Origin of the sequence: Mesorhizobium sp. WSM4308 (assembly GCF_002294905.1) — a bacterium.
Lineage (GTDB): Bacteria > Pseudomonadota > Alphaproteobacteria > Rhizobiales > Rhizobiaceae > Mesorhizobium.
In genome coordinates this window covers 222051-331266 of record NZ_NSFW01000003.1, presented here as the reverse complement: position 1 = coordinate 331266, position 109216 = coordinate 222051, and the positions used below count along the sequence as shown (strand labels likewise).

The 109216-nt window shown below is 63.9% G+C and carries 118 protein-coding genes, 1 tRNA gene and 1 pseudogene (1 of these 120 running past the window's edge); 59 read left to right on the top strand and 61 right to left on the bottom strand.

Going from position 1 to position 109216, the window contains the following annotated elements; genetic code table 11:
• Positions 1-520 carry the 5' portion of an RNA polymerase factor sigma-32 gene (locus CK227_RS07445; RefSeq protein WP_095772074.1) on the bottom strand. It extends 344 nt beyond the left edge of the window, so only the first 520 of its 864 coding nucleotides appear in the window; the start codon lies at positions 518-520; the stop codon falls past the left edge of the window.
• 324 nt (positions 521-844) lie between these two features.
• Here CK227_RS07445 and CK227_RS07440 point away from each other — a divergent pair, with 324 nt between their 5' ends.
• From CK227_RS07440 to CK227_RS07430, 3 genes are all read left to right on the top strand, one after another.
• On the top strand, positions 845-1618 hold the full coding sequence (locus CK227_RS07440; RefSeq protein WP_095772075.1) for an amino acid ABC transporter substrate-binding protein: 774 nt from the start codon (positions 845-847) through the stop codon (positions 1616-1618).
• 137 nt (positions 1619-1755) lie between these two features.
• Entirely contained in the window at positions 1756-2436 is a 681-nt protein-coding gene (locus tag CK227_RS07435; protein WP_095772076.1) for an amino acid ABC transporter permease, read from the top strand.
• The gene (locus tag CK227_RS07430; RefSeq protein ID WP_095772077.1) at positions 2433-3206 is read left to right on the top strand and encodes an amino acid ABC transporter ATP-binding protein; all 774 of its coding nucleotides are present in this window, start codon (positions 2433-2435) and stop codon (positions 3204-3206) included. Before CK227_RS07435 ends, CK227_RS07430 begins: the two co-directional genes overlap by 4 nt.
• A gap of 78 nt (positions 3207-3284) precedes the next feature.
• Here the strand turns inward: CK227_RS07430 and CK227_RS07425 are convergent, their stop codons facing one another.
• The 6 genes from CK227_RS07425 to CK227_RS07400 form a co-directional block, all read right to left on the bottom strand.
• Complete coding sequence (locus CK227_RS07425; protein WP_010911999.1) at positions 3285-3866, bottom strand: CarD family transcriptional regulator; 582 nt, start codon at positions 3864-3866, stop codon at positions 3285-3287.
• A gap of 370 nt (positions 3867-4236) precedes the next feature.
• Complete coding sequence (gene fdxA / locus CK227_RS07420; protein WP_008873823.1) at positions 4237-4575, bottom strand: ferredoxin FdxA; 339 nt, start codon at positions 4573-4575, stop codon at positions 4237-4239.
• A 247-nt stretch (positions 4576-4822) separates the two neighbouring features.
• The gene (locus CK227_RS07415) at positions 4823-5209 is read right to left on the bottom strand and encodes an RNA-binding S4 domain-containing protein (RefSeq protein ID WP_095772078.1); all 387 of its coding nucleotides are present in this window, start codon (positions 5207-5209) and stop codon (positions 4823-4825) included.
• A 15-nt stretch (positions 5210-5224) separates the two neighbouring features.
• Positions 5225-8665 (bottom strand): helicase-related protein, encoded by a 3441-nt coding sequence (locus tag CK227_RS07410; protein ID WP_095772079.1) that lies wholly within the window; start codon positions 8663-8665, stop codon positions 5225-5227.
• A gap of 711 nt (positions 8666-9376) precedes the next feature.
• The gene (gene phbB, locus CK227_RS07405) at positions 9377-10102 is read right to left on the bottom strand and encodes an acetoacetyl-CoA reductase (RefSeq protein WP_095772080.1); all 726 of its coding nucleotides are present in this window, start codon (positions 10100-10102) and stop codon (positions 9377-9379) included.
• Between the two features lie 90 nt (positions 10103-10192).
• Positions 10193-11377, bottom strand: coding sequence for an acetyl-CoA C-acetyltransferase (locus tag CK227_RS07400; protein WP_095772081.1), 1185 nt, complete (start codon positions 11375-11377; stop codon positions 10193-10195).
• A 302-nt stretch (positions 11378-11679) separates the two neighbouring features.
• On the opposite strand from CK227_RS07400, the gene phaR reads away from it, so the two are divergent.
• Positions 11680-12291 (top strand): polyhydroxyalkanoate synthesis repressor PhaR, encoded by a 612-nt coding sequence (gene phaR / locus CK227_RS07390; protein ID WP_095772082.1) that lies wholly within the window; start codon positions 11680-11682, stop codon positions 12289-12291.
• Positions 12292-12438: 147 nt separating this feature from the next.
• On the opposite strand, the gene CK227_RS07385 is transcribed toward phaR, so the two are convergent.
• Positions 12439-12858 carry a rhodanese-like domain-containing protein gene (locus CK227_RS07385; RefSeq protein ID WP_095772083.1) on the bottom strand — a complete coding sequence of 140 codons (420 nt, stop codon included), beginning with the start codon at positions 12856-12858 and terminating at the stop codon, positions 12439-12441.
• 134 nt (positions 12859-12992) lie between these two features.
• Here CK227_RS07385 and ftrA point away from each other — a divergent pair, with 134 nt between their 5' ends.
• On the top strand, positions 12993-13970 hold the full coding sequence (gene ftrA / locus CK227_RS07380; protein ID WP_095772336.1) for a transcriptional regulator FtrA: 978 nt from the start codon (positions 12993-12995) through the stop codon (positions 13968-13970).
• Positions 13971-14019: 49 nt separating this feature from the next.
• Here the strand turns inward: ftrA and CK227_RS07375 are convergent, their stop codons facing one another.
• Complete coding sequence (locus tag CK227_RS07375; protein ID WP_095772084.1) at positions 14020-15162, bottom strand: citrate synthase; 1143 nt, start codon at positions 15160-15162, stop codon at positions 14020-14022.
• A 93-nt stretch (positions 15163-15255) separates the two neighbouring features.
• Here CK227_RS07375 and CK227_RS07370 point away from each other — a divergent pair, with 93 nt between their 5' ends.
• On the top strand, positions 15256-16344 hold the full coding sequence (locus CK227_RS07370) for a citrate synthase/methylcitrate synthase (protein ID WP_095772337.1): 1089 nt from the start codon (positions 15256-15258) through the stop codon (positions 16342-16344).
• Between the two features lie 203 nt (positions 16345-16547).
• Positions 16548-17678: a patatin-like phospholipase family protein gene (locus tag CK227_RS07365; protein ID WP_095772085.1), complete on the top strand. Its 1131-nt coding sequence runs from the start codon at positions 16548-16550 to the stop codon at positions 17676-17678.
• A 24-nt stretch (positions 17679-17702) separates the two neighbouring features.
• Here the strand turns inward: CK227_RS07365 and CK227_RS07360 are convergent, their stop codons facing one another.
• The gene (locus CK227_RS07360) at positions 17703-18302 is read right to left on the bottom strand and encodes a TetR/AcrR family transcriptional regulator (protein WP_095772086.1); all 600 of its coding nucleotides are present in this window, start codon (positions 18300-18302) and stop codon (positions 17703-17705) included.
• 122 nt (positions 18303-18424) lie between these two features.
• On the opposite strand from CK227_RS07360, the gene CK227_RS07355 reads away from it, so the two are divergent.
• The 6 genes from CK227_RS07355 (at position 18425) to CK227_RS07330 (ending at position 26632) form a co-directional block, all read left to right on the top strand.
• The gene (locus tag CK227_RS07355) at positions 18425-18886 is read left to right on the top strand and encodes a (2Fe-2S)-binding protein (RefSeq protein WP_095772087.1); all 462 of its coding nucleotides are present in this window, start codon (positions 18425-18427) and stop codon (positions 18884-18886) included.
• A 2-nt stretch (positions 18887-18888) separates the two neighbouring features.
• On the top strand, positions 18889-21162 hold the full coding sequence (locus CK227_RS07350; protein ID WP_095772088.1) for a xanthine dehydrogenase family protein molybdopterin-binding subunit: 2274 nt from the start codon (positions 18889-18891) through the stop codon (positions 21160-21162).
• Positions 21159-21764: a hypothetical protein gene (locus CK227_RS07345; RefSeq protein ID WP_095772089.1), complete on the top strand. Its 606-nt coding sequence runs from the start codon at positions 21159-21161 to the stop codon at positions 21762-21764. Before CK227_RS07350 ends, CK227_RS07345 begins: the two co-directional genes overlap by 4 nt.
• 160 nt (positions 21765-21924) lie before the next feature.
• Positions 21925-23100: an efflux RND transporter periplasmic adaptor subunit gene (locus CK227_RS07340; protein WP_095772338.1), complete on the top strand. Its 1176-nt coding sequence runs from the start codon at positions 21925-21927 to the stop codon at positions 23098-23100.
• Positions 23101-23175: 75 nt separating this feature from the next.
• On the top strand, positions 23176-26352 hold the full coding sequence (locus tag CK227_RS07335; RefSeq protein WP_095772090.1) for an efflux RND transporter permease subunit: 3177 nt from the start codon (positions 23176-23178) through the stop codon (positions 26350-26352).
• 121 nt (positions 26353-26473) lie between these two features.
• The gene (locus CK227_RS07330) at positions 26474-26632 is read left to right on the top strand and encodes a DUF3309 family protein (RefSeq protein WP_095772091.1); all 159 of its coding nucleotides are present in this window, start codon (positions 26474-26476) and stop codon (positions 26630-26632) included.
• Positions 26633-26688: 56 nt separating this feature from the next.
• On the opposite strand, the gene CK227_RS07325 is transcribed toward CK227_RS07330, so the two are convergent.
• Both CK227_RS07325 and CK227_RS07320 read right to left on the bottom strand, forming a co-directional pair.
• Positions 26689-27645: an SDR family oxidoreductase gene (locus CK227_RS07325; protein WP_095772092.1), complete on the bottom strand. Its 957-nt coding sequence runs from the start codon at positions 27643-27645 to the stop codon at positions 26689-26691.
• Positions 27646-27753: 108 nt separating this feature from the next.
• Complete coding sequence (locus tag CK227_RS07320; protein ID WP_095772093.1) at positions 27754-28713, bottom strand: NmrA family NAD(P)-binding protein; 960 nt, start codon at positions 28711-28713, stop codon at positions 27754-27756.
• 108 nt (positions 28714-28821) lie between these two features.
• On the opposite strand from CK227_RS07320, the gene CK227_RS07315 reads away from it, so the two are divergent.
• On the top strand, positions 28822-29730 hold the full coding sequence (locus CK227_RS07315) for a LysR family transcriptional regulator (RefSeq protein ID WP_095772339.1): 909 nt from the start codon (positions 28822-28824) through the stop codon (positions 29728-29730).
• On the opposite strand, the gene CK227_RS07310 is transcribed toward CK227_RS07315, so the two are convergent.
• The 3 genes from CK227_RS07310 to CK227_RS07300 all read right to left on the bottom strand — a co-directional run bounded on the left by CK227_RS07310 (position 29694) and on the right by CK227_RS07300 (position 32187).
• Positions 29694-30869 (bottom strand): MFS transporter, encoded by a 1176-nt coding sequence (locus CK227_RS07310; protein WP_095772094.1) that lies wholly within the window; start codon positions 30867-30869, stop codon positions 29694-29696. The genes CK227_RS07315 and CK227_RS07310 overlap by 37 nt on opposite strands.
• Before the next feature lie 200 nt (positions 30870-31069).
• On the bottom strand, positions 31070-31378 hold the full coding sequence (locus tag CK227_RS07305; protein WP_095772340.1) for a DUF1244 domain-containing protein: 309 nt from the start codon (positions 31376-31378) through the stop codon (positions 31070-31072).
• Between the two features lie 11 nt (positions 31379-31389).
• On the bottom strand, positions 31390-32187 hold the full coding sequence (locus CK227_RS07300) for an N-formylglutamate amidohydrolase (RefSeq protein ID WP_095772095.1): 798 nt from the start codon (positions 32185-32187) through the stop codon (positions 31390-31392).
• 270 nt (positions 32188-32457) lie between these two features.
• On the opposite strand from CK227_RS07300, the gene CK227_RS07295 reads away from it, so the two are divergent.
• Both CK227_RS07295 and pyk read left to right on the top strand, forming a co-directional pair.
• On the top strand, positions 32458-32922 hold the full coding sequence (locus tag CK227_RS07295) for a DUF1036 domain-containing protein (protein ID WP_179296400.1): 465 nt from the start codon (positions 32458-32460) through the stop codon (positions 32920-32922).
• A complete protein-coding gene (pyk, locus tag CK227_RS07290; RefSeq protein WP_095772096.1) occupies positions 32919-34361 on the top strand; it encodes a pyruvate kinase in 1443 nt (480 codons plus the stop codon). Before CK227_RS07295 ends, pyk begins: the two co-directional genes overlap by 4 nt.
• Before the next feature lie 89 nt (positions 34362-34450).
• Here pyk and CK227_RS07285 read toward each other — a convergent pair whose 3' ends face one another.
• The 5 genes from CK227_RS07285 to CK227_RS07265 form a co-directional block, all read right to left on the bottom strand.
• The gene (locus CK227_RS07285) at positions 34451-34921 is read right to left on the bottom strand and encodes a hypothetical protein (RefSeq protein ID WP_095772097.1); all 471 of its coding nucleotides are present in this window, start codon (positions 34919-34921) and stop codon (positions 34451-34453) included.
• A 1-nt stretch (position 34922) separates the two neighbouring features.
• Complete coding sequence (locus CK227_RS07280; RefSeq protein ID WP_095772098.1) at positions 34923-35990, bottom strand: alpha/beta hydrolase; 1068 nt, start codon at positions 35988-35990, stop codon at positions 34923-34925.
• A 122-nt stretch (positions 35991-36112) separates the two neighbouring features.
• Positions 36113-36721, bottom strand: coding sequence for a hypothetical protein (locus CK227_RS07275; protein ID WP_095772099.1), 609 nt, complete (start codon positions 36719-36721; stop codon positions 36113-36115).
• A 109-nt stretch (positions 36722-36830) separates the two neighbouring features.
• Positions 36831-36956, bottom strand: a complete 126-nt coding sequence (ykgO, locus tag CK227_RS07270) for a type B 50S ribosomal protein L36 (protein ID WP_006327841.1) — start codon at positions 36954-36956, stop codon at positions 36831-36833.
• A gap of 136 nt (positions 36957-37092) precedes the next feature.
• Entirely contained in the window at positions 37093-37422 is a 330-nt protein-coding gene (locus CK227_RS07265; RefSeq protein ID WP_095772100.1) for a hypothetical protein, read from the bottom strand.
• 505 nt (positions 37423-37927) lie between these two features.
• Between CK227_RS07265 and CK227_RS07255 the strand changes: the two genes are divergently transcribed.
• Complete coding sequence (locus tag CK227_RS07255; RefSeq protein WP_095772101.1) at positions 37928-38347, top strand: lysozyme inhibitor LprI family protein; 420 nt, start codon at positions 37928-37930, stop codon at positions 38345-38347.
• 12 nt (positions 38348-38359) lie between these two features.
• Here CK227_RS07255 and CK227_RS07250 read toward each other — a convergent pair whose 3' ends face one another.
• The 11 genes from CK227_RS07250 to CK227_RS07200 all read right to left on the bottom strand — a co-directional run bounded on the left by CK227_RS07250 (position 38360) and on the right by CK227_RS07200 (position 46594).
• The gene (locus tag CK227_RS07250; protein WP_095772102.1) at positions 38360-39439 is read right to left on the bottom strand and encodes a 5-(carboxyamino)imidazole ribonucleotide synthase; all 1080 of its coding nucleotides are present in this window, start codon (positions 39437-39439) and stop codon (positions 38360-38362) included.
• Positions 39436-39933: a 5-(carboxyamino)imidazole ribonucleotide mutase gene (gene purE / locus CK227_RS07245; protein WP_010911966.1), complete on the bottom strand. Its 498-nt coding sequence runs from the start codon at positions 39931-39933 to the stop codon at positions 39436-39438. The genes CK227_RS07250 and purE overlap by 4 nt, the downstream gene beginning before the upstream one ends.
• A gap of 98 nt (positions 39934-40031) precedes the next feature.
• Positions 40032-40937 (bottom strand): anti-sigma factor, encoded by a 906-nt coding sequence (locus CK227_RS07240; protein WP_095772103.1) that lies wholly within the window; start codon positions 40935-40937, stop codon positions 40032-40034.
• Positions 40934-41473: a sigma-70 family RNA polymerase sigma factor gene (locus tag CK227_RS07235; RefSeq protein ID WP_095772104.1), complete on the bottom strand. Its 540-nt coding sequence runs from the start codon at positions 41471-41473 to the stop codon at positions 40934-40936. Before CK227_RS07235 ends, CK227_RS07240 begins: the two co-directional genes overlap by 4 nt.
• Before the next feature lie 37 nt (positions 41474-41510).
• Positions 41511-41708 (bottom strand): hypothetical protein, encoded by a 198-nt coding sequence (locus CK227_RS07230; protein ID WP_095772105.1) that lies wholly within the window; start codon positions 41706-41708, stop codon positions 41511-41513.
• A 134-nt stretch (positions 41709-41842) separates the two neighbouring features.
• A complete protein-coding gene (locus CK227_RS07225; RefSeq protein WP_095772106.1) occupies positions 41843-43048 on the bottom strand; it encodes an aminotransferase class V-fold PLP-dependent enzyme in 1206 nt (401 codons plus the stop codon).
• A gap of 25 nt (positions 43049-43073) precedes the next feature.
• Positions 43074-43535 (bottom strand): RidA family protein, encoded by a 462-nt coding sequence (locus CK227_RS07220; protein ID WP_010911960.1) that lies wholly within the window; start codon positions 43533-43535, stop codon positions 43074-43076.
• A gap of 38 nt (positions 43536-43573) precedes the next feature.
• Positions 43574-44368: an amino acid ABC transporter ATP-binding protein gene (locus CK227_RS07215; RefSeq protein WP_095772107.1), complete on the bottom strand. Its 795-nt coding sequence runs from the start codon at positions 44366-44368 to the stop codon at positions 43574-43576.
• A 4-nt stretch (positions 44369-44372) separates the two neighbouring features.
• Positions 44373-45023, bottom strand: a complete 651-nt coding sequence (locus CK227_RS07210) for an amino acid ABC transporter permease (RefSeq protein WP_095772108.1) — start codon at positions 45021-45023, stop codon at positions 44373-44375.
• Position 45024: 1 nt separating this feature from the next.
• A complete protein-coding gene (locus CK227_RS07205) occupies positions 45025-45690 on the bottom strand; it encodes an amino acid ABC transporter permease (RefSeq protein ID WP_095772109.1) in 666 nt (221 codons plus the stop codon).
• Positions 45691-45763: 73 nt separating this feature from the next.
• The gene (locus CK227_RS07200; RefSeq protein ID WP_179296401.1) at positions 45764-46594 is read right to left on the bottom strand and encodes a transporter substrate-binding domain-containing protein; all 831 of its coding nucleotides are present in this window, start codon (positions 46592-46594) and stop codon (positions 45764-45766) included.
• A gap of 171 nt (positions 46595-46765) precedes the next feature.
• Here CK227_RS07200 and CK227_RS07195 point away from each other — a divergent pair, with 171 nt between their 5' ends.
• The gene (locus tag CK227_RS07195) at positions 46766-47554 is read left to right on the top strand and encodes an IclR family transcriptional regulator (RefSeq protein WP_095772110.1); all 789 of its coding nucleotides are present in this window, start codon (positions 46766-46768) and stop codon (positions 47552-47554) included.
• A gap of 10 nt (positions 47555-47564) precedes the next feature.
• Here the strand turns inward: CK227_RS07195 and CK227_RS07190 are convergent, their stop codons facing one another.
• Positions 47565-47768, bottom strand: a complete 204-nt coding sequence (locus CK227_RS07190; protein WP_010911954.1) for a YdcH family protein — start codon at positions 47766-47768, stop codon at positions 47565-47567.
• A gap of 241 nt (positions 47769-48009) precedes the next feature.
• On the opposite strand from CK227_RS07190, the gene CK227_RS07185 reads away from it, so the two are divergent.
• The 6 genes and pseudogenes from CK227_RS07185 (at position 48010) to CK227_RS07165 (ending at position 52256) form a co-directional block, all read left to right on the top strand.
• Positions 48010-48189, top strand: a complete 180-nt coding sequence (locus tag CK227_RS07185) for a YdcH family protein (protein WP_010911953.1) — start codon at positions 48010-48012, stop codon at positions 48187-48189.
• Between the two features lie 314 nt (positions 48190-48503).
• On the top strand, positions 48504-49757 hold the full coding sequence (gene ispG / locus CK227_RS07180) for a flavodoxin-dependent (E)-4-hydroxy-3-methylbut-2-enyl-diphosphate synthase (RefSeq protein WP_095772111.1): 1254 nt from the start codon (positions 48504-48506) through the stop codon (positions 49755-49757).
• 5 nt (positions 49758-49762) lie between these two features.
• Positions 49763-50617 (top strand): lytic transglycosylase domain-containing protein, encoded by an 855-nt coding sequence (locus CK227_RS07175; RefSeq protein WP_095772112.1) that lies wholly within the window; start codon positions 49763-49765, stop codon positions 50615-50617.
• Positions 50556-50759, top strand: a pseudogene (locus CK227_RS37975) (Stf0 family sulfotransferase); the annotation flags it as partial. The gene CK227_RS07175 and the pseudogene CK227_RS37975, both read left to right, overlap by 62 nt.
• Before the next feature lie 41 nt (positions 50760-50800).
• A complete protein-coding gene (locus CK227_RS07170; RefSeq protein WP_245433473.1) occupies positions 50801-51427 on the top strand; it encodes a Stf0 family sulfotransferase in 627 nt (208 codons plus the stop codon).
• An 88-nt stretch (positions 51428-51515) separates the two neighbouring features.
• A complete protein-coding gene (locus CK227_RS07165) occupies positions 51516-52256 on the top strand; it encodes a class I SAM-dependent methyltransferase (protein ID WP_095772343.1) in 741 nt (246 codons plus the stop codon).
• Between the two features lie 24 nt (positions 52257-52280).
• Here CK227_RS07165 and CK227_RS07160 read toward each other — a convergent pair whose 3' ends face one another.
• The 3 genes from CK227_RS07160 to CK227_RS07150 form a co-directional block, all read right to left on the bottom strand.
• Positions 52281-54626 (bottom strand): response regulator, encoded by a 2346-nt coding sequence (locus tag CK227_RS07160; protein ID WP_095772113.1) that lies wholly within the window; start codon positions 54624-54626, stop codon positions 52281-52283.
• A 109-nt stretch (positions 54627-54735) separates the two neighbouring features.
• Positions 54736-55491 (bottom strand): SDR family oxidoreductase, encoded by a 756-nt coding sequence (locus CK227_RS07155; protein WP_095772114.1) that lies wholly within the window; start codon positions 55489-55491, stop codon positions 54736-54738.
• Between the two features lie 51 nt (positions 55492-55542).
• Positions 55543-56442 (bottom strand): polyprenyl synthetase family protein, encoded by a 900-nt coding sequence (locus CK227_RS07150; RefSeq protein WP_245318097.1) that lies wholly within the window; start codon positions 56440-56442, stop codon positions 55543-55545.
• A gap of 96 nt (positions 56443-56538) precedes the next feature.
• Here CK227_RS07150 and CK227_RS07145 point away from each other — a divergent pair, with 96 nt between their 5' ends.
• The 3 genes from CK227_RS07145 to CK227_RS07135 all read left to right on the top strand — a co-directional run bounded on the left by CK227_RS07145 (position 56539) and on the right by CK227_RS07135 (position 58303).
• Complete coding sequence (locus tag CK227_RS07145) at positions 56539-57300, top strand: transglycosylase domain-containing protein (RefSeq protein WP_095772116.1); 762 nt, start codon at positions 56539-56541, stop codon at positions 57298-57300.
• A 140-nt stretch (positions 57301-57440) separates the two neighbouring features.
• Positions 57441-57623 carry a 50S ribosomal protein L32 gene (rpmF, locus tag CK227_RS07140; protein ID WP_008834724.1) on the top strand — a complete coding sequence of 61 codons (183 nt, stop codon included), beginning with the start codon at positions 57441-57443 and terminating at the stop codon, positions 57621-57623.
• Between the two features lie 278 nt (positions 57624-57901).
• Entirely contained in the window at positions 57902-58303 is a 402-nt protein-coding gene (locus CK227_RS07135; protein ID WP_095772117.1) for a hypothetical protein, read from the top strand.
• A 4-nt stretch (positions 58304-58307) separates the two neighbouring features.
• On the opposite strand, the gene CK227_RS07130 is transcribed toward CK227_RS07135, so the two are convergent.
• The 3 genes from CK227_RS07130 to CK227_RS07120 form a co-directional block, all read right to left on the bottom strand.
• A complete protein-coding gene (locus CK227_RS07130) occupies positions 58308-58739 on the bottom strand; it encodes a heme-binding protein (protein ID WP_095772118.1) in 432 nt (143 codons plus the stop codon).
• A 191-nt stretch (positions 58740-58930) separates the two neighbouring features.
• On the bottom strand, positions 58931-59164 hold the full coding sequence (locus CK227_RS07125; protein WP_056576497.1) for a hypothetical protein: 234 nt from the start codon (positions 59162-59164) through the stop codon (positions 58931-58933).
• Between the two features lie 76 nt (positions 59165-59240).
• Positions 59241-59762, bottom strand: a complete 522-nt coding sequence (locus CK227_RS07120) for a helix-turn-helix domain-containing protein (RefSeq protein ID WP_095772119.1) — start codon at positions 59760-59762, stop codon at positions 59241-59243.
• 91 nt (positions 59763-59853) lie between these two features.
• On the opposite strand from CK227_RS07120, the gene CK227_RS07115 reads away from it, so the two are divergent.
• From CK227_RS07115 to CK227_RS07100, 4 genes are all read left to right on the top strand, one after another.
• Positions 59854-60690: an alpha/beta hydrolase gene (locus CK227_RS07115; RefSeq protein ID WP_095772120.1), complete on the top strand. Its 837-nt coding sequence runs from the start codon at positions 59854-59856 to the stop codon at positions 60688-60690.
• Positions 60691-60796: 106 nt separating this feature from the next.
• Positions 60797-61453, top strand: a complete 657-nt coding sequence (locus CK227_RS07110) for a glutathione S-transferase family protein (RefSeq protein ID WP_095772121.1) — start codon at positions 60797-60799, stop codon at positions 61451-61453.
• 5 nt (positions 61454-61458) lie between these two features.
• Positions 61459-61794, top strand: coding sequence for a metalloregulator ArsR/SmtB family transcription factor (locus CK227_RS07105; protein WP_095772122.1), 336 nt, complete (start codon positions 61459-61461; stop codon positions 61792-61794).
• A gap of 11 nt (positions 61795-61805) precedes the next feature.
• Positions 61806-62270 (top strand): SRPBCC family protein, encoded by a 465-nt coding sequence (locus CK227_RS07100; RefSeq protein WP_095772123.1) that lies wholly within the window; start codon positions 61806-61808, stop codon positions 62268-62270.
• A gap of 30 nt (positions 62271-62300) precedes the next feature.
• Here CK227_RS07100 and CK227_RS07095 read toward each other — a convergent pair whose 3' ends face one another.
• The 3 genes from CK227_RS07095 to CK227_RS07085 form a co-directional block, all read right to left on the bottom strand.
• The gene (locus CK227_RS07095) at positions 62301-62564 is read right to left on the bottom strand and encodes a metalloregulator ArsR/SmtB family transcription factor (RefSeq protein ID WP_027053942.1); all 264 of its coding nucleotides are present in this window, start codon (positions 62562-62564) and stop codon (positions 62301-62303) included.
• 31 nt (positions 62565-62595) lie between these two features.
• Positions 62596-63843, bottom strand: a complete 1248-nt coding sequence (locus CK227_RS07090; RefSeq protein ID WP_095772124.1) for an MFS transporter — start codon at positions 63841-63843, stop codon at positions 62596-62598.
• A gap of 87 nt (positions 63844-63930) precedes the next feature.
• Positions 63931-64125 (bottom strand): DUF1192 domain-containing protein, encoded by a 195-nt coding sequence (locus CK227_RS07085; RefSeq protein WP_027047479.1) that lies wholly within the window; start codon positions 64123-64125, stop codon positions 63931-63933.
• Between the two features lie 121 nt (positions 64126-64246).
• On the opposite strand from CK227_RS07085, the gene CK227_RS07080 reads away from it, so the two are divergent.
• The 3 genes from CK227_RS07080 (at position 64247) to CK227_RS07070 (ending at position 66827) form a co-directional block, all read left to right on the top strand.
• On the top strand, positions 64247-65257 hold the full coding sequence (locus CK227_RS07080; RefSeq protein ID WP_095772125.1) for an NAD(P)H-quinone oxidoreductase: 1011 nt from the start codon (positions 64247-64249) through the stop codon (positions 65255-65257).
• A 391-nt stretch (positions 65258-65648) separates the two neighbouring features.
• Positions 65649-65789 carry a DUF1127 domain-containing protein gene (locus CK227_RS07075; RefSeq protein ID WP_064987068.1) on the top strand — a complete coding sequence of 47 codons (141 nt, stop codon included), beginning with the start codon at positions 65649-65651 and terminating at the stop codon, positions 65787-65789.
• A gap of 345 nt (positions 65790-66134) precedes the next feature.
• On the top strand, positions 66135-66827 hold the full coding sequence (locus CK227_RS07070; protein ID WP_095772126.1) for a DUF1013 domain-containing protein: 693 nt from the start codon (positions 66135-66137) through the stop codon (positions 66825-66827).
• A 62-nt stretch (positions 66828-66889) separates the two neighbouring features.
• On the opposite strand, the gene CK227_RS07065 is transcribed toward CK227_RS07070, so the two are convergent.
• The 4 genes from CK227_RS07065 to CK227_RS07050 form a co-directional block, all read right to left on the bottom strand.
• Complete coding sequence (locus CK227_RS07065) at positions 66890-67609, bottom strand: YafY family protein (RefSeq protein ID WP_095201249.1); 720 nt, start codon at positions 67607-67609, stop codon at positions 66890-66892.
• 65 nt (positions 67610-67674) lie between these two features.
• Positions 67675-68082, bottom strand: a complete 408-nt coding sequence (locus tag CK227_RS07060) for a hypothetical protein (RefSeq protein WP_095772127.1) — start codon at positions 68080-68082, stop codon at positions 67675-67677.
• A 66-nt stretch (positions 68083-68148) separates the two neighbouring features.
• Positions 68149-68739 (bottom strand): type 1 glutamine amidotransferase family protein, encoded by a 591-nt coding sequence (locus CK227_RS07055; RefSeq protein ID WP_095772128.1) that lies wholly within the window; start codon positions 68737-68739, stop codon positions 68149-68151.
• A gap of 84 nt (positions 68740-68823) precedes the next feature.
• Complete coding sequence (locus tag CK227_RS07050) at positions 68824-68991, bottom strand: hypothetical protein (protein WP_095772129.1); 168 nt, start codon at positions 68989-68991, stop codon at positions 68824-68826.
• 289 nt (positions 68992-69280) lie between these two features.
• On the opposite strand from CK227_RS07050, the gene CK227_RS07045 reads away from it, so the two are divergent.
• Positions 69281-70234 (top strand): ring-cleaving dioxygenase, encoded by a 954-nt coding sequence (locus CK227_RS07045; RefSeq protein ID WP_095772130.1) that lies wholly within the window; start codon positions 69281-69283, stop codon positions 70232-70234.
• A gap of 101 nt (positions 70235-70335) precedes the next feature.
• Positions 70336-70497 (top strand): hypothetical protein, encoded by a 162-nt coding sequence (locus CK227_RS07040; RefSeq protein WP_080512074.1) that lies wholly within the window; start codon positions 70336-70338, stop codon positions 70495-70497.
• A gap of 28 nt (positions 70498-70525) precedes the next feature.
• On the opposite strand, the gene CK227_RS07035 is transcribed toward CK227_RS07040, so the two are convergent.
• The 7 genes from CK227_RS07035 to tkt form a co-directional block, all read right to left on the bottom strand.
• On the bottom strand, positions 70526-71239 hold the full coding sequence (locus CK227_RS07035) for an SGNH/GDSL hydrolase family protein (RefSeq protein WP_095772131.1): 714 nt from the start codon (positions 71237-71239) through the stop codon (positions 70526-70528).
• Positions 71240-71322: 83 nt separating this feature from the next.
• Entirely contained in the window at positions 71323-72060 is a 738-nt protein-coding gene (locus CK227_RS07030; protein ID WP_095772132.1) for a thioredoxin family protein, read from the bottom strand.
• 165 nt (positions 72061-72225) lie between these two features.
• A complete protein-coding gene (locus CK227_RS07025; RefSeq protein ID WP_095772344.1) occupies positions 72226-73251 on the bottom strand; it encodes a class I fructose-bisphosphate aldolase in 1026 nt (341 codons plus the stop codon).
• A gap of 254 nt (positions 73252-73505) precedes the next feature.
• Complete coding sequence (locus CK227_RS07020) at positions 73506-74702, bottom strand: phosphoglycerate kinase (RefSeq protein ID WP_095772345.1); 1197 nt, start codon at positions 74700-74702, stop codon at positions 73506-73508.
• Between the two features lie 157 nt (positions 74703-74859).
• Positions 74860-76743, bottom strand: a complete 1884-nt coding sequence (locus CK227_RS07015) for a potassium/proton antiporter (protein WP_095772133.1) — start codon at positions 76741-76743, stop codon at positions 74860-74862.
• Between the two features lie 196 nt (positions 76744-76939).
• Positions 76940-77950: a type I glyceraldehyde-3-phosphate dehydrogenase gene (gap, locus tag CK227_RS07010; RefSeq protein ID WP_095772134.1), complete on the bottom strand. Its 1011-nt coding sequence runs from the start codon at positions 77948-77950 to the stop codon at positions 76940-76942.
• A gap of 211 nt (positions 77951-78161) precedes the next feature.
• Positions 78162-80153, bottom strand: coding sequence for a transketolase (gene tkt, locus CK227_RS07005; protein WP_095772135.1), 1992 nt, complete (start codon positions 80151-80153; stop codon positions 78162-78164).
• Between the two features lie 262 nt (positions 80154-80415).
• Between tkt and CK227_RS07000 the strand changes: the two genes are divergently transcribed.
• From CK227_RS07000 to CK227_RS06985, 4 genes are all read left to right on the top strand, one after another.
• Positions 80416-80688: a DUF4164 domain-containing protein gene (locus CK227_RS07000; protein WP_006200774.1), complete on the top strand. Its 273-nt coding sequence runs from the start codon at positions 80416-80418 to the stop codon at positions 80686-80688.
• Positions 80689-80698: 10 nt separating this feature from the next.
• Positions 80699-81061: a cell division protein ZapA gene (locus CK227_RS06995; protein WP_010911917.1), complete on the top strand. Its 363-nt coding sequence runs from the start codon at positions 80699-80701 to the stop codon at positions 81059-81061.
• Positions 81062-81224: 163 nt separating this feature from the next.
• Complete coding sequence (locus tag CK227_RS06990; RefSeq protein WP_010911916.1) at positions 81225-81884, top strand: peroxiredoxin; 660 nt, start codon at positions 81225-81227, stop codon at positions 81882-81884.
• A gap of 154 nt (positions 81885-82038) precedes the next feature.
• Positions 82039-82899 (top strand): MBL fold metallo-hydrolase, encoded by an 861-nt coding sequence (locus CK227_RS06985; RefSeq protein WP_245318088.1) that lies wholly within the window; start codon positions 82039-82041, stop codon positions 82897-82899.
• An 85-nt stretch (positions 82900-82984) separates the two neighbouring features.
• Here the strand turns inward: CK227_RS06985 and rpoH are convergent, their stop codons facing one another.
• Positions 82985-83896 (bottom strand): RNA polymerase sigma factor RpoH, encoded by a 912-nt coding sequence (gene rpoH, locus CK227_RS06980; RefSeq protein WP_095772137.1) that lies wholly within the window; start codon positions 83894-83896, stop codon positions 82985-82987.
• A gap of 212 nt (positions 83897-84108) precedes the next feature.
• Complete coding sequence (locus CK227_RS06975; protein WP_095772346.1) at positions 84109-85164, bottom strand: RluA family pseudouridine synthase; 1056 nt, start codon at positions 85162-85164, stop codon at positions 84109-84111.
• Between the two features lie 25 nt (positions 85165-85189).
• Here CK227_RS06975 and CK227_RS06970 point away from each other — a divergent pair, with 25 nt between their 5' ends.
• From CK227_RS06970 to CK227_RS06960, 3 genes are all read left to right on the top strand, one after another.
• A complete protein-coding gene (locus tag CK227_RS06970; RefSeq protein ID WP_095772138.1) occupies positions 85190-85573 on the top strand; it encodes a fimbrial protein in 384 nt (127 codons plus the stop codon).
• A 31-nt stretch (positions 85574-85604) separates the two neighbouring features.
• On the top strand, positions 85605-86012 hold the full coding sequence (locus CK227_RS06965) for a VOC family protein (protein ID WP_095772139.1): 408 nt from the start codon (positions 85605-85607) through the stop codon (positions 86010-86012).
• Positions 86013-86103: 91 nt separating this feature from the next.
• A tRNA-Glu gene (locus CK227_RS06960) sits at positions 86104-86178 on the top strand.
• 38 nt (positions 86179-86216) lie between these two features.
• On the opposite strand, the gene CK227_RS06955 is transcribed toward CK227_RS06960, so the two are convergent.
• Positions 86217-86588 (bottom strand): hypothetical protein, encoded by a 372-nt coding sequence (locus CK227_RS06955; protein ID WP_095772140.1) that lies wholly within the window; start codon positions 86586-86588, stop codon positions 86217-86219.
• Positions 86589-87236: 648 nt separating this feature from the next.
• Here CK227_RS06955 and CK227_RS06945 point away from each other — a divergent pair.
• The 4 genes from CK227_RS06945 to CK227_RS06930 all read left to right on the top strand — a co-directional run bounded on the left by CK227_RS06945 (position 87237) and on the right by CK227_RS06930 (position 90143).
• Positions 87237-87626, top strand: a complete 390-nt coding sequence (locus CK227_RS06945) for a hypothetical protein (protein ID WP_210421431.1) — start codon at positions 87237-87239, stop codon at positions 87624-87626.
• Between the two features lie 400 nt (positions 87627-88026).
• Positions 88027-88608, top strand: coding sequence for a VOC family protein (locus tag CK227_RS06940; RefSeq protein ID WP_095772141.1), 582 nt, complete (start codon positions 88027-88029; stop codon positions 88606-88608).
• Between the two features lie 29 nt (positions 88609-88637).
• Positions 88638-89513 carry a glutathione S-transferase family protein gene (locus CK227_RS06935; RefSeq protein WP_095772142.1) on the top strand — a complete coding sequence of 292 codons (876 nt, stop codon included), beginning with the start codon at positions 88638-88640 and terminating at the stop codon, positions 89511-89513.
• 258 nt (positions 89514-89771) lie between these two features.
• Positions 89772-90143 (top strand): hypothetical protein, encoded by a 372-nt coding sequence (locus CK227_RS06930; protein ID WP_095772143.1) that lies wholly within the window; start codon positions 89772-89774, stop codon positions 90141-90143.
• 26 nt (positions 90144-90169) lie between these two features.
• Here the strand turns inward: CK227_RS06930 and CK227_RS06925 are convergent, their stop codons facing one another.
• Positions 90170-90385 (bottom strand): hypothetical protein, encoded by a 216-nt coding sequence (locus tag CK227_RS06925; RefSeq protein ID WP_095772349.1) that lies wholly within the window; start codon positions 90383-90385, stop codon positions 90170-90172.
• A 230-nt stretch (positions 90386-90615) separates the two neighbouring features.
• Here CK227_RS06925 and CK227_RS06915 point away from each other — a divergent pair, with 230 nt between their 5' ends.
• Positions 90616-90852: a hypothetical protein gene (locus CK227_RS06915; protein WP_095772144.1), complete on the top strand. Its 237-nt coding sequence runs from the start codon at positions 90616-90618 to the stop codon at positions 90850-90852.
• A 29-nt stretch (positions 90853-90881) separates the two neighbouring features.
• On the opposite strand, the gene CK227_RS06910 is transcribed toward CK227_RS06915, so the two are convergent.
• Complete coding sequence (locus tag CK227_RS06910; RefSeq protein WP_245318089.1) at positions 90882-91235, bottom strand: hypothetical protein; 354 nt, start codon at positions 91233-91235, stop codon at positions 90882-90884.
• Between the two features lie 182 nt (positions 91236-91417).
• On the opposite strand from CK227_RS06910, the gene CK227_RS06905 reads away from it, so the two are divergent.
• The 7 genes from CK227_RS06905 to phoB all read left to right on the top strand — a co-directional run bounded on the left by CK227_RS06905 (position 91418) and on the right by phoB (position 101307).
• Positions 91418-95587, top strand: coding sequence for a PAS domain-containing protein (locus tag CK227_RS06905; protein WP_095772146.1), 4170 nt, complete (start codon positions 91418-91420; stop codon positions 95585-95587).
• Positions 95588-96104: 517 nt separating this feature from the next.
• A complete protein-coding gene (pstS, locus tag CK227_RS06900; protein ID WP_095772147.1) occupies positions 96105-97160 on the top strand; it encodes a phosphate ABC transporter substrate-binding protein PstS in 1056 nt (351 codons plus the stop codon).
• Between the two features lie 66 nt (positions 97161-97226).
• A complete protein-coding gene (pstC, locus tag CK227_RS06895; protein ID WP_095772148.1) occupies positions 97227-98210 on the top strand; it encodes a phosphate ABC transporter permease subunit PstC in 984 nt (327 codons plus the stop codon).
• A gap of 3 nt (positions 98211-98213) precedes the next feature.
• Positions 98214-99065 (top strand): phosphate ABC transporter permease PstA, encoded by an 852-nt coding sequence (gene pstA / locus CK227_RS06890; protein WP_095772149.1) that lies wholly within the window; start codon positions 98214-98216, stop codon positions 99063-99065.
• Positions 99062-99865: a phosphate ABC transporter ATP-binding protein PstB gene (pstB, locus tag CK227_RS06885; protein ID WP_095772150.1), complete on the top strand. Its 804-nt coding sequence runs from the start codon at positions 99062-99064 to the stop codon at positions 99863-99865. Before pstA ends, pstB begins: the two co-directional genes overlap by 4 nt.
• 25 nt (positions 99866-99890) lie before the next feature.
• Positions 99891-100598, top strand: a complete 708-nt coding sequence (gene phoU, locus CK227_RS06880) for a phosphate signaling complex protein PhoU (protein WP_010911897.1) — start codon at positions 99891-99893, stop codon at positions 100596-100598.
• A gap of 19 nt (positions 100599-100617) precedes the next feature.
• Entirely contained in the window at positions 100618-101307 is a 690-nt protein-coding gene (phoB, locus tag CK227_RS06875; RefSeq protein ID WP_006328038.1) for a phosphate regulon transcriptional regulator PhoB, read from the top strand.
• Between the two features lie 88 nt (positions 101308-101395).
• Here phoB and CK227_RS06870 read toward each other — a convergent pair whose 3' ends face one another.
• Positions 101396-101659, bottom strand: a complete 264-nt coding sequence (locus tag CK227_RS06870; protein WP_095772151.1) for a hypothetical protein — start codon at positions 101657-101659, stop codon at positions 101396-101398.
• A gap of 89 nt (positions 101660-101748) precedes the next feature.
• Positions 101749-102993: an ROK family protein gene (locus CK227_RS06865; RefSeq protein ID WP_095772152.1), complete on the bottom strand. Its 1245-nt coding sequence runs from the start codon at positions 102991-102993 to the stop codon at positions 101749-101751.
• Positions 102994-103266: 273 nt separating this feature from the next.
• Between CK227_RS06865 and xylF the strand changes: the two genes are divergently transcribed.
• From xylF to CK227_RS06845, 4 genes are all read left to right on the top strand, one after another.
• Positions 103267-104307 carry a D-xylose ABC transporter substrate-binding protein gene (gene xylF, locus CK227_RS06860; RefSeq protein WP_019861602.1) on the top strand — a complete coding sequence of 347 codons (1041 nt, stop codon included), beginning with the start codon at positions 103267-103269 and terminating at the stop codon, positions 104305-104307.
• Between the two features lie 144 nt (positions 104308-104451).
• A complete protein-coding gene (locus CK227_RS06855) occupies positions 104452-105783 on the top strand; it encodes a sugar ABC transporter permease (protein WP_095772153.1) in 1332 nt (443 codons plus the stop codon).
• 13 nt (positions 105784-105796) lie between these two features.
• Complete coding sequence (locus CK227_RS06850; RefSeq protein WP_095772154.1) at positions 105797-106609, top strand: ATP-binding cassette domain-containing protein; 813 nt, start codon at positions 105797-105799, stop codon at positions 106607-106609.
• 150 nt (positions 106610-106759) lie between these two features.
• The gene (locus tag CK227_RS06845) at positions 106760-108400 is read left to right on the top strand and encodes a CHASE domain-containing protein (protein ID WP_095772155.1); all 1641 of its coding nucleotides are present in this window, start codon (positions 106760-106762) and stop codon (positions 108398-108400) included.
• Positions 108401-108498: 98 nt separating this feature from the next.
• Here the strand turns inward: CK227_RS06845 and CK227_RS06840 are convergent, their stop codons facing one another.
• Both CK227_RS06840 and CK227_RS06835 read right to left on the bottom strand, forming a co-directional pair.
• Positions 108499-108744: a YMGG-like glycine zipper-containing protein gene (locus tag CK227_RS06840; protein ID WP_095772156.1), complete on the bottom strand. Its 246-nt coding sequence runs from the start codon at positions 108742-108744 to the stop codon at positions 108499-108501.
• Positions 108745-108826: 82 nt separating this feature from the next.
• Positions 108827-109153: a hypothetical protein gene (locus CK227_RS06835; RefSeq protein ID WP_069090308.1), complete on the bottom strand. Its 327-nt coding sequence runs from the start codon at positions 109151-109153 to the stop codon at positions 108827-108829.
• Between the last annotated feature and the right edge of the window lie 63 nt (positions 109154-109216).

Here is a 109216-nt window from a genome sequence, read left to right as displayed (position 1 = left end):
GCGCCGACAGCCGTGAATCCATCATCGCCACGTCAGCCTCGGAGACGCCAAGCGCAACCGACACTTCGCGGTAGAGCGTCGTGTTGGAAAGCGGCTCGGCGCCGTTCGCCAGCCGGGCGCGCAGGCGGCGCAGGTTGAAGAACAGGGCTTTCTGCGCGGAACTGGTGCCGCCGCGCACGATCGACCAGTTGCGCAGGATGTAGTCCTGCATCGAGGCCCGGATCCACCACGTCGCATAGGTGGAAAACCGCACCTCGCGCTCGGGCTCGAAGCGGGCGGCGGCCTCGAGCAGGCCAACATGGCCTTCCTGGATCAGGTCGCCGAGCGGCAGGCCGTAATGGCGGAATTTCGAGGCCATGGAAATGACCAGCCGCATATGGGCCACGGTGATGCTGTGCAGGGCGTTCTGGTCGTTGTCTTGCTTCCAGAGCAAGGCCAACCGATGTTCCTCGTCGCGTTCGAGATAGGGAGCCTTCATCGCCGCGCGGACCATGATCCGTCCTGCCGTATCTTCCATCATGAGGCGCTCCCTGCTCAGGCGATATACCCGATGTTACGAACTTGGCAGGGCACCGGTTGAAATCGCGGCGTCGCGCCCTAGAACAGCCAAAACTGCCATGCGCGAGAAAGGTTCCGCTGGCGCGGGCGGGCGAGTGATGCTGTCCGGGCGATTTCGACGCGGTCTCCGGGGACGTTCAGTCGCTGCACGGACTCGTATTTGGAGAATTTGGTTTCAGGATTTCTTTGTTTTTGAAATCAGGTTCCTTATTCTTTCGGCTCGCATCTGTCATTTTCCAACCCTCACAGCAGGCCAGACATCAGGCCAGGACGGGATCACAAAAATATGAAATGGCTCAAATCGCTTATCGTCGCCGGAACACTGCAGGCCCTGGCGGCCACATCAGGCCATGCCGGCGCCAATCTCGATCAGATCAAGCAGGTCGGCGTCATCAAGGTCGGCACGGAAGGCACCTACGCGCCCTTCACCTACCATGACGCGTCCGGCGCGCTGGTCGGCTTCGACGTCGAGATCGCCAAGGCGCTCGCCGACAAGCTCGGCGTCAAGGTCGAGTTCCTCGAGGGCAAATGGGACGGGCTGATCGCCGGTCTCGACGTCAAGCGCTACGACGCCGTCATCAACGAGGTCGGCATCACCGACGCCCGCAAGGCCAAGTATGATTTCTCCGATCCCTACATCGCCTCCAAGGCGGTGCTGATCGTGCGCGGCGACAACCCCGACATCAAGACTTTCGCCGATCTCAAGGGCAAGAAGTCGGCGCAGTCGCTGACTTCGAACTTCGGCAAGCTGGCCGAGGCGAACGGCGCCGAACTGGTCGGCACCGACGGCTTCGACCAGTCTATCCAGCTGCTTTTGACCGGCCGCGCCGACGCCACCATCAATGACAGCCTGTCGTTCCTCGACTTCAAGAAGCACAAGCCCGACGCCAATGTGAAGATCGCCGCGCAAGAGGAAAACGCCGACTATTCCGGCGTCATCGTGCGCAAGGGCGATCCGGAACTGGTTGCCGCCATCAACAAGGCGCTGGCCGATATCAAGGCCGACGGCACCTACAAGAAGATCGCCGACACCTATTTCGGCCAGGACGTCTCGAAGTAATTTCGAGTGAGGGCGAGTTGTCGCCCCTGTAATGCACCAGCGGCGGGCCGTCTTTGACGACTCGCCGCTTTTGTCTAGATATGGCTGACGCATTCGCGCTTCAATGAAGCCATCTCGACCATTCTGGAGGGTCTTTCGTGCCGCACTGGCTGCAACTGATGCTGGAGTCGCTGCCTTCGCTGCTCTGGGCCGCCCTGATTTTCACCGTGCCGCTGACGCTCTTGTCCTTCGTGCTGGGCCTGACCGTTGGCCTCGGGGCAGCCCTCGGCCGACTGTTCGGGCCGAAGCCGCTGGTCATGCTCGTGCGCTTCTATGTCTGGATCTTCCGCGGCACGCCGCTGCTGGTGCAGCTGTTCCTGATCTTCTACGGCCTGCCGTCGGTCGGCATCCTGCTCGATGCTTTTACCGCAGCGCTGATCGGCTTCACGCTGAATATCGGCGCCTACACGTCGGAAATCATCCGCGCGGCCATCGGCTCCGTGCCGAAGGGCCAGTGGGAAGCCGCCTATTCGATCGGCATGACCTGGAGCCAGGCGATGCGGCGCACCATACTGCCGCAAGCCGGCCGCGTCGCGGTGCCGCCGCTCTCCAACACCTTCATCTCGCTGGTCAAGGACACCTCGCTGGCCGCCGCCATCACCGTGCCCGAGATGTTCCAGGCGGCGCAGCGCATCGTCGCCACCACCTATGAGCCGCTGATCCTCTATGTCGAGGCGGCGATCCTCTATCTGGCGATGAGTTCCGTGCTGTCGGCCCTGCAGACGCGGCTGGAGGAACGGCTCAACCGCTATGGCGGCTTCCTGGAGGCGCGCGCATGATCGGCCTCACCAATATCGAAAAGCGCTTCGGCGACAATCTGGTGCTCAAGGGCGTGACGGTCGCGATCGCCGAAGGCAGTGTCACGGCACTGGTCGGCCCTTCGGGCGGGGGGAAGAGCACGCTGTTGCGCTGCATCAACCTCCTGGAGATCCCGACTTCGGGCACGGTGCGCATCGGCGACGAGACGCTCGAGTTTCGCCCGGGCATCAAGGTGCCGGCCGCCGATATCAGGCGGCTGCGCCTGCAGACCGGCATGGTGTTCCAGAATTTCCAGCTGTTCCCGCACCGCACCGCCATCGAGAACGTCATGGAGGGACTGGTGACCGTGCTGAAATGGTCGCCCGGGGAGGCGCGTGAGCGGGCGCTGGCCTTGCTGGAAAAGGTCGGGATGGCGCACAAGGCCGATGCGTGGCCAGCGACGCTGTCAGGCGGCCAGCAGCAGCGCGTGGCGATCGCCCGCGCCTTGGCGCCGTCGCCGAAGGTGCTGCTGTGCGACGAGCCGACTTCGGCGCTCGATCCGGAACTGGCGCAAGAGGTGGTCGACGTGCTCGGCAAGCTCGCCAGCGAAGGCACGACCATGGTGATGGCGACGCACGACCTGCGGCTTGCCTCCAAGATCGCCCAGGAAGCGGTGTTCCTCGATGCGGGCGTTATCGTCGAGCAGGGGCCGTCGGCCACATTGTTCGGCAATCCGGAGCGCGAACGGACCAAGCGCTTCATCGCGACGCTGAAGCAGGAGGCCGAGAAGGAAGGCGGCGGTCAGGTGTAGCCCCGACCCCTGCCTTGTCCGAGAAACAAAAAACCCGGCGCGAGGCCGGGTTTTTCGTGAACTTAAAGGCACAAGATCTCAGGCAGCTTCTTCCTGCTCGGCTTCCTCATTGTCGGCCTTGGCGCCGCGCTTAGGGCCCTTATTGAGGTTGACCTCGATCAGGCGCACGGCTTCGGTTTCCGACATGCGGTTGACGGCCGCGATCTCGCGGGCCATGCGGTCGAGTGCCGCCTCGTAAAGCTGACGCTCGGAATAGGACTGCTCCGGCTGGTTGTCGGCGCGGTAGAGGTCGCGCACGACTTCCGAGATGGAGATCAGGTCGCCAGAATTGATCTTGGCATCATATTCCTGGGCGCGGCGCGACCACATGGTGCGCTTGACGCGGGCGCGGCCCTGCACGACCTTCAACGCGCGCTCGACATAATCCTCTTCCGACAGCTTGCGCATGCCAATGGAGGTCGCCTTGGCGACCGGCACCTTCAGGCGCATCTTGTCCTTTTGGAAGTCGATGACGAACAGTTCCAGCTTATGGCCGGCCACTTCCTGCTCGTCGATCGACACGATCTGGCCAACGCCATGCGCCGGATAGACGATGTACTCGCCGGTCTTGAAACCGTGACGCGCACCAGTGGACTTCTTCTGCGGGGTGATCGTTGCCATTACGCCCTGAACTCCTTGTTATGGGCCGGCGGCGGTGCCGGCTGAACTCGTGCGACCGGAGAACCCGATCGTTAGCCGCACAACAGATGAACCCACCGGAAAGGTCGGGACCGGCAAACCGCACGAACTGCGACCGCCTGACCCCAGATCGCTCTGGTCCGGACTGGGATTTTCACCTTTCAGTGATTTGGGGCGTCTGCGCCATAAATCGACGTTGTGTCACCGGCATGTTTCGCTGATGTAGCACAAAAAGTCGGAAGAATCAAGGTTTTGCTGCGTAAGCGAAGGCCACAACCAATCGCCGCCTGTCAAGGCGGTTAATCCGATCTGCCTGTTACCCTGCGTCATACAAGCCTTTACGGCCGCATTGTCAATCGCCTTCGCCGGGCTCGGCGGAGAAGTATTTCTCGAACTTGCCGGCCTCGCCGTCGAAGGTCTTGGCGTCTGCCGGCGGCTCCTTCTTGGCGGTGATGTTGGGCCATTTCTCGGCATATTCGGTGTTGATCTGCAGCCATTTGTCGAGACCTGGCTCGGTGTCGGGCTTGATCGCGTCGGCCGGGCATTCGGGCTCGCAGACGCCGCAGTCGATGCACTCGTCGGGATGGATGACGAGCATGTTCTCGCCTTCATAGAAACAGTCGACCGGACAGACCTCGATGCAGTCCATATATTTGCACTTGATGCAATTGTCGGTCACGACATAGGTCATCGGTCGGCTCCGGGACGTCCCAGCTTAATGGGCCAGTTTCTTGGGCTTTTTCCGTGAGGTAACGCCTTTGCCTCTCGCTTGCAAGGGTTGCCATGCGCGGCCGCCCCGGCGTTTGCGGAATGGAATTCCAGGCGGCAGGCGCGGCAAGGGCGGCTGATGTCCCGGGAGCATCTTGTTTGCCGGGTTCCGTTCTGCCCTGCGTCCGCCATTGCCCCGGGATCGCGGCCCGCGATCTGGCCGGCCAGCTTCAATCTTCGCCAAGCAGGCGGTCGGTCTGGCGGCGCTCTCTCTTGGTCGGGCGGCCGCTGCCGGCCTCGCGCAGCGCCGGCATGGCGTCGGGAAGCGCCTCGCCCTTCGGTGTCGGCGGCGGCGACATATCCTCATAGAGGGTGCGGGCTTCCTCCGCGGGGCCGCGCCGGACACCAGCGCCAAGCACCTTCCAGACGAAAATGCGCCGGTCGAGCGTGATGGTCAGCACATCGCCCGGCTTGACCAGATCGGAGGCCTGCGCTGCTTTGTCGCGATTGATGCGCACGCGCCCGGCGACGACGAGCTTCGCCGCGAGCGAGCGCGATTTCACCGCGCGCGAGAAGAACAGCCATTTGTCGATGCGCTGGCGGCCTTCGGCAACCATCGGACCCTACCGAGCCTACTTCTTCAACTGGTCGCGCAAGGCGGCGAGCTTGGCGAACGGCGAATCCGGATCGAAGCGCATCGGACGTTCCTCGCGCGGCTTCGGCTGGAAAGCAGGCTTTGCGCCCCCCTTGCCGCGATCGGGACCGCCCTTGCCCTCGGGCCGGCCACCCTTCCAGTCGGGTCGGCCTTCGCGACGCTCGCCCTGCGGGCGGCCGTCACGGCGCTGTTCGCCTTCACCCTGTGGTTTGGGCTTGAACTTCGAACGGTCGAAGCGCGGCTTGCCGGCGCCATCGCGACGCCCCTCATGAGCGGGACGTTCGCCGGGCGCGCCGGTGGTTTGAGCAGCGACGGCCTCGGCCGGCGCATTGCCACGGCCGCGCGCTTGTCCGTTGCGCTGGCGGTTGTTGCGGCCTTCGTGATGGCGGGGGCGCTGTTCGAAACGGCCCTGGCGCCACAGCAGGATCGGCTTGGGCACTTCGGCTTCGGCGATGGGCTCGCTGGTCTCACCCTCCCCTTCGTGGGGAGGGTCGGCGCGCGGCGCCGGGGTGGGGGGAGCGGCGGTGCCGTCGGCACTGCCTGAATCGTTGGCTTCATCGCCACCACGTGCATCGTCGGCGCTGTCACCCCCACCCGCGTCGCTTCGCGCCGCGACCCCCCCCATCGAGGGGGAGGTAAGGGCGCTATCGCTTTCGGCGACAGCAACGTCAGCAACGGCTTCCGCCACGAGCGGAACTTCTTGCGCGGCTTCTGCCGGAGCTTCTTCCGCGGCAGGCTCTGCCCTCGTTTCCGCGACGACCTCGGCCGGCGCTTCGACGGCGGCCTCGGCGGCTGCCGGCTCCGAACCCTCGACCGCCGCCTCCGCGGCCGCGGCCGTAGCGGCGGCTTCGGCTGCCTTGGCCTGCTCGGCGCGCGCGGCTTCTTCCGCCGCAAGTTTCGCGGCGGCAGCTTCCCGCGCGGCGGTGTCCTGCGCCTCGAGCCGTGCTTTGACCTCCGCCGCCGGCTTCGGCTCGGCGCGGTAGCCGAGGCCCTTGAGGATCTCTTCCATGTCGTCGGCGGTGGCACCGAGGATCGACATCATCGGCGGCGTCACCATGAAGGAATGGCCGTCATAGGCGCCGTCCGGGCGCTGGCCGAGGCCGGGCTTCCAGTTGGTTGCCGGACGGATGAGGTCCGCCAGCCGCTCCAATATGTCGACGCGCACGGCGCGGCGGCCGAGATTGCGATAGCCGGCCAGCTTGTAGAAAGCCTTGTCGAAGGCAGGATCGATGACCACGGAGGTGCGGCCGGACGCCAGCGCGTGGACGACGTCGCCGAAACCAGGCTTGTCCTTGCCGTCGTTCTTCAGCGCCCACAGCAAGGTCACCAGCCCGGCGGGGGCCGGCTTGATCAGTGCCGGCACGAAGACATGGTAGGCGCCGAAGCGCACACCGAGCCGGCGAAGGGCCGCGCGACCCTCCTGGTCGAGCGACTTCATCTCCTCGGCGATATCGCGGCGGTTGATGAGGCCGAAATTCTCGACCAGCTGGAAAGCGATGCCTCGGCCGATGCCGGAAATCTGCTCGGCGTTCTTCAGGTCGACCAGTGGCTTCAGCAGCGTTTCGATCTGGAAGTTGACGAAGCGTTCGGCGCGCGCGGCGACCTTGTCGCGTGCCGGACCGGTCAGCTGTTCGTCGGCCAGCAGCACGAGGCGCGGCTTCAGCGCGTCTTCGCCGGAAACCAGCGTGCCGATCGGCGCGCCGATCCAGCGCAGCGTGCCGTCCGAGCCAAGCGCCAGGTCGCCATTGGCGCAGGCGCCGAAGCGTTCGGCGCGCGCCTCGAACTCGGCGGCCAGCGCCTTTTGCGCGGCCGTGCGCACGGCCTTGGCGTCTTCGCCGCCGGCGGTCTGGTCGGCGGTGAAGCGGAACCCTTGCAACTCGCCGACATGGTGGCCTTCGACAAGGACGGTTCCGGTAGGACTGATTTCGGCTTCAGGCATGGTATTTTCTCTAAGGCGCCGCATGAGGACGGAAGTCCTGCGGTCTACGAAGCGTTTCGTCAACCGCTCATGCAGCGCATCCGACAATCTGTCTTCGATTTCGCGCGTCTTTTCCTGCCAGTGTGCCTGATCGGCCAGCCAGCCGGGCCGGTTCGACACGAATGTCCAGGTGCGGATCTGGGCAATACGGTGCGACAGCGTGTCGATGTCGCCCTCGGTGGTGTCGGCGCGGCGCACCTGCTCGGCCATGTAGTTCTCGTCGACATGGCCATGACGGGCAAGGTCCATGTAGATGGAGGCGATCAGGTCGGCGTGCTGGGCAGGCGCGATCTTCCTGTAGTCGGGCAGTGCGCAGGCTTCCCACAGCAGCGCGACGCGCTTTGCATCGGTGGCGAGCGCGCGGATGTCATCGTCGCGGGAGAGATATTCGAGCGCCTGTGCGTCGACCGCCGGCAGGGCGCGCGTCAAGCCCTCGACCGGGGCGTTGGTCTCGATCGAGCGCTTGAGCGTATCGAGGCTGCCGAAGTCGAAATGCGCGGTGCGCCACTGCAGCACCTTCACCGGATCGAAGTCGTGGCCCTCGATCTTCTTGACCAGCTCTTCGTCGAGCGGGTCGACCTGGCCAGTGACGCCGAACGTGCCGTCGCGCAGATGCCGGCCGGCGCGGCCGGCGATCTGGCCAAGCTCGGCCGCCGTCAAGTTGCGGTACTGGTAGCCGTCGAATTTACGGTTCTGGGCGAAGGCGACATGGTCGAGATCGAGATTGAGACCCATGCCGATGGCGTCGGTGGCGACGAGATAGTCGACATCGCCGGACTGGAACAGCGCCACCTGGGCGTTGCGAGTGCGCGGCGATAGCGCGCCGAGCACGACGGCGGCACCGCCCTGCTGGCGGCGGATCAGCTCGGCGATGGCGTAGACCTCGTCGGCGGAAAAGGCGACGATCGCAGTACGGCGCGGCAAGCGGGTCAGTTTCTTCGAACCGGCATAGGCCAGATGCGACAGCCGCGGCCGCGTCACCACCGAGACGCCCTTCAGCAGGCGCTGCAGGATGCCGTGCATGGTGGCGGCACCCAGCAGCAGCGTCTCCTGGCGGCCGCGCAAATGCAGGATGCGGTCGGTGAAGATGTGGCCGCGCTCGAGGTCGCCGGCGAGCTGCACCTCGTCGATGGCGACGAAGGCGGCGTCCGTCTCGCGCGGCATGGCCTCGACGGTGCAGACCGAATATTTCGCGCCGGGCGGCTGGATCTTCTCCTCGCCGGTGATCAGCGCGACCTTGTGTGCGCCGACCTTTTCGCAGACGCGTGTGTAGACTTCGCGGGCCAGCAGCCTGAGCGGCAGGCCGATGACGCCGGTTTCGTGCGCCACCATGCGCTCGATGGCGAGATGGGTCTTGCCGGTGTTGGTCGGCCCAAGCACGGCGGTCACGTCGCGGCCCGACAGGATCAGCGGCTCAGTGTGTTTCGGCTGGATGTTCATCGACCTGGAAATAAGGCTTTCTGGCCTCTGGTTGTCGGGAGCGTGCCTCAACTGGCGCGTATGACAGGCGACACATAGGGATTTCGGGCGCGAAGCGAAAGCGGAATGTTCCACCGGCGGCTCGAATGCAACTCTGTCTGGCGCTAAATTGGCTGCAGCTTAACTGATGGAACGAGTCTGGAACGAATCGGCGACGAATCGGCGACTCGCTCAGATTCAGCTTTTGTTCACGGCTACATATGGATTTTGTGAGCCCGAGTCTCACCACATGCTGAATCATCGAACTGGCCCGTTTTATGCTGGCGGGCCTTGTCCTTAACTTTTGCCGGCAAATGAACGAAGCATCTCGATGGCTGTCGCTCAACATTATGAAATTGTTAATCTTTCTGAATTTGTCGTTAATGAAACACGGCTGAAACCCGGGCATTAACGTTAACTTCCGCCCAAAGCCGGAACGAATCGGCGACAAATCAGCGCCGGCGACATTTTCCCGTTTTGTTCCGTCAATATCTTGTGTTGTGAACAGCTTATCCACCGAGGATTCACAGGCTTGCCCACAGGGTTCGCACAGGCGGCGCTGCCGCCATTAACCTTTGCGTGCCGGATTGGGGCATTGCGCCGCAGCGGGGCGTCCAGGGCTCCAGGCCTCCATTGAAAACGGACCGGTTTCCCGGTCCGTTCGTCGCGGGATGTGAGCCGCCGTCAGACGTCTCAGGCGAAGTACTGGCCGCCATTGGCGGTGATGGTCGAGCCGGTGATGAAGCCGGCATCCTGCGAGGCGAGGAAGACGACGCAGCGCGCGATCTCTTCCGGCTCGCCGAGGCGGCCGACAGGGATCTGCGGCAGGATGCGCTCGTTGAGCACCTTCTCGTCGATGGCCTTGACCATTTCGGTGGCGATGTAGCCGGGGCAGATGACGTTGACGGTGATGCCCGCGCGAGCACCCTCTTGAGCGAGCGCCTTCGAGAAGCCGATGTCGCCGGCCTTGGCGGCGGAATAATTGACCTGGCCGGCCTGGCCCTTCTGGCCGTTGATCGAGGAGATGGTGATGACGCGGCCGAACTTGCGCTCGCGCATCCCGTTCCACAGCGGATGCGTCATGTTGAAAACACCCGACAGGTTGGTGTCGATGACTTCTTTCCACTGGTCGCGGGTGATCTTGTGGAACATGGCATCGCGGGTGATGCCGGCGTTGTTGACCAGCACCGAGACCGGGCCGAGGTCGGCCTCGACCTGTTTGATGCCGGCGGCGCAAGCGTCATACTCGGCGACCGACCATTTGTAGACCGGAATGCCGGTCTCGGCCTTGAATTTCGCCGCCGCTTCGTCGTTGCCGGCGTAGTTCGCGGCAACCGAATAGCCTGCGGTCTTCAAAGCGATCGAGATCGCCGCGCCGATGCCGCGCGATCCGCCCGTGACGATTGCAACCTTGGTCATGCATTTCCCCTTTTTGATATCGCCCTGTTTTCGGGCTTGGCAGGCACTCGATATTGAACGGGCGGCTCGCGCCGCCCGGTCATCGTTTTCTCAGAGCGCTTCAACGCACATGGCGACGCCCATGCCGCCGCCGATGCACAGCGTCGCGAGGCCCTTCCTGGCGCCGCGGCGGCGCATCTCGTGGACCAGCGTGTTGAAGACGCGGGCGCCCGAGGCGCCGATCGGATGGCCGATGGCGATGGCGCCGCCATTGACGTTGACGATCGAGGGATCCCAGCCCATGCCCTTGTTGACGGCGCAGGCCTGCGCGGCAAATGCCTCGTTGGCCTCAACAAGGTCGAGATCGCCGACCGACCAGCCGGCCTTCTCCAAAGCCTTGCGCGAGGCGGGGATCGGGCCGGTGCCCATGATCGCCGGATCGACGCCGGCGGTTGCCCAGGACGCGATGCGCGCCAGCGGGGTGATGCCGCGCCTTGCGGCCTCCGCTTCGCTCATCAGCAGCGCGCCGGCCGCTCCGTCATTGATGCCGGAGGCGTTGGCGGCGGTCACCGTGCCGTCCTTGTCGAAGGCCGGCTTCAGCTTGGTCATAGCGTCAAGCGTGGCGCCGTGGCGGATGTATTCGTCCTGGTCGACAATGGTGTCGCCCTTCTTGCCCTTGATGGTGAAGGCGACGATTTCGTCCTTGAATTTGCCGGCCTTCTGGGCGGCCTCGGCCTTATTCTGCGAGGCCAGCGCGAACTGGTCCTGATCGTCCCGGGTGATCTGGAACTGGCGGGCGACGTTTTCGGCGGTGTTGCCCATGTGGTAGCCGTTGAAGGCGTCCCACAGGCCGTCCTTGATCATGGTGTCGATCATCTTGTAGTCGCCCATCTTGACGCCGGCGCGCAGGTGCTCGGCGTGCGGCGACAGCGACATCGATTCCTGTCCGCCGGCAACGATCACCTTGGCGTCGCCGGTGGCGATCTGCTGCATGCCGAGCGCGATGGCGCGCAGGCCCGAGCCGCAAACCTGGTTGAGGCCCCAGGCAGTGGTCTCCTTGGGCAGGCCGGCAATGATCGAGGCCTGGCGGGCCGGGTTCTGGCCCTGGGCCGCGGTCAGCACCTGGCCGAGGATGACCTCGTCGACCTCGGCTGCCTCGACACCCGCGCGCGACAAAAGCTCCTTGATGACGACAGCACCGAGTTCATGCGCCGGCGTCGCCGCGAAAGCACCGTTGAAGGAGCCGACGGCCGTGCGCGTGGCACTGGCGACAACGATGGAATTGGCAGAGGACATTTTCTTCTCCAGACTTCGAGCTGTCGTGTTTTCAGGCATTGTTGGCAACTTTTCTTGCCCTTTCCATGACCCAAGTCAAACCGGAAATCGGCATGGCGCCCATGCACGCCAAGCAGGTCGCGCGCCGCCGCGCCGGCGGACTGGCCGCTGCTGCGCAGCATATTTCGCCTGCTATGCAGCATTATATGATCCCGCACTGCACAAACTGCTTGGAATTATGAGGCTTTTGCGCATATCCTCAAAAAGGGCGCAATCGTTACCGGCTGCTTACTCAGGCGTGCCGGTGTCCGGGGAGGATGCAGATGGCCGCAAAAGACGACCCGATCATTATCAAGAAATACGCCAATCGCCGCCTCTATAATACGGGGACGAGCACCTATGTGACGCTCGAGGATCTGGCCGACATGGTCAAGAAGGGCGAGGAGTTCACCGTCCAGGACGCCAAGACCGGCGACGACATCACGCATCCGGTGCTGACCCAGATCATTTTCGAGCTGGAGAACAAGGATGGGCAGAACATGCTGCCGATCCCGTTCCTGCGCCAGCTGATCGCCTTCTACGGCGACCAGATGCAGATGATAGTGCCGAGCTTCCTTGAACAGTCGATGATCGCCTTCTCCAAGGAGCAGGAGCGCTTTCGCGAGCAGATGAAGGGCGCCATCGGCAAGTCGCCGCTCGATGTGATGAAGATGGCCACGCCGATCAAGGCGCTGGAAGAGCAGACCCGCCGCAATATGGAAATGTTCCAGAACGCGATGCGGCTATTCACGCCTTTCCCGCCCGCGGGCTCGGCCCCGGCCGCGGCCCCCGCCGAACCGGTCAGGAAGGACGCACCGCCGGAGAAATCAGACGATCTGCAGCAGCTGAAGGACCAGATCGCGGCCATGCAGCGCAAGCTCGACACGATGTCGTGAGCCGGCAAGCCGGCAAGGCTTAGGCCAGATCCGGCTGTGCGTTGCCCATCGATCGTCGGGGCGCCGCAATTCCCACGTTTCGCAGGCGCCGACATTCGCCGCTCGAATGGACGGACGATATCAGTCGCGCCAGGCTTCGAGTTAGGATCATGACCGCAGAACACCAGGTTCCCTGCCCGAGGCGAAAGGAAGCTCTTCGTCCTGCCAGCCTGAAATGCCGCCGATCATGATCTTGACCGGCAGCCCGAGGCTGGCCAGTTTGAAGGCCGCCCGGTCCGCGCCATTGCAATGCGGCCCGGCGCAATAGACCACGAACAGCGTGCCTGCCGGCCACTCTGCCATCCGCTCGGCCGATATTTCGCGGTGCGGCAGGTGCAGTGCGCCCGGCACATGGCGGCGCTCATAGGCATCAGGCGAACCGACCACGTGCAAAAGCACGAAGTCCGGCTCTCCGCCGCGCATTGCCGCGGCAACGTCCGAACAGTCGGTCTCGACCGAAAGCCGGCGCAGGAAATGGTCGCGCGCAATCTCCGGCGAGGCCGCTGGAACGTCTGTCACATAGCTCATCAAGGATCTCCATCGCCGATGGAGCTGGCCTCCATCGTTTTCGGATGGAGCTTGTCTCCATCGCTGATGGAGTTGAGGTAGCGCACCGGGCCTGGCGATTGCAGCTGGCAGCTTTGCCATATATCGTCAAGATCATGCCAAACATGCCTCCTGCCAACCCACTGGTCGTTGCCGTCGCCTATGACGGGCTGTGCACGTTCGAGTTTGGCGTGGCGGCCGAGATGTTCGCCTTGCCCAGACCCGAGATGGGCGCGGATTGGTACCGTTTTGCCGTCGCCGGCATCGATGCGGGCGAAATGCGTGCGATGGGCGGCGTGCGCATCGTCGCCGATGGCGGACCCGATCTGATCGGTGAGGCCGGCACGGTGATCGTGCCGGGATGGCGCGGTGTGGACTGTCCGGTGCCGCCATTGCTGATCGAGGCGCTTCGCAAGGCCAGCGAGCGGGGCGCACGCATCCTGTCCATCTGCTCGGGAGTCTTCGTGCTGGCCGCGGCCGGCCTGCTGTCAGGCAAGAAGGCAACCACGCATTGGCGCTACAGCGACAGGCTGAGGGAGATGTATCCCGACATCACCGTGGTCCCTGACGTTTTGTACATCGATGAGGGAAACGTGCTGACATCGGCCGGCAGTGCTGCGGGCATCGACCTTTGCCTGCATCTGGTGCGGCGCGACTTCGGCACCAAGGCGGCCAATATGGTGGCACGCCGCCTGGTCGTGCCGCCGCATCGCGACGGCGGCCAGGCGCAATATGTCGAAAGTTCGGTTCCCGAGCCGCACGAACGCGGCCGGCTTGGACCGTTGATTGACAGAATGCGCGCGGATATTTCCGCCGACTACCCCGTTGCCACCCTGGCCAGTCTTGCCGGGATGAGCGAGCGGACATTTTTGCGCCGGTTCGCGGCCGCGACCGGTGTCACACCGGCGCGCTGGCTGCTTTCGGAGCGGCTTTCGCGGGCGCGCACTTTGCTGGAAGACACGAGCATGCCGATCGAGCGGATTGCCGAGACCGCCGGCTTTGGCGCGGCGGCGACGCTGCGGCATCATTTCCGCCGGCAATTCGCCACGACGCCCGCTGCGTACCGGGCGCGGTTCGGGACCAACTCCGCTTGACGGCTGACAAAGTTGAGCCCGGGTCGAAACCGCATCAGGCAAAACGCTGTCAGGGCAACAGCCCTTCATAGCGGCCGCGTGGCCTGATGATGCTGCCGCCCATGATCTGTTCGACCATATGGGCTGCCCAGCCGACGCTGCGCCCGAGCGCGAACAGATGGAACGGCGCATCGGGCGGCAGCCCGAGGCCGCGCGTCAGCACGGCCAGGGCAAAATCGATATTCGGCTGGGCGCCGGTCGCTGCGATGGCGGCGATCTCCAGCAACCGCAAGGTCTCATCGGTGTTGCCGATGGCTGCCAGGAGCGCCGTGGCCCGGGGATCCCCCTCGGGATAGAGTTGGTGGCCGAAGCCAGGCAGCGGCCGGTCGTGGCCGAGCCAGCGCCGGACCGCGGCGTCGGCGCCGTGCCGCGCCGCATCTTCAGCAAGCTGCATCACCGCTTCGCCGGCACCGCCATGGCGCGGACCGGAGAGTGTTGCCAGGCCCGCCAGCAGGCAAGCGGCCGGCGAGGCGCCGGTGGAGGCCGCGACGCGGGCCGTGAAGGTCGATGCATTCAGCTCGTGATCGGCGAGCAGCACAAGGGCGCGCCGGATCGCATCGGCGCCACCCTCATCGACCGACCAGCCCCGTGCCAATCGCCGGTGCACCGGATCCGGCCCCGCTTCGGCACCGAGGGCGCCGGCCAGCACGCCGATTGCGCGCGCGGCGTCGGCACATAGCGAGGCGGCGCTGCGTCCAAGCGAAGGCCGAGCCTGGCCGGCCAGCAAGGCAAGTTGCGCGAAGGCCGGGGCGCGGCCGGAGTGGCGTGGCGCATCCGGCAGCGGCGCTTCGAAGCGGACCGGTTCAGGCAGAGCCCAAAGCACAGCGGCGGTTTCTTCCAGCGTGGCATGGTCGGACAGCAGGGCGGCGTCCTGGCCCCGATAGATGAGGCGACCGTGCCAGACGGTCGAAATCGCCGTTGCGATCGACGGCTCGCCCCAGGCAATCGCGCTTTCGGCGATGGCCGAGGGGCTGCGTCCGCGCGCCCGGCGTGTTGCCAGCGCCGCGATGTCGTCGGCGCGATACTGGCTGCGGCGTGGATCGGCGCGGTCGGGACGCATGCCGATGCGCCCGCGGCTGACATAGGCATAGAGCGTCTGCGGCCTTACCCGCAGCCTGTCCAACGCCTCTTCCCGCGATAACCATTCCGACATTTTCGGCTCTGGTATTGATTCTATTGATCAAGATTGATGCTTGGGTTGACCAGCCTTATCTGCGATCGGGAAAAGCTTCAAGGAGACAAGGTCATGGCGAATGGGCTCGATGATGTGGTGGCGGCCGAAACCGTGATGTCCGACGTGGATGGTCTGGGAGGCCGACTGACGATCCGTGGTCATTCGCTGGCGGAACTGGCCGGACGATGGAACTTTCCGCAGGTCGTCCGGCTGTTGCTCGACGGCTTCTTCGAGGATCTGCCTGGCGATACCGAACTGGCGGCGCAACTGGGCGAGGCGCGTGTCGAGGTGTTCGAGCGGACCCTGCCTTCGCTGTCGTTGCTGGCACCACTCGAAATCTACAGTGCCATGCGCGCCGGCATGGCTCTGCTGCCAGACGGCGAAACATTGGCGGACGCGCTGCGGCTGATCGCGGCGCCCGCCGTGCTGACGCCTGCCTTGCTGCGCCTGCAGCGCGGCGAGCAGCCAGTGGCGCCGGATGGCAAGGCCGGCCATGCCGCCGACATGTTGCGCATGCTCAGGGGTTCCGCTCCGTCGCCGGCATTGGCAAAAGCGCTCGACACCTATCTGGTGACCGTCTGCGACCACGGCCTCAACGCCTCGACCTTCGCCACGCGCGTCGTTGCTTCGACATTGGCCGGCCTGACCTCGTCGGTGCTGGCCGGGCTCGGCGCGCTCAAGGGGCCGCTGCATGGCGGCGCGCCCGGCCCGGTGATCGAGATGCTCGACGCGATCGAGGCACATGGCGACGCGGCCGGCTGGCTGCGCAACGAGATCGCGCATGGCAGGCGGATCATGGGGTTCGGCCATCGCATCTACCGTGTGCGCGATCCGCGCGCCGATGTGCTGAAAGCGGTCGTGCGACAGCTTGGCGGCGAGGGCGAGACCGGCCGCCGGCTGGCTTTCGCCGAGGAGGTCGAAAAGACGGCGCTCGAGGTGTTGCGGATCGCCAAGCCGCAGCGCTCGCTGCAGACCAATGTCGAATTCTACACCGCGCTGGTGCTCGAAGCGGCGGGTTTCCCGCCACAGGCCTTCAGCAATGTCTTCGCCGCCGGTCGCGTTGCCGGCTGGATCGCGCATGCGCGCGAGCAGCAGACGACCGGACGGCTGATCCGTCCGCAATCGCGTTATGTCGGCCCGGTGCCCGATTTGGTCGCCTAGGCATCCCTGACCTGAGGACACAGCCTCTCCGCTTCAAGCGGAGGGGCCTTTCTCTCATGGCGGAAATTTCATGTGATCACGCGACCGTGTTCGTGTTCTTGCCTTGGTCCGTCCTTATATGCTGCACTGCAACATGGGCCGCCGATAGCTGCTTCCTTCCGTGACGTAGGGGCAGGTTGGCGCATAAGGACGACAGGAACGCCATGACGAAGAACGGCAAGGCGGAGGAAAGCAAGAAGATCAACATCGCGCTTCAGGGTGGCGGCTCGCATGGCGCCTTTTCCTGGGGCGTCCTCGACCGGCTGCTGGAGGACGGCAGGCTGGAGATATCGGCGGTTTCCGGCACCAGCGCCGGCGCCATGAACGCGGTGGCGCTGGCCGACGGATTTGTGCGTGGCGGGGTCGAGGGCGCGCGCAAGAAGCTCGACGATTTCTGGCGTGCGGTGGCGGCAAAGGGCCGGTTCAGCCCGGTGCAGCGCATGCCGTGGGACGTCGCCTGGGGCAATTGGTCGATCGAGAACACGCCTGGCTATGTCTTCTTCGACACCATGTCACGGGTATTCTCGCCCTATGTCGCTAATCCGCTCGGCCTCAATCCGCTGCGCGACGTGGTGGCGCAGGAGATCGATTTCAGCAATGTCCGTGCCTGCAAGTCGATGGAACTGTTCATCTCGGCCACCAATGTCGAGACCGGGCAGTTGCGGGTCTTTTCCGATGGCGAGATCGACCTTGACACGGTGATGGCCTCGGCCTGCCTGCCGCAGCTGTTCCGCGCCGTCGAGATCAAGGGCGTGCCCTATTGGGATGGCGGCTATGGCGGCAACCCGGCGCTCTATCCGTTCTTCAAGACGGCGGCGACCGAGGATGTGCTGCTGGTGCAGATCAATCCGGTGGTGCGCGAAGGAACGCCCAGGAGCGCCAACGAGATCCAGAACCGCATCGACGAAATCACCTTCAATGCCGGGCTGCTGCGCGAATTCCGCTCGATCGCCTTCGTCAAGGAACTGATCGCCGCCGGCCGGCTGCCGCATGGCGAGTATCGCGACATCCGGATGCACCGCATCGATGCCGACGAGGCGTTCAAGGACCTGTCGGCGTCATCGAAGGTCAATGCCGAATGGGCTTTCCTGACCTATCTGCGCGATCTCGGCCGCACCGCCGCCAGCGACTGGCTGGAAGAAAACTACGATGCCGTCGGCAAGCGGCCGACGCTCGATCTCTCCGGTGAACTCGATGACGGCTTCAAGCCGGTGCGCGGCCCCGCACCCGGCCGGCGGGTCAAGGAATTTCTTGCAGCGCGCAAGAACCCCGAGGCGGAGCGCCGCCGGGCCTGAGCGGAACCCCGACACATCTCGGCTTCATCCGGCTTTCAGCGCCAGGTCGATCACCTTGACCAGGGCGGCGGCCGCCTGCCGCTGCCCCTCAGGATCGCTGATCCGCGCTTTCATGCCTTCCAGCCCATCGAGCAGCATGTCGGCAAGCAGTTGCGTCGACAGGCCCCTGGCCGCCAGATCGACGCCGTTCCTGGCCGCCTCGCCATGAATAGCGGCGGCGATATGTTCGACAAGAGCGCCGCGCCAGCAGCCGACCAGATCGCCGAGGCTCGATTTCATGTCCAGCAATTCGGCGCCATGCGGCGAAGCAACGACGGCGCTCATCATCGAGATGAAAGCTTCGTCGATGGCTCGCATGATGCGCTCGGTGAAAACACCATCGCCGGCCAGAGCCATTTTTGCCGCCGCGACCGAGCGCGACAGCACCATCATGGCGATGGCACGGAAAATGTCGGTCTTGTTCTTGAACTGAAGATAAAGCGCCGGACGGGACATGTCGGCGGCGCGGGCGATGTCGTCCATGGTGGTGCGGGTGAAGCCATAGGCCAAAAACACCTTCATTGCGCCATCCAGGATACGGACGCGTTTGGGGTCGGCGGCGGCGATGTCTTCGTTCTGATTCATGGAGCAACACTATCCTGCAAAATCTCAATTGACAAAATGACGTAATTTGTCAATCTGTTTGAAGGGAACGCGACCCAAGGCTCTTCGCCCTCGGGCCGTGGACGACAACAAAGGGTATCCCCATGCGCCTCACCGTCGACGGGCAGTCATTCGACATCGACGTCGATCCGGACATGCCGCTGCTGTGGGCGCTGCGCGATCTCATCGGCAAGACAGGACCGAAGTTCGGCTGCGGCATTGCCGCATGCGGCGCCTGCACCGTGCATGTCGATGGTCAGCCGGTGCGCTCCTGCTCGCTTCCGGTCGGCCAGGTCGACGGCGCTGTCACCACCATCGAAGGCATCGGCACGGCGGACAGGCTGCATCCTGTGCAGCAGGCATGGCTGGAGGAACAGGTCGCGCAATGCGGCTACTGCCAGGCCGGCCAGATCATGAGCGCGGTGGCGCTGCTTGACGAGGTCGCCGACCCGAGCGACGCCGATATCGACAACGCCATGGGTGGCAATCTCTGCCGCTGCGGCACCTATCCCAAGATCCGCTCAGCCATCCGGAAGGCTGCGGCGCTCAAGACGGCGGGGCTCTGACCATGGCCAGTGTCGGGAAGATCGCCCGCCGCACGTTTCTGATCGGCGCGGCCGCTGTCGCGGGCGGCGTTGCCGTCGGCTACTATTATTATCGCAAACCGTTTGCGAATCCGCTCGAGACCGACCTCGGCAAGGGCGAGGCGACCTTCAACCCCTATGTGAAGATCGCCGCCGACAACACCATCACCATCGTCGCGCCGCGCGCCGAGATGGGGCAAGGCATTTCGACGACGCTCGCCATCATGGTCGCCGAAGAACTCGATGTAGGTCTCGACCAGATCAAGGTCGAGCACGGCCCGGCCTCCTACGCCTATTACAACGCGGCGATCCTCGAAGAGGGTGGTCCGTTCGCCTTCTTCGACGAGAGCATGACCGCGCAGGCGGTGCGCTCAGGTCTCGGTGTGGTCGGCAAACTCCTTGCTCTCCAGGTCACCGGCGGCTCGGCTTCGACGCGCGACGGTTTCGACAAGATGCGCCAGGCGGGCGCCGCAGCCCGGCATCTGCTGATCGCGGCGGCTGCGCAGAAACTCGGCGTTGCCGCCGCCGATCTGGAAACGGCCAATGGTTCGATCCTGCACAAGGCATCGGGCAAGTCGCTGACTTATGGCGCGGTTGCGGCGGCTGCCGCAGCAATCGCGCCGCCGACGGAAGTCAAGCTCAAGGACAGAGCCGACTGGAAACTGCTGGGAAAGCCGCAGAAGCGCATCGACATGCTGGCCAAGGTCACCGGGGCGCCGATCTTCGGCATCGATGTCAGGATGCCGGACATGCTCTACGGCACGGTCAAGATGAGCCCGCGCTTCTGGGCCAAGCCAGTCAAGGTGGATCTCGCCAAAGCCGAGAAAATGCCGGGCGTGATCAAGATCGTGCCGCTCGAGACGAATTACGGCCACGGCTTCGGCATCGTCGCGCAAAATACCTGGGCGGCCTTCAAGGCGGCCGACGCCATCGACGCCCAGTGGGCGGATCCCGAATATCCGCTTAGCAGCGCCGCCATTTTGGACGTGCTGAAGCAGGCGCTCGGCACCAAGGGCTCGGCGATGCGCGACAATGGCGATGTCGATACCGCCTTCGCCGACGCGCCGCGCGAAAAGATAGTCGAGGCGGACTATGCGGTGCCCTATTTGGCGCATGCGACCATGGAGCCGATGAATGCCACGGCGCGCTTCAAGGATGGCGCCCTCGACATCTGGTGCGGCAACCAGGCGCCGACGCTGGTGCGCCAGCTCTGCGCCAATGCGGTCGGTATCGAGCAGGACAAGGTCACTGTCCACACCACCTTCATGGGCGGCGGCTTTGGCCGCCGTACCGAGATGGACTTCTCGCTTTGCGCAGCGTTGATGGCGAAGGAGACGGGCGGGCGCCCAATCAAGGTGACCTGGACGCGCGAAGAGGACATGCGTCACGACGCCTACCGGCCTGCTGCGGTCGGCAAGTTCCAGGCACGGCTTGGCGACGACGGCATGCCGGTCGCCGTCGACATGAGAATCGCCTCGCCATCGGTGATCGCCAGCACCTTGCGCAGGCTGTTTCCCTCGATATCGCCGGTCGGTCCCGACAAGTCCATTGTCGATGGTGCCTATGACCAGCCCTACACCATTGCGAACTACCGGGTGAGCGGCATCGCGGCGCCCGTCTCGATTCCGGTCGGCTTCTGGCGCTCGGTCGGCAGTTCCATCAATGGCTTCTTCCATGAAGGCTTCATGGACGAGATCGCCACCGCCGCCAAAATCGACCCGGTCGAGATGCGCAAGAAGCTGATGGCCGCCTATCCCGCGGCGGTGAAGGTGGTGGAGAAGGTCGCGGCGATGGCGAAATGGGGCGAGCCGCTGCCCGCCGGCAAGGCCAAGGGCGTGGCCTTCACGCTGTCTTTCGGAAGCTGGGTCGGCGAGATCGTCCAGGTGGCGGACACGCCGGCCGGCATCCGCATCGAGAAGGTATGGATCGCCGCCGATGTCGGCACCGCCCTCGATCCGGGCATCGTCGAGGCACAGCTGATTTCCGCCGCCATCTACGGCCTGTCGGCGGCAATGGGACAGCAGATCACCTTCGCCGACGGCATGGTCGAACAGTCGAACTTCCACGATTTCGACGCCATGCGGATCTTCCAGTGCCCGGTCTTCGAAGTCGCCATCCTGGAAAACTTCCACAAGATGGGCGGCGTCGGCGAGGTTGGCACACCGCCGGCGGCACCGGCGCTGGCCAATGCCATCTTCGCGCTTACCGGCAAGCGCATCCGCACCCTGCCGCTGTCGACAAGGGTGGCCTTCGCATGAAGAAGCTTCTCATCATGCTGACGCCTGCTGCCATCTTGTTTTCGGCGGCGCCTTCCGCAACCGCGCAGGAGAGCCAGACATCACCGAGCCCGACGGTCGGCATGGCCAAGGGTCTGTCCGAATGGGACAAGATCTATGCGGTGTTCTCACATCCGCGCTGCGCCGATTGTCATGTCGCGGACGACCGGCCGCGCTGGTCGGGTGCGCATTATGGCACCACATTTGTGCACGCCTTCAACGTCCAGCGCGGAACCGACGGATCGGGCTTCGGCAATCCGGGCCTGCGCTGCACAACCTGCCATTTCTCCAGTAATTCCAAGGCATTGCACGGACCACCCGGCGCCGAGGGCTGGCATTTGGCGCCGACCGAGATGGCCTGGTTCGGAAAATCCTCGGCCGAAATCTGCGCCCAGATCAAGGATCCGGCGCGCAATGGCGACCGCAAATTGGCCGATATCGCGCTGCATGTCCGCGACGATAAACTTGTCGCCTGGGGCTGGGCGCCGGGCTCGGATCGAGAGCCGGCTCCGGGCTCGGCCGAAGCGACCTATCAAGCAATCGAAAACTGGATGGCGGCGGGTTCACCTTGCCCGATGCCGTAATGGTCTTGCAACTTTAAGGCTATATTGCAGTGCAACTTTGATGTAGAAGCGCGCTCGCCTATCACGGCAATTTGAACACGGTCAGGCGCGCACCCATATCGGCGACGCGCCCGCGTCATCAAGGCGCGGTGCTGGCTGAACCCGCAGTGGAAAAATGACGATGCCTAGAATCAGGTTTCACAAGCTTGCAGCCATTGTTGTGCTCATCGGTTTCGCGGCGTGGATGGCGACAGGCGAATTCTCATCGGTCGGCAGCGTAGCGGCCAACAAGGCCAAGGCGGCCGAAGTCGAACAGGGCAAGGCGCCGGACGCTGGCAAGCCGAAGACCGCGGAAGCCGAACCGAAGGCGCCGCTGCGCACCGTTGCCGTCGTGACGCCACCACGAAAGACCTACGCGCGCGCCATCCGCATTTCCGGCCTGACCGAGGCCGACAAGCGCGCGGTTCTGGCAACCCGCGTCGCCGGCGTCATCGACAAGCTGCCGGTCAAGCAAGGCGATCATGTCAAGACAGGCGACCTGGTGCTGATGCTGGCGGCGGAAGAAAAAATCTCGAGCGTCGACAATGCCAGGCAGTTGCTGGTGCAGCGCAAGGCCGAGCTCGATGCCGCCGAACGGCTCGCCAGGACCGGCAACCTGCCCAAGCTGCAGCTCGACACCGCGCGCTCCAACCTGACCCAGGCGCAATCCCAGCTGGATACAGCGCAGGCCGAGCTCGACCGCAACGAGGTCAAGGCACCGTTCGATGGCGTCATCGACCGGGTGCCTGTCGAGCTTGGCAGCTCGGTCATGCAGGGCGGCGAGGTGGCGACCATCCTCAAGCTCGATCCGGTGATCGCCCGCGGCGAGATCAGCGAGCGCGACCTCGGCTATCTCAAGATCGGCGACAAGGCCAGCGTCCGGCTGGTCAGCGGCCAGACCGTCGAAGGCACCGTGCGCTACATCAGCCGCGACGCGTCGTCGGCGACCCGCACCTTCCGCGTCGAGGTCGCCATCCCCAATGCCGATGGCTCGGTGCCGGCCGGCATGACGGCGGAAATCCAGCTCAGCGCGCTGCCGACCGACGCGGTCCTGCTGCCGCGCTCGGTGGTGACGCTCGGCGACAAGGGCGATCTGGGCATCCGCGCCGTCGACAAGGACAACAAGGTTGCGTTCTTCCCGATCGACCTGGTCGACGACACCCCGACCGGCCTCGTGCTTGGCGGCATCCCGGCCGATGCGCGCATCATCGTCGCCGGCCAGGAACTGGTGAAGGAAGGCGATGAGGTCAAGCCGGTCGAGGCCGACCAGGCGACCATCAACAAGCTGATCGGCGAAGCCACCGCCGGGACGCAGTAGCGCAGCGACGCCGGCGCTGGGCCGTGCCCGGCGACGTCGGTCGTTCGCCACTCCCGAAAGCAACAGGCATAAGTCATGGATATCGTCAGACTCGCAATCAACAATGCCCGCCTGACCATCTCGGTCCTGGTCTTCCTGCTGATTGCAGGCTGGGTCGCCTATCAGTCGACGCCGAAGGAAGCGGAACCCGACGTTCCGATTCCGATGATGTATGTCAGCCTGATCTATCAAGGCATCTCGCCGGAGGATTCCGAGCGCCTTCTGCTGCGGCCGATGGAAAGCAAGCTGAAAAGCCTGAAGGGCCTCAAGGAAATGCGCTCTGCCGCCTTCCAGGGCGGCGGCTATGTGCTGGTCGAGTTCCAGCCGCAGACCAATCTCGCGACGGCGCTGCAGGATACACGCTCCAAGGTGCAGGACGGCAAGGCCGATCTGCCGCAAGCGGCCGAGGAACCTGTCGTCACCGAGGTCAACATTTCCGAATTCCCGGTGCTTGTCGTCACACTGTCGGGCGAATTGCCCGAACGCGTGCTGGCCGCCGCGGCGCGCGAACTGCGTGACCGCATCGAGGAAGTGCCCGGCGTTCTGGAAGGCTCGCTGCAGGGCTCCCGCGACGATCTCGTCGAGGTCGTCATCGATCCGATGAAACTGTCATCCTACGGGCTGCAGCTCGACCAGCTGATCGGCGCCGTCGGCGCTTCCAACAGCCTGGTCGCCGCCGGCAATATCGAAGGCTCGCAAGGCAAATACGCCGTCAAGGTGCCGTCGCTGATCGAGACGCCGGAGGATGTGGCGGCGCTGCCGGTGGTCGCCGGCCCCAATGCCGTGGTGCAGGCCAAGGATATCGCGACAATCCGCTCGACCTTCGCCGATGCCACGACGATCACGCGCCTCAACGGCAAGCCGGCCATCGCCATCGAGGTCAAGAAGCGCATCGGCGCCAATCTGATCGACACGCTCACCAAGGTGAGGGCGGTGTCCGATGCCTTCGTCAAGACCATGCCCGAGGGGATGCACGTCACCTACACGCAGGACAAGTCGGTCTTCGTCAACCAGCTGCTGGGTGACCTGCAGAACCACGTGATGATCGCCGTCATCCTGGTGTTCATCGTCATCCTCTACGCGCTGTCCGGCCGTGCGTCGCTGCTGATTGGCCTCGCCATTCCGTCGTCCTTCCTGATCGGCATCCTGCTCCTGGCGATGATGGGCTACACGATCAACATGATCGTGCTGTTCAGCCTTATCCTGGCGGTCGGCATGCTGGTCGACGACGCCATCATCGTCACCGAATTCGCCGAACGGCGGATGAGCGAAGGCATGCCGAAGCAGGAAGCCTTCGCGCTTGCCGCCAAGCGCATGGCCGGTCCGGTCATCGCGGCGACGATGACGCGCATCGCCGCCTTCTCGCCGCTGCTGTTCTGGCCGGGCATCATCGGCGACTTCATGAAGTACATGCCGATCACGCTGATCGTCACGCTGTCGGCCTCGATGCTGTATGCGCTGGTCTTCGCGCCGACGCTTGGCGCGATCTTCGCCAAGGCGCCGGAGCATCACGCCGACGACAATCGCGACGGCTGGTACATGGCGGTCGTCAAGCAGGCGGTGCGCTTCCCCATCACAGTGCTGGTGCTTACAGTGGTCTTGCTGGCCGGCATCTTCGTTGGCTATTCGAAGTACGGCGCCGGCGTCGAGTTCTTCCCGAGCGTCGAGCCCGACTACGGCCTGCTTTATGTGCATGCCCGCGGCAACCTTTCTCTGGCCGAAATGGACACGGCGACCAAGATCGCCGAAAACCGGCTGCTCGGCTGGCCGGGCCTGAAGTCGGTCTATACCCGCGTCGGCAAGTCCGAAGGCGGCGGCCAGGACGTGCCCGAGGATGTCGTCGGCGTCATTCAGTACGAATTCATCGACTGGCGCGAACGCAAATCGGCGAACCAGATCCTGAACGATTTGCGCGGCGTCATGGCCGGTATTCCCGGCGTCGACGTCGAGGTCCGCGTGCCGGAAGCCGGCCCGCCGACCGGCAAGCCGATCCAGATCAGGCTTTCTGCCATCGACCCAAAGGGGTTGGACGAGAAGGCGCGTTCGGTCGCAGCGCGCATCGCCAAGGTGCCCGGCGTCATCGACGTTTCCGACGGCCTGCCGCCGCCCGGCGTCGACTGGGCACTCGAGGTCGACCGCGCCAAGGCTGCGCAGTATGGCATCAGCCCGACCTCGGTCGGCACGGTGGTGCAACTCGTCACCAACGGCCTGAAGCTCTCGGAATACCGGCCTGCCGGCGCCGACAAGGCTGTCGACATCCGGCTGCGCTTGCCGGAGGACCGGCGCACGCTGTCGACGCTCGACGAGCTCAGGGTGCAGACCTCGCAGGGGTCGGTGCCGATTTCGAACTTCGTCGTCCGCAAGGCCAAGCCAAGCGTCGGCATCCTCAACCGCATCGACGGCGCCCGCACCGTTGTGGTGCAGGCCAACGTCGCCGCCGGCAAGCAGGTCGCCGCCGTGCAGCAGGAGGTTACCCAGGCCGTCGCCGACATGAATCTCGGCAGCGGCATCCGCTGGAAGCTGGCCGGCTCGAACGAGGACAGCGCCGAAGCCAGCGCCTTCCTCAGCAAGGCCTTCGGTGCGGCGATCTTCCTGATCTTCCTGGTGCTTTTGGCGCAGTTCAACAAGTTCACCAGCGTCTGGCTGGTGCTGTCCTGCGTGGTCATGGCGACGATCGGCGTGTTCCTCGGGCTGCTGATCACCGGCGAGACGTTCGGCATCGTCATGTCGGGCATCGGCGTCATCGCGCTGGCCGGCGTGGTGGTGAACAACAACATCGTGCTGATCGACACCTATGACCGGCTGCGTGAAGAAGGCTGGGACAAGATGGATGCCGTGTTGCAGACCTGCCGCGAGCGCGCGCGCCCGGTGGTGCTGACGGCGGTGTCGGCCATCCTCGGCGTGCTGCCGATCGCCTTCGGCCTTGGGCTGGAGATCTTCCATCACGAGACGACGATCAACGCGCCGTCGACGCAATGGTGGATTTCGCTGTCCTCGGCGATCGTCTTCGGCCTGTCCTTCGCGACGGTGCTGACACTGGTGGTGACGCCGTCGATGCTGATGGTGTTCACCCGCGCCAAGGTCAAGCCTGGTGCACGGCGCGGCTTGATCAGCCGGCTGTTCCGGCGGGGCAAGGGCGAGGTATCGTCAGACGCGCCGACGGTGGACGACGGCGCGGAACCCCCGACCGCCTTTCCAAAAGCCGCAGAGTAGGCAGGCTTCCCAATCTGAACGGCAAAGGCCGCCCGGAACAACCGGGCGGCCTTTTGCATTGTTCCCCTGTGGGGGATGCGAAGACATCGTCCTCGAGTGAACTCAATGCGGGGAATTTCCCATGCCGATCAGCACCCTTGTCATCGTCGTCCTGATCCTTGTCCTGATCGGCGCAGTGCCGGCATGGCCGCATTCACGCTCCTGGGGTTACGGACCCTCTGGCATCGTCGGTGTGGTGCTGGTGGTGGTTCTGCTGCTGCTGCTGATGGGGCGGCTCTGAGCCGCCTTTGCTATCCGTGAGCAGGCTTTCGGTGTGAAGAGGCCCGCCGGCTCAATTCACGCAGCTTTCGTGGCCTTCACGGGGGCGATGCCGATGTCCTCGAGGGATTGGGCGACGGCCTGGTCAAGCGGCGTGTGCGGGATTTCGCCGATGATCCCCTCCAGCCGCGTCGAGGCCAGACGGTGCGGCTCGAAGCGCAGATAGGACATCGAGACGATCTCGCGCCACATCGCCACGAACGGGCCGCCGGCGCGCAGCACCCACCAGGGCATCGAGGTCATCTTGAGCGGTCGGCCAAGCGCCTTCTCCGCAGCGGCCTTGATCTCAACATCGGTGACCGCATGGCCTGGAAAGTTCAGCGCCTCATAGGAGCCGAGCTTGTCGAGATTCTTGGCCAGTGCGACGAAGCCCGCGGCGAAGTCCGGCAGATACGCCCATTCATGCACGAGGTCGGCCGGACCGGGCGCGGTGTAGACGCCCTTGCTGATCTTGGCGGCGACGACCAGGTCGAACCAGGAGCCGCTGCCGGTGCCGCCGAAGAAGTCGCCGGCCCGCAAGACAATGGTGCGGACATGGCCGGCGTCGGCTTCGCGGCGGAACAGCTCCTCCATGGCGCAGCGGATGCGGCCCTTCTCGGTCGTCGGATGGAACGGCGTGTCTTCCGTGATCACCGCCGGCATGGGCGAGCCGTAATTGTAGACGGTGCCGGGGAACAGATGCAGCGCGTTGTTGGCATGGCAGGCGGCCATGACGTTCTCGGCCATCGGCAGGCATTTGCCCCAATCGGTGTAGATCGGGTTGAGGCCGTTGAAGATGATATCGACGCCTTCGGTGGCGCGGATCAGCGATTGACGGTCCAGCGCATCGCCGGCAACCGCCGTGGCGCCTTCGAGTTCTGCCGGCACCTTGCCGCTGCGGGTAATGGCGCGGACGTCGAAGCCGGCGTCGATGAAGGCCTTGGCAACCACGCGGCCGAGCCGGCCATTGGCGCCGAGGATTGCGATCTTGGTCATTTTGTCGTCTCCATGCGTTTAGGTCCGCTGACGTGATGCCTGCTCCAGCGATGCGCGGCGGGGCCCATCCCTTGTCTGGCGCAGTGAGTTTCCGGTGCAGGGGTTGGTTCAAGCCACCGCGGTCGGATGGCTGTCATCCAGGTTCAAATCGGCGATCGCCTGGCGGATGGCGTCGACGGGATCGGTGGCAGGCAGCTTGCCGACGGTCCGCTCCAGCCTGTCGCCGTTGAGTGAGTGCGGCGTGCGCCAGAGATAGGACATCTTGACGACTTCCCGCATCAACGGGCTGAACAGGGCGGCAGCACGCAGCGCGATCCATGGCACGCGTTTCGACGCCAGTTTGCGGCCGCTGGCAGCTTCCGCTGCCGCTTTCATCTGGTGGCCGGTCAGCGTATGGCCGGCGAAATGGAAACGCTCGAAAGGGCCGAGGCTCTCGCGCTTTTCGGCCAGTGCGACGAAGGCCTTCCCGAGATCCGGCAGATAGGCAAAGGCGTGCGGGATATCCATCGGCCCACCCCACGTAAAGACGTTCTTGCGCATTTTCGACAGGATGATCAGGTCGAGCCAGCTTTCCGGCCGCGCGCCGCCATAGAAGTCGCCGGCTCTGAGCACGATGGTCTGGACGCCGCGCTCCTGCGCCTTCCTGCGGAACAGATCCTCCATCCCGATACGGATCTCGGCCTTCTCCGTTGATGGGACTTCAGGCGCGGTTTCCGCCGTGCCAACACCGAGGCCGTAGCCGAAATTGTAGACGTTTCCGGGCAGCATGTGGGTGGCCCCGCTTGCCTCGGCCGCCGCGATGACGTTCTCAGCCATCGGCAAGACCTTCTCGGCCCATTCCGTGTAAAGCGGGTTCAACGCGTTGAGAATCACGTCGGCGCCCTTGCAGGCTTCAATCAGGGCCGCGCGGTCGGTGGCGTCACCCTGGACGACCTCCACGCCCGGCGCCAGCGATGCCGCCTTGGCGTTGCGTGCCAGCCCCTTCACACGCCATCCGGCGGCGACGAATTCTCGCGCCGCGGCCTCGCCGACCCTGCCTGCCGCACCCAGAACAACAATTGTCCGCATCTGTCTTCTCCTGTTTTCCTGTCTCCGATGAGAGAAAGATGGTCTATTTGAGGTTGAATTTAAATTCGCTAGAATTGGAGAATCAATATTCAATTTTGAATGGATTGCATGTCCGATCTCGACTGGAATCTGATCAAGAGCTTCGTCACCGTGGCGGAAACCGGCAGCCTGTCGGCCGCCGCGCGAAAGCTGGCCGCAAGCCAACCGACGCTTGGCCGCCACATCGGTGAACTGGAACAGGTGCTGGGCGTGACGCTGTTCCGGCGCGGGCGGCGCGGCTACGCGCTGACGGAAGCCGGCGCTACGCTGTTCGAGCGCGGCAAGGCGGTCAGCGAGCAGGCGAGCGCGTTTTCACGCCTGGCGCTGGGTTCGGTCGAGGCAATCGAAGGCACGGTGCGCATCGCCGCCAGCGAAGTGGTGGCGGCCTATGTGCTGCCCGAGATGACCGCACGGCTCGGCATCGAGGAACCCGGAATCGAGGTCGAGATCGTTGCCTCGAACCAGGTCGAGAACCTGCTGCGCCGGGACGCCGACATCGCCATCCGCATGGTCAAGCCGGCGCAGAACGAACTGGTGGCGCGCAAGGTCTGTGACATCCCGCTCTGCGCCTGTGCGGCCATTTCCTATCTCGACCGGCGCGGCCGCCCGCTCGGGCCGGCCGACCTTACCGATCATCCCTTGATCGGCTTCGACCGCAGCGAGGAGATGATCCGGGGCTTTACGCAATTCGGCCTCCCGGTCACCCGAAGCAGTTTCCGCTTCAGGGCCGACAACCAGATGGTCCTGTGGGAGGCGGTGCGGACGGGAAACGGCATTGGCCTCGGTCAGGAGCCGCTGGCCGATCGCGACCCGCTGGTGGAGAAGGTGCTGCCCGGCCTGCCGCTGCCAAGCCTGCCGGTATGGCTGGCCATGCATCGCGATGTGCGCAGCAGCGTGCGCATCCGCCGCGTGGCGGATTTTCTCCACGAGGAGTTGAAGCGCTATTCGGCGGGCGCTGGGGCGAATTCGGCGCGGTGAGCGAGGCCCGCCATCAGCAGGACGACGATCAGCAGCACCGACATGGCGATGAAGATCGGTCCGAAGCTGGAATGCTCGGCGACGAAGCCGATCGCCGACGGCGCCACCAGAATGCCGGAATAGCCCATGGTGGTGACGACGCTCATGCCGGTGCCCGATGACATGCCTTCCTGGTTGCCGCCGGCCGAAAAGATGATCGGCACCATGTTGGCGATGCCGAAGCCGCACAGCGCAAAGGCCGCGATGGCGAGCCAGGGCGAGGGCGACAGGCCGGCGACCAGCATGCCCGCGGCGGCGACGACCGCCGAGCCGCGCAGCGTCGTCACCGCGCCGAAGCGGTTGCGCACGCCATCACCGAAGAAGCGCATGATCGCCATGACGCCGGAAAAGGCGGCATAGGCAAGACCGGCGACGGCAAGGTCGGCGCCGAGTTCTTGTCGCAGATACAGCGCCGCCCAATCGAGCACCGCGCCCTCCGAGATCATCGTCAGCAGAGCCATCAGGCCGATCAGGTAGACCAGCGGGTTTGCCGGCAGCGTGAACTTGTGATGCCCGGCCGCCTGTGGCCTGTCCTCGGCGACGAGATAACCGACCGCCATCGCGATCGCCGCGAAGGCAAGCACGGTCACGGCCGCGGCATGGGCGAGGTGGCCATAGTGCTGGATGGCAAAGCCGCCGAGGCCGCCGCCGGCGAAACCACCGAGGCTCCAGAAGCCGTGCGAGGAGGACATGATGGCGCGGGACATCTTTCGCTCCACCACCACCGCATTGGCGTTCATGGCGACGTCCATGCCGCCGATCGAGCCGCCGAAGATGAACATGGCGATGGCCGCCAGCGGCACGTTGGGCGCCAGCGCCACGACCAGCAGGCCGAGGCTGCCGCAAAGACCGAACCAGCGCAGAACGGTGCGCGAGCCATGTTTCGAGATCAGGTGGCCGCACCAGGTCATGGCGGCGACCGCGCCGGCGCCGAACAAAAGGATCAGCAGGCCAAGCGTGAATTTCGAAATGTCGAGCCGGGTCAGGAACACCGGAATCTGCGGCGCCCAGCTGCCGGTCAGGAAGCCATTGGCAAGGAAAATGGCCGCTACGGCCCATCGCCCGCGAATGGCAGTCTGCATGGCGTTCGACGCGTTCATAGGCGAATCCGGTCAGAAAATGGCTTTGCGCGGCAAATTAGATCGATTCAATTTTCAGTCAAGCGCCGGGTTGGAGGAAGCGTTTGGACCAAAGGCCGAAATGGAACCGACATCGTTCTTGGCGAACTTCCGTACGTCGGAGATTAGCGAAAAACGCCTCTCCCTTCGCAGATACCTTAGCCGGAGGCCGCTCGCCGTCTTCAGTGATCTTTCGGCCGCCTGGCCTCGAATTCAGCCTTCTTGGCGTCCGATGCTTCGGTCTGGTTGAGAGCCTGCCATTCGGCATAGGGCATGCCGTAGACGATCTCGCGCGACTGATCCTTGGAGAGGTCGACGCCCCCGGCATCGGCCGCCTCGCGATACCAGTTCGACAGGCAGTTGCGACAGAAGCCGGCGAGGTTCATCAGGTCGATGTTCTGGACGTCGCTGCGTTCCCTGAGGTGCTCGACCAGCCGGCGAAAGGCGGCGGCTTCGAAATCACGCTTCTGCTCGTCGCTGAGTTCGGTCATCGGAACCTCCGTCATAACGGCCCGGTGCGCGAGCCGAATATCTTTACCGCATGTATATCGGGACGGCGGTCTATCGCGTCAACGATCGGCGCCAGGCGCTCGGCCCAGGCAAGCGCGCCTTTCTGGTCCGCTATCAGGTCCTGGCGGATTTCGATCAGCGCGTGCGCATAGCCGTTGACGATGGCATGCCTGAACATGGTGTCGCCACGCAGCGCGCCGTCATAGGGCTCATTGTCGCCGACGATCAGGTTCTTGTCCTGCGCCAGCATATCGATCAGCGGCCGCGCCACCCGGTCGTCCCGATCCCATAGGATGCCGACATGCCAGGGCCGTTGCCTGCCCTGCATCACCGGCGTGAAGGAATGCACCGAGAAGATGAAGGGCGCCCGGCCGGAAGCCAGCGCGACCGAGGCGATCACCGCGCCGACGGCGTCGTGGTAGGGCCGGTAGAAGCGGTCGAGCCGCCTCTCGCGCTCTTGCGGCGCGATGGGATAGTTTCCCGGCACCACCGTGCCGTCATAGAGCTGGCGGATGAGCGTCGGATCGTCCTCGCCGCGATTGGGATCGATCAAGAGCCGCGAAAAATTGGCGATGACCGCCGGCACGTCGAGCAGGCCGGCGAGCTCGCGCGTCACCGCTTCGACGCCAATGTCATAGGCGATGTGCCGATCGAATTCCGCCGCGGGCAGACCGAGGCTGCCATACTCGTCGGGCAGGTCGCGGCGGGCATGATCGGCCAGAAGCACGATGCCCCGCTTGCGGTCGCCCTCGACAACGTCGAAAGGCGCGAAAACTGTGGATCGGGTCATTGGCGGGAAATGGTCTGTTCGCTGGCTTCCGGGGAGGGTGCTATCGTCATTCCACGAAGACGACGCGTGCGCAATGCCGTTGTTTGGCCAAGGTTTATCGGGAAATCTGGCAAAGGGCGACGGATAGCGCGCCGGGAGCCTTCCTAAATCGATTGGAATTGATCAAAACGGCGCGTTGACATGCGCCCGGACTTTTCCGAAAAGGGGCGCAGAGAGATGCTGATGTGGTTCTTGAGGGGTTTTCGGATGGGTTCCGCCGGCAGGCAGCGCATGCGCTCTGCCTTTGCCATGCCGCTCCTGACCGTGGCCGTTGGCTTGTCGGCGATGGTCATGGCCTCGCCGGCGCGCGCCGATTTCCGCGTCTGCAACGCCACGCAGAACCTGGTCGGCGTCGGCATCGGCTATCGTGCCAAGGCCGGCTGGATCACGGAAGGCTGGTGGCACATTGAAGGATCGAGCTGCAAGACGTTGATCGAAGGGCCGCTGTCATCAAGGTTTTACTATCTTTATGCAGAAGACGCCGAGCGCGGTGGACGCTGGGACGGCCCGATCAACATGTGCGTGGCTGAAAAGGAGTTCAAGATCGCCGGTGTAAACGACTGCGTGGCCCGAGGCTTCCAGCGCGCCGGATTCCAGGAATATGACACGGGCGAACAGGCAAGCTGGATGGTCCAGCTGACCGATGAACCCGCAACGGGAGGCGCACCAGCCGCCCCGGGAACCAATAGTCAATGAGACGCAGCCGCAAGGTCAAGATCCTAGCCACAATCGGTCCGGCATCCTCCTCCGAGGAGATGCTGCAGAAATTGTTCGAAGCGGGCGCCGACGTGTTCCGCATCAATATGAGCCATACCGACCACGAACTGATGCGCACGCTGGTCGGCCGCATCCGCGCCGTCGAGGAAAAGGTCGGCCGGCCGATCGGCATCCTCGCCGACCTGCAAGGGCCCAAGCTGCGCGTCGGCAAGTTCGCCAATGGCAAGGAAGTGCTGACGCCAGGCCAGACCTTCACGCTCGACGACAATCCCGAGCCCGGCACCTCAACCAGGGTCTATCTGCCGCATCCGGAGATCCTGAGCTCGGTCGAGCCCGGTCACCGTCTTTTGATCGACGACGGCAAGCTCGAGCTGAAAGCGGTGAAGAGCGACGGCAAGTCGATCGCCTGCACGGTCGTCGCCGGCACCACGATTTCCGACAAGAAGGGCGTCAGCCTGCCCGATACCGACCTGCCGGTCGGCGCGCTGACCGAGAAGGACCGCAAGGACCTCGACGCGGTGCTCGCCACGGGTGTCGACTGGATCGCGCTGTCCTTCGTGCAGCGGCCCGAGGATCTGGCCGAAGCGCGCAAGATCGCGCGCGGCCGCGCGCTGATCATGGCCAAGATCGAAAAGCCGCAGGCCGTCGCCCGGCTGGCCGAGATCATCGAACTGTCCGACGCGCTGATGGTCGCGCGCGGCGATCTCGGCGTCGAGATGCCGCTGGAAGCCGTTCCCGGCATCCAGAAGCAGATCACGCGCGCCGCGCGGCGCGCCGGCAAGCCGGTGGTGGTCGCCACGCAGATGCTGGAATCGATGATCACCGCACCGGTACCGACCCGCGCCGAAGTCTCCGACGTTTCGACCGCCGTGTTCGAGGGCGCCGACGCCATCATGCTGTCGGCGGAATCGGCGGCGGGTGCCTATCCCGTCGAAGCGGTGGCGATGATGAACCGCATCGCCACCAAGGTCGAAACGGACCCGACCTATGCCGGCATCATCAACGCCCAGCGCTCCGAGCCGGAAGCGACCGGCGCCGACGCCATCTCGCTGGCTGCCCGCGAGATCGCCGAGACGCTGAAACTGTCGGCGATCATCACTTACACGGCATCCGGCACCACCGGGCTGCGCGCCGCGCGCGAACGGCCACAAGTGCCGATCATCGCACTGTCGCCGATCCTCAACACCGCGCGGCGGCTGTCGCTTCTGTGGGGCACGCACTGCGTCGTCTCGCCCGATGCCACCGATCTCGACGACATGGTCAACCGCGCCTGCCGCATTGCGCTGGAAGAAGAGTTCGGCAAGCCGGGCGACCGCGTCATCATCACCGCTGGCGTGCCGCTGAGGACGCCCGGCTCGACCAACATGCTGCGCATCGCCTATGTCGGCTCGGAAGCGCAGGGCGGCCGCGGCAGCTGATTTCGTGACTGAAGCGTGTCGCGCGGTTTCGTGCGGCTCGCCGTGGCTGGGATACAGCAAAGGCGCGGGACAATGATCTCCGCCTTCATCTAGCCTCCAGCCGTTGCGATCCCAAGCGCTTTTGCGGCAGCCTCCGCGTGGTCCATGCGCTGGAGAAACCGACGCGCACGGAGACCTGCGTCATACAGATACTGATCCGGGCCCAGCATCTTTCGCCGGTTCAATTCTGTTGTGTCGAGCAGGTCGAAATCGACCTTCTCGATCGTGCAGTGCCAACCGGTCCTGTGGGAGGACCAGCCCCTGCGATGGTGCTCCAGGAGGCGCTCGCGGCTGGAGTAGCCGTGGTAATCGAATGCGATGATACCGTTCGTCACATAAATATGGTTTCCCGAAAAGCCCTCGGCCGGGATGATCCGCTCGGCATGAAATCCTGCAAGCGGGGGATGCTCGAGGAAAGTGCCTGCAAGAATGTGGCACGCGCCGTAGCCGAAGAAGATGCGATCCGGCAGCGCCCATCGCCTTTCCGGGTTTTTCTTGATGCCGTGCTTGAGGACATACATCTCAGGTCGGTGCGAGTTCGGCCCGGGGCTCCTTGATGTCGGCGCACTTGCCCACACCATAGGCATCGCCGGCAATTCGTGCCTCGACCGTTCTGGCCATCGCTTCCAGATCGATATCCTTGCCGGCTACCTTCTCGATCGCGCCGACGACGAGGTCCGAGGCGATCCAGTCCGGCTTGTGGCCTAGATTGTGCACCCAGACGAGCTCGGCGCCCGGGATATCGCGCGCCAGGCCGACGGAGTGGATATGGGCATAGACGACCTTGTCGCGGTCGCCCGAAATGACCACGGTCGGCGCGCTGATCGCTTTGTAGTGCGGTGCGGCGCCAAGCGTATAGCGATAGAGGCCGGCGACGTCGGTGGCGTTGGCGCGAAAGGCCGACGGCCGCAACACCAGCGGGATCGCGGCCGTGCCGAGATAGTCGTCCGGCACCTTGTTGGGCGAGAATACGCAGGTCGTTGCATCGGCCATCTGAAACGTGCCGGCCGGATAGGTGAGTGTTTCGGAGAAGAGCCGGCCGATCACCGACACGGTGGTTAGGTCGTAATACCAGGATGTCGCGCCGCCCGGCCAGGGATGGGTCGCCGGCGCCAGGAAGACGAGGCCGAGCGTCCTGTCGGCATGCTCGCGGCCGAAAGCCGCCGTCACCACGCCGCCGAAGGAATGGCCGACGATGATTGCCTTCCTGATGCCAAGGCGGTCCATCAGGGCAGCGAGGGTATTGGCCTGCGCCGACGGATCCTCATTGTTGCCGGGCCCGCGTCCCGACCAGCCGTGACCCGGCCGGTCGAAGAACAGCATTTCGGCGCGTCCCGCCAGCAGCGGCCTGAGCGGCAGCATCTGATCCCCGAGATTGGCGCTGGCGCCATGGATGAAGACGATCGGCGGCAACTCCGCATTGGCGGGGGCGGGAATGTGGACATAGTGGATGCGGGCGCCGCCTATATCAGCGAATTCGCCAATGGCGGGATCACGGCGTTCGATCAGCCATGAGCCGACGCGGGTAACGCCGATCAGGACAAAGACGAGTGCAAAGAAGAAGGCGAACGCGGCGTAGATCAGGTTCATGCGGGGATATACGGGGGTGGGGTGGGACAAGTTTGGGTAGGGAGTAGGCAGTAGGCAGTAGGCAGTAGGCAGTAGGTTGGTGTTTGCCGCTCAATCTTTCTCCCTACTGCCTACTGCCTGCACTAAATTCCTTCGCCGGCAAGCTCTTCCGAAAGCGTGGCGACCTGGTCCTGGGCGCTGCGCATCATCGGATAGATGGCCAGCACCTTCTGCCAGGCTTCGAGCGCCGACTGCTTGTGGCCGGTCAGCGCCATGATCTGCGCCAGGCCCGACAGCGCGCCGAAATGGCGCGGCTCGAGTTGCAGCGTGTGATCGATGTCGGACATCGACTTGCCGTAGTTTTTCATCATGAAATGCACCGTGGCGCGCCGGTTCCAGCCTTCGGCATAGGTCGGCTGCAAGGTCACAACCTGATCAAGCAAATCGAGCGCGACGTCGAATTTCTGGTTGTCCATCGCCTTTTGCGACCACAGCATCATCAGGTCGACCGAGGCGCTGCCGGACTGGAACCATTCGCTCCAGATGTTGCCGGCGATGCGTTCGGCGGCCTTTTCGTTGCGTTCGCGCTTGAGGTCGGAAAACAGCTTGTCGAGCCGGGCCTGTTTCGTCATCGGCGCAGCCGGAGCCTCCGGGGCAGCCGGCGCCGCCGGCTGATCGTCCGCGGCGCTGGCCGGCAAGCTTGTGACGCCGGAAACAAGCAGGGCTGTCAAAAATGCAAAAAGAATCCGCATCGCCCGATCCTAGTCCCGGGCGGCGGAACAGCAAAGTGATTTTAGCGTGAGAAGGTCGGCAGGCCGACAAGCATCAAGGGGCGGAGGCGAAAAGCCTCCGGCCGAAAGCTCAGCCCTGGCGCGCCTTGTAGCGCGGGGCGGTCTTGTTGATGATGTAAACGCGGCCCTTGCGGCGAACCAGCTGGTTGTCGCGGTGACGCGCCTTCAGCGCCTTGAGCGAATTCTTGATCTTCATGGTCTTGCCTGTCGGTGTGGACCCGGTCCCGGGTCGAAATTTTAAGGCGCGCCAGAAGACGCGCCTTTTCAACGGTGGGTGGCTCATAAACGAGGAGCCTTGCCCATGTCAACCGCAAGCATGCTCCGGTAGTGGGTCAGTTTGAATTTTCCGCCAGCTTTTTCAAGAACCAGCTCGCAGCGATCACCGTCCCGAATCCCAGCCCGACTACGACGGCAGCTAAAGACGTCGAGCCAATCGTCATATAGGCGAATGTTCCAATCGCAAAGCCGAGCGTTGTGACCCAATCGGGCAATGATTGGCCTAGGTGATTGCCGAGGATGATTTCGCCGCCGAACAAAACGCTGGCTTGAAACACAAACAGCCAGAAAATCGCGGCAAAGAACCCAAACCTTGTCGCAAAATAAAAACGCTCAATTCCGTATGGGACGGCGACTGCCACAAAGCATAAGGCCAGAAAAAGCATTTAACTGGATTAGCATGGCGGCCCAAAATGTCCAATGCCCGCGTTATTCTCCAAGACAGCGGTCATTCTTCCAACGAGCGGCGGCTGCTCGTTGAGCAATCTCGCGTCGTTGCTCTGGACTTAAAGCCTCAGCGCGAGCCTTACCCCCCTTAATCCGCGATCCTCCCCAGGTTTCCCTCTGGGGAGAGGGCTTTGCTTGATTCAGGTTTAGTTTGCAATTTATCTGTGGCGATATCGACAATCGACTTCGCCAACTGGTTAGGATCGCGCGGGCGCTTTGGGCGCCTTTCGGTCATGGTTTGAAGATGGCATGCGCTTCCGCCTATTTCCAGACGGCGCTTAGGCGAAAGCGCCTATTGTGATCGGGGCGGAATTTCAAACTGACCCACTACCCATGCTCCATACCTCCATATCATCAAATATCCGCCATGTCGGCCTTGCGGCATTGCGCGGCCGTAGGCCGGCTGGGATGATGCGGAGTGTTTCAAGTGATTTGGGGACGATCATGCGCCGAATATTGCTGTCCGCCTGCCTTGTCGTCCTGGCGGGAACGTCGATCGTGCGCGCACAGGAATGCGACCGCTCCGACGACAGCCAGCAGATGATGAACATCTGCGCCGGCGAGGACTACCAGGCCGCCGACGCCAAGCTCAATGCGGCCTATAAGGACCTGATCAGCTCCGATGATGCCAACGGTAAAAGATTGCTGCAGGCGGCGCAACGCGCCTGGATCACCTTCCGCGACGCCGAGTGCGCGCACAGCACGGCCGCCAGCGTGGGCGGTTCCATCCACGCGATGGAGGTTTCGCAGTGCCTGGCCAGGCTGACCAATGACCGCATCAAGCAGCTTGCGGCCTCGGCCAATTGCGAGGAAGGCGATGCGAGCTGCGCCAGCTCCAACGAGGACAGCGACGAGCTGCAATAGGTTCGCTTCCGGCTATTGAACGCGACGGCTGACGCGGATGAAATGGCCCATCTTGCGGCCGGGCCGCGCCTCGGCCTTGCCATAGAGATGCAGCATCAGATCGGGCTCGGCGAGCAGTTGAGGGACGCGCAGCACGTCGTCGCCGATCAGGTTCTCCATCACGCAATCGGAGTGGCGCTCCGGGCTGCCGAGTGGCAGGCCGGCAACGGCGCGGATATGCTGCTCGAACTGCGAAACGATGCAGGCCGCCTCGGTCCAGTGGCCTGAATTGTGGACGCGTGGCGCAATCTCATTGGCCAGAAGCGAACCGTCGGAAAGCACGAAGAACTCGACGCCGATGACGCCGACATAATCGAGCGCCGACAGGATTTTTGCCGCCGCCGTCCGCGCCGCTTCAGCCGTCTCACGTTTGACGCCGGCTGGCAGCGTCGAGGTGTGGAGAATGCCGTTGCGGTGGACATTCTCGGCCGGGTCGTAGGCTGCCACTGCGCCATCCAGGCCACGCGCTGCAATCACCGAGATCTCACGATCGAAGGGCACGAAGCTTTCCAGGATCAGCGGCACATTGCCCATCGCCTCGCAGGTGCCGGCGAAGCCGCCCGCCTCCATGTTGCGGAAGACACGCTGGCCCTTGCCGTCATAGCCCATGCGCCGCGTCTTCAATATGCCGCTGCCGCCGAATGTCTTCAGCGCCGCCGTCAGGTCCTCGTCGGTGTCGACCGGACGAAAATCGGCGGTGGCAATGCCGATGCCGTTGAGGAATGTCTTTTCGCTCACCCGGTCCTGCGCTACGTCGAGTGCGCGCGCCGGCGGATAGACCGCAACCCTGGCGGCAAGCGCTTCTGCCGCGGCAACGGGAACATTCTCGAACTCGTAGGTGACGACGGCACTTGCCGCCGCCAAATCGGCAAGGGCGGCCGGGTCGTCATAGGCTGACCTAATCTGCCGGTTGGCGACCTGGGCCGCCGGGCAATCCGGCTGCGGCTCCAGCACGATGGTGCGGTAGCCGAGGCGGGCGGCGGCCATCGCCAGCATGCGGCCAAGCTGGCCGCCGCCGATGATGCCGATGGTCGATTCGGCGGGCAGGCTCACGGCGTGTCCGTCGGTTCGTCGGCGACCTTGGCGGTCTGCGAGGCGCGCCAGGCATCGAGGCGCTGGGCAAGCTTGTCGTCGTTCAGCGCCAGAACGGCGGCTGCCAACAGGGCCGCATTGGCCGCACCCGCCTTGCCGATGGCCAGTGTCCCGACAGGAATGCCGGCCGGCATCTGGACGATGGAGAGCAGCGAATCCTGCCCCGACAGCGCCTTCGATTCCACCGGCACGCCGAACACCGGCAGCGGCGTCATCGCCGCCGTCATGCCGGGCAGGTGCGCCGCGCCGCCGGCGCCGGCGATGATCACCTTGTAGCCGGCGGCCTTGGCGCCCTTGGCGAACTCATAGAGCCGGTCGGGCGTGCGATGCGCCGAGATGATCAGGCGTTTGTGCGGGACGCCCAGCGCCTCCAGCGTTTCGGCCGCCTGGCGCATCGTCGCCCAGTCGGACTGGCTGCCCATGATGATGGCGACGTCGGCGCGTTGGTCGTTCAAGCTTGTTGCTCCCCGGCGACAAAGGCGCGCCTTAGCGGAATTCGGCAGCGACGGCAAGGATATCAGGCCACCGGCAAGGCCGGTGGCCATAATCCAGCCTAAACCGCCGCCTTGCGGAAGCGGGCGACGAAGTCGTCGAGTTCGGGGCGCTCCATGTCGGAGATCGCCCAATAGGAGAAGGCGCCGTCGCTCCAGTGCACCATCGAGAAGCCGCCGGAGGAAAGGTCGCCCGGCTGCGTGGTCTTGCCGCCCTGCTGCGGTTCGGCGACCAGCGTGATCAGATGCTCGCGGTGGCGGTAGACCAGGGCCGGCACCGGCCGTCCGGATATCACCTCGACCCGGCCGCCGATCAGCGCGTAGCCGTCCTGGGCAAGGTCGGGGGCCGGCGGCGAGACGCCGATGCGGGCGTCGAGCCAGGGCTTGACCGTATGGCGGTCGGACGAGACGATGTCGATCGGGCTCGCGGCAAGTAGGCTGCGGCGATGGCCGCTGGCGACCGCGGCGGCAAAGCCATCATCGACGCCGCTCTGCATCACCCATTGCGTCGCCCCGCTGGCCAGCACTGCGCTGATCATGATCGACGCGGCCATGGCGCGCCAGTCGAACGAGCCGAAGCGGCGCGCTCTCGGTGATGGCCGCGCCTGGGAAGGACGTGTTCCGGCTTCCCGTCTCTGGCCGCCGCCAGCGCCGGCAATCAACCCCGGCAGCGTCGATGGCGTACCGTGCTGCGGCTCCGCCTCGACCGGCGCCTGCCGTTCGGCGCCGGCCATGCCGATCGACGCGATGCGGGCCCGGAATGCATCGCTGACATCGGGGCGCGGCAAGCGGCTGACGGCGCCTTGCAGGGCGACAATGCGGGCATGCTCGGCGGCAAGCCTGGGGTCGGCGGCGATGCGACGCTCCACTGCAAGAGCGGCCGCCGCATCAAGCTCGCCATCGACAAGGGCATGGATCATCAGTCTGATACCTTCGGGATCGTTGGGCAGTCCGTCGTCGCGCGTCATGACGCTCTCCCCAATTCTGACGCGAGCAGGCCACGGGCGCGGGCCAGCCTGGACATCACCGTGCCGATCGGCACGGCAAGCATGGCCGATATCTCGCGATAGCTCAGGCCGTTGATATCACGCAGCACCAATGTCTCGCGAAATGGCTGCGGCAGAGCCGCTATCGCCGCCTCCAGCGCTGCACTATCGGCCTTGGCGATCAGGCTCGCCTCCGGGCCGTCCTCGTCGGGCATGCTAGTGCCGTGCGCCGCCGCCATGTCATCGAGGTCGCCCAGATCGCCGACGGCCATCATGACACGCGGCCGGTTGCGCGCCATCCAGGTGTAGGAGGTGTTGCGCACGATGGTCAGCAGCCAGGCGCGGGCGTTGCCGCCGGCGTAGCCCGATATGCCGGCATGCGCCTTGATGCAGGCGTCCTGCACCACATCCTCGGCATCGGCGGCATTGCCGGTCAGCCATCGGGCCAGCGCCAGCGCGTCGCCGAGATGCGGCAGCACCACTTCGTTGAAGCGTTCTGCCAGGGCCCTCTCGCTCAAAGCGGTACCATGATCCGATACTCCAGGCCGTGCCGCCTCAAGATGCGACGGCGACCTTGCCCTGCTCGCAGGGGCAAAGCCCCCGGAAGCAGGCAAAGCCGCCTGCCTTGCCGAAACTGAATTCATCTGCGTCACCGCTGTCAAGCGCCACGAAGGAGAGCCTGACGACCATCATGCTCGCCAGCGCATCGCCACGCCCGACGCCGTGTTCGCTGTCCTTGCAATGATGGGGCATGCCGGTCTCCTCAACGCCAGTGGTGGCGTATGCCGAGGAGACTTGTCGCGGCGCCGATTTATTCCCAAACCACCCGCGATCCGGCTGTTCACAGTCGCGTGATCGCGGGTGGTTTGGGATGGTTGGCCTGGCGCTCAATCCGGCCAGCGCAGTGCGCCGGAAGAATCCTTCCGCGCGGTCTTCATCGCATCGGCGGGACGGTCCTTCGCGGTCAGCACGGCACGCAACCGCTCGGCGACGATCTCGGCCTCGCCGGGATGCAGATTGCAGGGGTCGAGGAAGAAGTGGCCGCGCTCGACTTCGTGGTTGCGCACGATGATCGGCGGCGTGCCGGCCGCCAGCGCCGAGGCGAGGCCGGCGGCGCTGAAGCGGCTCTCCGGCGATACGAAGATCTGCAGCCGGTCGAGCGGATTGGCTGTCGGGTCCGGGATGATCTTGGCAAGGATGCCCGACAGTCCCTGCAACGCGTCCTTCCAGAGATTGAGCGCCGCCTCCTCGCGCCGGCGGATGCCGGCGTGATCGCGCTTCTCCCAGGCTTCCAGTGCCGCCATGGTGCCGGCGATGCTTTCCTTGCCGACCTTCATGGCCCGCGCCACGCCGCGGTTCTGCAGATAGGCTGCCCGCACCAGATCCTTGCGACCGGTGACGATGCCGCTGGTCGGACCTGAGAGGAATTTGTGGCCGCTGTAGATGACGACGTCGGCGCCGCGGGCGAGAAAACCGCGCAGATCATATTCGGACGCCGCATCGACGATCACCGGCACGCCCTTGGCGTGGCAGATCTCGCAGAATTCCTCCAGCGACAGCATGCCGTACTGCACCGTGTGGTGGGCGACGACATAGAGGCCAGCCGCCGTGCGCTCGTTGATCGCTTCGCGCACATGGTAGTCCTGGGTGACGCTGACCGTGCCGGCGGGCACCACCCTGGCGCCGGCGACGCGGATCGACTGGTCGATCGGGGCGCCGTAATTGACGATGTGGCCAAGCTGGATGACGACCTCCGATTTGAGGTCGCCGGTGTCATCAGGCAGGCGCTCGATGGCGAGCAGGCTGGTTCCTGTTATTGCACCGGCGATCGCCATGGTGATGCCGCTGGCGCAGCAGGCGGTGATGAAGCCGGCCTCGCCACCGGTGAGGCGCGCCACCACCGTGCTCGCGGCGCGCTGCAGATCATCCATCTCCACCCATTGCGAGGCCATCTCCGCCATGGCGCCGATCGCCTCCGGAACGATGATCGATGCGCCGAGCGCGGTCATGGTGCCGGAGACATTGATGATCGGCCGCAAACCCAGCCGTTCGCGAATGGTGGTGTTGGAGCCGGTGTCGGAATAGGTTTTCATGTGAGCGGATCCCGTGAGTAGCAGGTCAGGCGGCGATCTCGACGACCGCCTCGATTTCGACAGTGATGTTTCCAGGCAGCGAGCCGACGCCGATCGCCGAGCGGGCATGGCCGCCGATCTTGTCGAAGACATCGGCGAACAGGTCCGAGCAGCCATTGACCACTTTCGGATGGTCGCTGAAGGTCGGCGTCGCGTTGACGAAGCCGAGCAGCTTGACGACGCGCACGATGCGGCCGAGATCGCCGGCGGCGGCATGCATGACGGCCAGCAGATTAAGCCCGGTCAGGCGCGCATGCTCATAGGCCTGCTCGACGGTCACGTCCTCGCCGACCTTGCCGGTGCAGAGCGTGCCGTCGGCGCGCAGCGGCCCCTGGCCCGACAGGAAGATCAATCGCCCGCTCTCGGCATGGGTAACGAAGTTGGCGATGGGCGTCGGCGGCTCGGGCAGCGTCAGGCCGAGTTCGGCGAGCCGGATGTAAGGCGTCATGGAAGCAGGCTCCTTGGGACGGCACCGGCCGTCCAATGTCAGAAATGCGAGGCGCGGAAGCGCGCCAGGAAGGTGCGGAGGCGCTCATTGCTGGTTTCCGCCGCCAGGATTTCCTTGGGCGGGCCGACGGCGCTGACGCCGCCATCGGCCATGAAGACGATGCGGCTCGAAGCGTCGCGGGCGAAGGCCATTTCATGCGTCACCATCAGCATGGTCATGCCATCTTCGGCCAGGCTGCGCACCACGGCCAGCACCTCGCCGACCAGTTCGGGGTCGAGCGCCGAGGTGATCTCGTCGAGCAAAAGGATTTTCGGCTCCATCGCGACGGCGCGCGCGATGCCGACGCGCTGCTGCTGGCCGCCGGAGAGCTCGGCCGGCAGGCTGTCGGCCTTGTGTGCGAGGCCGACGCGGCCGAGCCAATGCTCGGCGATCTGGCGCGCCTCGGTCTGGCTCTTTCCCCGCACCTTGGTGAGCCCGAGCATGATGTTGCCGGCCGCGGTGAGGTGCGGAAACAGGTTGAAGCTCTGGAACACCATGCCGGTCTCGGCGCGCATCGCAGCCAAGTCGCGTTCGCTGCGGCGCTGGCGCGTTCCGGCCTCGCGATAGCCGACCTCCTTGCCGTCGATGCGGATCGAGCCTGAGTCGTAGCTTTCGAGGAAGTTGACGCAGCGCAGCAACGTGGTCTTGCCGCTGCCCGAGGGGCCGATAACGGTGACCACTTCGCCGCGCTTCACCTGAAGGCTGACGGAACGCAGCACCTCGACGGTGCCGAAGGCCTTGGAGACATCGCGCACGTCGAGCAGCGCGGGACTGGCGTTTGTGGCGTCGGACATCTTGCTATTCCCGAATGAAGGCAAAGCGCCGCTCGAGCCGCCGGCTGGCGAGCGAGAGCGCGTAGTTGACCGCGAAATAGATGAGCGCGCCGAGGATATAGAGCGGCATCGCCTCGTAGGTACGGCCGATGACCTGGTTGATGGCCTGCATCAGATCGGTGATGCCGAGCAGCGAGACCAGTGCGCTGCCCTTGACCGCGTCGGTGACGCCGTTGATCCAGGGCGGCAGGAAGCGCCTGAAGGCCTGCGGGAAGATGACGGAGGTGAGCCGCTGGCGGAAGGTCAGCCCGATCGCCATCGCGGCCTCGGACTGGCCTTTCGGGATCGAGGCGACCGCGCCCCTGAGATATTCGATGACCTGCGCGGTCTTGAACAGGGTGAGCGCCAGCACGGCCGCCCAGAAGGACGGCAGATGCAGCCCGACCGCCGGCAGGCCGTAATAGACGAAGAACATCAGCACCAGGATCGGAATGCCGCGGATGGTGTCGGAGAAGATGCGCACCGCCCAGCGCAGCGGGGCGGGGCCATAGACCAGGCCGACGCCAAGCAGGACGCCGGCGATGAGCGACAGGGTGACGACCAGGAGCGACACCCAAAGGGTCAAGGCGAAGCCTTTGGCGAGGAAGGGCAGGGCGTAGAGGATCTGGCTCGCCATGTCAGCGCGCCGCCCTGAACCGGCGCTCGACGAGCCTGAGCCCGAAGAGCAGGATGTAGCCGGTCACCAGATACATCGCCGTCGTCACCAGATAGACCTCGACGATGCGGAAGGTGTTGAAGTTGATCCACTGGGCGCCGAAGGTGAGCTCGGGCACCGAGATGACCGAGGCTATCGAGGTGTCCTTGAACAGCGAGATGAAGGTGTTGGACAGCGCCGGCAGCGTGATGCGCAGCATGGTCGGCAGGCGCACATGGATGAGCCTTTGCCAGGGCGTCAGGCCGATCGCCTTGCCGGCATCGAGCTGGCCGCGCGGGACGGCCTCGAGGCCCGAGCGAAACACCTCGACCAGATAGGCGCCGCTATAGACCGACAGCGTCAGGACGAACGAGGTCGGCGCGCTGTAGGCCAGGTCGACCACGGTCGGCACCCCGTAGAAGACGAGATAGACGAGCAGGATCAGCGGCACGTTGCGGATGAATTCGACATAGGCGGCGATGATGGCCCGTACCACGCGTCCGGCCGAGACGTACCAGACCGCGAGCACCAGGCCGATGACGGTGCCGATGGCGATCGAGATCACCGCAAGCTCGAGGCTGAGCAGCAGACCGCCCCACAGCTTGTCGAAATGCCGCCAGATCAGGTTGAAATTGAGGGCATAGCCCATGCGTGCGCCTCGGTGTGAAGACCGTCGAATGGATCGCGGAAGGGCTGGAATGCCGCCCTTCCGCGATCCGGGATCAGATGACCGGGAAGCCGGGATGGCGTGCCGGCGGTTCCTGACCGAAATAATCCTTGAAGGCGGCGTCGTAGAGTGCCGATTCATGGCCGAACATGGCGATGGTGAAGGTCTGGTTGACGAAGGTCAGCCAGTCGAGGTCGCCCTGCCGCAAGGCCGCGCCGTAGAGCATCGAATACCAACTCTTGCCGGCGTCGAAATATTTGTCCGGATTGCGCGAGGCGAGCCAGCGCACGGTGGACAGGTCGACGGCTGCCGCGTCGGCGCGCTTGGATTCCAGCGCCTGCAGCACGTTGGCCTGGGTGTCGATCTGCAGCACCTGTGCCTGTGGCAAGGCAAAGTGGACGGAGCTTTCGGCATCGACATTCTGCAGGATGGAGATGCGCGTCGCCGAACCGCCGGCAAGCAGCTTGTCGAAGGTGTTGTTCTCGGCGGTGGGCAGCGTCAGCAAGGCGACGCCTTCGACATAGTACGGCCGGGAGAAGTTGATCAGCTGCGAGCGCTGCGCCGTCATCGTCATGAACTGGATGGTGATGTCGACCTTGTTGGTGGTGACGTTGGGAATGCGCTGCGCAGGATCCTGCATGACGAATTCGACCTTGGTCGGATCGTCGAACAGACCCTTGGCCAGGATGCGTCCCATGGTGATGTCCATGCCGACCAGTTCGCCGGCATCGTTCTCGAAATGCCAGGGCGCGTTCGTGCTGCCGGTGCCGACGATAAGCTTGCCGCGGTCGAGCACGGTGCGCAGCAGGCTGTCTGATGCCGCCTGGGCGGCCGCCTTCTGCGCATCGACGGTTGCCAGCACGCCGGTGGCGGCCAGTCCCGCCATTCCCAATTTCAGAAAATCACGTCTTCCGGATGTGTCGTTCACGGCGACCTCCTTTCGTGTTGTGTTCCCCATGCACAGGCAAAGACACACGTCGATGATTTCAAAGCGATTGTCTCTTACAAGAGACGCATGTATCCTGTACAAGACAGATACTAACACCAGGAATCGACAATGCAAGATGGCAATGCCTTGGCCGTTTCGGCCGACGAAAAGACGACGGCCTCCCGCGAGAAGGGCCTCAACCGGGTGCTCGAGATCCTGGACTTCCTGCACACGACGCAGCGGGCGATCGGCATTGGCGACCTTGCCAAGGGGGTGAATGCTCCCCGCTCGACGACCTACACGCTGGTGCGGTCGCTGGTCGACGCCGGCCTGCTGGAAATGGCGGGCGACGGCAACCGCGTCTATTTCGGCAAGAAGCTCTATCTCTATGGAATGGATTATGTGCGCGGCAACGACCTGCTGCGGCGCGGGCGCCAGGAGGTCGACCATCTGTCGCGCGAGACCGGCGAGACCTCGGAATTGTGCATGCTGCAGAGCGGCCGCTACACCATCGTCCACTCCAGCCCAGGCACCAGGCCGTTTCGCATCAGCTCCGCCACCGGCCTGCAGATACCGCTGCCCTGGACCGCGTCTGGCCGGCTGCTTCTGGCGGGGCTGGAGCGGGCCGAGGTCGAAGCCATGGTGTCGGAAGACGATCTCGTGCTGCCCGACGGCCGCAAGCTGCGGCTCGACGATTTCATCGACGACATCGCCAAGGCTGGGGTGACCGGCTACTGCGTCACCTCGGGCCTGGTCGATGCCTATACGAAGTGCCTTGCCGTGCCGGTCTTTTCAGCACCGGGCAAGGTCGAGGCGACGATGTGCCTGGTGGTTCCCATCGATACGTCCGACGAGCGCACCGGCAGTCTCATCGGCCTGCTGCGCGATCGCGCGGCCAGGCTTTCGATCGGCGGATAGGGGAAAGCGTTCAGGCGATGATGTCTGGAATGATCTTGTCTTCCAGCTTCATCAGCCGGTCCTTGAGCGCCAGCTTCTTCTTCTTCATGCGCTGGATTTGCAGCGGGTCGCAATTGGTGGCGATCATCGCGTTGATCGCGGCATCGAAATCGGCGTGTTCCTGCTTCAGCCGGGAAAATTCGAGGCGAATATCGGCCTGTTCCTGATCGGACATTCTCTACCGTCTGCACGTCTGCGGCGCCCAAAAAAATGGGCCTGATTGGGCGGGGGTGGCAATTTCTGCCACCGGCGCGCAGGCCATATCACATTTCACCTTGTCGTGGAATGCTACCACGCAGCATTCGACATCGCAGTCGGAAGGTGGCAAAGTGTCATTGTGCCGTCACAGAAGCGACCTGCGGTGGACGCGCCGTGACGGCTGCAATCGAGGAAAACCATGAAAGGGAGAACCAATCATGTCTCTTGCATCCCATCTTGATGAGTTGCAGCGGAAACACGGCGACATCGAACGCGAAATCGATGACGCGATGAACCACCCGTCGGTGGACGACCTCGAAATCGTGAATCTCAAGCGACGCAAGCTGGCACTCAAGGATGCGATTGAGAAACTGAAAGCGCAACCGACCACGCATTGATGCCCGACTGACATAGCCGCCACTATGCGGTCTTCCTTGCCGGCGGCAATCGCCGCCGGTACTGGTGGTTTGATTTTCAGCACTATATCATAAGCCGCAGCTGATATCCTTTCCGATTTTTCCCCTGGCCACAGCCGGGTCTTGTTCTGTTTCAGCTCGCCGGCCGGGATCAATTGCTGCCAGTGGCGACCTGTCGCCATTGACAAGCCATCTTTGCTCCTCCACCTCATGCCCGAACCTCAGCGCATCGGCCCCCGGGGAGTGCTTGTGCGTCCGGGCGGACGCATGGGCTCCAGAGACAAAAGGCTGCCGGCATGACCGGATATTTTTCCTTTCCCTTCCCCCGCCGCACCTCGGTCGGCGTCGATGTCGGCGGCGTGGTCGTCGGCGGCGGCGCGCCTGTCGTGGTGCAGTCGATGACCAACACCGACACGGCCGACATCGATCAGACCGTCGCGCAGGTCGCGGCACTGCACCGCGCCGGCTCCGAGATCGTGCGCATCACCGTCGACCGCGACGAGAGCGCGGCCGCCGTTCCGCGCATTCATGAACGGCTCCAGCGCCTCGGCATGAATGTGCCGCTGGTCGGCGACTTCCACTATATCGGCCACAAGCTTCTGGCTGATCATGCGGCCTGCGCCGAGGCACTGGCCAAATACCGCATCAATCCGGGCAATGTCGGCTTCAAGGACAAGAAGGACCGGCAGTTCACCGATATCGTCGAAATGGCGATCAAGCACGACAAGCCGGTGCGCATCGGCGTCAATTGGGGTTCGCTCGACCAGGAGCTTCTGACCCGGCTGATGGACGACAACCAGGGCAAGGGTTTTCCGCTGACGGCGCAGGAAGTGATGCGCGAGGCGATCGTGCAGTCGGCGATCCTGTCGGCCGAAATGGCCGAAGAGATCGGCCTTGGCCGCGACAAGATCATCCTGTCGGCCAAGGTCAGCGGCGTGCAGGACCTGGTTGCCGTCTACACCGAGCTTGCCACCCGCTCCGACCATGCGCTGCATCTCGGCCTCACCGAGGCCGGCATGGGCTCGAAAGGCATCGTCGCCTCGTCCGCCGCCATGGGCATCCTCTTGCAGCAAGGCATTGGCGACACCATTCGCATCTCGCTGACGCCGGAGCCGAATGGCGACCGCACGCGTGAGGTGCAGGTGGCGCAGGAACTGCTGCAGACCATGGGGTTCCGCCAGTTCGTGCCGATCGTCGCGGCTTGCCCCGGCTGCGGCCGCACGACCTCCACCGTGTTCCAGGAGCTTGCCCAGAACATCCAGGCCGACCTGCGCAAGAACATGCCGGTGTGGCGCGAAAAATATCCAGGCGTCGAGAACCTGAAGGTCGCGGTGATGGGCTGCATCGTCAACGGCCCGGGCGAATCCAAGCATGCCGATATCGGCATTTCGCTGCCCGGCACCGGCGAGACGCCGACGGCGCCCGTCTTCGTCGACGGCAAGAAGGCGGCGACGCTGCGCGGACCGTCGATCGCAGCGGATTTCGAAAAAATGGTCGCCGACTATATCGAGCAGAGGTTTGGGCGCGGCGGCAAAGCCGCGGCGGAGTAGACGAAATGCAGCGTTTCCTCGCGGTGACGCTGGTTCTGCTTTGCGCCCTGGGGTGCTCGACATCGGTTCCAGCCGATCCGCCGCAATCGGCCAAGCAACGACTGATCGACAAGGTCTGCAACCTGATCCAGGCCCATGCCGACCAGAACGGCCTGCCGCGGGATTTCTTCGCCAGGCTGATCTGGAAGGAAAGCCGTTTCGACCCCAATGCCGTCAGCCCCGTCGGCGCCGAAGGCATCGCCCAGTTCATGCCGGGCACCGCCAAGATGCGCGGGCTCGAAAACTCCTTCGACATCAACCAGGCGATCCCGGCTTCGGCGAAATATCTCGCCGAAATGAAAAGCAGCTACGGCAATCTTGGCCTGGCGGCGGCCGCCTACAATGCCGGCGAAAGCCGGGTTTCGCGCTGGTTGGGCTCGGGCGGCTTCCTGCCGATGGAGACCGAGAGCTACGTCTTCGACGTCATGGGCGAGCCGGTCGACAAGTTCACCGACCCCGCCTATGCCGGAAAAATCGAGCCGCTCGATGCCAAGACGGATTTTGCCGTCGCTTGCCGCAAGCTGCCTGTCATCATGTCGCGGACCGTGGCGATGGCCTCGATCAACGTCAAGCCATGGGGCGTCCAGGTGGCCGGCAATTTCCGCCGCAGTGCTGCCATCAGCCAGTGGCTGAGGGTCAGGAGCCGGTTTCCGGCCTTGCTCGGGGGGCATGATCCGGTGGTGAGCCGGGTGCGCACGCCGATCGGCCGGCGCGGCATCTACGCCGTCAGGATCGGGATCGACGATCGTGCCGCCGCTAATGTCATCTGCCAGAAATTGCAGAGCGTCGGCGGGGCATGCGTGGTGGTACGCAACCGGTAGTTCGCGGCGGTGGGTCGGCCGGGTTGCCCTGCCTGTGATGAACGACGAGGGCAGCGGGATGTTCGACGCCTACATTATCTGCGGCACGTCGAGAACCGGCGGCACGCTGCTGTGTAAGCTCCTGGCCTCCACCGGGACATCAGGCGATCCGCACTCCTTCTATCGGCGGCAGGACCTGTCGGAATGGCCGACGAGTGGAAACTGCCGGCCCGCGACACGATGCGCGAGCTTGAATTCGACGTTGCCTATCTCGATGCGGCAATCACCGCCGGCAAGGGCGGGACAGGCATCTTCGGCCTGCGCCTGATGCGCGAAAACCTGGATGAATTTTCGGCGATCCTCGACCGGATTTTCCCAGGGCTGGCGTCAGACACAGCGCGCTTCGAAAAGGCCTTTGGCCGCATTCTCTACAACCACCTGTCGCGTGAGAACAAGCTTGCGCAGGCGATCTCGCTGATCAAGGCACAGCAGACCGGCCTTTGGCATATTGCGCCGGACGGCACCGAGATCGAAAGGGTCGCACCGGCGCAAGAACCCCGATATGATTTCGAACGGATCAAAGGGGAACTCGCCAAGCTCGAAGCCTATGACACGGCCTGGAACATCTGGTTCGCGGCGCAAGGCCTGACCCCGCTGCGCGTCGGCTACGATCGTCTCTCTGCCGATCCGGCGGCGGCCTTGCTGGGCATCTGCGAGGCCCTCGGCGTTCCGCCGCCGAATGCCGGGGACATCCGGCCGGGCGTCGCAAAGCTCGCCGACGAGACAAGCCTCGACTGGATGCGCCGCTATCGTCTGGATGCGGCCGGCTGAGTATGAAGGCCGAGCAAGGTCGCAACCTAATCGACGACGTAGATTGCGCCTGTCGCGCATGGCAAGCATTTGGGCTATAGGCGGCGGCATGACCGATCCGATCTACAATGATCCCGACTTCGTTCAGTTCTACGACATCGAGAATCAGGATGGCCGCGCCGATTTTGACTATTGCGTCGGTCTTGCCCGGGATGGCGGCTCGGTTCTCGATCTTGGTTGCGGCACCGGTCAACTGGCCGCCGAAATGGCCCAAGGGCGCCACGTCACCGGTGTCGATCCCGCATCGGCCATGCTCGATATCGCGCGACGCAGGACCGGCGGTGACAAGGTCGACTGGGTTGTTGCCGACGCGCGAACGGTGCGGCTCGGAAAACGGTTCGATCTGGTGCTGCTGACCGGTCACGTTTTCCAGGTTTTCCTGACCGAACAGGATCAGCGGGCAGTGCTGTGCACCATCGCCGAACATCTCGGTCCTGGTGGGCGCTTTATCTTCGACACGCGAAATCCCGCCGTGGAGGCGTGGCTGGAATGGACCCCGCAGCGCTCGGAAAGGATTGTGGAGCATCCCAGCCTTGGCGCGGTCAGGGCTTGGTATGATGCCGACTGGAATGCCGCCAGTGCGGTGGTCACCTATTCGACCTTCTATGAAATTCCGGGCGGCAGACCAATTCTGGGCGCTGAATCGAAAATAGCGTTTCCGAAGAAGGAAGATATTGCCGGGATGCTGGATGACGCTGGCCTGCTGGTGGAGCAATGGCTCGGCGACTGGCAGGGCGAACCCTATGCGGACACCTCTCCGGAAATCATCCCGGTCGGTCGGCTGCGCTGATCAGCCAGCCCGGCCGGACGTATCTCACGCCGTCTTGGCCACCACCGTCTCGCTGAGCCAGGTGCCGATTTTCGTCCCCAGCCGGTCGGGCGAAACCGGCTTCGGCAGATAGTCGTCCATGCCGGCCTCGATGCACTTGTCGCGGTCGCCCTTCAGCGCATGCGCGGTGACGCCGATGATCGGGATGTGACCGCCCGACGAGGTCTCGATCGCCCGGATGGCCCGGGTTGCCTCGTAGCCGTTCATCTCGGGCATAGAGACATCCATCAGGATCAGTTTCGGATGCAGCGACCGGTACATCTCGACCGCCGTGCGGCCGTTGCCGGCGATGCGGTAACTCAGACCGAGCCCGTTGAGGATCTGGCCGAACACCAGCTGGTTCACCTCATTGTCCTCGGCGATGAGGATGTCGATCGGGCCGTTCGGCGTGGCGGTCGATTCCGGCACCGCCATGACCGGCATGGCCGGGCCACGGATAACGGTGAAGGCGGGCGGAGCCGCCTGCGGCACCGGCTTCGGCTGGACCGGTTCGCGGATGAACTGCGCCTTGCCGACCTGCGAGCGAGCCTTCTGGATGACCGAGATGACGGTGCCGAGCAGGACCGCCGAACGCGCCGGCTTGGTCAGATGCGCCGATATGCCGAAATCGATGATCATCTTGCCGAAATCGACCTGGTCGACCGAGGTCAGGATGACGATCGGGATGGCCGACAGCCGGCTGTCGGCGGCGATGGCCCGGGCGACATCGGCGCCATTCATGCCGGGCATCTGGTAGTCCAGGATGATGCAGTCGACGCTGGCGCCCAGCTGGCAGGCGCGATCGAGGAAGGCCAGCCCCACGGCGCCGCTTTCGGCGGCGGCGCAGTCGAAGCTCCAGCTTCTGAGCTGCTCTAGCAGGATTTCGCGGTTGACCGGATTGTCGTCGATGACCAGCACGCGCGCGCCGGTGACGTCGACAGGCACGATCGCTTCGCGTGCCTCGGCATGATGCACAGGCAGCGGCACCGCGAACCAGAAGACGGAGCCGCGCCCGATCTCGCTCTCGACGCCGATCTTGCCGGCCATCAGGTCGACGAGGCGGGCGGCGATGGCAAGGCCAAGGCCGGTGCCTTCGTGACGCCGGGTCGAGGAGCCGTCGACCTGCGCGAATTTCTCGAACACGTTCTGCAGTTTCTCGGCCGGGATGCCGATGCCGGTGTCCTCGACCCGCAGCCTGAGCTGGACGACATCGTTGACGGTTTCGCCGCCGACATCGATCAGCACATGGCCCTTCTCGGTGAACTTCACCGCATTGCCGACCAGATTGGTGACGATCTGCCGGAAGCGGCCGGCGTCGCCGACGACATGGGCCGGCAGGCGCGGATCGACGCGCACGATCAGTTCGAGGTTCTTTTCGGCGACGCGCGCCGAGACCAGTGTCGCCACGTCCTCGACCGCTTCGGTGAGACGGAAGGGGGAAGGGTCCAGGGTGAGCTGTCCGGCGTTGATCTTGGAGAAATCGAGGATGTCGTTGATGATGGTGAGCAGCGCATTGCCGGATTTGACGATGACGTCGGTGAAGGTCTTCTGGCGTGGGGTGAGTTCGGTCTTGGCCAAGAGTTCGGCCATGCCGAGCACGCCGTTCATCGGCGTGCGGATCTCGTGACTCATATTGGCCAGGAATTCCGACTTGGCGCGATCGGCGGCCTCTGCCTTGAAAAGGGATTCGGCCGACTGGGCAAAGGCGCGGCGGATCGCCTGCTCCATCGGCCGGAAGATCCAGAAGGCGACGATGGCCAGGACGCCGAACAACAGGCCGCTCGCCCACAGCAGCAACCGGTCGCTGGACGCATCGGCCAGATGGCGCTCTTCGTCCATGGCGGTGCGGACGCGGACCAGCATCGGCTGGACGAACAGGTCGTTCTGGTTGCGGATTTCCCGATAGCTCCATTCATCGGCCTTCTGCGCCACCGACATCAGGTTGAAGTTGCGCACCATGTCATGCGCCGACCAGAACAGGTCGCCGTTGACCGAGGCGGTTTCGAGCTCGTTGAGGGTCTTGGCCGACAGGCGCGAGCGCAGCGCGGCGAACTGGGCGGTCAGCGTGTCGATTTCGTTGGTCAGGCGTTCGGAATGGTCGCGGGCCGAGGCGGTCAACGCGTCGCGTGTTTCGTTGCGCCAGGCGGAACCCGTCGTCTCGGCGAAGCTGGTCGCGTTGCGCAGGTCGCGGGTGAAGACGACGAGGTTGCTGCTCAGCGCGTCAACCTCATGGCGGAAGGAATTGACACGGTTGAGCGCAACCATGATGGCCGTGGAAGCCAGCGCGAAAATCAGCAATCCTGAAAGATAGCGAATCCGGACAAACCGGATGAAGGAAGAATATTCCGGCATGCGCAACCCCAACACATACGCATTATTTTAACGACCGGGATTACGCTTCATTTACATTAAGATTTCGTTCGCGCGACCAGCGCGATTGTTCGTCCGCGCGGCGGGAAGATCAGAGCGATGCGGTGATGCCGCCGTCGACATAGAGGATATGGCCGTTGACGAAGGACGAGGCGTCGGAGGCCAGGAACACGCAGGCTCCGACCAGTTCCTCCACCTTGCCCCAGCGGCCGGCCGGGGTGCGCTTTTCGAGCCAGCCGGTGAAAGCCGGATCGGCGACGAGGGCTGCATTGAGCGGCGTGTCGAAATAGCCGGGGGCGATGGCGTTGCATTGCAGGCCATGTTTGGCCCAGTCGGTTGCCATGCCCTTGGTGAGGTTGCCGACCGCACCCTTCGTCGCCGTGTAGGGGGCGATGCCGGGGCGGGCAAGGGCGGTCTGCACGGAAGCGATGTTGATGATCTTGCCACGGCCGCGGCTGATCATGTGGCGCGCAGCCGCCTGGCCGACATGGAAGACGCTGGCGACATTGGTCTGCAGCAGGCGCTCGAACGCATCGGCGGGAAAATCCTCGAGCGGCGTGCGGAACTGCATGCCGGCATTGTTGACCAATATGTCGATGGGCACGCCGGACAGCTCGAAATTGTCGATCGCGGCGCGAACCGCGTCATGGTCGGTCGCGTCGAAGACAAGCGTTTGCGCCCCGGGGATCTGTGCCGCCGCGGCGCCGAGCTTGGCCGCGTCACGGCCGTTGAGGATCACGCTCGCGCCGGCTTGCGCCAGGCCCTTGGCCAGAGCGAGCCCGATGCCTTGCGACGAGCCGGTTACGAGTGCCTGGCGCCCGCTGAGATCGAACAGATTGGCCGACATCGAAGTTGATCTCCCGTTTGTCTCTGAACCCGCACCGACATCGGGGGGCACTCAGCTGTTGCGCGTCGCGATGAAGGTCGCAGCCTCCTTCAGCAGCGCCGCCTTGTCACCAAAGGGATCGAGCAGCGCGTGGGCCTGCCCGACAAGGCCGTGCAGCTGGCTGCGCGCCCAATTCGCACCGTGCAGCGCCACCAGCGTTCCCTTGCCGGCGGCGGCGTCCTTGCCGGTCGCCTTGCCCATCTGGCTAGCGTCGGCGGTCAGGTCGAGCAGGTCGTCGGCGAGCTGGAAGGCAAGGCCGATGGCCGAGCCGAACTCAGCCAGTCTTTCGCGGTCCTCGGCCGCAACGCCGGCGATGATGGCGCCGGCCTCGCAGGCGAAGCGGATCAGCGCGCCGGTCTTCATTGCCTGCAGCGTTATGATGCCCGCCTCGTCGGGCGGCGTTTGCTCGGCTTCGAGGTCGAGCTTCTGGCCACCGACCATGCCGCCGGCTCCGGCCGCACGGGCAAGCGCCAGCACCAGGGCCGCTCGCCGCTCCGCCGGCAGTACGGTCGCCTCGCCGGCGATGATGTCGAAGGCCAGGGTCAGCAATGCGTCGCCGGCCAGGATCGCGGTTGCCTCGTCGAAGGCCCTGTGCACTGTCGGCTGGCCACGGCGCAGATCATCGTCATCCATCGCCGGCAAATCGTCATGGATCAGCGAATAGCAATGCACGCATTCGAGTGCCGCCGCGACGCGCAGTGCTGCTTCGCCGTCGGCGGAGAAAAGGGCGGCACTTTCCATGACCAGGAAGGGGCGCAGGCGCTTGCCGCCGTTCAGCACGCCATGGCGCATCGCCGCCATCAGCTGATCGGGCCGCGCGATCTCACCCGAAAGCGGGCGATCGTCGAGCAAGCGCCGCAGCAGCACCTCGACGGCCGCTGCCCGCCTGATGAGCGCCATTTCGAACGCCATTTCGTCGTCATTCGTCATGGTCGGGACCGGTAGCCGACACTCAGACGTTGCGCAAGAAGGCAAGCGCCATTATGCCGGAGCGAGGAGAAGCACGGGTTGGGCGGCTTGGCGGAACCGATCGTCGATCATGAAACCGAAAAGCTGGACATGGCGACGAGATCGCGCGGCGTGAACCGTCGCGGTCTCAGGCGCCGGGTCCGGCGCGGCCTTGTCGTGGCCGCCGTACTGGCGTTGATCCCGACCGTGCTGACCTTCCTTTACCTGCCGTCCTTCGTGCACCCGGTGTCGACGCTGATGCTGAAGGATCTGGCGACCTTCTCCGGCTATGACCGGCGCTGGGTGTCGATCGACGATGTCGCGCCGGTGCTGGCTCACTCCGTCATCATGTCGGAGGACGGGCAGTTCTGCTTCCACCGTGGCGTCGATCTCGGCGAACTCAGAGGGGTAGTCGACGATGCGCTGGCCGGCGAGGCGACGCGCGGTGCCTCGACCATCACCATGCAGACGGTGAAGAACCTTTTTCTCTGGTCCCGTCCGCTGGGCTCGGTGCGCAAGGTCGTCGAACTGCCGCTGGCCGTCTATTTCGACGCGGTGATGTCGAAACGCCGTATCATGGAGATCTATCTCAACATCGCCGAATGGGGGCCGGGCATCTACGGCATCGAGGCGGCGGCGCAGCACCATTTCGGCATTCCGGCAAAACAGCTGTCGCGCCGGCAGGCCGCACTTCTCGCCGTCGCCTTGCCCAACCCCATCGCCCGCAATCCGGCCAAACCCGGGCCGGGCTTGAGAAGGTTGGCCAATCTGATCGAACGGCGTGCCGGTCGCTCAGGCGCCTATGTCGGCTGTCTGGAGTAACCGACTCAAAAAAATTCATGGCAGTGCTGGCCAAAACGGTGTCAGGCGTGTATAGGCACCCGACTTTCTCAGATTTAGGCCCCGACATGGCCCTTTCACGAGGGCGGGCGGGGCTTTTGACCATGTAATGGAGCATATCCATGGCCGTTCCGAAACGCAAAACCTCTCCGTCCAAGCGCGGCATGCGCCGCTCGGCCGACGCCCTCAAGGCCCCGACCTATGTCGAGGACAAGAATTCCGGCGAAATGCGCCGCCCGCATCACATCGACCTGAAGACCGGCATGTATCGCGGTCGCCAGGTGCTGACCCCCAAGGAAAGCTGAGACCAGCTTTTTTGAAGGGTTGAGTTGCAAAGGACCGGCCTCAGGCCGGTCTTTTTGCGTTTGGCGAACCTGACGGCCGAGGCCCAGACTGCCATCCCACTGGCGGGTAGCGCGCGCCGGCTCCTTCAAGCGCTGAGCCTCTTTCCTACGCTCGCTCCGTGTCGGCTGACATGGTTGTTGCATTCGGTCTTCGACCGTGTTTGCGGCTTGGCACGAAAAATCTTGACGGCGTGGCTGTGGCGCATTCTACAGAAGGTGCCCCCATATGGAGACGCCAGATGTTCGGTGCCGTCCCGCTTTTGATCGTGCCTTTCATTTTCTACAATCTTGGCCTGCTCGGAATCTTCGGCGGCGGCGATGACCCGTGGGCGAGCGAGATCTTCTCGTTCCGCATGATGTCGGGCGGGGTGTTCTCGATGACGCTCGGCGACCTGATGATACTGATCGGCCTGATCTTCCTGTTCCTCGAAATGGTGAAGTCGGCGCGCACGACCAGCGCCTCGATCATGGACCATCTCCTGTCGACGCTGGTCTTCGTCGCCTTCCTGGTCGAGTTCCTGCTGGTCAAGGGCGCGGCGCATTCCATCTTCTTCACGCTGATGATCATCGCGCTGTTCGATGTGCTGGCCGGGTTCGCCGTGTCGATGCGGTCGGCGAGCCGGGACATCAACCTCAACTAAGTACTCAGCCCGGATCCGCGGTGAAGCCGGCGGTCTCGATGCCGGCGATGGCCGCGGCCTCGTCATTGTCCGACGTGTCGCCAGAAATGCCGACGGCGCCGATGATGGTGCCGGCCTTGTCGCGGATCAGCACCCCGCCGACGACCGGCAGCACACGTCCACCCGACACGTCGGAGATGCCGGCGACCAGATGCGGGCGCTCCTTGGCGAAGGCCTCGACCTTGCGCGAGCCCATGCCAATGGCCAACGCGCCATAGGCCTTGCCCGCCGACATTTGCGGGCGCAGGAACGAGGCGCCGTCCTGGCGCTCGAAGGCGACCAGATGGCCGCCGGCGTCAAGAACCGAGACGCCGAGCGGCTTGAACTTGAGTTCGGCGCCCTTGGCGAAGGCGGCATCGATGATTTGCCGGGCTTTTTCGAGCGGCAGTGCGGTCATGGCAATCTCCTGTTGGGAAAGGGACAATCATCGATGGCCAGCCGGCCGAAGCAATCCCGGTTTCGGTTGAAATTGCTTCTTGTGAAGCGGCGGGATGGGGGGCCGCTGTCGCCAGGACCGCGTCGGCGAGCGGCTGAATCGACAGGCGAACGGTGCCGCTGGTCAGGCCGGGTTGCCGAAGGGCCGTGCGGCTATTTCTTCTTGGCGCGGGCAGGTTTCTTGGCGGGCACCGCCGGCGCGTTGGCGAGGTCTTCGGCTTCCTTGGCCAGCCGCAGAGCCCGTAGCTTGTCGGTCTTGGCCTTGCGGGCGTCGCTCTCGGCGGCATATTCCGCCATCGCCTTCTGGCGGACGGTGGCCGCCTCTTCCTGCTTCTTGAAACGCAGATCGGCGCGCGCGCGGGCGGCATCCCGAGAGTTCTCAACCAAGACCTTATCCAATCCCGTGAATTGTGGTTTCCGCTTGTTCTAGCAGAGCCGGCCTCCAAACGGGGAAAATAGTTGATTAGGCGACCGGGCTGGCGCCGAGAGCCTTGCCGGCGACCACGGCTTGATAGGCGGCCTGCAGGGTCGCGCGGACAGAAGGACCGGATGCCGTGTCGAGCGGCATGCCCAGATGCTCATGGCGCAACTCGTCCATGAATTTCTCCCACATCGGCGGTCCGCCCTTTTCCAGCAACTCGGCGCGGATCGAGAGTTCCTCGCTTGTCGGCAGCCAGACGCGGCCCCAGGCGCCGAGATGGGCCAGGATCGGCACCAGCGTGATGGCCATCTCAGTCAGGCTGTAGATCGCCTTCTGCTTGTGACTGGGATCGTCGGCCTTGGTCAGCATGCCCAACTCCATCAGCCGCTTCAGCCGGTCGGCAAGGATGTTGGAGGCAATGCCTTCAATCGATCCGTTGAGCAGTTCGCGGAAATGCCGCCTGCCGCCAAAAATCATGTCGCGAAGGATGATCAGGCTCCAACGGTCGCCGAACACTTCCAGCGAAAGGTTGATCGGGCAGCCGGATCGGCGATCGAGGCTCATTCGATTCTCTCCACAAAACCAGTTGCATTATCGTATCAGTTTTATTATGATGCAACCGATTGCAAAATGCAATCAGATAGGAAACTGAGTGATGACGACGATCAATCGTCCCGAGATCAAATCCGAAGCCTTCGGCGATCCTGAAAATCCCGCGCTGCTTTTGATCATGGGCGCGATGGCCTCGATGCTGTGGTGGCCGGAGGCGTTTTGCCGGGAGTTGGCGGATGCCGGCCTGTATGTGATCCGCTACGACAATCGCGATACCGGCCGTTCGACCAAATATCCGCCGGGCAAGCCGCCTTACACATTCGACGACATGGCGGACGATGCCATTGGCGTGCTCGACAGCCATGGCATCGGCAAGGCCCATGTCGCCGGCATGTCGATGGGCGGCATGATCGCGCAAATCGTGGCGCTCAAGCATCCCTCCCGCGTCGCGTCGCTGACGGTGATCAGCAGTTCGCCGGTGGGGATGGACACGTCGCATCTGCCGCAGACAACCGGCGCCTATATCGAGCATTCGGCCGCGGGCGCCGATGTCGACTGGTGGGACCGCGGCCAGGCGATCGATTTCGTGGTCAAGGATGCGCGGGCGATCGCCAGCACCACACATCCGTTCGACGAGGTCCAGATGAGAGCTTTCATCGAAAAGGATTACGATCGATCCGGTGGGTTCTTGAGCGCGACCAATCATTTTTCACTCAAGGGTGGCGATGCCTGGAAGGGGCGGCTGCCGCAGATGGCGGCGCCACTGCTGGTCATCCATGGCACATCAGATCCGATCTTTCTGGTCGAACATGGCGAGGCGCTGGCCAAAACGGTCGCCGGCGCGAAACTCCTTCGCATCGCGGGCGGAGGCCATGAGCTGCATCCGCAAGATTGGCCGGCGATATCAGCCGGGATCGTCGCGCATATCCGATCCAATTGAGCCTTCGCGAGTGGTCTTGACGGGCAAGGCACGGCGCAATAGTTAAGTAAATGCTTCAGTGTCGATTTCCCGTTGACCGACGATTCCTGAAACGGAAGAGCAAAGAATGTCCCTGACGCTGCATTTCCATCCGCTGGCCTCTTTCTGCTGGAAGCCGCTGATCGCGCTCTACGAGAACGCCACCGCCTTCAACCCGGTCATCGTCGATCTCGGCGACGAGCAATCGCGCGCGGCGTTCCTGAAGATATCGCCGAGCGGCAAGATGCCGGCGCTGCGCGACGATGCGCGCGGCCGCACGGTGCTGGAATCGACCATCGTCGTGGAATATCTGGCCGCGCACTATCCGGGCCTCGTCGAACTCGTTCCCGCCGACATCGACCTGGCGCTGGCGGTCCGCCAGGCCGATCGCTTCTATGATTTCTATGTGCAGGAGCCGATGCAGAAGATCGTCGGCGACCGTTTGCGGCCGCAGGACAAAACCGATCCGCTCGGCGTCGAGCAGGCGCGCGGCCAGCTGCGCAATTCCTACGCCATCGTCGAACAGGAGATGCAGTCGACGACCTGGGCGGTGGGCGACGCCTTCAGCCTGGCCGATTGCGCGGCGTCTCCGGCACTCTTCTACGCCAACAAGGTCGAGCCGTTCGGCGACAAATATCCCGCCGTGAAGCGCTATCACGACCGCCTGCTGCAGCGCCCTGCCTTTGCCAGGGTGATCGAGGAGGCGCAGCCCTACTTCAAGTTCTTCCCCTACAATAATGGCTGACAGCGATGCTGCACGATCCCGCCCAGCTCGACCTGATGTTCCAGGCGCTTGCCGATCCGGCGCGGCGGCAGATGGTCGACCGGCTGTCGCGCGGTCCGGCCTCGGTCAGCCAGCTGGCCGAGCCGCTGGCAATGTCGCTGTCGGCTGTCGTCCAGCATCTCAATGTGCTGGAGGCAAGTGGTCTGGTGCGCTCGGAAAAACTGGGGCGCGTGCGTACCTGCCAGATCGAGCCGAAGGCGTTGAGAGCAGCCGAACACTGGATCAACGAGCGGCGCCTCTCCTGGGAGCGCCGGCTGGATCGGCTCGGCGATTTTCTGGCGCAAACCGACGACGAAAACTGAAGGAGACCAACATGACCGAACGATCCGTCGTCCATTCCACCTTCATCATCGAGCGTCTCTATCCGGCGACGCCGTCGAAAGTCTTCTTCGCGCTCAGCAACGCGGACGCCAAGCGGCGCTGGTTCACCGATCCCGACAATCCGATGCCCGGCCGTTTTGAAATGGACTTTCGCGTCGGCGGCAAGGAGCTCAATGCAGGTGGACCGAAAGATGGCCCGATCCACCTCTACACAGCCACCTATCAGGACATCGTGCCGGACCAGCGCATCGTCTACAGCTATGACATGCTGTTTGGCGGAACCCGCATCTCCGTGTCGCTGGCCACGATCGAACTGTTTGCCGAGGGCAAGGGCACGCGGCTGGTGCTGACCGAGCAGGGCGCTTTCCTCGATGGCCATGACACATCGTCGACGCGCGAGCACGGGACGGGGGTGTTGCTCGATTTGCTCGGCGCTTTTCTGAACGAGAAGACCTGAAAGGGCTGATCGGTCGCCGGCCAGAAACGGTCAGGCTTCCCAGAATTGATCGAGCCAGATGTTGAGTCTCAGGAAGCCGGAATTGCTTACCGTGTACACACGCCGCGTGCCTTCAGCCTTGGCGTTGACCAATCCGGCGTCGAGCAACACTTTCAGATGCTGTGATACGGCCGGGCGTGAGACTGGAAGCCCGGCCGCCAACTCGTTGACGGTCTTCGGACCGCGTCGAAGTTCTTCCAGAAGGTGGCGCCGATTGGGGTCGGCGATCGCCATGAAGGCGTCGGAAAACATCATGCCTCATTTGTGAGGCAAAGTTTTTCGAATCTCAACTGTCTGCTTCTGCTTTTCTTCTTGGGTCAAGCCGCAATGCTTCCGGCGTCACCGAGCGGTCGGCCGGCTGCGTCTTGAAGGCGTCGCGATCGCCGATCGGCACCGGAGCGCGGCGGCTGATGCGCAGCAGCGTGTAGCCTGCCAATGACAGATGCGCGAAGGCGGTGGCCAGGAACAGGCCCTCCGGGCGCATCCAGCCCATCAGCGCTGCCGCCAGCAAGGGCCCGATCATGGTGCCGAAGCCGTAAAGCAGCAGCAGTCCGCCCGACACCTTGACGAAGTCCTCGGCACGGGCGTGGTCGTTGGCATGCGCCACGGCTATCGAATACAGCGTATAGGCAAAAGCGCCGTAAGCGGCGGTGAAGACGATGACGAAAATGCCGGAGCGCGGTTGGAACAGGAAGATCAGGAGCGCGAACAGGGCCGCGCCGAAAGCGGCGCCGGCCAGCACGAAACGCCGGTCGGTCTTGTCGGAGAGACGCCCGGCCGGTAGCTGCATGGCAGCGCCCGCGACGACGACGAGGCTCATCATCAAGGCGATCTCCGCGGTGGGAATGCCGATGCGCGCGCCATAGACCGCACCCAGCGTGCCCCAGGCGCCATTGGCGATGCCGATCAAAACGCAGGCGATCGCCGACACCGGCGAGTTGGCGTAGAGCCCCTTGACGTCGAGTTTGACGTCCTGCAGCGGCTTGGGGTGCGACGCCGTCGAAACCGCGGTCGGGATCAGCGACAGGCAGAACAGGATGCCGGTGATCATGAACAGCGACGCCGATTTCACGTCGCCGCCGGCGACAATCATCTGGCCGCCCATGATCGAGGCGTAGGTGACCATCATATAGAGGCCGAAGACGGTGCCGCGGTTCTCGTTGGTGGCCTTCTCGTTCAGCCAGCTTTCGATGACCATGAAGGCGCCGGCCATGGTGAAACCGGTAAAGGCGCGCAGCAGGATCCAGACATATTCATCGATGATCAGGCCGGTGAGCAGGGCCACGATGGCGCCGGACGCGGCGAAGGCGCCGAAGGCGCGCACATGCCCGGCGCGGCGCACGATGCGTGGGGCAAAGAAGCAGCCGGTGACGAAGCCACCGGCCCAGGCCGTGCCCATCAGGCCAAGCGATGCGGTGGAGAACCCTTCCACCTGGCCGCGCAGGGGAAGCAGCAGCCCATGCAGACCGGATGCCGCCAGCAGGAAGGCAGTGCCGCGAAGCAGGGAGAGGATCGGTCTGTAGGATGCGAGCATTTATTGATCCGGCTGGACTCTGGAGGGACAAGGTCTGAAGACAGTCGCATTCGGGCTTTTCGGCGGCGGGCTGTTGCGCCCGTCTGCCTATCCGCGGCGGAACAGTGCCTCGGCGGCCGATTTGGTGTTGTCCTTGGCCTTGAGCTCAGCCTCCAGCCTTGCGATTTCGTCGCGCAGGATGCCGATGCGCTCCGACAGTTCACCGACGGAAAGCAGCGACAGATCCTGCCCGATCTCGTGCGGCCGTGCCTTCTTCTTGGGTTCGTCGTCGAAGATCGCCATCGTTGCTCCTCCTCCGCCACACCAGATTGGCCATTTGCCTGATTTGGCAATCAGCATACATAGGGCAAGGGCGTCGATGCAAACAGCCGGTAAGAATGCGGCGAGGAAGACGGGAAACTCCATGGCGAGCGGACAGAAAATTCCGGCGAGGATGACGGCAATCGCGATCTCGGAACCGGGTGGCCCACGGGTGCTGAAACCGGAAACGCGCGATGTCCCCTTGCCCGGCCCAGGCGAGATCCTGATCAAGGTGCATGCTGCCGGCGTCAACCGGCCCGACGTGCAGCAGCGCAAGGGCGCCTATCCGCCGCCGCCCGGCGCATCGGACCTGCCCGGCCTCGAAGTGTCGGGCGAAGTGGCTGCCCTTGGCGACGAGATATCGCGCTGGCGCATCGGCGACCGGGTGTGCGCGCTGACCCCCGGCGGCGGCTATGCCGAATATGTCAAGGTTCATGCCGGCAGCGTGCTGCCGCTGCCCGCCGGCTTCACCCACACGGAAGCAGCGGCCGTGCCGGAAAACTATTTCACTGTTTGGCACAATGTGTTCGAACGCGGTGGCCTGAAGAAAGGCGAGACGCTGCTGGTGCATGGCGGCTCGTCCGGCATCGGCACGACGGCGATCCAGCTGGCTTCGGCCTTCGGCGCCTATGTCATCACCACCGCCGGATCCAGGGAGAAATGCGACGCCTGCCTGAAGCTCGGCGCCGACCGGGCAATCAATTACCGCGAGGAGGATTTCGTCACGGCGGTCAAGGAGGCGACGGATGGCAAGGGGGTCAATGTCATCCTCGACATGGTAGGCGGCGACTATGTCCAGCGAAACTACGAAGCGGCGGCGGTCGAGGGCCGCATCGTCCAGATCGCCGTGCAGGCTGGTGCCGTCGCCAGCGCGGATTTTTCCAAGATCATGGTCAAGCGGCTGACCCATACGGGGTCGACGCTCAGGCCGCGCACCGTCGAGTTCAAGGCGGCGATCGCGGCGGCTCTGGAGGCACAGGTGTGGCCACTGCTCGGCACGCGCAAGGTCGCACCCGTCATGGACATGATCTATCCGCTGACCGATGCCTGGCGCGCGCATGAGCGGATGGAGGAGGGCGAGCATATCGGCAAGATCGTGCTCGACGTCGGCTAGGACGGCGATATTCAGGCAAGGCCGGCCTGCAAATGATGGCTTCCTGCGCTTCCGGCCTCCGCCGGCCGAAGCACGCATGTGGGCGGTTGTGGCAGCCAAGGCTATGGCCGGCGTAGGCCGGTGCTCGCCTACGAAAAGTACGCTCCGCTCTGGTTCTCGGTATCAACCCAGTTTGGTCGCTTCGCGCCCGTCTTCGACTCCGACTCGGCCTGACCGGAATCTCGACACGGCCTGGGACAGCGCCTTTCGTCCCTGCCTACAAGATGAACAGAGGCTTAATGGTGCAATGCAGCATTTGCATCATTGCTATGCAAAATCGGCCGTTCAAGTCCTCATCGATGATCACTATCTGTGCAGCATCGAAACAAACACCCCATTCAGGAGGACTACCATGAACCCGATCCGCGCTTTCCGTAACTGGCGCATGTACAACGAGACCGTGCGCGAACTGAACCGTCTCAACGCACGTCAGCTCAGCGATCTCGGCATCAACCGCGCCGACATCGAGCGGATCGCCCGCCAGGCGATCTGATTGCAAGCATGATCCGGCCGCAGGGCCGGCTCATGTTGAGAAGTAGAGCCGTCGCAGACGTTCCCCGTTTCCGGTTCCGAACCCGCTGGACCTTGTCCAGCGGGTTTTGTCTTTTTGGGGCCAGTGCAATTGGCGATTCCAGGAGCGGCGCGGCACTTGTGCGGCCTGCTCAAAAGTGCCTGTCCCTTACGCGCTTACCGGCTCTCGAACCCATCGGGGCGGCCGCGCTTCCAAAAACATTGCGAAACGGCAAGGGAACGGTTATACAGGCCGCGAATTTCCCATTTTGGTGGCTCTAAACCACCGCCCGCGCGGGAACGCGGGCGAACGAGAAGGATTTTTCTAATGGCCAATACGCTGTTGATGCCCAAGGCGACCGCCGTCTGGCTGGTCGACAACACCGCGCTCTCCTTCGAGCAGATCGCCCAGTTCTGCGGGCTGCATCCGCTCGAGGTCAAGGCAATCGCCGACGGCGAATCGGCGCAAGGCATCAAGGGCATGGACCCGATCATGACCGGCCAGCTGACCCGAGACGAGATCGCGCGCGCCGAGAAGGACCCGAACCAGCGCCTGAAGCTTTCCGACCCCAAGGTGCGGGTGCCGGAATCCAAGCGCAAGGGCCCGCGCTACACGCCGCTGTCGAAGCGCCAGGACCGGCCGAACGCCATCCTGTGGCTGGTGCGCAACCATCCCGAACTCAAGGACGCGCAGATTTCGCGTCTCGTCGGCACCACCAAGTCGACGATCGAGCAGATCCGCGAACGCAAGCACTGGAATTCGGCCAATCTGCAGCCGATGGATCCGGTGACGCTGGGTCTCGCCTCGCAGATCGACCTCGACATGGAAGTCAACCGCGCCTCGCGCGGCCGCGAACAGGCGCAGCCGGTCGGCGACACGCTGCTGCCGGCGGCCCTGACCGAGCGGCTGGTGCCGGCCCCCGAAAAGCCGAGGGACGAGGATGCCGAACTCGACGCCAACGCCGTGTTCGCCAAGCTCTCGGCGCTGAAGTCGAAGAACGAAGACGCTGACGACGAGTAAGGTCTGCGACAGTTCATGAAAAAAGCCCGCTTCGAGCGGGCTTTTTTGTTCCATATGCAATCTCAGCTTCGCGCCACGCGGTCGGGCGCCATGCCGTAATCCTCGCTGCGCTCCACGGCCCGGTAGAAGTCGGCAAGCTGCTTGCCGCGCTCCGGCTTGAAGATGCGGCCGGCGATCACCACCGAGGCGATGCGGTCGATGCGGAAGGCGCGGAAGTCGTCGCGCATCTCGCACCAGGCGACCAGCGTCCACACCTTGCCCCAGAACCACAGGCCGAGCGGCCTGATGTCGCGCGCGGTGCCGCGCCCGGCCTCGTCGCAATAGTCGATGGTCAGCACCTGGCGCTTTTCGACCGCACGCTCGATCAGGTCGATCGCCTCGCGGGCGGCGTCGCTGACCACCCACATCGGCGTGTGGATCTCGGTGCGGGCGATGCGGTCCTTCTCGGCATCGGGCAGCACCGCGCCGATCTTGACCAATGCCTCGTCGGCGGCGCGTGCCATTGCGGCGCCGCCAAAGGCGCGCACCATGCGCGCGCCGGCAACCAGCGCCACGATCTCGTCACGCGTGAACATCAGCGGCGGAAGGTCGAAGCCCTCCCTCATCATGTAGCCGACGCCGGCCTCGCCGTCGATCGGCACCCCGGTCGACTGCAGGTCGGCAATGTCGCGATAGATCGTTCGCTCGGAAACCTCGAGCCACGTGCCGAGCTTCTGGGCGGTGACCAGACGGCCACCCCGCAGATGCTGCACGATCTGAAAGAGCCTGTCGGCGCGGCGCATCGTTTGCTTCCCCAGTGTTGTTGCTAGGGCGGCTCCTGGACCGGAGCCGCTCCTGACGACATTCATTACGGTTTCAGTCCTTCGCGCTTGCGCTGCGCGGCGATGAATTCCGCGCCAAAGGACAGTTTCTTCGTTGTCGGCGTCCTCGCATCGAGCACGCGCCAGAAGGGCGCGATGTCGCTCGTAGTCATGCCGCGATCGAGGTCTTCCCTGGCGGCTTCGGCGACCGTGCGCAGATGATAGCCAATGGTCACCGGACATGTCACTTCGGCGCCGTGTTCGATGGCGAGCGCCGTGCGCAGCGCACGGACATCCATCTCGACGCCTTCGGGAATCGACCGGATGAAAGCGTCGACCTGGCCCGCGGTCGGCACCAGCATCGGCTGGCCCTCGACCACGTCACCCACCGTGCGCGGCGTTGGTTTCACGCCGTTGGTGCCAGGCGTGTTCAGCCTGTCGTTCCAGCTTTTCATCGGTCGTTCTCTCGGCCGGCCATGCGCATTATCTCATCGTTGCACATCCCTCCTGACAGCATACTGTCAGGAGGCTTCAGCATATTCCCTGGCAAACAGCGTCCGCATCCGCGCGAGATCGGCGCCTCGCTCGGGATAGAGCGTCTTCAGAAAGGCAAGGGCAAAGGTGCCGGGCGCCGAACCCGGCGCGGAGACGATTTTGCCGTCAGCGACCGCGTGCGGCACGTCCTGATAGTTGTTGTCGCCGGCATAACCGGCTTCGTGTCCGTTGATCCAGTCGCGGCCATTGCTGGTATGTTTGGCTTGTTCGAACATGCCGGCACGGGCCAGCGCCAGCGTGCCAGCGCAGATGCCGCCGACGACGCCGCCGCGCGTTGCAACGGCATTGAGCAATTGAGCGACATCCGGAGGTGTTTTGCCCGCCCACTGGTCGGAACCGATGACGGCGACTGCGTCAAGATCGGCATTCTCGTCGATGCCGGCCGAGCGGTCGGGCGTCAGCCGAAAGCCGCTTATCCCGGTCACCGGCTTGCCTCCAGGGGTCAATGACACGGCACGAGCACCGAACCACTCAACCGCCGAGGCGGCCAGCAATCCATATTCCCAGTCGGCAAAACCTTCGATGAAGACGAAGCCGATTGTCTTCTGATCAGGCATAAGCTCGCTCCGTCCCCCAGCGCGCCGCAGCTATATCTGGGCATTGGCGCGCCCATGTCCAATATCGATGTCGAAAAATTCGCCTCAATTGCCTTGAGAGCGACGTTCCACATACACATCGGGCCAGCCGATATCCTTGCGGATGTCCGCGGGCAGCGCGTTCATGAAACGCTGCGTGCGAATTTCGTTGCGCATGGTGCGAACCTTGCCGACATAGTGCTGCATGCCGCGCAGGATGGTGAAACCGTTCATGGCTATTCTCCTCTCTCTAACTGGATGCAGTATCGCACACCCCTCCTGACAGCAGTCTGTCAGGAGGATGGCAGGGCGCGCGGCGATCGTTCCGGCTGGCGGAAATTGTCCCCGGCCGTGATCTTCGACCCAGCCTTGCGGATGAGGGGTTGTTCACCGCCGGGGTGCCTATGGAGCCGACACTGTTCAATTCACGGCGACGAACTGTCAGGATAGGCGGCCTTCAGCGAGGTGACCGCAGTTCTGATATGAAGGGAGAAAATTCTTCCCCAAAACCAGGGAGACGACCATGAGCCTGCAACTGACAGGAATCCACCATCTGACGGCCATCACCGCCAACGCACCGGGCAATCTTCATTTCTATACGAAGGTGCTGGGCTTGCGGCTGGTCAAGAAGACGGTGAACCAGGACGACACGTCAGCCTATCACCTTTTCTATGCCGACGGCGAAGCGACGCCGGGCACCGACCTCACCTTCTTCGACTGGCCGGTTGGCCGCGAGCGGCGCGGCACCCACAGCATCGCGCGGACCAGCCTCAGGGTCGGCAGCCCGGAGAGCCTGGCCTGGTGGAAACAGCACCTGGCCGGCGAAAACATCGCGACAGGAGAGATTGCCGACATCGGCGGCTACCCGTCGTTCGATTTCGAGGATCCCGAAGGCCAGCGTCTGCGGCTCGTCAGCGATGGCGGCAAGGGCGGCAGCCATCCCTGGGCGCAAAGCCCGGTGTCGGCCGAGCATCAGATCCGCGGGCTCGGGCCGATCGTCATCAGCGTCCCCGACATCACCAACACCGAGGCGGTGCTGACCAGGGTGATGAACATGCGCAAGGGCCGCGACTATGCTTCGCCGGACGGCGAAGGCCAGGTCCATGTCTTCGAAATGGGCGCTGGCGGGCCGGCGGCGGAGCTTCATGTCGCCGTGCAGCCCGGGCTGGCTCCCGCAAGGCAAGGCGCCGGTGCGGTTCACCATGTTGCCTTCAGGGCGCCGGACCAGGAGACGCTGCATCAATGGACCGCCCGCCTGGCCGAATTCCGCCTGCCGTCGAGCGGCGAGGTCGAGCGCTATTACTTCCGCTCACTCTATTTCCGTGAGCCCAACGGCATCCTATTCGAGATCGCCACGGACGGGCCGGGCTTCACCGCCGACGAGCCGCTGGAGACGCTGGGCGAAAGCCTGGCCCTGCCGCCGTTCCTCGAACCGAAGCGCGCCTCGATCGAAGCCGGCCTCAAGCCGCTGAAGTAGGTCGTCCTCCCAAAACGGCGGGCGCCGCGGTCCGGTTGGGTAACGCGGCGCCCGTTCCTTCTCGGCTTTGACAGCGGGCCGCGTTGCTGGTCAAAGGCGGCATGACGAAACTCCTCGCCCTTGTCATCGTCGGCTTCATGGTCATCCAGCTGATCAAACCGATCGGCTGGCCAGGGCTCAAGCGCCGCGGCGATTTCTGGAAGCTGGCGCTGCTGGCCATGGCCGCGATCTCGCTGGCGGCCGTGCTCGGGCATTTGACATAGGTCTGCGGGCCGCATCGGCCGTCGGTGTTCAGCTGGCGAGCACTAGACCGACGAGATGCGCGGCCCAGGCGCGGTAGCCCGCCTCCGAGGCGTGGAAGCCGTCCGAGGCGAAACCCTGTTCGGGATTGGTGATCGGCAAGCGCGGGGCCGGCACCGCGCCGCGTTCAAGGCAGAGCCGTTCACCCATCCGGTTCATTGCGGTGGCGCGGATCTCGAGGATCTTGCCGAGCAGCGGCGGCATGGCCGGCGCCCGCGTGAACTCCAGCACCGGCGACCACACCACGCGTGCCTCCGGCCATTTGGCGCGCAGGCCGTAGAGCAAGCCGCCGAACTCCTTCTTGAAGCGCGGCACCGAATGAAAATTCTTGGTGTCGTTGGTGCCGATGGCAAGCACGATATGCGTCCACGGATCGGCCGACAGGTTGGGCAGGACATGGTCGCGGATCTGGCCCGATGTCGCCGAATTGAAGCCGGCGGCGCGCCAGCGCACGGCGCGGCCGGTGCGCTGCGAGATCAGCACGGCGAGCTGCGCGGCAAGCCCGTTCTCGGAATTGCCGATGCCGACCGAGGCGGCCGAGGAGTCGCCCAGCACCAGAAGCGAGATACCGGGCGCCTTGCCGGCGAGTTCGTGCATGACCGGTCCCTGTGCCGGCAGCATGCGCGTTGTGCGGCGGCGCACGCCGAGCCCCTGCCAGACATAGACGGGGAAGGCGAGCCAGGTGAGAGAGGCCGGGAAGCGCATGGCGGAACCGTGGAATGATCTGCGGCAGGCTTAGCGCATGTTTGGGCCGAGGTGAACGGATCCTTGCATCGCCGGCCGGTACCCTAAGGGCATTCATCGCCCCGCAGCGACCTGTTCCCATATTCATCGTGCAGTCGCACCCAGTCCATGAAGGTCCCGTAAGGACCGGTCTCGTCACGACCTTTCGGTGCAATGTCGAGATACTGATAGGCGCCGATGAACTGCTCGCTGCCGCGGGCGCGCGACATGAAGGTCAGGAAAATGTCGCCGGTTTCGCCCTTGTAGAAGACAGTGGTGCCGGGCAGGTCCTTCGACGTCAGCACCGGTGTTTCGAAATTGTAGACCGCTTCGCCGGACGCGATCTGCTTGTCGGTGAACGACACTTGCATATCGAAGTTGAAGTCCGACGCATAGGAAGAGACCCAGTCGAACGTCCAGCCCATGCGCTGCTTGTAGGGCTGCAGCTCGGCCAGCGGCGCCCGCGATATGGAGACAAGCGACACGTCATGGTGCCTGAGATGTCGGTTGGCGCCGTCCATATGGTCGGCGACGAAGGCACAGCTTTCGCAGTGATGGGTGGAGCCTGGCGCGAACACGAAGTGATAGACGATCAACTGGCTGCGGTTGGCGAAAAGATCGGCCAGTTTCATCGGCCCTTGCTCCGTCTCGAAGACGTAGTCCTTCCTTACTTTCAGCCAGGGCAGTTCCCGCCGCTCGGCCGCGACACGCTCGCGCAACCGCGTCAGTTCCTTCTCACGCGCCAGATGCGCCTTGTGCGCCTGGAACCAGTCTTCGCGTGAAACGACCTTGTTGCGATGCATGAACCTCTCCCTGTCTCTCATCCCAAGGACGTTCGGGACGAGCGCAAACCGACACCGCCGGCAACGCCCAGAGGAAATAGGGATGAGGAGGTCTTCCCCCAAATCGCGGATAGGAAAAACCCGGGCGCGTTGGCCCGGGTCTGAACGGGGATGGAAAAGCTGGGCTCAGGCGGCCTGTTCGAGGCCAGGCTTCCATTTTCCGAGCGCAGCCAGATAGTTCATATGAGCGCGATGGGTGAAGGCGGCCTGGCCGGCGGCGACGTTCGACGCCTTGCCGCTCCATGCCTTCTGCGGGGCAGCCTGCAGCGCGCGGCCATAGGAGAAGGTCAGCTTCCACGGATGCGGACCGATGGCATTGATGGCGTTGAGGTTGGCGGTTGCCTCCTCGTCCTCCTGGCCGCCGGAGAGAAAGGCGATGCCCGGGACCGCCGCCGGCACCGTCTCGCGGAACAGTTTTATGGTCATCTCGGCGACCTTTTCGGGACTGTCCACCGTGCCCGACTTCTTGCCCGACAGGACCATGTTGGGCTTGAGGATCGTGCCTTCGAGCACGACGCGCGCCGCATGGAGTTCATCATAGAGCTTGATCAGCGTCGCCTTCGAGACCTCGTAGCAGGTGCCGATGTCGTGGGCGCCGTCCATCAGCACTTCCGGCTCGACGATCGGCACGATGCCGGCTTCCTGGCAAAGGGCGGCATAGCGGGCGAGCGCATGGGTGTTCGCGCTGACCGAAGTGGCCGAAGGCACGCCCTTGCCGGTATCGATGTCGATCACCGCGCGCCATTTGGCAAAGCGGGCGCCGAGCTTGTAGTAGTCGGCGAGGCGCTCACGCAGGCCGTCGAGGCCCTCGGTGACGGTGTCGCCGGGAAAGCCGGCGAGCGGCTTGGCGCCGGCATCGACCTTGATGCCGGGGATGGCGCCTGACGCCTTGATGATGTCGACCAGGGGCGTGCCATCGGCGGCCTTCTGGCGGATGGTCTCGTCATAGAGGATGACGCCGGAGATGTACTTGGTCATCGCGTCCTTGGCGCGAAACATCATCTCGCGATAGTCGCGGCGGCTGTCGGCGGTCGATTCGACGCCGATGACATCGAAACGCTTCTTGATGGTGCCGGAACTTTCGTCGGCGGCCAGCAGGCCCTTGCCGTTGGCCACGATCGCGGCGGCTATGTCTTCGAGACGTTCGCTCATCATGCTTCTCCTGAGAGGGGTTCGTTCCGCGCTTAACGGAAGTCTACCGCCAAAGGAATGGCATCGGAAAGCTCGAATCGATTGAAAGTCCCGGGCGTCTCTTTGTGTCGATCGCCTTGCTTGTTCCAGCCGCATGTCTGCGCCGCCAGGCGTTTCCGCCTGGCTGCAAAATGCGCTTGAGTCTCGACGCAATTCCCAAGGGAAAGCGCTACGCGCTTTTCCCGGGAAAACCGTCTCACGCTTGCTGGAATTGCTTAGCGCTTCAGCACGTCGACGCCTGGCAGCGGCTTGCCTTCCATCCATTCCAGGAAGGCGCCGCCGGCGGTCGAGACATAGGTGAAGTCATCGGCGACGCCGGCATGGTTGAGCGCCGCCACCGTATCGCCACCACCGGCGACCGAGACCAGCTTGCCGGCCTTGGTGCGCGCGGCCGCGTGTTTTGCCGCCGCCACCGTGGCGTGATCGAACGGCGCGATCTCGAAAGCGCCAAGCGGGCCGTTCCAGACCAGGGTCGCGGCGCGGTCGATCCATTCGCCGATCGTCTTCACGGTCTTTTCGCCGACATCCAGAATCATGCCGTCGGCCGGCACGTCGGCGATGGCAACAGTCTCGCAAGCGGCGCCGGCCTTGAATTCCTTGGCGACGACGCCGTCGACCGGCAGGATGATGGCGCAGCCGGCCTCGGCCGCCTCGATCATGATCTGCTTGGCGGTGGCGGCAAGGTCATGCTCGCACAGCGACTTGCCGACATCGGTGCCGCGCGCGGCAAGGAAGGTGTTGGCCATGCCGCCGCCGATCACCAGCGCGTCGACCTTCTTCACCAGGTTCATCAACAGGTCGATCTTGGTCGAGACCTTGGCGCCGCCGACGATGGCGACGACCGGGCGGATCGGATTGCCCAGCCCCTTCTCCAGCGCTTCGAGCTCGGCCTGCATGGTGCGGCCGGCAAAGGAAGGCAGCAGATGCGCCAGCCCTTCAGTGGAAGAGTGGGCGCGGTGCGCCGCGGAAAAGGCGTCGTTGACGAAAATGTCGCCATTGGCGGCGAGCCGCTCGCTGAAGGCCGGGTCGTTCTTCTCCTCGGCCTTGTAGAAACGGGTGTTTTCGAAGAGCAGCACGTCGCCCTTGTTCATGGCCGCGACGGCACTTCCCGCTATGTCGCCGACGCAATCCGAGGCAAAGCCGACGGGACGGCCGAGCACCTCGGCGGTTGCCCTGGCGATCGGCTCCAGCGAGAATTCCGGCGACGGTCCATCCTTGGGCCGGCCGAAATGGGCGAGCAGGATGACCTTGGCGCCCTTGCCCGACAGTTCGGCGATGGTCGGCGCGATGCGTTCGATGCGGGTGGCGTCGGTGACCTTGCCGTCGGCGACGGGAACGTTGAGGTCGACGCGCACCAGCACGCGCTTGCCGCTGATGTTGCCGATATCGTCCAGTGTCTTGAAGGCGGCCATGCGGATTCCTTTCCTCGAAAAATCGCCGGGACCATACCCCGCATCGGTGCCGATGCAAGGCTTTGGCCGCGGCGCGGTGCGAAATTTTGAGGCGGGCGCGAACATAGTCCGTGAAGATCGCCCCATGATGCCGGGGCAAGGCAAACGATCGCTCTTTTCAGCTCCCTGTCGTGGCCTTTTCAACCGGCGGCTCGGGCGGCTCATCTTTTTGGGCTGCCGCCTCCTGCGTCTCGGTCGGCTTGCGCCAATTGCGGATGAAGGCGCTGAGACGGTCGCCCATCTCGCCGGCGCTCAGGAACACCGGCACCCGCGCCACCGGCGCGGTCGGCTCGAAGGAAAGACCGAGACCCGTGATCCTGCCCTTGTCGTCGACATCCCTGACGATCAGCTCGATCGAGCCGATCAGCACCCGATCGGCATATTCGGCATGGCCGCCAAGCCGCGCCGTGACCAGAGCGCCGACGGTGAGCTTCTGCTCCGCCTCGGTCAGGCCCGGCGCGTAGGCTGCCTCTAGCTCGGCGGCGGAGCGCGCCGGGTCGACGGCGAAGGCGCCGAAGAAATCGGCGTCTTCCGGGTCGACCACCGCGCGGCTGGCGAAAAGCTTGTCGAGCAGGCGCGGATAGCGGTCCGGCACGAAGATGTAGACCTGGTCGCCGGCGGCGAGCCGGCCCATGTCCTGAAAGCGCATCGAGCGGCCGTCGCGCAGCACCAGCGAGGGCCGCGCCCAGCGCGGAATGCGCTCGCCGCGCGCCACCGGGCTGCCATGCGCCACGCGATAGGCGAGGAGCTCGTGGTGGGCGGAGCCGGGGAGTTCGAGTTCGACCTTGTCCAGCGGTCCGAGGCGCGCCGGCACGATGAGGCCGAGGCGACGCGCCAGCGGGCCGACCGTCCAGCCCTGGATGACAAGCGACACCAGCACGATGATGAAGGCGGCGTTGAAGATGGTGCGGCCGTTCTCAAGCCCGCCAAGCAATGGGGTGATGGCGAGCAGGATCGAGACGGCGCCGCGCAGGCCGACCCAGGAGACGAAGGCGACTTCGGGGCGCGGCAGGCGGAACGGGATCAGGCAGAGCCAGACAGCGATCGGGCGGGCGACGAACATCAGGAAAAGGCCAAGCGCTATCGCCGGCACCATGATCGCCGGAAATTGCGAAGGGGTGGCGAACAGGCCAAGGATCAGGAACATGATGATCTGCGCCAGCCATGACATGCCGTCCTGGAAACGCTTGAGGATGGTGACGGCGCGGATGTCGGAATTACCGGCAATGAGGCCGGCGATATAGACCGCCAAGAAACCGGAGCCGCCGACGGCGCCGGCGGCGGCGAAGACCATCAGCGACAGCGTCAGCACGAAGATCGGCAGCAGGCCGTGGTCGAGATTGAGCCGGTCGACGAGACGCACGATGGCAAGACCGCCGAGTGCGCCGATGATGGCGCCAAGGCCCATATTGACGAGGAAGCCGAGGATCAGGCTGGTGACCAGGACATTGGTTTCGGGGTTGGCGTGGGCGGCGATGACCTCGACCAGGGTGATGGTCAGGAAGATGGCGATCGGGTCGTTGGTGCCGGATTCCACTTCGAGCGTCGAGCGGACGCGCTCGCGCAGATTGATCTCGCCGGCGCGCAGCAGGAAGAACACCGCCGCGGCGTCGGTCGAAGCGACGGCGGCGCCGAGCAGGAAGGATTCCAGCCAGCTGAGGTCAAGCAGATAGTAGGCGGCCGCGCCGAACAGGCCGGTGGTGAGAAGCACGCCGAAGGTCGCCAGCGAGAGCGCCGGGCCTGCCGCCTGCCGCAAGGCGTTGAGCGGTGTACCGAAGCCGGAATCGAACAGGATGACCGCCAGCGCCAGTGAGCCGGCAAAATAGGCGATGCGGGCATTGTCGAATTCGATGCCGAGGCCGTCGGTTCCGGTGGCGAGCCCGATGCAGAGAAAGAGCAGCAGGAGGGGGGCGCCGAAGCGGAAGGCGATCAGGCTCGAAAACGCGGCGGCGACAACGAGCGCCGTGCCGACCAGTGTGACGAGATAGATCGCATGCTCCATCCGTGACTTGCCCCTCGAATTCCTCTGTCTTCCCGATTACGCGAGAGTGGGGCGAAGGCATGACCAGTGCAAGGCGCGGGGGTGGTTTTTTACCCTATGCCGCTGATTTTCGACGGTTTTGCGATTGCTGCTTCGGCAAACGAAAAACGCCCGGTCAAAGCCGGGCGTTTCGATGTCGCGAGACGGAGCCCCGCGATCAGGCGATGGTCTTGCCGAAGGCGACGGCGGTGTCGCCCATGCGGTTGGAGAAGCCCCACTCATTGTCGTACCACGACAGCACCGAAACGAAGTTGCCGTCCATCACCTTGGTCTGGTCGAGCGCCATGATCGAGGAGTGCGGATCATGGTTGAAGTCGATCGAGACGTTCGGGTGATGGGTGACGCCGAGGATGCCTTTCAGCTTGCCGTTGGAGGCGGCGATGACCGCTTCGTTGATTTCCTGCACCGTGGTGGCGCGCTTGGCGATGAACTTGAAGTCGACGACCGAGACGTTGGGGGTCGGCACGCGGATCGAGATGCCGTCGAGCTTGCCCTTGAGGTCGGGGAGCACGAGGCCGATCGCCTTGGCCGCACCGGTCGAGGTCGGGATCTGCGACAGCGCCGCTGCACGGGCGCGGTAGAGATCCTTGTGCATGGTGTCCAGCGTCGGCTGGTCGCCAGTGTAGGAATGGATGGTCGTCATCATGCCTTTTTCGATGCCGACCGTCTCGTGCAGCACGGCCGCCAGCGGCGCCAGGCAGTTGGTGGTGCACGACGCGTTCGAGATGACGATGTGGTCCTTGGTCAGCTTGTCGTGGTTGATGCCGTAGACCACGGTCAGGTCAGCGCCATCGGCAGGTGCGGAGACCAGCACGCGCTTGGCGCCGGCGGTCAGGTGCGCGGCGGCCTTGTCACGGGCGGTGAAGATGCCGGTGCATTCGAGCGCGATGTCGACGCCGAGCTCCTTCCACGGCAGCTGCGTCGGGTCCTTGATGGCGGTGACCTTGAACTTTTCCCTGCCGACGGTGATCTGGTCGCCGGACACCGACACTTCATGCGGGAAGCGGCCATGCACGCTGTCGTAGCGCAGCAGGTGCGCATTGGTCTCGACCGGGCCGAGATCGTTGACGGCGACGACGTCGATGTCCTTGCGGCCGGATTCATGGATGGCTCGCAGGATGTTGCGGCCGATGCGGCCGAATCCGTTGATGGCAACTCTGACGGTCATTTTTCTCTCCCTGGGAGCTGGAAGGCTGACGATGGGTCCGCAGCTTCATAGCGGCGGACGGGCAAAGAATCCAGCCAAAGCGATGTAGATTTAAATCGATTAGGTTGGGCCAGTCCGGCGAAATCGCTTTGCGCGGTTTCGCCGGGGCGTTTTTGTTTGGTGCCTGCCGTCATCCCAAACCGCGACACAGTTTTGGGCGGCCTGCACAGCCTTACTTGGCGTGCAGGCGGGCTTCCACCGCCTTGGCCGCTGCCTCGGCGGTGATGCCGAAATGCGGGTAGAGCTGCTCGATCGTGCCGGAGGCGCCGAAGCCGGTCATGCCGACGAAGATGCCGTCCGAGCCGATGAGATGATCCCAGCCCTGGCGGATGCCGGCCTCGATCGCCATCTTGATCGGCGCGTTGCCGATCGTCTTCTTGCGGTAGTCGTCGCTCTGCTTGTCGAACAGCTCGAAGCAAGGCACCGACACGACGCGGGTCGGGTGACCGTGCTTCTCGAGCAGGTCGCGGGCGCCGAGGGCGATCTCGACCTCGGAGCCGGTGGCGAAGATCGTCACCGCCGCCTCGCCGCTGGCCGCGGCCAGTTCGTAAGCGCCCTGGCTGCTCAGGTTCTTGGCCGAATGCTCGGTGCGCACGGTCGGCAGGTTCTGGCGGGTCAGCGCCAGCGTCGACGGCGTCTTTTCGGATTCGAGCGCGATCTGCCAGCATTCCGCGGTTTCCACGGCGTCGGCCGGACGGAAAACATTGTGGTTGGGAATGGCGCGCAGGGCCGCCAGATGCTCGACCGGCTGGTGGGTCGGGCCGTCTTCGCCCAGACCGATGGAATCATGGGTCATGACGAAGATCGAGCGGATGCCCATCAGCGATGACAGCCGCATCGACGGGCGGGCATAGTCGGAGAAGCACATGAAGGTGCCGCCATAGGCGATGAGGCCGCCATGCAGCGTCAGGCCGTTGATGGCCGCCGCCATGCCATGCTCGCGGATGCCGTAGTGGACATAGCGCTGGCCATAATCGTCCGGCGTGATGTTCTTGGTCTGGCTGGTCTTGGTGTTGTTGGAGCCGGTCAGGTCGGCGGAGCCGCCGATGGTTTCCGGCACGGCGCCGTTGATGACCTCAAGCGCCATTTCCGACGATTTGCGGGTGGCGACCTTCGGCTTGTCGACCGAGAGCTTCTTCTTGTAGTCGGCGATGACGGCGTCGAAATTGGACGGCAGCTTGCCGGCGAGGCGGCGCTCGAACTCGGCCTTCAGCTTCGGCTCTGCCTTGGCGAGACGGCCCTCCCAGTCAGCCCGCGGCTTGGCGCCGGCCTTGCCGGCGGCGCGCCAGGCATCGAGGATGTCGGCCGGAATCTCGAAGGGCGGCGAGCCCCAGTTGAAGAATTTGCGCGCGCCGGCGATCTCGTCGGCGCCGAGCGGCGAACCGTGCGCCTTGTTGGTACCGGCCTTGGTCGGGGCGCCGAAGCCGATGGTCGTCTTGCAGGCGATCATCGTCGGCTTGTCGGAATGGCGGGCGGCCTCGATGGCATAGGCGATGGCTTCCGGATCGGTGCCGTCGATATGGCTGGCGTTCCAGCCGGAGGCCTGGAAGCGGGCAACCTGGTCGGTGTTGTCGGCGAGCGAAACCGGGCCGTCGATCGAGATGTTGTTGTTGTCCCAGAAGACGATCAGCTTGTTGAGCTTGAGATGTCCGGCCAGCGCGATGGCCTCCTGGGAAACGCCTTCCATCAGACAGCCGTCGCCGGCCAGCACATAGGTGTAGTGGCTGACGAGGTCGTTGCCGAAGGCGGCGTTCATGATGCGCTCGCCGAGCGCGAAGCCGACCGAATTGGCAAGGCCCTGGCCGAGCGGGCCGGTCGTCGTCTCGATGCCGGCGGCGTGGCCGTATTCGGGATGGCCGGCGGTCTTGGAGCCGAGCTGGCGGAAATTCTTGATCTGGTCGAGGGTCATGTCCTCGTAGCCGGTCAGATAGAGCAGCGAGTAGAGCAGCATCGAACCATGACCGGCCGACAGGATGAAGCGGTCGCGGTCGGCCCAGTGCGGGGCCTTGGCGTCAAATTTCAGGAAGCGAGTGAACAGCACCGTGGCAATGTCGGCGCAGCCCATGGGCAGGCCGGGATGGCCGGAATTGGCCTTCTCGACGGCATCCATGGAGAGAAAGCGGATCGCATTGGCCATCCGGTCATGTTGTTCACGCGACGTCATGGTTCCTCCAAAGGTGGGGGTTTGGGGGCTTGGGAGCGCCCTTGAAAAGGTGCGCGACACATAGCAGGCGCGGGCTTTTAGTCAACAAATCGGGCGCAGATTTGCCGGTCTTGTGATGCTGGCCGCGGCCCTACATTAGCGTTAGCAGGGGACAGTCGTGAGAGCTTTGTTGACGTTGCCTTCACCCGGTGCCTAATGTTTCAGGGATAACGCGTTCTGAACGCGAACGATTCGGTGATGGGCAGGGCACAGGACGAAGGCCATGACCGGGGAAACCACACTCAAGGAAGTCATCGCCAGGCTCGGCAAGGCCATCGAGGGGCTGGAAAACGCCGTCGCGGCCAAGCTGGAGCATGAACGCGATTACTCGGAAGCCGAGGCCGAGGTGCAGCGGATGAATGCCGACCGCTCCCGGTTGGCGCAGGAACTCGACAATTCCGAAGCGCGCGCCGAGCGGCTGGAGGACGCCAACAAGGAAGTATCGCGACGGCTGGTGACCGCCATGGAAACCATCCGCGCCGTGTTGGACAGATAGGAGCTGGCCCATGGCACAGGTCACGGTTTCAATCGACGGCAAACAGTATCGGATGGCCTGCGACGAAGGCCAGGAAGAGCATCTGATCGACCTCGCCGAACGCTTCGACCGTTATGTCTCGCATCTGAAGGATTCTTTCGGTGAGATCGGCGACCAGCGGCTGACCGTCATGGCCGGCATCATGGTGATGGACGAACTCTCGGAACTGCAGAAGCGTGTCAAGGGCATGGAAAGCGAAGTGCTGACCTTGCGCAAGACGCGCGACGAGGCGCTGACCAAGGCCGACAAGAGCGACAGCGTGCTGACCAACGCGCTTGGCGCGCTGGCGCAGCGGATGGAAGATCTCGCCACGTCGCTGGCCGTGAAATCCTAGACTTTAGCGACGCCGACAGCGAAATTTCCACATTCCCCAGGAAAAGGCGAAAATTTTTCGCGGCCTGCATCACTGGCGGCGACCTGACCGTTTTGAACGTCGCCGATGGAGTGATAAAAGGGTGGCAGCCCGCCAACAGGCGGCATTCACAGGGGTAGGAACCATGAGCCTTCGTATCAACGACATCGCGCCGGATTTCACGGCCGAGACCACGCAGGGGACGATCAGCTTTCACGACTGGATCGGTGACGGCTGGGCGATCCTCTTCAGCCACCCGAAGAATTTCACACCGGTCTGCACCACCGAGCTCGGCACGATGGCCGGGCTGGAAGGCGAGTTCAAGAAACGCAACGTCAAGATCATCGGCATCTCCGTCGATCCTGTTGCCAGCCACGACAAATGGCAGGCCGACATCAAGACGGCGACCGGCCAAACGGTGCACTATCCGCTGATCGGCGACAAGGACCTCAAGGTCGCCAAGCTCTACGACATGCTGCCCGCCGGCGCCGGCGAGACCTCGGAAGGCCGCACGCCCGCCGACAACGCTACCGTGCGCTCGGTCTATGTCATCGGGCCGGACAAGAAGATCAAGCTGGTGCTGACCTATCCGATGACCACGGGCCGCAACTTCGATGAGATCCTGCGCGCGGTCGATTCCATGCAGCTCACCGCCAAGCACCAGGTGGCGACGCCGGCAAACTGGAAGCAGGGTGAGGACGTCATCATCACCGCCGCCGTTTCCAACGAGGATGCGATCAAGCGCTTCGGCGCCTTTGACACCATCCTGCCTTATCTCAGGAAGACCAAACAGCCGTCCGCCTGAAACGGGGCGCCGGAACGGTTTTTGCCTTTTCCACCCAGGCGGGCCAAGTCATGCTTGACTGGCCCGCCTGGGTGGATAACCATGCTCCTGTTGGAGCTTGGCGGAGAAAATCGTTCCTGCTGGCTGGGTTGGGGAGTTCGGGTTGGACTTGGCTTTGGCAAAACCTGAGGTCAGGGGCTTTTACGACAAGCCGACCGGGGCCATTCAGTATGTCGTCACCGATCCGGCGACAAGGCGATGCGCCATCATCGACCCGATCCTCGACTTCGATGAGAAATCCGGCGCGACGGGAACGAAGAGCGCGGATGCCCTGCTCGATTTCGTCAGGGAGAACGGGCTGGAAATCGAGTGGATCCTCGATACCCACCCGCATGCCGATCATTTCTCGGCAGCGCATTATCTGAAACGGAAGACCGGTGCGCAGACCGCGATCGGCAACAGGATCGTCGACGTCCAGAACCTGTGGAAGGCGATCTACAACTGGCCGGATTTTCCCGCCGACGGTTCGCAGTGGGACAGGTTGTTCAGGGAAGGCGAGACCTTCCTGGTTGGAACAGTCCCGGTCAAGGTGCTGTTCTCACCCGGACATACGCTGGCCTCGATCACCTATGTGATCGGCAACGCCGCCTTCGTGCACGACACGCTGTTCATGCCCGACAGCGGCACGGCGCGAGCGGATTTCCCCGGCGGCAGTGCCGCGCGGCTGTGGCGTTCGATCCAGGACATACTGGCGCTGCCCGATGAGACGCGCGTCTTCGTCGGCCATGACTATCAGGCCGGTGGCCGCGAGCCCTTGTGGGAGAGCACGGTTGGCCAGCAGAAGGCCAGCAATATCCATCTCGTTGCCGCGCGCAGCGAAGCCGAATTCGTGGCGCTGCGCGAGGCTCGCGACAAGACGTTGCCGATGCCACGGCTGATCCTGCACGCGCTGCAGGTCAACATGAATGGCGGCCGGCTGCCGGAACCGGAAGCCAATGGCCGGCGGTATCTGAAATTTCCGCTGGATGCGCTTTGAGGCGATCGTGACACCGGCCGAGGTTCACGAAAAAGGCGGCGCCAGTTTCCTGACGCCGCCTTGATGTTTTGTCGCCGAAGCTGGCTTAAGCCGCCGGCTGTGCCTCGATGGTGCGCAGCGCCTGGGTCTGGCGCTTGGCGGCGGCCTTGACCGCATCCTGCACCTTCTCGAAGGCGCGCACCTCGATCTGACGCACGCGCTCGCGGCTGATGTCGAACTCGGCCGACAGCTCTTCCAGCGTCAGCGGCTCCTCGGCGAGGCGACGGGCCTCGAAGATGCGCCGCTCGCGCTCGTTGAGCACGGCAAGAGCGCCTGACAGCATGCCGCGCCGGTTTTCCAGCTCGTCCTGCTCGATCAGCATCTCTTCCTGGCTTTCGTGGTCATCGACCAGCCAGTCCTGCCATTCGCCGGATTCGCCTTCCGTCGCCCGGATCGGCGCGTTGAGCGAAGCGTCGCCCGACAGGCGGCGGTTCATCGACACCACCTCTGCCTCGGTAACGTTCAGCCGCGTCGCGATCTCGGTGATCTGGTCGGGCTTGAGGTCGCCGTCATCCAGCGCCTGGATCTTGCCCTTCACCTTGCGCAGGTTGAAGAACAGACGCTTCTGGTTGGCGGTCGTGCCCATCTTGACCAGGCTCCACGAGCGCAGGATGTACTCCTGGATCGAGGCCTTGATCCACCACATGGCGTAGGTCGCCAGGCGGAAACCGCGCTCGGGTTCGAATTTCTTGACGGCCTGCATCAGGCCGACATTGCCTTCCGAGATCACCTCGCCGATCGGCAGGCCGTAGCCGCGATAGCCCATGGCGATCTTGGCGACGAGCCGCAAATGGCTGGTGACGAGCTTGTGCGCGGCGGACGTGTCTTCATGCTCGGCATAACGCTTGGCGAGCATGTACTCTTCCTGCGGCTGAAGCATGGGAAAGCGGCGGATTTCTTCCAGGTAGCGGCTGAGGCCGCCTTCGCCGGAAACAATGCTAGGTAGTGACTGGGCCATGATAGCGCCCCCTCTCTATTGGAGTGATGCCCCCGAAACGCGGCGGGCATGTGACGCGAACACCAAAAGGCTCGCTCGCGACATAAAGGTCTTATACAGGAACAAAACCAGAAACGACAGGCATTTGTTCAACACGAAACAGTGTGTCACGCTGAAGTGAACAATGCCAGTCAAGTTTTTTGATGGTCGATTTCGAGCTTGTTGATGGCGGGTCAGAGATGGCGAAAGCCGCCGACGAGTTCCTCCATGTCCCTCGGTATCGGCGCCTCGAACCTCATCGTCAGATGGGTATCGGGATGGCGAAATGCAAGGAGCCAGGCATGCAAAGCCTGCCGGGAAAATGCCCCGACCTGACTTTTCAGGGGTTCCGGCAGCCGGTTGGCCTTGGTGCGGAAGGCCTGGCCGTAGTCGGGGTCGCCGATGACCGGGTGGCCGATATGGGCCATATGGACACGGATCTGGTGGGTCCGGCCGGTTTCCAGCCGGCATTCGACCAGGCTGGCGGTGGCGAATTCCTGCTGTCTTTCGCCGAAACGCTCCTGAACGGCAAAGTGGGTGACGGCGTGGCGGGCATCGTCGCGGCCTTCCGGCACCACGGCGCGGCGCACCCGGTCGGCGGCGCGGCCAAGCGGCGCATCGACCGTTCCGGTCGGCCGCTGCGGTATGCCCCAGACCAACGCCAGATAGGCGCGTTCGAGATCGCCGGTCCGGCCGTGATCGGCGAAGGCTTCCGACAGCGCCTTATGGGCGCGGTCGGTCTTGGCCACCACCATGACGCCGCTGGTCTCCTTGTCGAGGCGGTGGACGATTCCCGGCCGGCGCACCCCGCCAATGCCCGACAGGCTGTCACCGCAATGATGGATCAACGCGTTGACCAGCGTGCCGGTCCAGTTGCCGGCGCCGGGATGCACGACCAGTCCCGCCGGCTTGTTGATGACGATCAGCGCGTCGTCCTCATAAAGCACGTCGAGCGCGATGGCCTCGCCCTGCGGCGCGGCCGGCTCCGGTTCCGGCATGGCGACCGACACGCGTTCGCCCGCGATCATCCTGCGCTTGGTCTCGTCGGCCGGCTCGCCGTCGACGCTGACGGCGCCTTGCCTGATCAGCATCTGCACGCGGCTGCGCGACATGTCAGGGCCGAGGCTGGCCGCCAGCCACTGGTCGAGGCGCTGGCCGGCCGCATCCGCGCCCACCACCAGCACCGTCGGCTCGGCCGCGATGAATCGATCCTCTATCAATTCGGGGGCCTGTTCGTTATGAGCGCTCATCGAAAACCGTTCCGGAATATTTGCCATGGCCCGGCCCGATGCCGACGAAGATCAGGAAAAGCCGCTCGACCCCGAGGTCGAAAAGATGCGTGGCAAACTCGTCCGCTTCATGGCCATCAATCTCGGCCTGCTGTTGCTGGCTCTTATGGTGGTGATCGCGGCGATTGTCTACAAAGCCCGCAAGGCACCGCCGGCAAACCCGCCGCTGGCCGGTGACATCCAGGTACCGGCCGGCGAACCGCTCAGCGGCGACATCGTGCTGCCGGTCGGGGCGAAAGTGGTCAGCCAGTCGCTGTCCGGCAATCGCGTCTCGATCGACGCCGAGCTTGCCGACGGCGGCCGTGCGATCTTCGTCTATGATATCGCCGAGCGCCGCCTGATCGGGCAGTTCGCAATTCGCAACAAATAGGCCGGCCGCAACCAATGAATGGACCTCTGGCATGACAGGCTCCGCCGGACATCGTCGCGTCGCGACCGTGGCGCTGATCGTCGCCAACTATGACGAGGCGATCGCCTGGTATGTCGGGCGGCTGGGTTTCCTGCTCCTCGAGGATGTCGATCTCGGCGGCGGCAAGCGCTGGGTTACGGTAGCGCCGGCCAACGGGCAGGGCGCCCGGCTGCTGCTGGCCGAGGCCGCGGATGAGGCGCAAAGGCAAAGCATTGGCAACCAGACAGGCGGCCGGGTCTTCCTGTTCCTCGAAACCGACGACTTTGCGCGCGACCATGCGGCGATGCTGGAAAAGGGTGTCGAATTCCGCGAGGCGCCGCGTTTCGAACCCTATGGCACGGTCGCGGTTTTCGCCGATCTGCACGGCAATCTCTGGGACCTGATCGAGCCGAAACGCTAGGCTTGCGGCCAGCTTTTCTTGGATGTGGTAAAGCTGGCCAAACCCCAGTTGCTTTTTCCCAGCCATCAGCCTATATCGCCGGTTCTTGAGCGCGCCCATCGTCTAGCGGTCAGGACACCGCCCTCTCACGGCGGGAACAGGGGTTCGATTCCCCTTGGGCGTACCAAGAGACTCAATGATTTAGCTGAATGTGGATCAAGACCGTCAAGTAACGGTCAAATATGCTGTCTGGTCGATACCGCTCAGGGGGTTGCCCAGGTGGGAACTGCGGGTGGCGGCTAGCGGCCGGCGTCCCCTTCGCCGTAACGTGCGATGGATTTCCTCGGTCAGGCTGTTGTTGACCTCGACGAGCCGGTGCACCTCATCCTGGATTTTCAAGAGCGCTTCGGCATCCTTGTAGGTCTGCGGCGCCTGCTTGTCTGAGGCGGCGACCGAAGCCTTTTGGCCAACCATGATTACCGACAGCAGCACCAGCTGCAAAAATGTCTGCGCGATCCAGGCGATCAGCGTCGCTACTCCGACCTGGATGGCAGCCGGCAAGCTGATGAGGGCGATCCCCGCAAAGACATAGCTCATGCCCGTGAGGTGAGGTCCGACCTTCTCGCGGCTGATACTGGAAACACAAGTCGGCCACGCGCCTAACCTGGCGCTTAAGCCGGCCGACGGTGAAGCGGGCATATGCCCAATGGACTACCTCTAATAGTACCTGTGGTGGTGGTGGTAATAGTGCCTATGGTGATAGTAGTGTCTATGGTGGTAATAGTACCGTTGCGGGTAGTAGTAGCGGTGGTAGTACCTGTGGTGGTATCGGTAGTATGGGCGATATGGCTCGTAGTACGGGTCATCGTAGTACGGACCGCTATAGCGATAGGGGAAAGGGAACCCTCCGAAACCACCATAATAGCCGCCAAAGGGCGAGAAGAGGAACTGCGCCTGGGTCGGAGAAGCGACGGCTGCTGTGGTAGCAAACGCGAGCACGGATACGAGTATCAGCTTCCTCACGGTTACCTCCATCGGTTCGATCGTAAATAACGCGAACGCCGGTCGAATCGTTCCTTTCCTTATGTTCAGTAGGTTCCAGGTGAATCGCCTCCATCACGTCGCTCACCTTGCGCGAGGAAGGCACAGGGATGATGATGACAGCCCGCAGCGCTTCCCCGGTCGTATCGATCGAACAAGACCTGCGCCGACTTCCAAGGGCCTGTCAAAATAGATGTTGCCTCCATGATCGACACACCCAAGCGTCAGGATCCCGATGAGACCAACGAGCCGGGTTTCCAGGCGACCGAGGCGCGCAGAGTTCCCTTGCCGGTCGGCTACCGACAGGGTGTGATCTCCGCCATCACCGTATTGCTCGGGTTTTCGCTTCTTTTCCTGCGCTATTGGAATTTCGAAGCTGATGGCGGATGGACGACGGCCTCGATCCTGGCGACGCTCCTGCTCGCCCTGGCCATCGTCCTCCAACTCGTCGCATTGTGGCGTTCGCTGCTCCCGCGCGACGACGACGAGCCGGTCTATCAGGTCACGCTGCGCTGGTTCCTCGCCTCGATCATCGCTCTCCTTGCGGGCGTGCTGCTTGCCGGGCTGACCGCTTCGCACGTCTTCAATCATTGATCGGGGCTCATTCCGGGCTGCTCGACCATCGGCTTTTGCGCCGCAAGGTCGTGCAGGCGAATGCACGGAAAAGCCCCGCCGACCGGGAGTCAAGCGGGGCCCTTGGAGTAGCCGCAAAAGGGGACTGGCTTCGGACTACTCATAGATCCGTAGGATCATTTTTCAATGTAGTCCTCAAGATGAGATGCCGCATCGGCCGAATAGATGAAGGAAACAGCCTTATCCAAATTTCAAGGCGATATCGCCGTCCTGCAACGATGGGACCTGCGGCTTCTGGCGCGGCGGGGCCGATTGCATTAGCATCACGTCATGGATTTCGAGGGCACGGCTCAGGCGGCGCGCAGAACGCCTGGTGCCAGGCAGATCCTGACGACCAATCGATGCCGCGGGGAGAAGGCCAATGCAGAAACTGCAAGCACAAGGCGTCCACCACATCACCCTTGTCGGCGCCGGGCGCCAGACCTCGATCGATTTCTGGGAAGGCGTGCTCGGCATGCCTTTCGTCTTCGAGCAGCCCAACCTCGACAAGGCCAGCGAGAGCCATCTCTATTTCGATCCGGGCGACGGCCGGCTGATCACCATCTTCACCGATGAAAGCCGCGTGCCGCTGAAGCGGCGCACGCCGACCGATCCGGGCTGCGTCCACCACATCGCGTTCGCGGTGTCGCGGGTCACCTTCCTGCAGGCGGTCGCCCGGCTCGACGAGCGCGGCATCAAGCACAGCGGCGTCAAGGATCGCGGCTTCATGGATTCGATCTATTTCGAGGATCCGCTTGGCCTTTTGATCGAACTCGCGTCCTACCGCTTCGAACCGCCGGCGGGTTTCACTCATGCCGATGTGCTGATGCAGGCGCACAGGCTGCGTGTCGGGCGCGGCGACTACAATATCGCCGAGGTGCATCTTGCGGACGCGATCCAGGCGCTTGTCGAGAGCTCCCGCGCGACCTTGTCGGATGACCGGGCGCCGAAGAATCCATACTGACGGCCAACGAAACAAAGGGAGGACAAAAAATGGCAAAGACAGTGACCAAGAGTGCTGGGAAATCGGCTGCCAAGGCAAAGGCAAAAGCGAAGCCGGCGGTGAAGGCAGCCGCAAAGGCTGCGCCGAAGGTGGCCGCGAAAGCCGCGGCAAAACCGGCGGCGCAAAAGTCGGCGGCCAAGACCGCCAAGGCCAAGTTGGCGAAAAAGCCGGCGTTGAAGCTCAGCATGCTGAAGCCGAGCGTCAACAACATGACGGTGCGGGTGTTTGCTCGCGCGGCCGGCTTCGACGCCGCCGAGACCGACGCCTGGGGCCACACGCGTTCGCCCGAATATCTGGCGCGCAATCCGGCGCATCTGACGCCGATGATCGAGGACAAGGGGTTGCCCAGGGGCGTGCTCTGGGAAAGCTGCGCCATCATGCAGTATCTCGCCAACAAGCACGGGCTGGAGAAATTCTATCCCAAGGCGCCGGCCAGACGGGCGATGATCGACAGCGCCATGTTCTATCTGATCGGCACGCTCTACCCCTATGTGGCCCGCGCCACCTATCCGGCGCTGGGTTTCCCGCAATATGCCGGCGAGGTCGGCCACAGCGATGCCCATCCCGACAAGAAGTCGGAAGCGCAGAAGGCCGCGATGGCGGCGATCGCCGAGCCGCTGGAGGTCTTCCACAGCTTCTTCAGGGACGGCAAGCCGTTCATCGGCGGTACGAACCCGTCGATCGCCGACATAAGGCTGGCGGCGACTCTCGAATTCCTGGCGGTCATCGACTACCCGCTGCCCAAATGGGCGCAGGAGTACATGGCGGCCATCGAGAAGAAGCTCGGCAAGGCCTATGCCGAGCCGGCCGGCGACGTGCGCGGCTATATCGCCTATGTGCGGTCGCAGGCGAAGGCTTCAGCTTAAGGATTCGTTAACCAAAGCCCTGTCTACTGGCGGGAATTCACCGCGCGACCACGGATGTACTGGCGCATTATCGGTGGAAGGAAAGGTCGGCTCCGTGCCGGCCTTTTTTGCTTTTTCGGACCCCATGCCGGGACCTCGCGCGGCGATGATAGGGCCGCGCCGGAACGTCAACTTTTCGCGTCGGGATATTGTCATCGCCGACGTTGCCTCTAACATCCCGTTGAGCGGATCCGGCTTGGAATAAGATGAGGGCTTGCGATGAAATGCGTGGCGGCAATGCTGACCATCGCCGGTGGAATGCTGGCTGGGACGCTCCTGCCTGCACAAGCAGCAGTGCTCAACACAATGGATGATGTCGGGGACGCGATCCAGGCATGCTGGACGCCGCCGGCGGACGCGGGTAATTCCACAGTAACCCTGAGTTTCAGCTTCAAGCGCGACGGCTCGCTGATCGGTCCGCCGCGGCCGACCGCCGCCAAGGTGACCGGCGATGACAAGGCGCGAAAAGCGTTCATCGACGCGGCCATCGCCGCCGTCAAGAATTGCACGCCTCTGAGTTTTTCACCGGCTTTGGCGCAAGGCATTGGTGGCAACGTCTTCACGTTGCAACTGGTTTCCCCAAAGAAATAGCGGCTGGCGCGGCCGCAGCCAATTGCTCAGTGGCTCGGGCGCCGTGCCTTGGCGTGCCGCCCCAGATCCGGGGTCTCGAAGACATAGTCGCTCCAGGCCGATTCCGGGATGTGCCCGGCCAGATAGCACTCAAGCAACAGGTTTTCCTCGGGATTGAGCGGTCGTGGCGCGCGCTCGTGGTCCAGCCCGAGAGAATGAAGAAGGTCTCTTGTCAGTTCCGATACCGTGAAGTGGATCGACATCTGCGTTCTCCCTATGCCTTGAACGCGGCAGTCAGGCAAAGGTTCAGCGTCAAGCTTCGGTAACATCGGATTGATCGTTCGCTCGGGCAGCCCACGGCCCGGCAATTCCGATAGTCGCCGGCCCGGGACAGGCGCTGCAGCGCGCCGTCATGATGAAGCCGGCTATGGGGCCCGTCTGGAACGGAGGGGCGCTCACGGCGTTGTGATCGACATCAGCCGGGAGAAAAGCCATGGCCACGTTCAGGGAAATGCGGGTTCTGGAGATCGTCGAAGACGGCTCCCTGACCCATGACGAGAAGGTCGCCGAACTGCGTAAGATCGAATCCGAGGCGCGCGGCCTGCAACGGGCCGCGTCGGAGAGTTCCATGGGTGATGATGACGGCTGGCAGGACGATTTGCGCCAGGTTCGCCTTGCGCTCGACAAGCTTGGCGCGAAGCAACCGAAGAAGGGCGCGGCATCGCTGTAAGGCTGCGGGGAACTCTCCCCGAATTGCGCCTATTCGCAAACCATGCGAACGCGCTCGCCTGGTGCGCTCACGTTCCTGCATGCCAGTTGTTTTTCCGGGCCCGACGGCGGGGGAGGCGGCGGTGAATATCGCGTCTGATGCCGTCTGTGCCCGGCAGGTTTCGAAACCTTGCGTTCGGCAAATTGTCCGGGCGGCTGTGGCGGCACCGGAAAGGCGCCGTTGTCGGCCGGCGGCGTGTAGTCGACATTGGGTGGCGGCCGGTCCCAGAAGCGCCTGGCGTCGAGCGGCCGCGGGATGATGACCGTGCCGTCATAGCTGCGCGCACAGCCACTGCCGAAAAGCAGCGCCACGCCCAGCAAGAAAGGCCCTATCCGTCGATACATTAGCAACACCCCTGCGCGGCTTATAACGCGGCCTCGGGCCGCCCGACAACCGGACGGAATAACGCAGGAAGAGCGTGCCGGTTGCGCCGTTAAGGTTAGCGGATCGTTAATGCTTCTCGGGCACATTCCGCCGACGAACCGCGGAGGGAGGGTTCGGCCTTGATTTTCGGGGTGGGGACAGGATGGCGGAAGCGGACGAAGTCGGCGCGCGCGGCAAGCGTGGGCCCGAAAAGCCAGTGCATCGCGGCGACGCGCCGCCACGCGCGGACATGGATTCGCCCGACGCGCTTCGCCAACTGCTCGATGCAGGCTCGGACTGGGTCTGGGAGACCGATGCCGAACTGCGGTTCTCCTGGCTTTCACCCACCTACCAGGCGGCCACCGGCATCGATCCGGCTGATGTGCTGGGTCGGTTCCGCTTCGATTTCCTCAACCAGGTCCTGAAGGGTAACCACAGCGCGACGGCGCATCTGGAGGACCTGCAGGCGCGCCGGCCGTTCCGCGACTTCGTCTATGAACTGAAGGGAGGCGGCGCCGCCTGCCGCTGGGTGCTGACGTCAGGCTTCCCACGGTTCGACAACGAAGGAAAATTTGCCGGCTACCGCGGCATAGGCCGCAACGTCACCGCATTGGCCGGCGCCTTCGAGACCATGGAGCAAAACCGGTCGTCGGGCAGCGATCCCGACCGGCATCTTGCCGACCTCGAACGGACGATGGACGCCATGCACATGGGCGTCGTGCTGCTCGATGGCAAGCTCGACACGCTGATCGTCAACAAGGCCTATCGCGACCTGTCCAGCATTCCGGACGGGGTTGTAACCGTTGGCGCTCCCTTCAGCCAGTTGATGGAACTCAACCGCCGCAACGGCATCTATGGCGATATCGACGAACAGCAGTGGCAGCGCTACCTCGCCGGCCGTATCGAGGAGATTCGCGCCGGCTCCGTCGCGCCTCGCGAATTTGTCCATGCCGGCGGCAGGACGATGATGTTCTCGGTGACGGCGCTGTCCGGCGGCAAGCGGCTCTTGACCTACTATGAGGTTACCGAACTCAAGCGTCGCGACGCCGAGATCGAAGGCGCCAACGCCAAAATCGCCGAGACCCTCGTCAATCTCCGCACCATGGTCGATGAGATGCCGATCGGTGTTCTCGTGCTGGATGCCGATATGCGCGCCGAAGTCATCAATCGCGCCTTCTACGACTTCTGGAGGATCGATCCAGGCCGCGCCGGGATCGGCTCGGCCTTTCGCGAACTCATGGAAGCCAGCCGCGCCATTGACCCTTACGGCGCCGATGACGCTGCCTGGCAACGTCATACCGCCGAGCGCGAAGCCGAAATCAGGGCCGGCGTCGCCGGCTCCAGACAATTGCCGCACAATGACGGGCGCACGCTTGTCGCGTCGCTGGCACCGCTGCCCGGCGGCAAGCGGCTCATCTCCTATGTCGACGTCACCGACATGAAGGGGCGTGAGACCGAGGCACAGGACGCACGCAAGTACCTAGCCAGCGTGCTGGAATCGCTGCCGGCCGGCGTCATCATCTACGACCGCGACGACAAGTTCGTCTTCGCCAACCGCAAACTGCAGGACACGCTGCCGGCGCTGAAGCCCTTCTGGCAGCCTGGCTGCAGCTTCCGCGAGGCGCTGGAATTCGGCCAGTCGGTCGGCTATTTCCGCTCGAGCGGCGATGCCGGGATCGACAGGCTGTACGGGGTCGAACCCGAACGCTGGCTCGACAGCATACTGGCCCGCTACCACCTGCCGAATTCTTCCTACGAGCGCCTCAATGCCGATGGGCGCTGGTACCAGGTCTACGACATGCGCACCGATGACGGGACGTTCATCGGCGTGCGCGTCGACATCACCGACATCAAGAGCCGCGAGGCGGCGCTGCGCGACTCGATGCGCCAGATCGATCTCTTCCGCCACGTGATGGACGAGTTGCCGGTGGCCGCCTTCATCAAGGCGCAGGACCTGAGCATCGAATTCGTCAACAAGGCTTGGTGCGCGCTGACCGGCATCGCCAAGGAAGACGTCATCGGCCGGACCGACCGTGAGCTGTTCGGCACACAAGACGCGGAAGGCTACAGCCATGACGACACCCAGGTCGTCGTAACCGGCAAGGGCCTCGAGGTCGAAGAACCTGTCACCCATAGCGACGGCACGGTGCGGCAGTTGATGACGCGCAAGAGCCGCCTGGTGGCGACAGACGGATCGGTGCATCTGGTCGGCTCCAGCACCGATATCACCGACGTCAAGGCGCGCGAGAAGGCTCTGGAAGAGAGCATGCGCGAGAACGAGGTGTTCCGCAGCCTGATCGACAATGTACCGGTGTCGATCTACGCCAAGCGCTCCGATCTTAGGCAGTTCTATGTCAACAAGGGCTGGTGCGATCTGACCGGTCTCAGCAGGGAAGATGCGATCGGCAAGACCGACATCGAGATTTTCGGGGAGGACGGCGAGGCTTTCGTGGCCGGCGATCTCGCCGTGCTGCGCACCGGCGACACCCAGGAGGTCGAGGAGACGGTGCGGCTTGCCGACGGCAGCGTCAGGCATCAGTTCGCGCGCAAAGGCGCGATGATCGCGTCGGACGGTTCGCTCTACCTGATCGGATCGACCACCGACATCACAGAACTGAAAATGCGCGAGGCGGAGCTCAGCGAGGCGCGCCAGCGTGCCGTGCTCGCCGACCGCGCCAAGTCGGAATTCCTCGCCAATATGAGCCATGAGATCCGCACGCCGATGAACGGTGTGCTGGGCATGGCTGAACTCCTGGCCAAATCCAATCTCGATCCCAAGCAGAAAACGTTCACCGACATCATCGTCAAGTCGGGCAACGCGCTGTTGACGATCATCAACGACATCCTGGATTTCTCCAAGATCGATGCCGGCCAGATGGTGCTCGATCCGGCGCCCTTCAACCTTGCCGAGGCGATCGAGGACGTGGCGACGCTGGTGTCGACACGCGCCAAGGAAAAGGATCTCGAACTCATCGTGCGTGTCGAGCCGAGGCTCGAAAGCCTGTTCATCGGCGATGTCGGCCGCATCCGGCAGATCGTCACCAATCTGGTCGGCAATGCGGTGAAATTCACCGACGAAGGCCATGTGCTGGTCGACGTGACCGGTGAGAGGGTTCCGACCGGAACCAGGCTGACGATCTCGGTCACCGACACCGGGATCGGCATCCCCGAGGAAAAACTGAAGCTGGTGTTCGAAAAATTCAGCCAGGTCGACACCTCCTCGACACGTCGGCACGAGGGCACCGGGCTTGGCCTTGCCATCACCTCACGGCTGGTCGAACTGATGGGCGGCACCATCGGCGTCGAGAGCGCCGAGGGAAAGGGCTCGACCTTCTGGTTCACCGTGACGCTGCCCAGGGCCGGACAGAGCGGGCAGCGCATCATGCCGGTGGATGTGACGGGCGCACGCGTGCTGATCGTCGACGACAATGCCGTCAACCGGGCCATCCTGACCGAGCAGATGACCTCGTGGACGTTCGATTCCTGCGCGGCCGAAAGCGGCGCGGAGGGCCTCAAGGTGCTGATCGCGGCCGCCGCCTATGGCGTGCGTGTGGATTGCGTCGTGCTCGACTACCAGATGCCCGAGATGAGCGGCGCCGAAATGGCGCGTGTCGTGCGCAGCACCGAAGGCCTAGCCGACACGCCCATCATCATGCTGACCTCGGTCGACCAGTCGCTCGCCAACACCAGCTACCGCGATCTCGGCATCGACGCCCAGCTGATCAAGCCGGCGCGCTCCTCGGTGCTTCTGGAGACGCTGGTGGCGACTATCCAGCGTCATCGCCACGCCACGGACAGCCAGGCCGTCCAGCCGCTCGCAGCCGAAAGGCCCAATGCTCCCCAGCCGCCGCCGCTGGCGCTGTCCGAACAACGCGCGCAATTGCAGCCGCCGCCGGTTCGGCCTCGGCTGCCCGTCACTGGCGGTGATGGACACAGGCTGGATATACTGGTGGCCGAGGACAATGAGGTGAACCAGATGGTCTTCACCCAGATCCTTGGCGAGACCGGCCATGGTTTCGAGATCGTCGGCAATGGCCGCAAGGCGCTCGAGGCTTTCGGCAAGCTCAATCCATGCATGATCCTGATGGATGTCTCGATGCCGGAGATGAGCGGGCTCGAGGCGACCGCCGCGATCCGCCGGCTGGAGCAGGAAACCGGCACGCATGTGCCGATCATCGGCGTGACCGCGCATGCGCTCAAGGGCGATCGCGAACGCTGCCTAGAGGCGGGCATGGACGACTATCTGCCCAAGCCGATCAGCCCCAGGGCCCTGCTGGACAAAGTCGAGCGCTGGCTCGGCGCCGGCCGCCAGGTCCAGCGCAACGCGGGATAGCACGGCGTCGCCCGGTTCCAAGGATCCGAATCAATCGCGGATGATGCTGCTACCCCTGCGTGCAATGCCTATGGTGCGATCGCACCATACCAAAGCCGGCGCCGAGCCGGGACAATGGCAAAATCGAATTCCGCCCCTTGCAGTTACGGGCGGGAGCAGCGACCGCCGGCAACAAACAGCGTCAACCTACCCCAACGGACCTGTTTTTGGCGATGGCCCGGCCATGACACGCTCTGGCCTTGAGCAACGCGCTCCCGTCCGGATTTTCTTCATCCGAGAAAGCCCCGTCGAATCCGGCGGCGGCTCCGGCCGGTGGATGGCTCAAGTCCCTGATTCCGGGCGCAAACCCGGATCAGGCCACGGCCATCCGACGCGACCGCCTTTTGCACAGCCGGCGACGCGTTACCGGGCTGACACGAAACTGTCATGCGACTGTAATAATCCAAGGCTATTGGCCTCAGCGGGCGCTGGTTTGGAATGGCGCCGAGAGACCATCTTCCGAACAGGAGCAGGCCACATGAGACATTTCATCCGCTCGGCGGCCGTTGCGATCGCAATGGCTACAGCGTCTACCTTCACCCTTTCCGCAGCCATCGCAGCTGATCTTTCCGGCGCTGGCTCGACCTTCATCTATCCGGTGTTCGCCAAGTGGGCCGACACCTACAAGAAGGACACCGGCATCGGCCTCAACTATCAGTCGATCGGTTCGGGCGGCGGCATCAAGCAGGTCATCGCCAAGACCGTGACCTTCGGCGCCACCGACAAGCCGATGTCCGACGCCGATCTGGAAAAGAACGGCCTCGTGCAGTTCCCGATGGTGATGGGCGGCATCGTGCCGATCATCAACCTGACCGGCGTCAAGCCGGGCGAACTCGTCCTCGACGGCAAGACGCTCGCCCAGATCTATCTCGGCGCCATCACCACCTGGGACGATGCCGCGATCAAGGCGCTGAACCCCGGTCTCACCCTGCCGTCGACCGCGATCGCCGTCGTGCATCGTTCGGACGGCTCGGGCACCACCTTCAACTTCACCAACTATCTGGTGAAGCTCTCGCCCGACTGGAAGGACAAGGTCGGTTCGGACTCCGCCGTCGAATGGCCGACGGGCGTCGGCGCCAAGGGCAGCGAAGGCGTTGCCAACACCGTCAAGCAGACGGACGGCGGCATCGGCTACGTCGAATACGCCTATGCCAAGCAGAACAACCTGTCCTACTCCAAGATGCTGAACGCAGCCGGCAAGGTCGTCGAGCCGTCGCTCGAATCCTTCGGCGCTGCCGCTTCGAATGCCGACTTCAAGGGCGCCAAGAACTTCAACGTCATCATCACCAACGAGCCCGGCGACACCACCTGGCCGATCGCTGCCTCGACCTGGGTCCTGATCCACAAGGCTCCGGATGATGCCGCTGCCACCGGCGAAGCCCTGAAGTTCTTTGCATGGGCCTACAAGGACGGCAAGGAAACCGCCAAGGCGCTCGACTACGTCTCGATCCCCGACAGCGTCGTCGACCTAGTCAAGGCTTCGTGGAAGGCCGACATCCAGGCCGGCGGCAAGCCCGTCTACGTTGGCGAGTAACATCCTTCAAAGGAGCGCCGCGCCCGCGGCGCTCCTTTTCCTTCAACCGAAAGAGCCGAGCTTGACATGAGCGCTGTCCAGGAAGCCTTGCCAGCCGTTAGAAGTTCGCGCGATGCCACCGTTCGACGGTTCGCACTGACCGACGCAATCTTCCACGCGACAACCCGCGCCGCCGCGATATTGGTGCTGGTCCTGCTCGGCGGCGTTGCGATCTCGCTGTTTGCCGGTTCCTGGCAAGCCCTGTCGACCTTCGGCTTTTCCTTCCTGACCAGCGAAAGCTGGAACCCGGTGACGGAGAAGTTCGGCGCCCTGGCACCGATCTACGGCACCATCATCACCTCGGCCATCGCCATCCTGATCGCCGTGCCGCTCGGCATCGGCATTGCCATCTTCCTCACCGAGCTTTGCCCACGCCCGCTGCGGCGTCCGATCGGCATGGCGGTTGAACTGCTGGCGGGCATCCCTTCGATCATCTACGGCATCTGGGGCCTGTTCGTGCTGGCGCCGTTTCTGCAGACGACGGTGCAGCCCTTCATCATCAGCGTGTTCCACGGCATTCCGGGCCTCAACAGCCTGTTCGCAGGCCCTCCTTACGGCATCGGCCTGCTGACCTCGGCGATGATCCTGGCCATCATGATTCTGCCTTTCATCACCTCGATCACCAAGGACGTCTTCGATACGGTGCCGTCGGTGCTGAAGGAATCGGCCTATGGCATCGGCTGCACGACCTGGGAGGTCACGCGCCGGGTCGTCATTCCCTACACCCGCATCGGCATCATGGGCGGCGTCATGCTCGCCCTCGGCCGCGCCCTCGGTGAAACGATGGCGGTGACCTTCGTCATCGGCAACGCGCACCGCATCTCGACGTCGCTGTTTGCGCCGGCAACGACCATCTCGGCGACCATCGCCAACGAATTCACCGAAGCGGTCGGCGACCTCTACACTTCCTCGCTGGTCGCGCTCGGCCTCATCCTGTTCGTTATCACCTTCCTGATCCTTGCCATCGCCCGCTACATGCTGATGCGCATCGACGCCCGCACGGGAGCCTGACCGATGTCGACGGCCGCATCGCTTCACCAGAGCCGCAAGCGCAAGAATGGCGTGATGATGGCGCTGTGCGTCATCGCCGCCTGCATCGGCCTTGCCTGGCTGGCGTTGATCCTTGGCGCCTTGCTCTACAAGGGCCTGGCCGGCGTCTCCCTCTCGGTCTTCACGGAAATGACGCCGCCGCCCGGCGACGCCGGCGGCCTGCTCAACGCCATCTACGGCAGCATCGTGATGACCATCATCGGCATCATCGTCGGCACGCCGATCGGCGTGCTGGCCGGCACCTATATGGCCGAATATGGTCGCTTCTCGAAGCTCACCACGGTGGTGCGCTTCATCAACGACATCCTTCTGTCGGCGCCGTCGATCATCATCGGCCTGTTCGTCTATGAGCTGATGGTGCGGCCGATGGGGCATTTCTCGGCGATCGCCGGTGCCGTGGCACTCGCCATCCTGGTCATCCCCGTCGTCGTGCGCACCACCGAGGACATGCTCAACCTGGTGCCCAACGCCTTGCGCGAAGCCGGCACCGCGATCGGCGCGCCGCGCTGGGTGGTCATCCGCTCGGTTGCCTATCGTGCCGCGCTTTCGGGCATCGTCACCGGCATATTGCTGGCCATCGCCCGCATCTCCGGCGAAACCGCACCGCTTCTTTTCACGGCGCTGAACAACCAGTTCTGGTCGAGCAATCTCAACGCGCCGATGGCCAGCCTGCCTGTCACCATCTTCCAGTTCGCTCTCAGCCCCTATGAGGAATGGCAGCAGCTGGCCTGGACCGGTGCACTCATAATCACATTGACGGTTCTCGCGCTCAGCATCTTTGCGCGCAGCCTGACCGGACGCAGAGAGGACAAATGAGCCAGATGTTGTCTCCAGACATGACGATCGCCGCAGAGGCGGCGACCAAGGCCAAGATCGAGGTCAAGAACCTCAATTTCTACTACGGCCAGTCGAAGGCGCTGAAGGACATCACGCTGTCGCTGCCCGAGCGCAGCGTCACCGCCTTCATCGGCCCGTCGGGTTGCGGAAAGTCGACGCTGCTGCGCGTCTTCAACCGCATCTACGAGCTTTATCCCAAGCAGACCGCCGAGGGCCAGGTGCTGCTCGACGGCCAGAACGTTCTCGACCGCTCGCAGGACCTCAACCTGCTGCGCACCAAGATCGGCATGGTGTTCCAGAAGCCGACGCCGTTCCCGATGTCGATCTACGAGAACATCGCTTTCGGCGTCAGGCTCTACGAGAAGATCAGCAAGGCCGAGATGGACGGCCGCGTCGAGCAGGCGCTCAAGCGCGCGGCACTGTGGACCGAGGTCAAGGACAAGCTCAATGCTAGCGGCCTCAGCCTGTCGGGCGGCCAGCAGCAGCGGCTGTGCATCGCCCGCACCGTGGCGGTGAAGCCTGAAGTCATCCTGCTCGACGAGCCTGCCTCGGCGCTCGACCCGCTGTCGACCGCCAAGATCGAGGAGCTGATCGACGAGCTGCAGGCCGACTATACGATCGTCATCGTCACCCACAACATGCAGCAGGCGGCGCGCGTCTCGAAGCAGACCGCCTTCATGTATCTGGGCGAACTGGTCGAATTCGACCGCACCGAGAAGATCTTCACGTCGCCCCGCGAGAAGCGCACGCAAGACTACATAACCGGCCGCTTCGGCTGATCGCACGCATACGAGGACCAGGATCATGGCCGAACACACAGTCGCAGCCTTCGACGAGGATCTCGGACAGATCAGCAGGCTGATCAGCGACATGGGCGATCTCGCCGGCTCGATGGTCGGCGGCGCCACCAAGGCGCTGCTGAACTCCGACAATGCGCTCGCCCAGCGCGTCGTCTCCGACGACGCCATCATGGATGCGCGCCAGCGCGAACTCGACGACCGCGCCATCACGCTGATCGCCAAGCGCCAGCCGATGGCCGACGATCTGCGCCATGTCGTCGGCTCGATCCGCATGGCCGGCGACCTCGAACGCATTGGCGACCTTGCCAAGAACATCGCCAAGCGCGTCGGTACTGTCGGCCTCAGCGCCACGCCGCGCGACCTGTCGCATTCCATCGACGCCATGGCGCAGCTGGTGCTGATCCAGGTGCAGGGCGTCATCGAGGAGTATGCGGCGCGCGATGCCGCGGCACTGGCGAAGCTGCGCGCCGACGATGAGCGCATCGACGTCAAATACACCTCCGTCTTCCGCGAACTGCTGACCTATATGATGGAAGATCCGCGCAACATCACGGCTTGCACGCATCTGTTGTTCTGCGCCAAGAATCTCGAACGCATCGGCGACCACGTGACCAACATCGCCGAGAATGCGTACTATGTCCTGACCGGCACGCAGCTGCCCGCCAACCGTCCAAAACAGGACGAGACGGCGATGTCGGCGCCGGCGGCCTGAGCGCAGGGGTAACCAACCGATGATCGCACCACGCATCATGGTGGTGGAGGACGAGGAGCCGCTCGGCGTGCTCCTCCGCTACAATCTGGAATCGGAGGGTTACCAGGTCGAGGTGGTGACACGCGGCGACGAAGCCGAAATCCGCCTGCAGGAGAACGTGCCCGACCTGCTCGTGCTCGACTGGATGGTGCCGGCGGTATCCGGCATCGAACTCTGCCGGCGATTGCGGATGCGGCCCGAGACCGAGCGGCTGCCGATCATCATGCTGACCGCGCGGGGCGAGGAAAGCGACCGTGTACGCGGGCTTTCCACCGGCGCCGACGACTATCTGGTCAAGCCGTTCTCGACGCCGGAATTCATGGCCCGCATCAAGGCGCTGCTGCGCCGCGCCAAGCCGGAAGTGCTGTCCAGCGTGCTCAAGGTCGGCGATATCGTGCTCGACCGTGAATCGCACCGGGTCTACCGCAAGAAGAGCGAGATCCGGCTCGGGCCGACCGAATTCCGCCTGCTCGAATTCATGATGCGCCATCCTGGCCGCGTGTTCTCGCGCAGCCAGCTGCTCGACAATGTCTGGGGCGAGACGATCTACATCGACGAGCGTACCGTGGACGTGCATGTCGGCCGGTTGCGCAAGGCGGTCAACAATGGTCGCATGCCGGATGTCATCCGTACCATTCGTGGGGCGGGCTACGCGATCCGGGAAGACTAGAGCTTGCCTCATCCCGATAAAATCGGGATGAGGCTCCAAGATCGAAACTCCAATCAGCAGGTAGTCGCCAATGCCGTGAAGAGGGTGATCAGCGGACTTCGACTTCTCCCAACAGATGTTGCCGCCTCATCTCCTCTTCGACCCATACAGCAACGCGCTGGAGCTTTGAATGTTTGATGTCTCGAATGATCAGCTGCGTAGTGGCCGCGTCGACCTCGCCGATAATAATTTCGCCCCAGCCGTTGGTTCGCAGGAAGCGGTAGACGTCCTCGCCGAAGTTGCGAACACGATGGACGAGGCCGTAAAACTCGGCCTGATCTATGTTGAAGTTGATCACCAACGAACGGGACATCAGCAGATCATACAGGCAGACACATTGCCAATTGATGTCGCAACGGGCCGAACGCGGTCGTTCAGAATGATCGAGTTTCGTCCTGACCGTCAGGCAACGTTCTTTCCGGCACCCGTTCTTGCCTGCACGCCCGGCGCGAAAATCTCCTGGTCGACGAAGGTCAGCGCGCGCATGGCGCAACCTTCGCGGATCAGCGGCAGTTCGTTCGGTTCGGTGTCGAAGGAGATCGATTCCGAGTGCTGGCCACCAGCGGTCTGGGCGATCGCCTCGCGCAATGCCGGCTCGATGAGATCGAAGGCGGCGGCGCTGACGCCGACCATGGCAACGGGCGCCGGATCGATCAGCGCGAACAGGCTGCCGAGGCCGTAACCCAGTGCCTCGCCGGCCTTGCGATAGGCTTCGCGCTCGGGTCCGTCCCGTTCCCGTGCCGTCGCGGCCAGCGCCCGCATCTGCGCGTCGCTGACATCGGCCACCGGCTCGGTGTCCTCGCCGAGCTGCCTGGCATTGCGCCAGATGGCGTAATTGCCGGCATAGGCCTCGACACAGCCGCGCCGCCCGCAGCGGCAGAGCGCGCCGCCGGGCCGATGGATCATGTGGCCGAACTCGCCGCCCGAGGAATGGGTGCCGGTGAACAGCTCGCCCTTCAGCACCAGCCCCATGCCGATGCCGTGCGAAAGCAGGATGGCGATGAAGTCGTCGCGGTAGCGCTCGGGATCGCGCCTGCGCAGCGCCACCGCCATCATGTTGCAGTCGTTTTCCATGGTGGCGGGGATGCCGAACTCGGCTTCGAGTATGTCGGCGAAGGCGATGTCGGTCTGCGGCGTGATCGGCGACCACAGCATCGCCCGGGCCTCGGTATCGGTGATGCCCTGGATCGCCAGCGCGATGCGGGCGACGCTGCGCACGTCAATGTCGGGATCTTCGAGGCGCCGCCTTACGATGGCCACGCATTCGCCGATCAGCGCCTCGCGCGACATGGTCAGCGTGTCCAGCCGGCGCTGTTCTTCAGATATCACCTGGCCGGCATAGTCGATGACTGCGACCGACAGGAAATTCAGCGACAGCACCACGGTCATCACAGCCGCGGCCTCCGGAGTGAGGCCGAGGCCGACCTGCGGCCTGCCGCGTTTCAGCGCGCCGGCCTCGCTCGGCTTGCCCTCGGCCAGGATGCCTTCGCCGATCAGGTCTGAGGAAATCGCCGATATGGTCGAATGGCTGAGGCCGGTGGTCGCGGCGATCTCGGTGCGTGAGGGCCGGCCAGCCTGGCGCACGGCCGCGATCACCATCGCGCGGTTGCGCCGGCGCAGATCGTCGTGGCGGATTCCGACCGACATGTTTTTTCACATCCTCCCGGTCGCCGCGGTCCTTCCGGCCTCCCTCGAACGCTGCCGGCGACACGGTCAAATACTGGCAGAAGCGGCCGGTGCTGTCATTTATTTATTGCGAAGCTCGAAAAAAATTCAGAGGGACATCAAAATCCATCAGAATCGTTGTTGACAGCGTTCCGGTGTTGGATCAGTGTTTTTTCGGGGCTCGAAAAAATAGGGCCTCTGTGCCGGCCTTAGGGCCAGTTTGGTCGCGCCATACGCGGCGCAGGGAGGAATATCATGAAGAGATTCACGGCCGCCATCCTGGCGGGTGTCGCCATGTCGCTGACGCTTGCGTCGGTCGCGCAGGCGAAAGACAAGGTCATCGGCGTTTCGTGGTCCAACTTCCAGGAAGAGCGCTGGAAGACCGACGAGGCCGCCATGAAGAAGGCGATCGAGGCCGCCGGCGACAAGTACATTTCCGCCGACGCGCAGTCCAATCCCGGCAAGCAGCTTACCGATGTCGAGAGCCTGATCTCGCAGGGCGCCAATTCGCTGATCATCCTGGCCCAGGATGCCTCGGCCATCGGCCCGGCCGTGCAGAAGGCGCTGGACGAAGGCATTCCGGTCGTCGGCTATGACCGCCTGATCGAGAACAAGGACGTCTTCTACCTGACCTTCGACAACAAGGAAGTCGGTCGTTTGCAGGCCAGCGCGGTGTTCAAGGCCAAGCCGGAAGGCAACTATGTCTTCATCAAGGGCTCGGGCGCCGATCCGAATGCCGACTTCCTGTTCGCAGGCTCGATGGAAGTGCTCAAGGCCGCCATCGACAGCGGCAAGATCAAGAATGTCGGCGAGGCCTATACCGACGGCTGGCTGCCTGCCAACGCCCAGAAGAACATGGAGCAGTTCCTGACCGCCAACGACAACAAGGTCGACGCGGTCGTCGCGGCCAATGACGGCACCGCCGGCGGCGTCGTTGCGGCGCTGACGGCGCAGGGGCTTGCCGGCACCGTGCCGGTCTCGGGGCAGGACGGCGACCATGCCGCGCTGAACCGTATCGCGCTCGGCACCCAGACCGTGTCGGTGTGGAAGGACGCGCGCGAACTCGGCAAGAACGCCGCCGAGATCGCCTCGCAGCTGGCCGACGGCAAGAAGATGACCGATATCGCCGGTGTGAAGGACTTCACGACGCCTGGCGGCAACACCGTCAAGTCGCTGTTCCTGACCCCGGTCGCCATCACCAAGGACAATCTCAACGTCGTCATCGATGCCGGCTGGATCAAGAAGGACGAAGTCTGCGCGGGCGTTGCCGCCGGCAGCGTCGCCGCCTGCAACTAAACGGCGCAATACCGTTCGATATCGACGCCGCGGCCCAAAAGCCGCGGCGTTTCTCGAGGGGCTTCCCGCTTCAAATGACCGCGGAAAGCAAATAGCATCCATGTTCGGTACCCGCGTCAGACGGTAAACCGGTGGGAGGACAGCATGACCGACACGACCTCTAATCAACCGGTCGGCAGCACGGCAGCGGACAGGGCGCGTGCATCCGAACTCAGCGCCGTCGGACGGTTCCTCAAGGCTACCGAGCTCGATACGCGCATGCTCGGCATGATCGGCGCGCTGCTGGTCATCTGGGTCGGCATCCACATATTGTCGGGCGGGCTTTTCCTGACGCCGCGCAATGTGTGGAACCTGTCGGTGCAGACCTCGTCGGTCGCGATCATGGCGACAGGCATGGTGCTGGTTATCGTCATGCGCAACATCGACCTCTCGGTCGGATCCGTCGAAGGTGTGATCGGCATGATCATGGGCGTGGCGCAGGCCGAATTCCTGATCCGCGTCGTCGGTTTCCAGCTTGGAAACCCCTGGCTCTGGATCATCGCGCTGGCGGCCGGCGTGGCGCTTGGTCTCCTGATCGGCGCGTTCCAGGGCTTCATCATCGCCTATATGGAGGTCCCGGCCTTCATCGTGACGCTGGGCGGCCTGCTGGTCTGGCGCGGCATGGCGTGGCTGATCACCAGCGGGCGCACGGTCGCGCCGCTCGACACGACCTTCCAGCTGATGGGCGGCGGACCACGCGGCTCGATCGGCGCCACCGCCAGCTGGATCGTCGGTGTCGTCGCCTGTGTGGCGGTCGCCTTCATGCTGCTCAACGGCAGGTCGCAGCGCAAGCGGTTCCACTTTCCGCTGCGCCCCGTTTGGGCCGAGACCTTGCTTGGCGTGGTTGCCTGCGCCGCTATCCTTGGCGCCGTCTGGATCGCCAATTCCTATCCATGGCCGATCGGCATCGTGCGCCAGTACGCCCAGCAGAACGGCATTACCGTTCCCGAAGGCGGGCTGTACATCGCGCATGGCATTGCCATACCGGTGCTGATGGCGGTGGCCGTGGGCATCATCATGACCTTCATCACCAAGCGCACGCGTTTCGGCCGTTATGTTTTCGCCATTGGCGGCAATCCGGAGGCGGCCGAACTTGCCGGCATCAACACCCGCTGGGTGACCATGAAGGTGTTCATGATCATGGGCGTGCTGGCCGCGGTCAGCGCGGCGATCTCGTCGGCCCGGCTCAACGCGTCGACCAATGCGCTGGGCACGCTGGACGAGCTTCTGGTCATTGCCGCCGCCGTCATCGGCGGCACGTCGCTCGCCGGCGGCTCCGGCACGGTGATGGGCGCCATGCTGGGCGCGCTTCTGATGCAGTCATTGCAGTCGGGCATGGTGCTGCTCGGCATCGACTCACCGCTGCAGAGCATCGTCGTCGGCGCCGTGCTGGTCATCGCGGTGTGGCTCGACACCGTCTATCGCAAGCGGGTTTAGGGGAGAAACGATCATGGCCGACAAAATCGCTCCCACAACTGCCCCCATTGGCACGCCGCTGATCGACATGCGCAACATCTCGATCGCCTTTGGCGGCATCCGCGCCGTCGACGATGCCTCGATCGATCTTTTCCCCGGCGAGGTCGTGGCGCTGCTCGGCCATAACGGTGCCGGCAAATCGACGCTGATCAAGATCCTGTCGGGCGCTTACAAGCGCGATGCCGGCCAGATCTTCGTCAATGGCGAGGAGGCTTCGATCTCCAACCCGCGAGACGCCAAGAAATACGGCATCGAGACCATCTACCAGACGCTCGCCTTGGCCGACAATGTCGACGCCGCCGCCAATCTGTTCCTCGGCCGCGAGCTGATGACCGGCTGGGGCACGCTCGACGACGTTGCCATGGAGGCCGAGGCGCGCAAGGTGATGGGCCGGCTCAATCCGCGCTTCCAGCGCTTCAAGGAGCCGGTGATCAAGCTGTCGGGCGGCCAGCGCCAGTCGGTGGCGATCGCGCGCGCGATCTTGTTCAACGCCCGCATCCTGATCATGGACGAGCCGACGGCAGCCCTTGGTCCGCAGGAGACGGCGCAGGTCGGCGAACTGGTCAGGCAGCTCAAATCCGATGGTATCGGCATCTTCCTGATCAGCCACGACATCCACGATGTCTTCGAGCTGGCCGACCGGGTCTGCGTGATGAAGAACGGCCAGGTCGTCGGCACCGCTCGTACCACCGATGTCACCCAGGACGAGGTGCTGGGCATGATCATCCTGGGCAAATGTCCTCCGGGCGCCATCCCCGGGCCGGGTGCGCTGAAGATCGCCGCCTGAGGCCTGCCGACGGCCCGAAATGGGCTGATCGGCATGGCCGGTTGCCGCTCACGTGATATGCCAGTGATCGCGATGGCTTGGCCTTGCCATTGTGTTGGCCTGATGACTTGCCCATAAAGGTCCGGTATTGCTCATGGACCGCATCATCCGTTGAAGAAACTCTTTCCAATCGTTGCGTTCATCGCCGTAGCGCTGATCAGCATGACCATGGCGGGGTTCGCCTATTTCGCGACACAGGAAGCCTCCCGCATCAAGTTCGAGGCGGCGGCCGACGACGCCCTCAACCGGATCGAGAGCCGTATCGACCTGCATTTGTCGCTGCTGCGGTCGACACAGGCCCTGTTCGACGCCCGCAATGGGGATATTTCTCAGAGCGAGTTCAAGGCGTTTTTCAACGCGCTGGACATCGACAACAATTTCGCCGGCCTGCGTGGCATCGGATTCCTCAGGCTGGTCAAGACAGGTGACGAGGCGGCGGTCGAACGCGACATCCTGCACGATTTTGGCGCCAGCCATCCGGTCTATCCGGACACGACGCAGCCCTGGCGCGCGCCCATCATGCTCTTCGAGCCGCTGGATCCGTCCAACCAGAGCGGCATCGGCTACGACATGTTCAGCGAAGCGGTGCGGCGCGCGGCGATCGAAAAGGCGATGGCCGACGACCGCCAGCACGCGAGCGGGCTGGTGCAACTGGGCCAGGGCACAGGCGCGAAACAGACCTTCCCCGGCTTCCTGGTTTTCGTGCGGCTCAACGTCGAAACCGCGCCGGAGGTCATCAACGCATCGCGATCCTCGACCGCGGGCTTTCTCTATGCGGCTTTCCGGGCCAGCGACCTGTTCCAGATCGCGCTCAGCCGCGCGCCGCTGCTGCCGGTCAACACCGAGATCTATGACGGCGCGGTGAACGGCGACAATCTCTTGTTCCGGTCGGAGACGCCGCCGGCCTCCGCCTTTGGCGACCGGCTGCTGGTCACCCGCAAGATCACGGTAGCCGGCCGCCCGTGGACTGTACTGTTCCGGCCGACCAGCGCCTTCTCGCAGCCTTCGTCGCGCGCCATCCCGATGATGCTGGGGCTGTTCGGCCTGCTCGCGGCGGGCGCCATCGCGCTGGTGGCGCGCTTTCAGGAGCGCGCCTATGAGGCGGCCTCGCGCCTGCACGAGACGACCGAAAAGAGCCTGCTCGAAAAGGATCTGATGCTGCAGGAGATGAAGCATCGCATCAAGAATTCGATCACCCGGGTGCTGGCGATCGCGCGGCAGACGGCGTCGCGGGCGACCGACGTCAACGAGTTTTCGGCGTCTTTTTCGGCCAGGCTGCAGGCGATGGCAGCCTCCCAGGACATGCTGACGCGCTCGCGCTGGCAGAAGGCCGATCTCGCAGACCTCCTGCGCATCGAGCTTGGCCAGGTGTTCGGCAAGGACCTGCCCGAGGGGTTGTTGTCGGGACCGGAGGTGCTGCTCGACGAGACCACGACGCAGGCGCTTGGCCTGACCTTCCATGAGCTGGCGACCAATGCGCTGAAATATGGCGAAGCCGGCAATTCCGCCAATTCGCTCAGGAGCGACTGGGCGCTCAAGGTCGAGTGGTCGGTGGAAGGGCGCGGGCGGGAGCGGACACTGGTGCTGAACTGGCGGGAGGCCGGGAAGAAAAAAGTCGAGGCGCCGGCCGAGACCGGATTCGGCACCAAGCTGATCGACCTCAACGTCACGCGCGAATTGCGCGGCACGATCAGGCGCGATTTTCAGGCCGACGGTCTGAAGGTGGAAATCAAAATTCCGCTGACAGGCTGAGACGAATATTCAGGGCGATGGCAAACGGCACGCCCATACGTGGAAAATCCGAAGGCCGGCGGACCGGCCTCCGGATCGAAGTTTCGACTGTCGCCGAATCAGTTGCAGCGCGCCGTGTAAATCCGGCCGCGATGATCGCGATACTGGCAATAGCCGTTGCGCAGGTTGCGCACCAGCAGGCCGGAACCGGCACCGACAGCCGCACCGATCAGCGCGCCCTTGCCGCCACCGACCAGACCGCCGACGCCGGCGCCAATCAAGCCGCCGCCAACCACGTCCTGCTCGGTGGTGGTGCAGCCGCTGAGAGCGGCCACCGCAACCATGGCAATAATCATCTTCCGCATTGAGTCACTCCTCACTTGTGTCCACACTTTGGTAAGCTCCAGCAGTCATTTAGCATGAAATGACGGCCTTTGCCGCGCGAATTTATTCTTGGCTAAGATAGTCTTTTTCTGGGCGCATCGCATTCGATGCCATGACAAGGCTGGAAATAGCAAGAGAGGCGTCGAGGCTCCCGTCGGGACGCACCTTCCAGACGACCTGGTCGTAGTCATCCTCAAGTGCTGGATCGACAGCGAGACATCTGGCGACGATGTGCTGCGCCTGCCCCTGCACGTCGCCCATGGCAAACGGTCGTTCGGCAGTGCATTCGTCGGCGGTTTCGAAAATGCTCACCGGCACCTGAAGCTCACGACAATCGGTCATCGAGTTGCTGCAGCCGATGACAAGCAACAATGCAGCGATGTGTTCCATGGCGACATGTCCTCTCGCCACAACAACGGCCCATATCGGCCAAAAGTTCCTGAGCGGGCGGCG

What these genes read in the sequence shown, in the direction of transcription:
- CK227_RS07440 (WP_095772075.1), top strand. Translation starts at nt 845, where the DNA reads ATGAAATGGCTCAAATCGCTTATCGTCGCCGGAACACTGCAGGCCCTG.
- CK227_RS07430 (WP_095772077.1), top strand. Translation starts at nt 2,433, where the DNA reads ATGATCGGCCTCACCAATATCGAAAAGCGCTTCGGCGACAATCTGGTG.
- CK227_RS07425 (WP_010911999.1), bottom strand. Translation starts at nt 3,866, where the DNA reads ATGGCAACGATCACCCCGCAGAAGAAGTCCACTGGTGCGCGTCACGGT.
- fdxA (WP_008873823.1), bottom strand. Translation starts at nt 4,575, where the DNA reads ATGACCTATGTCGTGACCGACAATTGCATCAAGTGCAAATATATGGAC.
- CK227_RS07415 (WP_095772078.1), bottom strand. Translation starts at nt 5,209, where the DNA reads ATGGTTGCCGAAGGCCGCCAGCGCATCGACAAATGGCTGTTCTTCTCG.
- CK227_RS07410 (WP_095772079.1), bottom strand. Translation starts at nt 8,665, where the DNA reads ATGAACATCCAGCCGAAACACACTGAGCCGCTGATCCTGTCGGGCCGC.
- phbB (WP_095772080.1), bottom strand. Translation starts at nt 10,102, where the DNA reads ATGACCAAGGTTGCAATCGTCACGGGCGGATCGCGCGGCATCGGCGCG.
- CK227_RS07400 (WP_095772081.1), bottom strand. Translation starts at nt 11,377, where the DNA reads ATGTCCTCTGCCAATTCCATCGTTGTCGCCAGTGCCACGCGCACGGCC.
- phaR (WP_095772082.1), top strand. Translation starts at nt 11,680, where the DNA reads ATGGCCGCAAAAGACGACCCGATCATTATCAAGAAATACGCCAATCGC.
- CK227_RS07385 (WP_095772083.1), bottom strand. Translation starts at nt 12,858, where the DNA reads ATGAGCTATGTGACAGACGTTCCAGCGGCCTCGCCGGAGATTGCGCGC.
- ftrA (WP_095772336.1), top strand. Translation starts at nt 12,993, where the DNA reads ATGCCAAACATGCCTCCTGCCAACCCACTGGTCGTTGCCGTCGCCTAT.
- CK227_RS07375 (WP_095772084.1), bottom strand. Translation starts at nt 15,162, where the DNA reads ATGTCGGAATGGTTATCGCGGGAAGAGGCGTTGGACAGGCTGCGGGTA.
- CK227_RS07370 (WP_095772337.1), top strand. Translation starts at nt 15,256, where the DNA reads ATGGCGAATGGGCTCGATGATGTGGTGGCGGCCGAAACCGTGATGTCC.
- CK227_RS07365 (WP_095772085.1), top strand. Translation starts at nt 16,548, where the DNA reads ATGACGAAGAACGGCAAGGCGGAGGAAAGCAAGAAGATCAACATCGCG.
- CK227_RS07360 (WP_095772086.1), bottom strand. Translation starts at nt 18,302, where the DNA reads ATGAATCAGAACGAAGACATCGCCGCCGCCGACCCCAAACGCGTCCGT.
- CK227_RS07355 (WP_095772087.1), top strand. Translation starts at nt 18,425, where the DNA reads ATGCGCCTCACCGTCGACGGGCAGTCATTCGACATCGACGTCGATCCG.
- CK227_RS07350 (WP_095772088.1), top strand. Translation starts at nt 18,889, where the DNA reads ATGGCCAGTGTCGGGAAGATCGCCCGCCGCACGTTTCTGATCGGCGCG.
- CK227_RS07345 (WP_095772089.1), top strand. Translation starts at nt 21,159, where the DNA reads ATGAAGAAGCTTCTCATCATGCTGACGCCTGCTGCCATCTTGTTTTCG.
- CK227_RS07340 (WP_095772338.1), top strand. Translation starts at nt 21,925, where the DNA reads ATGCCTAGAATCAGGTTTCACAAGCTTGCAGCCATTGTTGTGCTCATC.
- CK227_RS07335 (WP_095772090.1), top strand. Translation starts at nt 23,176, where the DNA reads ATGGATATCGTCAGACTCGCAATCAACAATGCCCGCCTGACCATCTCG.
- CK227_RS07330 (WP_095772091.1), top strand. Translation starts at nt 26,474, where the DNA reads ATGCCGATCAGCACCCTTGTCATCGTCGTCCTGATCCTTGTCCTGATC.
- CK227_RS07325 (WP_095772092.1), bottom strand. Translation starts at nt 27,645, where the DNA reads ATGACCAAGATCGCAATCCTCGGCGCCAATGGCCGGCTCGGCCGCGTG.
- CK227_RS07320 (WP_095772093.1), bottom strand. Translation starts at nt 28,713, where the DNA reads ATGCGGACAATTGTTGTTCTGGGTGCGGCAGGCAGGGTCGGCGAGGCC.
- CK227_RS07315 (WP_095772339.1), top strand. Translation starts at nt 28,822, where the DNA reads ATGTCCGATCTCGACTGGAATCTGATCAAGAGCTTCGTCACCGTGGCG.
- CK227_RS07310 (WP_095772094.1), bottom strand. Translation starts at nt 30,869, where the DNA reads ATGAACGCGTCGAACGCCATGCAGACTGCCATTCGCGGGCGATGGGCC.
- CK227_RS07305 (WP_095772340.1), bottom strand. Translation starts at nt 31,378, where the DNA reads ATGACCGAACTCAGCGACGAGCAGAAGCGTGATTTCGAAGCCGCCGCC.
- CK227_RS07300 (WP_095772095.1), bottom strand. Translation starts at nt 32,187, where the DNA reads ATGACCCGATCCACAGTTTTCGCGCCTTTCGACGTTGTCGAGGGCGAC.
- CK227_RS07295 (WP_179296400.1), top strand. Translation starts at nt 32,458, where the DNA reads ATGCGCTCTGCCTTTGCCATGCCGCTCCTGACCGTGGCCGTTGGCTTG.
- pyk (WP_095772096.1), top strand. Translation starts at nt 32,919, where the DNA reads ATGAGACGCAGCCGCAAGGTCAAGATCCTAGCCACAATCGGTCCGGCA.
- CK227_RS07285 (WP_095772097.1), bottom strand. Translation starts at nt 34,921, where the DNA reads ATGTATGTCCTCAAGCACGGCATCAAGAAAAACCCGGAAAGGCGATGG.
- CK227_RS07280 (WP_095772098.1), bottom strand. Translation starts at nt 35,990, where the DNA reads ATGAACCTGATCTACGCCGCGTTCGCCTTCTTCTTTGCACTCGTCTTT.
- CK227_RS07275 (WP_095772099.1), bottom strand. Translation starts at nt 36,721, where the DNA reads ATGCGGATTCTTTTTGCATTTTTGACAGCCCTGCTTGTTTCCGGCGTC.
- ykgO (WP_006327841.1), bottom strand. Translation starts at nt 36,956, where the DNA reads ATGAAGATCAAGAATTCGCTCAAGGCGCTGAAGGCGCGTCACCGCGAC.
- CK227_RS07265 (WP_095772100.1), bottom strand. Translation starts at nt 37,422, where the DNA reads ATGCTTTTTCTGGCCTTATGCTTTGTGGCAGTCGCCGTCCCATACGGA.
- CK227_RS07255 (WP_095772101.1), top strand. Translation starts at nt 37,928, where the DNA reads ATGCGCCGAATATTGCTGTCCGCCTGCCTTGTCGTCCTGGCGGGAACG.
- CK227_RS07240 (WP_095772103.1), bottom strand. Translation starts at nt 40,937, where the DNA reads ATGACGCGCGACGACGGACTGCCCAACGATCCCGAAGGTATCAGACTG.
- CK227_RS07230 (WP_095772105.1), bottom strand. Translation starts at nt 41,708, where the DNA reads ATGCCCCATCATTGCAAGGACAGCGAACACGGCGTCGGGCGTGGCGAT.
- CK227_RS07225 (WP_095772106.1), bottom strand. Translation starts at nt 43,048, where the DNA reads ATGAAAACCTATTCCGACACCGGCTCCAACACCACCATTCGCGAACGG.
- CK227_RS07220 (WP_010911960.1), bottom strand. Translation starts at nt 43,535, where the DNA reads ATGACGCCTTACATCCGGCTCGCCGAACTCGGCCTGACGCTGCCCGAG.
- CK227_RS07215 (WP_095772107.1), bottom strand. Translation starts at nt 44,368, where the DNA reads ATGTCCGACGCCACAAACGCCAGTCCCGCGCTGCTCGACGTGCGCGAT.
- CK227_RS07210 (WP_095772108.1), bottom strand. Translation starts at nt 45,023, where the DNA reads ATGGCGAGCCAGATCCTCTACGCCCTGCCCTTCCTCGCCAAAGGCTTC.
- CK227_RS07205 (WP_095772109.1), bottom strand. Translation starts at nt 45,690, where the DNA reads ATGGGCTATGCCCTCAATTTCAACCTGATCTGGCGGCATTTCGACAAG.
- CK227_RS07200 (WP_179296401.1), bottom strand. Translation starts at nt 46,594, where the DNA reads ATGGCGGGACTGGCCGCCACCGGCGTGCTGGCAACCGTCGATGCGCAG.
- CK227_RS07195 (WP_095772110.1), top strand. Translation starts at nt 46,766, where the DNA reads ATGCAAGATGGCAATGCCTTGGCCGTTTCGGCCGACGAAAAGACGACG.
- CK227_RS07190 (WP_010911954.1), bottom strand. Translation starts at nt 47,768, where the DNA reads ATGTCCGATCAGGAACAGGCCGATATTCGCCTCGAATTTTCCCGGCTG.
- CK227_RS07185 (WP_010911953.1), top strand. Translation starts at nt 48,010, where the DNA reads ATGTCTCTTGCATCCCATCTTGATGAGTTGCAGCGGAAACACGGCGAC.
- ispG (WP_095772111.1), top strand. Translation starts at nt 48,504, where the DNA reads ATGACCGGATATTTTTCCTTTCCCTTCCCCCGCCGCACCTCGGTCGGC.
- CK227_RS07175 (WP_095772112.1), top strand. Translation starts at nt 49,763, where the DNA reads ATGCAGCGTTTCCTCGCGGTGACGCTGGTTCTGCTTTGCGCCCTGGGG.
- CK227_RS07170 (WP_245433473.1), top strand. Translation starts at nt 50,801, where the DNA reads ATGGCCGACGAGTGGAAACTGCCGGCCCGCGACACGATGCGCGAGCTT.
- CK227_RS07165 (WP_095772343.1), top strand. Translation starts at nt 51,516, where the DNA reads ATGACCGATCCGATCTACAATGATCCCGACTTCGTTCAGTTCTACGAC.
- CK227_RS07160 (WP_095772113.1), bottom strand. Translation starts at nt 54,626, where the DNA reads ATGCCGGAATATTCTTCCTTCATCCGGTTTGTCCGGATTCGCTATCTT.
- CK227_RS07155 (WP_095772114.1), bottom strand. Translation starts at nt 55,491, where the DNA reads ATGTCGGCCAATCTGTTCGATCTCAGCGGGCGCCAGGCACTCGTAACC.
- CK227_RS07150 (WP_245318097.1), bottom strand. Translation starts at nt 56,442, where the DNA reads ATGGCGTTCGAAATGGCGCTCATCAGGCGGGCAGCGGCCGTCGAGGTG.
- rpmF (WP_008834724.1), top strand. Translation starts at nt 57,441, where the DNA reads ATGGCCGTTCCGAAACGCAAAACCTCTCCGTCCAAGCGCGGCATGCGC.
- CK227_RS07135 (WP_095772117.1), top strand. Translation starts at nt 57,902, where the DNA reads ATGTTCGGTGCCGTCCCGCTTTTGATCGTGCCTTTCATTTTCTACAAT.
- CK227_RS07130 (WP_095772118.1), bottom strand. Translation starts at nt 58,739, where the DNA reads ATGACCGCACTGCCGCTCGAAAAAGCCCGGCAAATCATCGATGCCGCC.
- CK227_RS07120 (WP_095772119.1), bottom strand. Translation starts at nt 59,762, where the DNA reads ATGAGCCTCGATCGCCGATCCGGCTGCCCGATCAACCTTTCGCTGGAA.
- CK227_RS07115 (WP_095772120.1), top strand. Translation starts at nt 59,854, where the DNA reads ATGACGACGATCAATCGTCCCGAGATCAAATCCGAAGCCTTCGGCGAT.
- CK227_RS07110 (WP_095772121.1), top strand. Translation starts at nt 60,797, where the DNA reads ATGTCCCTGACGCTGCATTTCCATCCGCTGGCCTCTTTCTGCTGGAAG.
- CK227_RS07105 (WP_095772122.1), top strand. Translation starts at nt 61,459, where the DNA reads ATGCTGCACGATCCCGCCCAGCTCGACCTGATGTTCCAGGCGCTTGCC.
- CK227_RS07100 (WP_095772123.1), top strand. Translation starts at nt 61,806, where the DNA reads ATGACCGAACGATCCGTCGTCCATTCCACCTTCATCATCGAGCGTCTC.
- CK227_RS07095 (WP_027053942.1), bottom strand. Translation starts at nt 62,564, where the DNA reads ATGATGTTTTCCGACGCCTTCATGGCGATCGCCGACCCCAATCGGCGC.
- CK227_RS07090 (WP_095772124.1), bottom strand. Translation starts at nt 63,843, where the DNA reads ATGCTCGCATCCTACAGACCGATCCTCTCCCTGCTTCGCGGCACTGCC.
- CK227_RS07085 (WP_027047479.1), bottom strand. Translation starts at nt 64,125, where the DNA reads ATGGCGATCTTCGACGACGAACCCAAGAAGAAGGCACGGCCGCACGAG.
- CK227_RS07080 (WP_095772125.1), top strand. Translation starts at nt 64,247, where the DNA reads ATGGCGAGCGGACAGAAAATTCCGGCGAGGATGACGGCAATCGCGATC.
- CK227_RS07075 (WP_064987068.1), top strand. Translation starts at nt 65,649, where the DNA reads ATGAACCCGATCCGCGCTTTCCGTAACTGGCGCATGTACAACGAGACC.
- CK227_RS07070 (WP_095772126.1), top strand. Translation starts at nt 66,135, where the DNA reads ATGGCCAATACGCTGTTGATGCCCAAGGCGACCGCCGTCTGGCTGGTC.
- CK227_RS07065 (WP_095201249.1), bottom strand. Translation starts at nt 67,609, where the DNA reads ATGCGCCGCGCCGACAGGCTCTTTCAGATCGTGCAGCATCTGCGGGGT.
- CK227_RS07060 (WP_095772127.1), bottom strand. Translation starts at nt 68,082, where the DNA reads ATGAAAAGCTGGAACGACAGGCTGAACACGCCTGGCACCAACGGCGTG.
- CK227_RS07055 (WP_095772128.1), bottom strand. Translation starts at nt 68,739, where the DNA reads ATGCCTGATCAGAAGACAATCGGCTTCGTCTTCATCGAAGGTTTTGCC.
- CK227_RS07050 (WP_095772129.1), bottom strand. Translation starts at nt 68,991, where the DNA reads ATGAACGGTTTCACCATCCTGCGCGGCATGCAGCACTATGTCGGCAAG.
- CK227_RS07045 (WP_095772130.1), top strand. Translation starts at nt 69,281, where the DNA reads ATGAGCCTGCAACTGACAGGAATCCACCATCTGACGGCCATCACCGCC.
- CK227_RS07040 (WP_080512074.1), top strand. Translation starts at nt 70,336, where the DNA reads ATGACGAAACTCCTCGCCCTTGTCATCGTCGGCTTCATGGTCATCCAG.
- CK227_RS07035 (WP_095772131.1), bottom strand. Translation starts at nt 71,239, where the DNA reads ATGCGCTTCCCGGCCTCTCTCACCTGGCTCGCCTTCCCCGTCTATGTC.
- CK227_RS07030 (WP_095772132.1), bottom strand. Translation starts at nt 72,060, where the DNA reads ATGCATCGCAACAAGGTCGTTTCACGCGAAGACTGGTTCCAGGCGCAC.
- CK227_RS07025 (WP_095772344.1), bottom strand. Translation starts at nt 73,251, where the DNA reads ATGAGCGAACGTCTCGAAGACATAGCCGCCGCGATCGTGGCCAACGGC.
- CK227_RS07020 (WP_095772345.1), bottom strand. Translation starts at nt 74,702, where the DNA reads ATGGCCGCCTTCAAGACACTGGACGATATCGGCAACATCAGCGGCAAG.
- CK227_RS07015 (WP_095772133.1), bottom strand. Translation starts at nt 76,743, where the DNA reads ATGGAGCATGCGATCTATCTCGTCACACTGGTCGGCACGGCGCTCGTT.
- gap (WP_095772134.1), bottom strand. Translation starts at nt 77,950, where the DNA reads ATGACCGTCAGAGTTGCCATCAACGGATTCGGCCGCATCGGCCGCAAC.
- tkt (WP_095772135.1), bottom strand. Translation starts at nt 80,153, where the DNA reads ATGACGTCGCGTGAACAACATGACCGGATGGCCAATGCGATCCGCTTT.
- CK227_RS07000 (WP_006200774.1), top strand. Translation starts at nt 80,416, where the DNA reads ATGACCGGGGAAACCACACTCAAGGAAGTCATCGCCAGGCTCGGCAAG.
- CK227_RS06995 (WP_010911917.1), top strand. Translation starts at nt 80,699, where the DNA reads ATGGCACAGGTCACGGTTTCAATCGACGGCAAACAGTATCGGATGGCC.
- CK227_RS06990 (WP_010911916.1), top strand. Translation starts at nt 81,225, where the DNA reads ATGAGCCTTCGTATCAACGACATCGCGCCGGATTTCACGGCCGAGACC.
- rpoH (WP_095772137.1), bottom strand. Translation starts at nt 83,896, where the DNA reads ATGGCCCAGTCACTACCTAGCATTGTTTCCGGCGAAGGCGGCCTCAGC.
- CK227_RS06975 (WP_095772346.1), bottom strand. Translation starts at nt 85,164, where the DNA reads ATGAGCGCTCATAACGAACAGGCCCCCGAATTGATAGAGGATCGATTC.
- CK227_RS06970 (WP_095772138.1), top strand. Translation starts at nt 85,190, where the DNA reads ATGGCCCGGCCCGATGCCGACGAAGATCAGGAAAAGCCGCTCGACCCC.
- CK227_RS06965 (WP_095772139.1), top strand. Translation starts at nt 85,605, where the DNA reads ATGACAGGCTCCGCCGGACATCGTCGCGTCGCGACCGTGGCGCTGATC.
- CK227_RS06955 (WP_095772140.1), bottom strand. Translation starts at nt 86,588, where the DNA reads ATGAGCTATGTCTTTGCGGGGATCGCCCTCATCAGCTTGCCGGCTGCC.
- CK227_RS06945 (WP_210421431.1), top strand. Translation starts at nt 87,237, where the DNA reads ATGATCGACACACCCAAGCGTCAGGATCCCGATGAGACCAACGAGCCG.
- CK227_RS06940 (WP_095772141.1), top strand. Translation starts at nt 88,027, where the DNA reads ATGCAGAAACTGCAAGCACAAGGCGTCCACCACATCACCCTTGTCGGC.
- CK227_RS06935 (WP_095772142.1), top strand. Translation starts at nt 88,638, where the DNA reads ATGGCAAAGACAGTGACCAAGAGTGCTGGGAAATCGGCTGCCAAGGCA.
- CK227_RS06930 (WP_095772143.1), top strand. Translation starts at nt 89,772, where the DNA reads ATGAAATGCGTGGCGGCAATGCTGACCATCGCCGGTGGAATGCTGGCT.
- CK227_RS06925 (WP_095772349.1), bottom strand. Translation starts at nt 90,385, where the DNA reads ATGTCGATCCACTTCACGGTATCGGAACTGACAAGAGACCTTCTTCAT.
- CK227_RS06915 (WP_095772144.1), top strand. Translation starts at nt 90,616, where the DNA reads ATGGCCACGTTCAGGGAAATGCGGGTTCTGGAGATCGTCGAAGACGGC.
- CK227_RS06910 (WP_245318089.1), bottom strand. Translation starts at nt 91,235, where the DNA reads ATGTATCGACGGATAGGGCCTTTCTTGCTGGGCGTGGCGCTGCTTTTC.
- CK227_RS06905 (WP_095772146.1), top strand. Translation starts at nt 91,418, where the DNA reads ATGGCGGAAGCGGACGAAGTCGGCGCGCGCGGCAAGCGTGGGCCCGAA.
- pstS (WP_095772147.1), top strand. Translation starts at nt 96,105, where the DNA reads ATGAGACATTTCATCCGCTCGGCGGCCGTTGCGATCGCAATGGCTACA.
- pstC (WP_095772148.1), top strand. Translation starts at nt 97,227, where the DNA reads ATGAGCGCTGTCCAGGAAGCCTTGCCAGCCGTTAGAAGTTCGCGCGAT.
- pstA (WP_095772149.1), top strand. Translation starts at nt 98,214, where the DNA reads ATGTCGACGGCCGCATCGCTTCACCAGAGCCGCAAGCGCAAGAATGGC.
- pstB (WP_095772150.1), top strand. Translation starts at nt 99,062, where the DNA reads ATGAGCCAGATGTTGTCTCCAGACATGACGATCGCCGCAGAGGCGGCG.
- phoU (WP_010911897.1), top strand. Translation starts at nt 99,891, where the DNA reads ATGGCCGAACACACAGTCGCAGCCTTCGACGAGGATCTCGGACAGATC.
- phoB (WP_006328038.1), top strand. Translation starts at nt 100,618, where the DNA reads ATGATCGCACCACGCATCATGGTGGTGGAGGACGAGGAGCCGCTCGGC.
- CK227_RS06870 (WP_095772151.1), bottom strand. Translation starts at nt 101,659, where the DNA reads ATGTCCCGTTCGTTGGTGATCAACTTCAACATAGATCAGGCCGAGTTT.
- CK227_RS06865 (WP_095772152.1), bottom strand. Translation starts at nt 102,993, where the DNA reads ATGTCGGTCGGAATCCGCCACGACGATCTGCGCCGGCGCAACCGCGCG.
- xylF (WP_019861602.1), top strand. Translation starts at nt 103,267, where the DNA reads ATGAAGAGATTCACGGCCGCCATCCTGGCGGGTGTCGCCATGTCGCTG.
- CK227_RS06855 (WP_095772153.1), top strand. Translation starts at nt 104,452, where the DNA reads ATGACCGACACGACCTCTAATCAACCGGTCGGCAGCACGGCAGCGGAC.
- CK227_RS06850 (WP_095772154.1), top strand. Translation starts at nt 105,797, where the DNA reads ATGGCCGACAAAATCGCTCCCACAACTGCCCCCATTGGCACGCCGCTG.
- CK227_RS06840 (WP_095772156.1), bottom strand. Translation starts at nt 108,744, where the DNA reads ATGCGGAAGATGATTATTGCCATGGTTGCGGTGGCCGCTCTCAGCGGC.
- CK227_RS06835 (WP_069090308.1), bottom strand. Translation starts at nt 109,153, where the DNA reads ATGGAACACATCGCTGCATTGTTGCTTGTCATCGGCTGCAGCAACTCG.